The 114,272-nt window shown below is 70.9% G+C and carries 89 protein-coding genes, 2 rRNA genes, 1 other RNA gene and 2 pseudogenes (1 of these 94 running past the window's edge); 40 read left to right on the plus strand and 54 right to left on the minus strand.

Annotated elements, in window-relative coordinates; all coding sequences use genetic code 11:
- From O0S08_RS48555 to O0S08_RS48565, 3 genes are all read left to right on the plus strand, one after another.
- A 23S ribosomal RNA gene (locus O0S08_RS48555) occupies positions 1-367 on the plus strand; it begins 2,576 nt to the left of the window's first position.
- A gap of 165 nt (positions 368-532) precedes the next feature.
- Positions 533-649: ribosomal RNA gene (rrf, locus tag O0S08_RS48560) — 5S ribosomal RNA — on the plus strand.
- 1,475 nt (positions 650-2,124) lie between these two features.
- The gene (locus O0S08_RS48565; RefSeq protein WP_269036377.1) at positions 2,125-2,397 is read left to right on the plus strand and encodes a L,D-transpeptidase; all 273 of its coding nucleotides are present in this window, start codon (positions 2,125-2,127) and stop codon (positions 2,395-2,397) included.
- 442 nt (positions 2,398-2,839) lie between these two features.
- On the opposite strand, the gene O0S08_RS48570 is transcribed toward O0S08_RS48565, so the two are convergent.
- Complete coding sequence (locus O0S08_RS48570) at positions 2,840-3,364, minus strand: hypothetical protein (protein ID WP_269036378.1); 525 nt, start codon at positions 3,362-3,364, stop codon at positions 2,840-2,842.
- Between the two features lie 146 nt (positions 3,365-3,510).
- Positions 3,511-4,731: an aspartate kinase gene (locus O0S08_RS48575; protein WP_269036379.1), complete on the minus strand. Its 1,221-nt coding sequence runs from the start codon at positions 4,729-4,731 to the stop codon at positions 3,511-3,513.
- A gap of 735 nt (positions 4,732-5,466) precedes the next feature.
- Here O0S08_RS48575 and O0S08_RS48580 point away from each other — a divergent pair.
- Genes O0S08_RS48580 through lpdA form a run of 4 tightly spaced genes read left to right on the plus strand, consistent with a single transcriptional unit; the run spans position 5,467 to position 10,211 of the window.
- The gene (locus tag O0S08_RS48580) at positions 5,467-6,426 is read left to right on the plus strand and encodes a thiamine pyrophosphate-dependent enzyme (protein WP_269036380.1); all 960 of its coding nucleotides are present in this window, start codon (positions 5,467-5,469) and stop codon (positions 6,424-6,426) included.
- Positions 6,423-7,388, plus strand: a complete 966-nt coding sequence (locus tag O0S08_RS48585) for a transketolase C-terminal domain-containing protein (RefSeq protein ID WP_269036381.1) — start codon at positions 6,423-6,425, stop codon at positions 7,386-7,388. The genes O0S08_RS48580 and O0S08_RS48585 overlap by 4 nt, the downstream gene beginning before the upstream one ends.
- Before the next feature lie 18 nt (positions 7,389-7,406).
- Positions 7,407-8,765: a dihydrolipoamide acetyltransferase family protein gene (locus O0S08_RS48590; RefSeq protein WP_269036382.1), complete on the plus strand. Its 1,359-nt coding sequence runs from the start codon at positions 7,407-7,409 to the stop codon at positions 8,763-8,765.
- Positions 8,766-8,786: 21 nt separating this feature from the next.
- On the plus strand, positions 8,787-10,211 hold the full coding sequence (gene lpdA, locus O0S08_RS48595; protein WP_269036383.1) for a dihydrolipoyl dehydrogenase: 1,425 nt from the start codon (positions 8,787-8,789) through the stop codon (positions 10,209-10,211).
- A gap of 484 nt (positions 10,212-10,695) precedes the next feature.
- Here lpdA and O0S08_RS48600 read toward each other — a convergent pair whose 3' ends face one another.
- From O0S08_RS48600 to O0S08_RS48610, 3 genes are all read right to left on the minus strand, one after another.
- On the minus strand, positions 10,696-11,376 hold the full coding sequence (locus O0S08_RS48600) for a phosphatase domain-containing protein (protein WP_269036384.1): 681 nt from the start codon (positions 11,374-11,376) through the stop codon (positions 10,696-10,698).
- A gap of 148 nt (positions 11,377-11,524) precedes the next feature.
- Entirely contained in the window at positions 11,525-11,767 is a 243-nt protein-coding gene (locus O0S08_RS48605) for an Imm74 family immunity protein (protein ID WP_269036385.1), read from the minus strand.
- Positions 11,768-11,847: 80 nt separating this feature from the next.
- Positions 11,848-12,726 carry a class II glutamine amidotransferase gene (locus O0S08_RS48610; protein ID WP_269036386.1) on the minus strand — a complete coding sequence of 293 codons (879 nt, stop codon included), beginning with the start codon at positions 12,724-12,726 and terminating at the stop codon, positions 11,848-11,850.
- 243 nt (positions 12,727-12,969) lie between these two features.
- Between O0S08_RS48610 and O0S08_RS48615 the strand changes: the two genes are divergently transcribed.
- Entirely contained in the window at positions 12,970-14,793 is a 1,824-nt protein-coding gene (locus O0S08_RS48615) for an acyl-CoA dehydrogenase (protein ID WP_371879586.1), read from the plus strand.
- A gap of 165 nt (positions 14,794-14,958) precedes the next feature.
- Here the strand turns inward: O0S08_RS48615 and O0S08_RS48620 are convergent, their stop codons facing one another.
- Entirely contained in the window at positions 14,959-15,534 is a 576-nt protein-coding gene (locus O0S08_RS48620; RefSeq protein WP_269036388.1) for a hypothetical protein, read from the minus strand.
- Positions 15,535-15,716: 182 nt separating this feature from the next.
- On the opposite strand from O0S08_RS48620, the gene O0S08_RS48625 reads away from it, so the two are divergent.
- Complete coding sequence (locus O0S08_RS48625; RefSeq protein WP_269036389.1) at positions 15,717-16,457, plus strand: hypothetical protein; 741 nt, start codon at positions 15,717-15,719, stop codon at positions 16,455-16,457.
- Between the two features lie 462 nt (positions 16,458-16,919).
- On the opposite strand, the gene O0S08_RS48630 is transcribed toward O0S08_RS48625, so the two are convergent.
- Both O0S08_RS48630 and O0S08_RS48635 read right to left on the minus strand, forming a co-directional pair.
- Positions 16,920-17,516, minus strand: coding sequence for a hypothetical protein (locus O0S08_RS48630; RefSeq protein ID WP_269036390.1), 597 nt, complete (start codon positions 17,514-17,516; stop codon positions 16,920-16,922).
- Between the two features lie 507 nt (positions 17,517-18,023).
- Positions 18,024-18,464: a Fur family transcriptional regulator gene (locus O0S08_RS48635; protein WP_267706594.1), complete on the minus strand. Its 441-nt coding sequence runs from the start codon at positions 18,462-18,464 to the stop codon at positions 18,024-18,026.
- A 106-nt stretch (positions 18,465-18,570) separates the two neighbouring features.
- On the opposite strand from O0S08_RS48635, the gene dcd reads away from it, so the two are divergent.
- Positions 18,571-19,137, plus strand: a complete 567-nt coding sequence (gene dcd / locus O0S08_RS48640) for a dCTP deaminase (protein WP_269036391.1) — start codon at positions 18,571-18,573, stop codon at positions 19,135-19,137.
- Between the two features lie 843 nt (positions 19,138-19,980).
- On the opposite strand, the gene pbpC is transcribed toward dcd, so the two are convergent.
- From pbpC to O0S08_RS51520, 4 genes and pseudogenes are all read right to left on the minus strand, one after another.
- Positions 19,981-22,383 carry a penicillin-binding protein 1C gene (gene pbpC, locus O0S08_RS48645; protein ID WP_269036392.1) on the minus strand — a complete coding sequence of 801 codons (2,403 nt, stop codon included), beginning with the start codon at positions 22,381-22,383 and terminating at the stop codon, positions 19,981-19,983.
- A gap of 302 nt (positions 22,384-22,685) precedes the next feature.
- Positions 22,686-28,418 (minus strand): alpha-2-macroglobulin family protein, encoded by a 5,733-nt coding sequence (locus O0S08_RS48650; RefSeq protein WP_269036393.1) that lies wholly within the window; start codon positions 28,416-28,418, stop codon positions 22,686-22,688.
- A 467-nt stretch (positions 28,419-28,885) separates the two neighbouring features.
- A pseudogene (locus tag O0S08_RS51515) lies at positions 28,886-29,944 on the minus strand (adenylate/guanylate cyclase domain-containing protein); the annotation flags it as partial.
- 285 nt (positions 29,945-30,229) lie between these two features.
- A pseudogene (locus O0S08_RS51520) lies at positions 30,230-30,799 on the minus strand (histidine kinase dimerization/phospho-acceptor domain-containing protein); the annotation flags it as partial.
- Positions 30,800-31,347: 548 nt separating this feature from the next.
- On the opposite strand from O0S08_RS51520, the gene O0S08_RS48660 reads away from it, so the two are divergent.
- Complete coding sequence (locus tag O0S08_RS48660) at positions 31,348-32,241, plus strand: SMP-30/gluconolactonase/LRE family protein (RefSeq protein WP_269036395.1); 894 nt, start codon at positions 31,348-31,350, stop codon at positions 32,239-32,241.
- A gap of 42 nt (positions 32,242-32,283) precedes the next feature.
- Here O0S08_RS48660 and O0S08_RS48665 read toward each other — a convergent pair whose 3' ends face one another.
- Entirely contained in the window at positions 32,284-34,362 is a 2,079-nt protein-coding gene (locus O0S08_RS48665; protein WP_269036396.1) for an ATP-dependent helicase, read from the minus strand.
- An 86-nt stretch (positions 34,363-34,448) separates the two neighbouring features.
- Between O0S08_RS48665 and O0S08_RS48670 the strand changes: the two genes are divergently transcribed.
- The gene (locus O0S08_RS48670) at positions 34,449-35,114 is read left to right on the plus strand and encodes an MBL fold metallo-hydrolase (RefSeq protein ID WP_269036397.1); all 666 of its coding nucleotides are present in this window, start codon (positions 34,449-34,451) and stop codon (positions 35,112-35,114) included.
- A 287-nt stretch (positions 35,115-35,401) separates the two neighbouring features.
- Here the strand turns inward: O0S08_RS48670 and O0S08_RS48675 are convergent, their stop codons facing one another.
- Positions 35,402-36,259, minus strand: coding sequence for a hypothetical protein (locus O0S08_RS48675; protein WP_269036398.1), 858 nt, complete (start codon positions 36,257-36,259; stop codon positions 35,402-35,404).
- 886 nt (positions 36,260-37,145) lie between these two features.
- Here O0S08_RS48675 and xdhA point away from each other — a divergent pair.
- Both xdhA and xdhB read left to right on the plus strand, forming a co-directional pair.
- A complete protein-coding gene (gene xdhA / locus O0S08_RS48680; protein ID WP_269036399.1) occupies positions 37,146-38,621 on the plus strand; it encodes a xanthine dehydrogenase small subunit in 1,476 nt (491 codons plus the stop codon).
- A gap of 112 nt (positions 38,622-38,733) precedes the next feature.
- Positions 38,734-41,154 carry a xanthine dehydrogenase molybdopterin binding subunit gene (xdhB, locus tag O0S08_RS48685; protein ID WP_269036400.1) on the plus strand — a complete coding sequence of 807 codons (2,421 nt, stop codon included), beginning with the start codon at positions 38,734-38,736 and terminating at the stop codon, positions 41,152-41,154.
- Positions 41,155-41,416: 262 nt separating this feature from the next.
- Here xdhB and O0S08_RS48690 read toward each other — a convergent pair whose 3' ends face one another.
- The 3 genes from O0S08_RS48690 to O0S08_RS48700 all read right to left on the minus strand — a co-directional run bounded on the left by O0S08_RS48690 (position 41,417) and on the right by O0S08_RS48700 (position 46,378).
- Complete coding sequence (locus O0S08_RS48690) at positions 41,417-41,995, minus strand: DUF6624 domain-containing protein (protein ID WP_269036401.1); 579 nt, start codon at positions 41,993-41,995, stop codon at positions 41,417-41,419.
- A 403-nt stretch (positions 41,996-42,398) separates the two neighbouring features.
- On the minus strand, positions 42,399-44,198 hold the full coding sequence (locus tag O0S08_RS48695; RefSeq protein WP_269036402.1) for an IgGFc-binding protein: 1,800 nt from the start codon (positions 44,196-44,198) through the stop codon (positions 42,399-42,401).
- 275 nt (positions 44,199-44,473) lie between these two features.
- The gene (locus O0S08_RS48700; RefSeq protein WP_269036403.1) at positions 44,474-46,378 is read right to left on the minus strand and encodes an acyl-CoA dehydrogenase family protein; all 1,905 of its coding nucleotides are present in this window, start codon (positions 46,376-46,378) and stop codon (positions 44,474-44,476) included.
- 279 nt (positions 46,379-46,657) lie between these two features.
- Between O0S08_RS48700 and O0S08_RS48705 the strand changes: the two genes are divergently transcribed.
- The gene (locus tag O0S08_RS48705; protein ID WP_269036404.1) at positions 46,658-47,707 is read left to right on the plus strand and encodes a hypothetical protein; all 1,050 of its coding nucleotides are present in this window, start codon (positions 46,658-46,660) and stop codon (positions 47,705-47,707) included.
- A 46-nt stretch (positions 47,708-47,753) separates the two neighbouring features.
- Here the strand turns inward: O0S08_RS48705 and O0S08_RS48710 are convergent, their stop codons facing one another.
- Entirely contained in the window at positions 47,754-48,071 is a 318-nt protein-coding gene (locus tag O0S08_RS48710) for a hypothetical protein (RefSeq protein WP_371879587.1), read from the minus strand.
- Positions 48,072-48,382: 311 nt separating this feature from the next.
- On the opposite strand from O0S08_RS48710, the gene O0S08_RS48715 reads away from it, so the two are divergent.
- Both O0S08_RS48715 and O0S08_RS48720 read left to right on the plus strand, forming a co-directional pair.
- Positions 48,383-49,318, plus strand: a complete 936-nt coding sequence (locus O0S08_RS48715) for a class I SAM-dependent methyltransferase (RefSeq protein WP_269036406.1) — start codon at positions 48,383-48,385, stop codon at positions 49,316-49,318.
- Between the two features lie 21 nt (positions 49,319-49,339).
- Complete coding sequence (locus tag O0S08_RS48720; protein ID WP_269036407.1) at positions 49,340-50,659, plus strand: radical SAM/SPASM domain-containing protein; 1,320 nt, start codon at positions 49,340-49,342, stop codon at positions 50,657-50,659.
- Between the two features lie 199 nt (positions 50,660-50,858).
- On the opposite strand, the gene O0S08_RS48725 is transcribed toward O0S08_RS48720, so the two are convergent.
- The 3 genes from O0S08_RS48725 to O0S08_RS48735 form a co-directional block, all read right to left on the minus strand.
- Positions 50,859-51,464 carry a hypothetical protein gene (locus O0S08_RS48725; protein ID WP_269036408.1) on the minus strand — a complete coding sequence of 202 codons (606 nt, stop codon included), beginning with the start codon at positions 51,462-51,464 and terminating at the stop codon, positions 50,859-50,861.
- A 130-nt stretch (positions 51,465-51,594) separates the two neighbouring features.
- On the minus strand, positions 51,595-51,750 hold the full coding sequence (locus tag O0S08_RS48730; RefSeq protein WP_269041922.1) for an NAD(P)-dependent oxidoreductase: 156 nt from the start codon (positions 51,748-51,750) through the stop codon (positions 51,595-51,597).
- Between the two features lie 632 nt (positions 51,751-52,382).
- Positions 52,383-53,111 carry a hypothetical protein gene (locus O0S08_RS48735; protein WP_269036409.1) on the minus strand — a complete coding sequence of 243 codons (729 nt, stop codon included), beginning with the start codon at positions 53,109-53,111 and terminating at the stop codon, positions 52,383-52,385.
- A gap of 212 nt (positions 53,112-53,323) precedes the next feature.
- On the opposite strand from O0S08_RS48735, the gene O0S08_RS48740 reads away from it, so the two are divergent.
- Complete coding sequence (locus O0S08_RS48740) at positions 53,324-54,115, plus strand: coiled-coil domain-containing protein (RefSeq protein WP_269036410.1); 792 nt, start codon at positions 53,324-53,326, stop codon at positions 54,113-54,115.
- A 251-nt stretch (positions 54,116-54,366) separates the two neighbouring features.
- On the opposite strand, the gene O0S08_RS48745 is transcribed toward O0S08_RS48740, so the two are convergent.
- Positions 54,367-55,146 carry a GNAT family N-acetyltransferase gene (locus O0S08_RS48745; RefSeq protein WP_269036411.1) on the minus strand — a complete coding sequence of 260 codons (780 nt, stop codon included), beginning with the start codon at positions 55,144-55,146 and terminating at the stop codon, positions 54,367-54,369.
- 128 nt (positions 55,147-55,274) lie between these two features.
- Between O0S08_RS48745 and O0S08_RS48750 the strand changes: the two genes are divergently transcribed.
- On the plus strand, positions 55,275-55,898 hold the full coding sequence (locus O0S08_RS48750) for a hypothetical protein (protein WP_269036412.1): 624 nt from the start codon (positions 55,275-55,277) through the stop codon (positions 55,896-55,898).
- Between the two features lie 65 nt (positions 55,899-55,963).
- Here O0S08_RS48750 and O0S08_RS48755 read toward each other — a convergent pair whose 3' ends face one another.
- Both O0S08_RS48755 and O0S08_RS48760 read right to left on the minus strand, forming a co-directional pair.
- Positions 55,964-56,461, minus strand: coding sequence for a methyltransferase family protein (locus O0S08_RS48755; protein ID WP_269036413.1), 498 nt, complete (start codon positions 56,459-56,461; stop codon positions 55,964-55,966).
- 2 nt (positions 56,462-56,463) lie between these two features.
- Complete coding sequence (locus O0S08_RS48760; protein WP_269036414.1) at positions 56,464-57,282, minus strand: TetR/AcrR family transcriptional regulator; 819 nt, start codon at positions 57,280-57,282, stop codon at positions 56,464-56,466.
- A 156-nt stretch (positions 57,283-57,438) separates the two neighbouring features.
- On the opposite strand from O0S08_RS48760, the gene O0S08_RS48765 reads away from it, so the two are divergent.
- Complete coding sequence (locus O0S08_RS48765) at positions 57,439-58,080, plus strand: OmpA family protein (protein ID WP_269036415.1); 642 nt, start codon at positions 57,439-57,441, stop codon at positions 58,078-58,080.
- A 392-nt stretch (positions 58,081-58,472) separates the two neighbouring features.
- On the opposite strand, the gene O0S08_RS48770 is transcribed toward O0S08_RS48765, so the two are convergent.
- Genes O0S08_RS48770 through O0S08_RS48785 form a run of 4 tightly spaced genes read right to left on the minus strand, consistent with a single transcriptional unit; the run spans position 58,473 to position 61,913 of the window.
- Positions 58,473-59,861, minus strand: a complete 1,389-nt coding sequence (locus O0S08_RS48770) for a high affinity choline transporter 1 (RefSeq protein WP_269036416.1) — start codon at positions 59,859-59,861, stop codon at positions 58,473-58,475.
- A gap of 13 nt (positions 59,862-59,874) precedes the next feature.
- The gene (locus O0S08_RS48775; RefSeq protein ID WP_269036417.1) at positions 59,875-60,696 is read right to left on the minus strand and encodes an SDR family oxidoreductase; all 822 of its coding nucleotides are present in this window, start codon (positions 60,694-60,696) and stop codon (positions 59,875-59,877) included.
- An 18-nt stretch (positions 60,697-60,714) separates the two neighbouring features.
- Complete coding sequence (greB, locus tag O0S08_RS48780; RefSeq protein WP_269036418.1) at positions 60,715-61,230, minus strand: transcription elongation factor GreB; 516 nt, start codon at positions 61,228-61,230, stop codon at positions 60,715-60,717.
- A gap of 47 nt (positions 61,231-61,277) precedes the next feature.
- The gene (locus O0S08_RS48785; protein ID WP_269036419.1) at positions 61,278-61,913 is read right to left on the minus strand and encodes a hypothetical protein; all 636 of its coding nucleotides are present in this window, start codon (positions 61,911-61,913) and stop codon (positions 61,278-61,280) included.
- A 56-nt stretch (positions 61,914-61,969) separates the two neighbouring features.
- On the opposite strand from O0S08_RS48785, the gene O0S08_RS48790 reads away from it, so the two are divergent.
- Both O0S08_RS48790 and O0S08_RS48795 read left to right on the plus strand, forming a co-directional pair.
- A complete protein-coding gene (locus O0S08_RS48790) occupies positions 61,970-63,091 on the plus strand; it encodes an LbetaH domain-containing protein (protein ID WP_269036420.1) in 1,122 nt (373 codons plus the stop codon).
- 345 nt (positions 63,092-63,436) lie between these two features.
- On the plus strand, positions 63,437-63,934 hold the full coding sequence (locus O0S08_RS48795) for a hypothetical protein (protein WP_269036421.1): 498 nt from the start codon (positions 63,437-63,439) through the stop codon (positions 63,932-63,934).
- Positions 63,935-64,062: 128 nt separating this feature from the next.
- On the opposite strand, the gene lysS is transcribed toward O0S08_RS48795, so the two are convergent.
- The 4 genes from lysS to O0S08_RS48815 form a co-directional block, all read right to left on the minus strand.
- Positions 64,063-65,703 (minus strand): lysine--tRNA ligase, encoded by a 1,641-nt coding sequence (lysS, locus tag O0S08_RS48800; RefSeq protein ID WP_269036422.1) that lies wholly within the window; start codon positions 65,701-65,703, stop codon positions 64,063-64,065.
- Between the two features lie 201 nt (positions 65,704-65,904).
- On the minus strand, positions 65,905-66,744 hold the full coding sequence (locus O0S08_RS48805; RefSeq protein WP_269036423.1) for a hypothetical protein: 840 nt from the start codon (positions 66,742-66,744) through the stop codon (positions 65,905-65,907).
- Positions 66,741-67,454 (minus strand): hypothetical protein, encoded by a 714-nt coding sequence (locus O0S08_RS48810; protein WP_269036424.1) that lies wholly within the window; start codon positions 67,452-67,454, stop codon positions 66,741-66,743. The genes O0S08_RS48805 and O0S08_RS48810 overlap by 4 nt, the downstream gene beginning before the upstream one ends.
- Positions 67,455-67,459: 5 nt before the next feature.
- Positions 67,460-68,659 carry a retropepsin-like aspartic protease family protein gene (locus O0S08_RS48815; protein WP_269036425.1) on the minus strand — a complete coding sequence of 400 codons (1,200 nt, stop codon included), beginning with the start codon at positions 68,657-68,659 and terminating at the stop codon, positions 67,460-67,462.
- A 134-nt stretch (positions 68,660-68,793) separates the two neighbouring features.
- On the opposite strand from O0S08_RS48815, the gene O0S08_RS48820 reads away from it, so the two are divergent.
- Positions 68,794-69,927: a response regulator gene (locus O0S08_RS48820; RefSeq protein ID WP_269036426.1), complete on the plus strand. Its 1,134-nt coding sequence runs from the start codon at positions 68,794-68,796 to the stop codon at positions 69,925-69,927.
- 124 nt (positions 69,928-70,051) lie between these two features.
- On the opposite strand, the gene O0S08_RS48825 is transcribed toward O0S08_RS48820, so the two are convergent.
- Genes O0S08_RS48825 through O0S08_RS48835 form a run of 3 tightly spaced genes read right to left on the minus strand, consistent with a single transcriptional unit; the run spans position 70,052 to position 71,302 of the window.
- Positions 70,052-70,435 (minus strand): hypothetical protein, encoded by a 384-nt coding sequence (locus tag O0S08_RS48825; RefSeq protein ID WP_269036427.1) that lies wholly within the window; start codon positions 70,433-70,435, stop codon positions 70,052-70,054.
- A 33-nt stretch (positions 70,436-70,468) separates the two neighbouring features.
- A complete protein-coding gene (locus tag O0S08_RS48830) occupies positions 70,469-70,765 on the minus strand; it encodes a hypothetical protein (protein WP_269036428.1) in 297 nt (98 codons plus the stop codon).
- 27 nt (positions 70,766-70,792) lie between these two features.
- Positions 70,793-71,302: a Fur family transcriptional regulator gene (locus O0S08_RS48835; protein WP_269036429.1), complete on the minus strand. Its 510-nt coding sequence runs from the start codon at positions 71,300-71,302 to the stop codon at positions 70,793-70,795.
- 80 nt (positions 71,303-71,382) lie between these two features.
- On the opposite strand from O0S08_RS48835, the gene xseB reads away from it, so the two are divergent.
- Together xseB and O0S08_RS48845 are read left to right on the plus strand one after the other, a co-directional pair.
- Positions 71,383-71,715 (plus strand): exodeoxyribonuclease VII small subunit, encoded by a 333-nt coding sequence (gene xseB / locus O0S08_RS48840; RefSeq protein WP_371879524.1) that lies wholly within the window; start codon positions 71,383-71,385, stop codon positions 71,713-71,715.
- Complete coding sequence (locus O0S08_RS48845; protein ID WP_269036430.1) at positions 71,699-72,559, plus strand: polyprenyl synthetase family protein; 861 nt, start codon at positions 71,699-71,701, stop codon at positions 72,557-72,559. The genes xseB and O0S08_RS48845 overlap by 17 nt, the downstream gene beginning before the upstream one ends.
- Positions 72,560-72,660: 101 nt before the next feature.
- Here O0S08_RS48845 and O0S08_RS48850 read toward each other — a convergent pair whose 3' ends face one another.
- Positions 72,661-73,878: an ATP-grasp domain-containing protein gene (locus O0S08_RS48850; RefSeq protein WP_269036431.1), complete on the minus strand. Its 1,218-nt coding sequence runs from the start codon at positions 73,876-73,878 to the stop codon at positions 72,661-72,663.
- Positions 73,879-73,891: 13 nt separating this feature from the next.
- Positions 73,892-75,052, minus strand: coding sequence for an ATP-grasp domain-containing protein (locus tag O0S08_RS48855; protein WP_269036432.1), 1,161 nt, complete (start codon positions 75,050-75,052; stop codon positions 73,892-73,894).
- A 161-nt stretch (positions 75,053-75,213) separates the two neighbouring features.
- Here O0S08_RS48855 and O0S08_RS48860 point away from each other — a divergent pair, with 161 nt between their 5' ends.
- The 6 genes from O0S08_RS48860 to O0S08_RS48885 all read left to right on the plus strand — a co-directional run bounded on the left by O0S08_RS48860 (position 75,214) and on the right by O0S08_RS48885 (position 81,737).
- Positions 75,214-76,137 (plus strand): Type 1 glutamine amidotransferase-like domain-containing protein, encoded by a 924-nt coding sequence (locus tag O0S08_RS48860; protein WP_269036433.1) that lies wholly within the window; start codon positions 75,214-75,216, stop codon positions 76,135-76,137.
- Positions 76,138-76,145: 8 nt separating this feature from the next.
- A complete protein-coding gene (locus tag O0S08_RS48865; RefSeq protein ID WP_269036434.1) occupies positions 76,146-77,303 on the plus strand; it encodes an alpha/beta hydrolase-fold protein in 1,158 nt (385 codons plus the stop codon).
- Between the two features lie 76 nt (positions 77,304-77,379).
- Complete coding sequence (locus tag O0S08_RS48870; RefSeq protein WP_269036435.1) at positions 77,380-78,897, plus strand: ATP-grasp domain-containing protein; 1,518 nt, start codon at positions 77,380-77,382, stop codon at positions 78,895-78,897.
- Positions 78,898-79,002: 105 nt separating this feature from the next.
- Positions 79,003-79,734 (plus strand): esterase family protein, encoded by a 732-nt coding sequence (locus tag O0S08_RS48875; RefSeq protein WP_269036436.1) that lies wholly within the window; start codon positions 79,003-79,005, stop codon positions 79,732-79,734.
- A gap of 54 nt (positions 79,735-79,788) precedes the next feature.
- Entirely contained in the window at positions 79,789-81,030 is a 1,242-nt protein-coding gene (locus O0S08_RS48880) for an ATP-grasp domain-containing protein (RefSeq protein WP_269036437.1), read from the plus strand.
- Between the two features lie 350 nt (positions 81,031-81,380).
- A complete protein-coding gene (locus O0S08_RS48885; protein ID WP_269036438.1) occupies positions 81,381-81,737 on the plus strand; it encodes a hypothetical protein in 357 nt (118 codons plus the stop codon).
- A gap of 600 nt (positions 81,738-82,337) precedes the next feature.
- On the opposite strand, the gene ssrA is transcribed toward O0S08_RS48885, so the two are convergent.
- Positions 82,338-82,698: a transfer-messenger RNA gene (ssrA, locus tag O0S08_RS48890) on the minus strand.
- A gap of 167 nt (positions 82,699-82,865) precedes the next feature.
- Between ssrA and O0S08_RS48895 the strand changes: the two genes are divergently transcribed.
- Both O0S08_RS48895 and O0S08_RS48900 read left to right on the plus strand, forming a co-directional pair.
- The gene (locus O0S08_RS48895; RefSeq protein ID WP_269036439.1) at positions 82,866-83,777 is read left to right on the plus strand and encodes a diguanylate cyclase domain-containing protein; all 912 of its coding nucleotides are present in this window, start codon (positions 82,866-82,868) and stop codon (positions 83,775-83,777) included.
- Between the two features lie 10 nt (positions 83,778-83,787).
- Entirely contained in the window at positions 83,788-86,199 is a 2,412-nt protein-coding gene (locus O0S08_RS48900) for a lytic transglycosylase domain-containing protein (protein WP_269036440.1), read from the plus strand.
- 331 nt (positions 86,200-86,530) lie between these two features.
- Here O0S08_RS48900 and O0S08_RS48905 read toward each other — a convergent pair whose 3' ends face one another.
- The 4 genes from O0S08_RS48905 to O0S08_RS48920 all read right to left on the minus strand — a co-directional run bounded on the left by O0S08_RS48905 (position 86,531) and on the right by O0S08_RS48920 (position 93,580).
- Complete coding sequence (locus O0S08_RS48905) at positions 86,531-87,319, minus strand: hypothetical protein (RefSeq protein ID WP_269036441.1); 789 nt, start codon at positions 87,317-87,319, stop codon at positions 86,531-86,533.
- A 332-nt stretch (positions 87,320-87,651) separates the two neighbouring features.
- A complete protein-coding gene (locus O0S08_RS48910) occupies positions 87,652-89,988 on the minus strand; it encodes a M20/M25/M40 family metallo-hydrolase (protein ID WP_269036442.1) in 2,337 nt (778 codons plus the stop codon).
- A 113-nt stretch (positions 89,989-90,101) separates the two neighbouring features.
- Entirely contained in the window at positions 90,102-92,585 is a 2,484-nt protein-coding gene (locus O0S08_RS48915) for an efflux RND transporter permease subunit (protein ID WP_269036443.1), read from the minus strand.
- A gap of 158 nt (positions 92,586-92,743) precedes the next feature.
- Complete coding sequence (locus tag O0S08_RS48920; RefSeq protein ID WP_269036444.1) at positions 92,744-93,580, minus strand: SGNH/GDSL hydrolase family protein; 837 nt, start codon at positions 93,578-93,580, stop codon at positions 92,744-92,746.
- Between the two features lie 380 nt (positions 93,581-93,960).
- Between O0S08_RS48920 and grxD the strand changes: the two genes are divergently transcribed.
- Positions 93,961-94,293 (plus strand): Grx4 family monothiol glutaredoxin, encoded by a 333-nt coding sequence (gene grxD / locus O0S08_RS48925; protein WP_269036445.1) that lies wholly within the window; start codon positions 93,961-93,963, stop codon positions 94,291-94,293.
- A gap of 25 nt (positions 94,294-94,318) precedes the next feature.
- Here the strand turns inward: grxD and O0S08_RS48930 are convergent, their stop codons facing one another.
- Positions 94,319-94,978 (minus strand): hypothetical protein, encoded by a 660-nt coding sequence (locus O0S08_RS48930; protein ID WP_269036446.1) that lies wholly within the window; start codon positions 94,976-94,978, stop codon positions 94,319-94,321.
- 261 nt (positions 94,979-95,239) lie between these two features.
- On the opposite strand from O0S08_RS48930, the gene O0S08_RS48935 reads away from it, so the two are divergent.
- On the plus strand, positions 95,240-95,968 hold the full coding sequence (locus tag O0S08_RS48935; RefSeq protein ID WP_269036447.1) for a hypothetical protein: 729 nt from the start codon (positions 95,240-95,242) through the stop codon (positions 95,966-95,968).
- 178 nt (positions 95,969-96,146) lie between these two features.
- Positions 96,147-97,361, plus strand: coding sequence for a patatin-like phospholipase family protein (locus O0S08_RS48940; RefSeq protein ID WP_269036448.1), 1,215 nt, complete (start codon positions 96,147-96,149; stop codon positions 97,359-97,361).
- A gap of 290 nt (positions 97,362-97,651) precedes the next feature.
- On the opposite strand, the gene O0S08_RS48945 is transcribed toward O0S08_RS48940, so the two are convergent.
- Positions 97,652-98,113 (minus strand): hypothetical protein, encoded by a 462-nt coding sequence (locus O0S08_RS48945; protein ID WP_269036449.1) that lies wholly within the window; start codon positions 98,111-98,113, stop codon positions 97,652-97,654.
- Between the two features lie 88 nt (positions 98,114-98,201).
- Between O0S08_RS48945 and O0S08_RS48950 the strand changes: the two genes are divergently transcribed.
- Positions 98,202-99,044, plus strand: a complete 843-nt coding sequence (locus O0S08_RS48950; RefSeq protein WP_269036450.1) for a 2,3,4,5-tetrahydropyridine-2,6-dicarboxylate N-succinyltransferase — start codon at positions 98,202-98,204, stop codon at positions 99,042-99,044.
- Positions 99,045-99,326: 282 nt separating this feature from the next.
- Here O0S08_RS48950 and O0S08_RS48955 read toward each other — a convergent pair whose 3' ends face one another.
- Together O0S08_RS48955 and O0S08_RS48960 are read right to left on the minus strand one after the other, a co-directional pair.
- Entirely contained in the window at positions 99,327-100,034 is a 708-nt protein-coding gene (locus O0S08_RS48955; protein ID WP_269036451.1) for a roadblock/LC7 domain-containing protein, read from the minus strand.
- Positions 100,031-101,845 (minus strand): response regulator, encoded by a 1,815-nt coding sequence (locus O0S08_RS48960; protein ID WP_269036452.1) that lies wholly within the window; start codon positions 101,843-101,845, stop codon positions 100,031-100,033. Before O0S08_RS48960 ends, O0S08_RS48955 begins: the two co-directional genes overlap by 4 nt.
- 376 nt (positions 101,846-102,221) lie before the next feature.
- On the opposite strand from O0S08_RS48960, the gene O0S08_RS48965 reads away from it, so the two are divergent.
- Positions 102,222-102,440: a helix-turn-helix domain-containing protein gene (locus O0S08_RS48965; protein WP_269036453.1), complete on the plus strand. Its 219-nt coding sequence runs from the start codon at positions 102,222-102,224 to the stop codon at positions 102,438-102,440.
- A gap of 566 nt (positions 102,441-103,006) precedes the next feature.
- Here O0S08_RS48965 and O0S08_RS48970 read toward each other — a convergent pair.
- Positions 103,007-103,252, minus strand: coding sequence for a hypothetical protein (locus O0S08_RS48970; protein ID WP_269036454.1), 246 nt, complete (start codon positions 103,250-103,252; stop codon positions 103,007-103,009).
- A 90-nt stretch (positions 103,253-103,342) separates the two neighbouring features.
- On the opposite strand from O0S08_RS48970, the gene epsC reads away from it, so the two are divergent.
- The gene (gene epsC, locus O0S08_RS48975) at positions 103,343-104,317 is read left to right on the plus strand and encodes a serine O-acetyltransferase EpsC (RefSeq protein WP_269036455.1); all 975 of its coding nucleotides are present in this window, start codon (positions 103,343-103,345) and stop codon (positions 104,315-104,317) included.
- 64 nt (positions 104,318-104,381) lie between these two features.
- Positions 104,382-104,795, plus strand: coding sequence for an ester cyclase (locus tag O0S08_RS48980; protein WP_269036456.1), 414 nt, complete (start codon positions 104,382-104,384; stop codon positions 104,793-104,795).
- Positions 104,796-104,873: 78 nt separating this feature from the next.
- Here O0S08_RS48980 and O0S08_RS48985 read toward each other — a convergent pair whose 3' ends face one another.
- The 7 genes from O0S08_RS48985 to O0S08_RS49015 form a co-directional block, all read right to left on the minus strand.
- The gene (locus O0S08_RS48985; protein WP_269036457.1) at positions 104,874-105,707 is read right to left on the minus strand and encodes a 3'-5' exonuclease; all 834 of its coding nucleotides are present in this window, start codon (positions 105,705-105,707) and stop codon (positions 104,874-104,876) included.
- A 115-nt stretch (positions 105,708-105,822) separates the two neighbouring features.
- The gene (locus O0S08_RS48990; RefSeq protein ID WP_269036458.1) at positions 105,823-106,839 is read right to left on the minus strand and encodes a zinc-binding alcohol dehydrogenase family protein; all 1,017 of its coding nucleotides are present in this window, start codon (positions 106,837-106,839) and stop codon (positions 105,823-105,825) included.
- Positions 106,836-107,879: a HEAT repeat domain-containing protein gene (locus O0S08_RS48995; RefSeq protein ID WP_269036459.1), complete on the minus strand. Its 1,044-nt coding sequence runs from the start codon at positions 107,877-107,879 to the stop codon at positions 106,836-106,838. The genes O0S08_RS48990 and O0S08_RS48995 overlap by 4 nt, the downstream gene beginning before the upstream one ends.
- Positions 107,880-109,296: 1,417 nt before the next feature.
- The gene (locus O0S08_RS49000; RefSeq protein ID WP_269036460.1) at positions 109,297-110,373 is read right to left on the minus strand and encodes a threonine aldolase family protein; all 1,077 of its coding nucleotides are present in this window, start codon (positions 110,371-110,373) and stop codon (positions 109,297-109,299) included.
- Positions 110,374-110,840: 467 nt separating this feature from the next.
- Positions 110,841-111,656 (minus strand): class I SAM-dependent methyltransferase, encoded by an 816-nt coding sequence (locus tag O0S08_RS49005; RefSeq protein WP_269036461.1) that lies wholly within the window; start codon positions 111,654-111,656, stop codon positions 110,841-110,843.
- A gap of 595 nt (positions 111,657-112,251) precedes the next feature.
- Entirely contained in the window at positions 112,252-112,824 is a 573-nt protein-coding gene (locus O0S08_RS49010; RefSeq protein ID WP_269036462.1) for a HEAT repeat domain-containing protein, read from the minus strand.
- Positions 112,825-112,840: 16 nt separating this feature from the next.
- Positions 112,841-113,851, minus strand: coding sequence for a hypothetical protein (locus O0S08_RS49015; RefSeq protein ID WP_269036463.1), 1,011 nt, complete (start codon positions 113,849-113,851; stop codon positions 112,841-112,843).
- Positions 113,852-114,272 lie beyond the last annotated feature (421 nt).

Here is a 114,272-nt window from a genome sequence, read left to right on the forward strand (position 1 = left end):
TGGGGCTGTAGTAGGTCCCAAGGGTTTGGCTGTTCGCCAATTAAAGCGGTACGCGAGCTGGGTTCAAAACGTCGTGAGACAGTTTGGTCCCTATCTGCCGTGGGCGCAGGAATCTTGAAGTGGAGCTGTCCCTAGTACGAGAGGACCGGGATGGACAGACCCCTGGTGTTCCGGTTGTTTTGCCAAGAGCATCGCCGGGTAGCCATGTCTGGAACGGATAACCGCTGAAAGCATCTAAGCGGGAAGCCAACCACAAGATGAGGATTCCCTGAAGGTCCGTCGTAGACGACGACGTTAATAGGCCGGGTGTGGAAGCGCGGTGACGCGCGGAGCTAACCGGTACTAATCGACCGTTCGGCTTGACCTTGGGCGCCGCTCCCGTGTGGCGCGTTTGAGGTCCGAGGTTCCGAGCGATACACGCACGAGGGTCAGAAGGACCCGCTCCGAAATGGAGCCCCGTGCACAGCGCACAATCTCTTTGCGAGTCCGAACCGCCTCGCGCGGTCAGTCTCGCAGCTCGTCGACAAGTTTTGCTGGTGGCTATTGCGGAAGGGCCACACCCGATCCCATCCCGAACTCGGTCGTTAAGACTTCCAGCGCCGATGGTACTGCAGGGGAGACCCTGTGGGAGAGTAGGACGCCGCCAGCGCTATGCCCCCTTCGAAAGAAGGGGGCTTTTTTATTTGGGTCCTATCAGGGCATGGGCGGAAATCTTCCCCTCGTGCCCGGCGTAGGCTATGCACTCCGCATGCCCGGATCGCCCAGGAACTGGCTCTTGGCACTCGGTCTCGCTGCCTGCGATTCGGCTCCGCAGACCGAATCGCAGGCCGAGCTGCCGACTCCCGTAGTGGCCGAGCGGCGTCCGGAGACCCGGCTCCCGGAGCCCGAGCCGGAGGACTCGGCCGAGGCCCCTGGCGACGCCGGCGGGGACGACGGCTCTCTGCCCGATACGGCAGGGACGACCGTGGCAGAGGTCGCAGCCCCGCCCGAGCCTGCAGCCGAGGACGAGATCCGTACGCCCGAGGGCTACGGGCTGATCCGTCCGCCGCTCGGGGTGCCGGTGCCCGAGTTGTTGAAGCTGCACGCCCTGGCTGGCTACGAGGTGGTCACGGTCTACTCGCGGCCCGACATGACCTCGGAGAAGCTCGGTTATCTGCGGATCGGCACCCGCATGATGGCGACCGAAAAGGTCGAGCACGAGAGCTGCAAGTCCGGTTTCTACGGTTTGCCGGCCGGCGGCTACGCGTGTGCCAGCAAGGGCCTGCTCGTCGAGACCGACAAGCCGCCGCCCATGAAGTACCCGCCGCCGGTGCCGAAGTTCGATCAGGGGCATCCCTACGAGTACGGCTTCGTTCGTCGCTGGAACAGCCCGATGTGGTGGCGGATCCCCAGCGATCAGGAGATCTCCGCGATGGAGGTCCAGCGGGTCGCGCGCGAGACGGAGCGGCTCGCCGCCAAGGAGCCGCCGACCGATGCGCCGATTCCCGCGGAACCGACCGAGGGCTCGGCCCCGCCAGCCGAGGTGCCTAAGCCCGATCCGGTGCTGGTCGACATCAAATTGCCCCTGAGCCCGAACACGCCGTGGCTCGAGCGCGGGTTCTTCCTGTCGCTGGGCGAGAAGGTGGTGGAGCGCGGGCTGACGTTCTACCGCACGGCCCGCGGGGCGTACGTCTCGGCCGCCGACATCTCGCGCTACGACGCGAAAGACTACGTCGGCGTGGCGCTCGACGAGCAGGGGATCACCTATCCCTTCGGCTATGTCAAAAAGGACACGAAGCTCCTCCAGCTGACGGCGGACGACAAGCTCAGGGCGACGAAGTCGGTGGAGCGGCGGACGTTCCTCGACCTGACCGAAGAGACAGAGATCGCCGGGCGGGCCTACATGATCACGGCCGATGGCCTGCTGGTGCGCAAGGATCATCTGCTCATCCCGGAGCTGCAGGCGTTGCCGAAGGGGCTCGACCCGTGGGAGCGGTGGATCGACGTCAGCATCTCGCAGCAGATGCTCGTGGCGTACGAGGGCACGCGGCCGGTGTACGTGACGCTCGTGTCGAGCGGGCGCAAGGGACCAAGGAAGATCCGTACGAGACCCCGCGCGGTCGCTGGCGGATCTACAGCAAGCATGTGTCGACCACGATGGACGGCAGCTCGGCCACCGACGGCAACTACTCGATCCAGGATGTCCCCTGGACCATGTTCTTCTCCGGCAGCTACGCGCTCCACGGCGCGTTCTGGCATCGCAGCTTCGGTGCGGTGCGTAGCCACGGCTGCGTGAACCTCGGCCCGAGCGACGCGCGGTGGTTGTTCCACTGGACCACGCCGCTGCTGCCGGAAGGTTGGCACGGAGTGAACGCGACCGACGAGAGTCCGGGTAGCACCGTGGTCGTGCGCGATTGAAGCCGGCGCTCGCTGAGGCGATGCTCGAGTTCGACTCGTCCGTCTGGCAGCGGCCTCGTTCTTCTCGGCAGCTACGCGCTCTTCGGCGCGTTCTGGTGTCGCAGCTTCGTCGTTGTGCGTGATTGAGGTGGTACTCGCCGAGCTGGTCCTGCTAGCAGCGGCCTCGTGCGGGCGAGGTGACGGCGAGCACCGAGAGCTGCGGCGTGTCGCTCACGAGCTGCAAGCGTCGAAGGTGAAGTTGCCCTGGTCGGCGCAGTAGAGGGGGCGGCGTTCTCGTGACCCCGGGGCCGCGGTGAGTGACGAACACCGGAGGACCGCGGCCACGGGTCATGCCAGCATCGACGTCGGCCCCGGTCGATGGGCAATGCTCGAGTTCGGCGTCGACGGCTGGCGGTGTTCTTGCGATGTCGAGGTCGAGCGCCCGGGGCTGCGGCGCGTTCGGTCACGAGCCGCAGGTGTCGATGGCGATCTTGCCCTGATCCGTGCAGTAGTAGTTGCTGCCGTCGGGGAGGCAGCAGCCGACGCCGGTGATCGGGGAGTTACCGTCGCAGGCGTCGCCTTCGGCCGGGAGTGTGTCGGGGCACTCGATCGGGTTCGTGCCGCTGGGATCCTCGCCGACCAGGTCGCACGCGTAATACTTGTTGTTGGGGTCCCAGCCGCATTTTCCGAAGCCGCTGCCGGTGGTGCCCGCGGTGGTGCCGGCGGTCGTGTCGTCGGTGCTCGAGGTGTCGGTCGTGCTCGAGGTCGACGTCTCGGTGGTGGTGGGCGCTGTCGTGGTCGGACTGGTCGTTTCGGTGGTCGAGGTGCCGCTCGTCGTGGTGCCGTCGGTCGTGGTGGTGTCGGTCGTGGTGGCTTCGGTGGCCGAGCTACTGGCCTCCGAATCGGTGTCGGTCGTGTTCGTGTCGAGCACGCAGCCGGTGTTGACGGCGAGGGCGGTGACGACGAGGAGCGCAAGATGCTTGAGCATGGTTCTCTCCGGTGTGTATGAGGTTATGCGCCATGAGACCTGCGCCGTCGCGGATTCCTCGACGTAGGCGAGCGCAGTGGCGGTGGTTACACTCCGTCGAGCCTGCTGTGTGAAGGCTGGAGGACCGGGCGCTCTGTCGGCGCGGTTCAGCGGGCTTCGAGCCGGTGACCGATGAAGGCGGCGTGGAGCGCTCGCACGGCCTGGGCTCGTTGCTCGCACGCGACGAGGAAGGCGAGGCTGTGCGTGTCGGTGTGGACCTCGCGGACGCGGATCTCGAGCGAGCGCAGGCTCTCGTACGCGCGGGCCATCACCTCCGGGTTCTCCTCGAGGCCGGAGCCGACGCAGCTCACCAGCGCGAACCCCTCGACGCACTCGAGGCCGCCGAGAGCGCGGCCGAGAGATCGCGCGATCGCGCCGAGTCGCGTGAGCGCCTCGCTGCTGTCGGTGCGTTGGGCTTGCGACAGGAAGCCGGTTGCGCCCTGCTCGCCGATCCGCAGGTACCGCAGACCGAGCGGCGCGAGCTGGCGAATGACCTCCTGGACATGTCTCGAAGATCCTGTGCGGAGAGACATGTTGATCGCCACGATGGAGGCGTCGGAGGCGACGGCGCGCACGCCGGGGCGTGTCGGGGGGTTCTTGCGGATGATGGTCTCGCCGGTGACGTCCGGACGACTGTGGCGCGCGTAGATGGCGATCCCGCGCTCCTCGGCGAGCTGGACGGCCTGGGAGTGGAGGACCTTGGCGCCGGCGCGGGCGAGGGCTTGCATCTCGCCGTACGAGAGGCTGTCGAGGCGCTCGGCGGCATCGACCTCGCGCGGGTCGGCGCTGTAGACGCCGTCGACGTCGCTGTAGATCTCGCAGTCGGCGTCGATCGCCGCGGCGAGCGCGACGGCGGTGGTGTCGGAGCCGCCGCGGCCGAGCGTGGTGACGTCGCGCTTGTAGCTGACGCCCTGGAAGCCGCCGATGATGACGATGTTGCCGGCGACGAGCTCGTCGAGGACGCGGAACGGGCGGACCTCGACGATGCGCGCGCGACCGTGCTGGTGGTCGGTGATGATGCCGCACTGGGAGCCGGTGAGGCTGATCGCTTGCCGGCCGAGCGCGGTGATGGCCAGCGCGAGCAGGGTCATCGAGCCGCGCTCGCCGGTGCTGAGCAACATGTCGAGCTCTCGCGCAGGCGGCGGGTCGACGAGCGCGCGCGCCATGGCCAGAAGTTGGTTGGTGGTCTGGCCCATGGCCGAGACGACGACGACCACGGGCTGCACGGCAGCACGATCGACGACCCGGCGAGCGCAATGACGGATCCGCTCGAGGTCCGCGACGCTGCTGCCGCCGAACTTCATGACGACCGGGGCGGGCGAGCTCACGGCTCGAGGTTTACACCCTCGGCGTCCCTCGCCCCAAGTTTCACGCGGGGCAGCGGAGATGGCGCCGCGAGAGGCTCGCGCCGACGGCTCGATGTGCGCGCGCCTGGTCGATGCGCGTGTCGTGCCGGGGCCCGACGCAGAGCGGCGAGGTTGCTCAAGGAACGGAGATCGCGAGCGCGGCAGGTCGAACGGAGGGAGCCGCCGGCGACGTCGAGCAAGCCCGGGCTCGAGGTCGAAGGGGACGGAGGCGTCCGCCTAGAGGGGCTGCCGAGTCGGGTTTCGGGTGAGCTGGTGCTTCCGCGGTGCGGGAGGGTGAAGCCGAGCGGGATAACGGCCGGTGGCACGAGCGTCTCGCAAGGCTTTGATGCGAGTCGGGTTTCGGTGGGAGGTTTAAGCCGGGGCGGGATAACGGCCGGTGACGCGAGGGTCTCGCAAGGCTTGATGAGTCATGTGTTTGTAAAGACATGTCCTTCGGCGCACGTACTTCGAGACATGTGACGGCCGAGAGTGGTGCGCGGCGAGCGCGAGGAGCCGGCGGGTGCTTGCCGAATGCGGCAAGTCGGTTACGCGGGGACTTCCGGGGTGTCGTGATCGCGCTGTGCGTCTCGTTTCGCACGGTCGGGTCGGCGCGCAAGATCACGGAGGTCGCGGCTCGCGGGGGGCCGGGACGGGCCTCCTGGGCGGCTGCTGGCCTTGACGTTGGGTTTGGCGCGCAGCTAAAACCCCCCGGCGCGCATGGAAGACTGTCCCTGGGATCCCGAAGGAGTGGAGGTCTGCCTCGATCCGGAGGGGCAACTCGTCGACAGGCGGGCGGCGCAAGGGGTCGATCTGCGGGCGCTGTACAAGCGCCTCGTGGCCGCGCGCTGCCTCGACCTGCGGGTGGAGCGGCTCGGCTTGCCGATGTGGGTCTCGTGCGCGGGCGAAGAGGCCGTCGCGGTGCTCACTGCGATGCTGGCCGGGCAAGAGGACTGGATTTATCCCGGCGTCCGCGACTTCGCGTTGGCGCCGATCCGCGGCCTCGACCTCGATGACTTCGCGCGCCAGATCCTCGGCGTCGCCGCCGATGGCGAGCGCCCCTACAACGGCCGGCCGGGCGCGGTCGCGGCGGCCGATCTCGGCATCGCCTACGCGCCGGAGCCGCTGGGGCTGCATCTGCCGCTCGCGGCCGGCCAGGCCCACGCGCAGAAGCTCGCCGGCAACGGCCGGGCGACGATTGCCATCTTCGGCGAGGGACTGACGACGACGGCGTTCTTCCACGAGACGGTGGCGCTGGCTTCGGCCTGCGACTTGCCGCTGGTGCTGGTGTGCAAGAGTCAGCTGTGGCCCGAGGGCGCGCCGGCCGAGGCCGGCCTGCTGGGTGACAGCGTGGCCGAGCGCGTGAAGGCGTGCGGGATGTGGTCGCGGCGGGTCGATGGCGCGGACGTGGTCGCGGTCCACGCTGCGCTCGACCAGGCGCTGCGGCGGGCCCGGGACGCTCGGGGGCCGGGGCTGGTCGAGGTGGTGGTGACGCAGCTGCACGCGGGGACGACGGATGCGGATATTCCGGCGCACCGCGACCCGATCGAGCGGTTGCGTCGGCACCTCGACCGCGAGGGTCAGTGGACGCCGACGTTTCAGGACGTGATCGAGGCGGAGGTGCGAGGGCAGCTGGAGCGGGCCTTCACCCACGCGCAAGCGAAGGAGATGGGGCGATGAGCACGCTCGAGCGCCTGTCCACGATCGTCGCCGAGCTGCTGCGCGACGATGCCCGCCGGGTGCTGCTCGGTGAGGATGTTCGCCAGGGCGGGATGCTCGGGCTGTCTCGAGTGGCCATGCGCGACTCGAGCCTCGGCCTGCGTGTGCTGTCGACGCCGCTGACGCCGGCCGCGAGCCTGGCCCATGCGACAGGTCTGGCGCTGGCCGGCAAGCGGCCGATCGTGGCGCTGGCTTCGGCCACCTCGCTGCTCGAGGGCTATGCGGCGCTGCGCGAGCTCGGACGGATCGCGTCGACCTCGGCCGGAGAGCGGAGCGCGCCGGTGCTGATCGTGGCACCGACCGGGCCGGGGTTCGGCCTCGGAGGCGACAGCGCCGCTTCACCCGACGCGGCGATCGCAGGCGTGCCGGGGCTGCGCGTGGCGATCCTCGGCGACGCCCGCGAGGCCGGCGCGATGCTGCGGGCCGCCGCCAACTTCGAGGCGGGCGAGGACCCGACGGTGCTGCTGCTGCCGCGCGCGCTGTTGCTGCGCGAGGTCGAGGACGGCGAGGTCGTCGAGACGCTCGGGCGGCCGCTGCACGCGGCCCGCTGCGTCCGCGATGGCGCGGCTGCGACCGTGTTCGCGTGGGGTGCGGCGGTGGACGTCGCGTGCGCGGCGGCCGAGCAGTCGGGCCACGACGCGGCGGTCTACGAGCTCGGCGGTCTGGCGCCGCTCGACGTCGAAGAGGTGGTCGCGGCGGCGGCGAAGACCGGGAAGCTGGTGATCGCGCACGCAGGCGGGCTGTCCTCCGGGCCAGGTGCCGAGCTGGCGGCGATCCTCGCCGACCGGGCGATCCTCCACCTCGACGCGCCGATCGTGCGCGTGGCCGGGCGCGAGGGCCCGCTCGCGCGCGCGGACGAGATGTCGGGCTTGCCGAGCGTCGCGGCGCTCGTCGACGCCATCCACCAGGTCGTGACCTACTGATCAGGAGCCGGATTCTTCATGCTCGAGTTCAAGCTGCCGGAGATCGGCGAAGGCGTGGTGGAGGGCGAGATCGTTCGCTGGCACAAGCAGCCCGGCGAGGCGGTGCAGGCCAACGAGGCGCTCGTCGAGGTGATGACCGACAAGGCGACCATCGAGGTGCCGTCGCCGGTCCCAGCGGTGGTCCGCGAGCTCAAGGCGCAGGTCGGTGACATCTGCGCGGTCGAGCAGGTGATCGCGATCCTCGATGTCGACGGCGCCCGGCCGGCGGCGAGTCCGGCCGCCGCGCCGACCGCCGCTGCGACGCCCGCGGCGGCTGCCCCTTCGGGCATGTCCTCGGGGACAGTCCTGGCGACGCCGGCGGCCCGCGCCCTGGCCCGCGAAGAAGGCATCGACCTGCGCGGCTTGCCGACCGACGACCGCGGCCGGATCACCAAGCAGGACGTGCTGAAGGCGGCCGAGGCGGCGAAGGCGCCCAGCGTGCCCGTACCGCCGCCGATCGTTGTTCCAGCGACCCTGCCGCCCGCGGCGGCCGCGGCCGGCAAACCTGTCGCCGCGCCGGCCGGGGCGCCTGCCGGGCCGAGCAAGGCGGCAATGCCGCCGGCTGCTGCTTCGCCGGCTCCACAGCCGGTGGCGGCGCCCGTGCGCCAGCCGCACGCGGCCGAGGCCGCGGCGGACGACGAGGTGGTGCCGTTCCGCGGCATGCGGCGGCGGATCGCCGAGGCCATGACGCGCTCGTACACGAGCGCGGTGCACTACACGTACGTCGAGCAGGTGAACGTCACCAAGCTGGTGCGGCTGCGCCAGGAGGCCAAGGCGGCGGCGGCGGAGCAGGGGGTGAGCCTCACGTTCTTGCCGTTCATCGTCAAGGCGGTGGTGCACGCGCTGAAGAAGTACCCGATCGTCAACGCGGAGCTCGACGAAGCCGGCGGTCGGATCTTGCTGAAGAAGCGCTACAACATCGGCGTGGCGGCGGCGACCGACCAGGGCCTGATGGTGCCGGTGGTGCACGGCGCCGACCGGCTCAGCATCCTCGAGATCGGGCGAGAGATCGCGCGCCTCGGCGAGGCGGCCAAGGCGGGCACGGCCAAGCGCGAGGACCTGACGGGCGGCACGTTCACCATCTCGAGCCTCGGCAACATCGGCGGGGTGCTGGCGACGCCGATCATCAACTTCCCCGAGGTTGGGATCCTCGGCGTGCACGCCATCCGCAAGGTGCCGATCGTCGACGACCACAACAACATCGTCGTCGGCCACCTGATGAACCTCTCGGTCTCGCTCGACCACCGCGTGGTCGACGGCTTCGAGGGCGCCAACTTCCTGCAGGAGGTGCGGCGCTTCCTCGAAGACCCCAACTTGTTGCTGCTCGCAGGGATCTGACCTCTCGCACAGGAGACAGTCGTGGCCACGATCAAGAAGAAGGCGCTCATCATCGGCGCGGGCACGGGCGGCTACCCGTGCGCGATCCGGCTCGGCCAGCTCGGCGTCGACGCGATGCTCGTCGAGAAGGACAAGCCGGGCGGCGTGTGCCTCAACGTCGGCTGCATCCCGTCGAAGGCGCTGATCTCGGCGACGAAGCTGTTCCACAAGGCGCAGCACGCGACCGAGATGGGGCTGTCGTTCTCGTCGCCGACGGTCGACATGGTCAAGATGCAGGCCTGGAAGGCCGGCATCGTCAAGAAGCTGACCGGCGGCGTCGCCACCCTGGTCAAGGGGGCAGGGACGCAGTTCGTCACGGCGACGGCGGAGTTCCTCGGGCCGAAGCAGGTCCGCCTGCGCTACGCCGACGGCAAGCCGGACGACATCGTCGAGGCCGAGCACGTGGTGATCGCGACCGGCTCGCTGCCGATCGAGATCCCCGGGTTCAAGGTCGACAACAAGCGGGTGCTCGACAGCACGTCGGCGCTCGACCTGGCGGCGGCGCCGAAGCGGATGGTGTGCATCGGTGGCGGGATCATCGGCCTCGAGCTGGGGCAGACGTTCCAGCGCGTGGGCACGCAGCTGGTGGTGCTCGAGGGCCTGTCGCGGATCTTGAACGGCGTCGACGGCGAGTGCGCCGACGTGGTGGCGCGGCAGATCAAGAAGGACGGCGGGCAGATCTTCACCAACGCGAAGGCCGTCGGCTGGGAAGAGCGCAACGGCGAGGCGGTGGTGAAGGCCGAGATCGACGGCAAGGTGCAAGAGTTCGTGACCGACGTGATCCTGGTGGCGGTGGGCCGCCGGCCGGTGACGAAGGGCTTCGGGCTCGAGAAGACCGGCGTGAAGGTCAGCGAGCGCGGGTTCATCCCGGTCGACCAGCGCCAGCAGACCAACGTGCCGGGCATCTACGCCGTGGGTGACGTGTGCGGGCAGCCGATGCTGGCGCACAAGGCGTCGCACGAGGGCGAGGTGCTGGCCGAGGTCATCGCCGGCAAGAAGACGATCAATGATGCGCGGCAGATCCCCAACGTCGTGTTCACCGAGCCGGAGATCGCCTCGTCCGGGCTGACGAAGGAAGAGGCCGAGGCCCAGGGACGCACCGTCAACGTCGGCAAGTTCCCGTTCTCGGTGCTCGGCCGGGCGATGGCGATCGGCGAGACCGCGGGCTTCGTGAAGGTGATCACCGACGCCGCCGACGACCGCATCCTCGGGGTCCACATCGTCGGTCCGGAGGCGAGCGACCTCATCAGCGAGGCGGGCCTGGCGATCGAGATGGGGGCGTTCGCGGAGGACGTCGCGCTGACGGTCCACCCGCACCCGACGCTGAGCGAGGCGCTGATGGAGGCGGCCAAGCACGCGCTCGGCGAGGCGATCCACATCGCCAACCCGCGCAAGAAGGCGCACTGAGCCGGCCGCCCGGAGGCTGTCCCGGGCGGCGGTGAGAGGGTGTTCGGCGTCGGTTCGAACACCCTCGGGCTTTCTCTGGGACCTGGCGCTCGAGACAGGTCGAGAGTGGAGCATCGCGGGCGATGCTTCGGCATGAAGGCCTCGTTCGGTGTGCGCTCCGCGGTCGGATCGCGAAGTAACCTGGCGTTTGAGACAGGGCGCGTTCCGGGTGCGGTTCAAGGGACTCGCACACGGTGCCTCGGCGAGAGGGCCGCGGCCCGTCTCGTGCGGTTTGAACCTGGCATTCGAGATGAGCCGCGAGGATCGCTCGGGCGAGGGCGGTCGGGGCGCGCGCTGCCTCGAGGCGCGAGGGAGCGGAGCTGAGCTGCGAATGAAGCTGGCTTTTGGGGCAGCTCGAAGAATCAGCGGTCGGGGCGCGATTCGGGGCCTGTGAGGGCGCGGAGTCGGGCCGCGGATGAAGCTGGCTTTTGGGCCAGATTCAGAATCAGCGCGGAGGGCGGGGTTCGAAGGCCGCGAGGGCGCGGAGCTGGGCCGGTTTGAGGCGGATGCCGGGGCGCACGCGTTGCAGCATGGCGAGGGCTTCGGCGGGGTCGGTGGCCAGGCCGCGGACGATGAGCACCGCGGCGGCGAAGGTGCCGGTGCGGCCGTGGCCCTGGGCGCAGTGGATGAAGACGGTCTGCGAGGAGGCGGCGACTTCTTCGACCAGGGCGCGGAACTCGGCGGGAGCGGCTCGGCCGGCGTCGAGGGTGGGCAGCGAGCGGTAGGCGGCGGCCGAGCGCACGCCCGGTGGTTCGGGGAACTCGGCGGTCAGGTCGATGATGAGCTCGACGTTCGCCGGAAGCTCGCGGGGGAGCAGGCGGCGGCCGATCAGCACGCCGGGGACCAGCTCGCACCACGCGGGCTCGCGCCTGGAGAGGCGCAGGCCGTGCCAGACGGCGGCGACGAGCCCATGGAACGGCAGCAGCGCGAGGCGATGGAGCGGGGCGATGGTGCCGTCGCTGCGCTTGCCGAACATGCGCGCGCCGAGGCCGGCGTAGGCTGCGGCGACGAGGGCGAACGAGAGGGCGGGCCAGGCGAGGAGCCAGGTCCAGCCGCCGAACCACACGGCCGGGGCCAGGAGCATGGCGGCGTAGGCGGCGAAGACGAAGACGTAGGCGGCGTACATCGGGACGGTTCAGCTGCCGAATCACAGGGCCGAGAGCATGGCGGCGAAGACGTGAGAGGCGTACATCCGGGAGGATGGTGGTGCAGGGGAACCACGCGCGTGCATCGGCCGGCGTACGCGGAGGCGACGAGCGCGAACGATCGGGGTATCAGTCGATCTCGACCGTCATACCGATCTCCTTCATCTCCGCGACAGCAGCCGCGAGCAGTCGCTTCTTGGTCGCGTCGTCGAGCGGTTCGCCTGTATTCGGAGGGCCCCATGTCTTCAGCATGGCCGAGAAGATCACGAAGTCCGGTGAGCCGTGGCCCGGCAGCAGGGCTTCGCCCGGGATCGTGACTGGTTTACCGTCGAACTCGAACTCGATGTGTCCGCGCGTCATGTGCTTGATCATGGAGCGCCTCTCTGGCCCGAGCTCATCGTTCTCGTCGACGCGGAGGGTGTAGGCGCTGATGAAGGCGAGCTCCGCGAGGGTCAGTGGGCGCGGCGGTCGACGGGTTCGCCGGCGCGGAAGCGCTGCATCTGCATGCGGCCGTCGGCGCCGACCATGTCGCCGGGGCAGAGCGGGATCCACACGTTGTCGCCGTGGAGCGGCTCGCTCGAGAAGATCAAGTGACTGACGAAGCCGCGTTCGGGCGGCGGGGGGCGCTCGCACTCGCCGCTGTAGAAGGCGCAGGTCTCGCGCTCGGGGCAGCGCTGCTTGTGGGCGCTGAAGAACAGCTGCTTGCCGCCCTGGTGGCCGAGCATGACGTGACCGTTGGTGAGGACGAAGGTCAGGTAGGTCTCGTGCGGCGGGCCGTCGTTGTCGGTGTGGCAGGGGCCGGCCAGGGACTCGATCTCGACGAGGGCCTCGCGCACGGCGCTGGCGACCTCGGCGAGCGGGAAGCCCGGCCGGTGCAGTTCGTGGCGCTGCTGCATCTTGCCGAGGATCGAATAGAACAGGACTTCGCTGTCGGTCTTGCCGAGGATGAAGCGGCGCAAGATCGGCGGGACGCGAGCGACGAGCTGGTCGCGGATGCCGTCGAAGCCGGCGATGTTGCCGTTGTGGGCGAACACCCAGGCGCCGAACTGAAACGGGTGGGTGTTGATGGTCGACAGCTCGCCCTGGGTGGCCTTGCGAATGTGGGCGAGCACCGTCTCCGAGGTGACGATGCCGGAGACGTGGCGGAACAGGTGGTCGCTGACGGCCGCGGAGGCGCTCTTGATGACGTGCGGGGCGTTGGCGACGTAATACGCGACGCCCCAACCGTCAGGGTGTCGGCAGCTCTGCTGCATCAAGGCGTTGTCGGCACTGACGAGGCTCCGGTGGACACCACTCTGCATGACGGAGCGAAAGCCGAAGATTCGACACATGGAAGACGGCCTCAGAATACCACGCCGGAACGCTCAGGGAGCGCCGCAGCCGCCGCCGGCCCGCAGGACTGCCGCATTCGGCAATGTTGCCGTGCGCGCACGAGCGCGAGTCGGCGACGCGCGGCCGACGAGGTCCGCTCCAGCGGCCAGCGGAAGCGGCGGGGAACGGCGTTGACAAGCTGATCGGGATCGGACTACGACGGGCTTCATGCCGGCACGTGTCCGGCGATCGAGGCCGACGTGATCACTGCCCAGAATCACTACAAGAGCAACCTGCGCGACATCTTCTTCAATCTGTTCGAGGTCCTGAAGATCCAGGACGGCACGCTCGGCAAGGGCGTCTATTCGCACATGGACGAAGAGACAGTCCGCTCGACGCTCGAGGGCTACGAGGAATTCTGCCAGAAGGAGCTGGCGCCGTCGTGGGCGCTGTCGGATCGCGTCCCGCTCGAGCTCGACAAGGAGAGCGGCACAGTCAAGCTGCCGCCCGCGGTGGCGCGATCGATCCGCGCGAGCCTCGAGCAAGGCTGGCCGCTGCTCAACCTGCCCGAGCACCTCGGCGGCAGCGGCGCGCCGCCGTCGGTGGCGTGGAGCGCGTTCGAGCTGACCGCGGGCGCCAACGCGGCGGTGGCGTTCTACCTGTTCGGGCCGCTCATCGCCCACATCATCGACCGCCTCGGCACCGAGGAGCAGCGCAAGCGCTTCGCCAAGCCGATGATCGAGCACCACTGGGGCGGCTCGATGGTGTTGACGGAGCCGGACGCGGGCTCGGACGTCGGCGCGGGCCGCACGAAGGCGCGGCCGGTCGAGGGCGGGGTGTGGGAGATCGAAGGCGTCAAGCGCTTCATCACCAACGGCGACTTCGACGCGGTCGACAACATCGTGCACCTGGTGCTGGCGCGACCCGAGGGGGCCGGGCCGGGGACGAAGGGGCTGTCGATGTTCATCGTGCCCAAGTTCTGGGTGAACGAGGACGGCAGCCTCGGCGAGCGCAACGGGGTCTACTGCACCAACATCGAGCACAAGATGGGGATCAAGGCCTCGGCGACCTGCGAGCTGACGTTCGGCGAGCGTCACCCGGCCCGCGGCTTCCTGGTCGGCGAGGTGCACGACGGCATCCGCCAGATGTTCCACGTCATCGAGCACGCGCGCATGGCCGTCGGCGCGAAGTCGATGGCGACGCTGTCGACGGCGTACCTCAATGCGCTCGAGTTCGCGAAGATCCGCGTGCAGGGCCCGGACCTGCTGCGCGCGACCGACAAGACGGCGCCGCGCGTCCGCATCATCGAGCACCCCGACGTGCGCCGGATGCTGATGCTGCAGAAGTCCTTCGCCGAGGGCATGCGCGCGCTGACGCTGTTCACGGCGTCGGTGCAGGACGCGGTCGAGCTCAAGGGCGGCCACGGCAGCGCCGACAGCGACGACGTCGACAAGCTGAACGACCTGCTGCTGCCGCTGGTGAAGGGCTACTGCTCGGAGAAGGTGTACGAGCTGCTGGCGGTGTCGCTGCAGACGTACGGCGGCTCGGGCTACTGCCAGGACTACCCGATCGAGCAGTACATCCGCGATCAGAAGATCGACTCGCTGTACGAGGGGACGACGCACATCCAGGCGCTCGACCTGTTCTTCCGCAAGATCGTGCGCGACGGGGGGTCGACGGTGCGCAGCCTGCTCGGCCGCGTCGAGGCGACGCTCGGCGAGGTCGACGCGAAGGGGCCGCTGGCGGTCGAGCACGCGGCGCTGTCGCGGGCGCTCGCCGACCTGCAGGGCATCTACATGACGATGCCGCAGAAGCTGCAAGAGTCGCTCTACCACGTCGGCTTCCAGGGTAACCGGATCCTGTTCGCGACCGCGGAGGTGGTGATCGGCTGGCTGCTGCTGCGCCAGGGGATCGCTGCGGCGGCGGCCCGCGAGACGGCGACCGACAAGGACCGCGATTTCTATCAGGGCAAGCTGGCGGCGATCCGCTTCTACGCCCGCAACGTGCTGCCGGGCGTGACGCTGACGCGCAAGCTGATCGAGCAGGGGACGCTCGAGCTGCTCGAGGTGCCCGAAGGGGCGTTCTGAGCGTGTAGCGAAGGCGCGGCCGCGAGCGTGCGGCCGCGCGTTCAGTTCGTTTCGGCGGAGAGCTCGGCGAACGAGTCGGCGCTGGCGATCGGGCGGTCGAGGCGCTGCTCGTGCTCGGCGACCGACCGTCGAGTAGCGAGGCGTTCCGAGCGTGCAGCGGCGCGTTCAGCCCGTTTCGTCGGGGCACTCGGGGAACGAGTCGGCGAGGTGCAAGCCGGCGAGGAGGCAATCGAGGCGCTGCTTGTGCTCGGCGAGGGTCAGGCAGGTCGCGAAGTAGTCCGCAGGCTCGAGGGTGTGGCGGTTGGCGGCGAAGTCGAAGGTCAGGCCGAAGGTGTGGCATTCGAGGTCGATGCCGCCGCCTCCGGCGAGCACGTGGAACTCGCCGAAGTAGCCGCCGTCGCCGCCCTTCCAGTCGTAGTGGAAGCGGCTCGGCTCGCGGTCACGGAGTAGCCCGAGGATGCAGATGGTGGCCTCTTCGGCGTCCTCGCTCAGCTCGCCGCAAGGTTCGGGGGCATCGCACACGCGCAGCGGAGGATCGCTGCAGGTCAGGTAGGCCGGGTAGCACGAGCAGGGGTCGCTCGCGGCTGCGGTGGTCGTGCTGCCCGTGCTGGTCGCGCCGGTGGTGGTCTCGGCGGTGGTGGTGGTCGTCGTGCCGGTGCCGGCGGTCGCGCTGTCGCTGCGGGATGGCGAACAGCCGGCGCTGCCGGCGAGCAACAGCGCGAGGCCGAGGTCGCGAGACATTCGGCCATGCTATCACGCGCCCTCCGCCGCGAGCGTCGGTGGCGAGCAGCAGTGCAACAGAGGCTCGAGGGCGTCAGGCACCGCGACGCAGGGTCGCAGCGCGGGCGCTCACGAGTGAGGCTCGCTCGCCCGCTCGCGGAGGGGCGCGCGCGTGGGCGGGACTTGCTACTCTTCGCGCGACCATGACTCACCGCGCTCCGCTCTTCCTCTCGCTCCTCGTGTTCGCCTGTCAGAATCCCGCAGGGCCACCGGCGGCCAAGTCGGGGCCGGAGGTCAAGGCGACCGAGCCGCCGGCGAAGAGCGACCCGCACGCGGCGAATCCCCACGCGGCGAATCCCCACGGGGCCGGGCCTCACGGCGCGGCGGAGCCGGCAGCGGAGACGTCGCGGCCGGCGCGAGAGGCCGTCAATCCGCATCCCGTGACGCCCAGCGGGAAGACGCGCGAGGAGGTGGTGCCAGGCCTCAACTACAACGTGCCGGAGGAGTGGACGCGCAAGCCGGGCTCTTCGGCGATGCGGCTGGCCGAGTTCACGCTGCCCGGGCCGGGCGGCGACGCGGAGCTGGCGGTGTACCGCTTCGCGGGCGGGGGTGGCGACGCGAACTCGAACGTGCACCGCTGGCGCACTCAATTCGCGAAGGCCGACGGGACGCCGCTCGGCGACAGCGACGGCGAGGTGCAGGAGGTGTCCAAGCCGCCGCTGAAGGTGACGCTGGTCGACCTGACGGGCACGTACGTGGCCCAGGTGACGCCCGGGGCGTCGGAGCGCTACAACGACCCGAACTACCGCATGCTGGCGGCGATCGTCGAGGGCGCAGGCGACCCGTACTTCTTCAAGGCGGTCGGGCCGGAGACGACGCTGGCGGTGTGGAAGCCGACGTTCACGACCTTCGCCGACGCGATCACGGCCACGCCCGCGAAGTAGGAGCCTGCCCTTTCGGGCAGATACGTACGAAGACCGTCGACGCGGCGCGGCGATGGTCTGTCTTTTCGGGCATGTTCTCGCGAGGGCCCGCGAAGGCGCCGGCGCGGCGGTGAAGACGGTCCGTCTCCTCGGCCATGCGCGTACGGGCCCAAAGGTGCCGGCGCGGTGACGATGAGGCGAACTGTCTTTTCGGACATGTTTTAACGGAAGACCGAGGGGCGCCTGTGGGGGCCTCGCTACGAGCTGCCCGTCAGGATGTGCGTACGGACCGAAGGCGCCGGCGCGGCGACGATGAAGACAGAGTGTCTTTTCGAACAGATTTCAGGACGCGTTCGAGGGTCCGAGGCGCCGGCGCGGCGACGATATTGCGGTCTGTCTTTTTGGACATGTTTAACGGGCGGCCGAGAGGCGCCGGTGCGGCGTGTGGGGCGGTCATGTCCCTGTGGACATGTGATTTCGGCTTCAGGCCTGGGCCCACAGAGCGGTGAAGGCGGCCACTTCGGCGTCGAGGAGGATGTCGAGGTCGGGGCGGTCGTTCATGCACAGGAGGCGCTTGCGGCGGACGTCGAGGACGGCGATCGCAGCTTCGCGCGGGGTCTGCTCGCGGAGGACGCGGGCCATGAGGCGCGCGGCGATGTCCGAGAGCGTGTGCGGCAGCGGGTCCTCTTTAAAGTAGAGCTTGATGACGTGCGGGCGCCCGTCGATCTCGAGGCCGAGCTCGGGGTTCACGCTGATCGGGAGGCCCTGCAGGTAGCCGATCTGCCAGCCGGGCTCGAACCACTCGATCCGCCGCTGACCCCACCAGCCGAGGTACGCGTCGGCGATGTTGTCGAAGCGGCCGCCAGCGTTGGCCCGCGCGAGGTGGACGCGGATCTCCCACTTGTCCCCGGCGGCCGCGTGGGTGCGGATGATGGCCTCGCGCACGGGCCGGTAGAGGTCGGAAGTGGCGGTATACGGGCCGCGGTGCTTGATCTCGCGCACCTTGGCCAGCTTGCCGGTCATGCTGGGCCGGCCGACGAAGTCGACGAAGTCGGTCAACGAGATGCGAGTCGAATCCATGCGCTCCTCGAGTCGAGGAGGACCGTAGGCGATGATTTTGATCCGCTGCGGATCAAGCCTCCGAGGCCCTAAAGCGGTGAATTCGGGCGATCTACGCGAAGGGGCGGGTGCTGATCCGAATCAGATAAGGTCGCCGTGAATAGCGCGGCGAAAAAATGCGCGGACACGGCGAGGCCATGGGCGCGGAGAACGATGTGGCGAAGAGGTTGCGCGCGGGCGAAGCGTGCAAGCCGCGACGCAGGGCCGCGAGACGTCGAGCGGCCCGTCGGTACAGCGGGCAGGTGGTGCTGAGGACGGACGCTCGTGCTGGTGGTTGATGCCGCGGGCAGTGGGGTCGCGCAGAAGAAGATGGCGCGGCCGGCCAGCGCAACGGGCAGGTGGTGAGGGCGCGGCGCTCGTGGAAGCAGGCGAGCGGGGATGAGTTCAGCGGACGATTGCCGGGCCGGGGCGACGGGAGCTTGAAGAGGGAAAGCGTGCGAGCTGGCGCGGCGCGTGGAAGCGGCGGGCTCAGGCGCAGCGGGCACACTGGCCCTTGATGAGGATCTCGGAGATGTTGCCGACGACGGACTTGTTCGAGCCGGGGGCCGGGGTGAGCTTGACGCGGACGGTCGAGAGGCAGGTGACCTCGCCGCACTGGGTGCAGACGAAGTGCGGGTGCTCGGGGTGATGGGCCTCGCGGGCGCGCAGCTCGAAGCGCCAGACGTTGTCGCCGAGGTTGATGCGGTTCAGCAGGCCGGCGCGCGTGAGGTCGATGAGGTTGCGGTAGAGGGTGGCGGCGTCGAAGCCGTGGTGGGCGAGGGCCTCGACGAGCTCGCCGTGGCTGGAGGGGGTGCCGGTGCCGTGGAGGTGCTCGAGGACGGCGATCCGGGGGCCGGTGACGCGGAGGCCGGCCTCGCGGATGGCGTCGCGCAGGAGATCGAGCGAGGCGCGGGCTTTGGGGCGCGGCATGCTGCAAGAGAATAGCACCGGCGGCCCAGCCGCAGCAGCAGGCCAGGGGCGGGCTCACGCGGGCGGGGCGCAGCAGCGGCCGCAGCTGTGGTATGCGGGGCCCGCCATGACGATCAAGTCTGACCGCTGGATCCGCCAGATGTCGCAAGAGCACCGGATGATCGAGCCGTTCGAGCCGTACCAGGTGCGCGAGACCGACGGCCAGCGCGTGGTGTCGTTCGGGACGTCGAGCTACGGCTACGATGTCCGCTGCGCGCCCGAGTTCAAGATCTTCACAAACATCAACTCGGCGGTGGTCGACCCGAAAGACTTCCAGCGCACTAGCTTCGTCGACTTCACCGGTGCGACGTGCATCATCCCGCCCAACTCGTTCGCCCTCGCCCGCACGGTCGAGTACTTCCGGATCCCCCGTGACGTGCTCGTGATCTGCCTCGGCAAGTCGACCTACGCGCGCTGCGGGATCATCGTCAACGTGACGCCGCTCGAGCCCGAGTGGGAGGGCCACGTGACGCTCGAGTTCTCCAACACGACGCCGCTCCCGGCCAAGATCTACGCGAACGAAGGCGTGGCGCAGATGCTGTTCTTCCAGTCCGACGAGGCGTGCCAGACGTCCTACGCGGACCGCGGCGGGAAGTACCAGGGCCAGCGCGGCGTGACGCTGCCGCAGGCTTGAGCATCACTCGGCGACCGAGGATGGGACGCTCGCTCGCCGCGAGCCCCAGCGAAGTCGCGGGGGATGAAGAGCGTGACGCTGCGTCGCCGAGCCATGAGCTTCGGCGGTTCTCTCTCTGCATGTACTCGGCGTTTTCGTGGCGATGACGAGCGTCGCCGAGCCATGAACTTCCTTCGCGCGCAGGACTGTGCGCCCGCGAAGATCGAGCGCGGCGAAGGTTCGAGCTCAGACGTGGGCTTTCGGGCCCGCGGGCGGGGCCAGGTTCTGCGGGGCCGGGGCCTGACTCGCGGGAGCGGACGTGCTCCGCGGCGGCGGTGCGGGTTTGCCCATGAGGCAGCCGCCGCCGGCGAGGGCGCCGAACGCGAGCGAGGCGGCGGCGGCGAGGCGCGGCAGTCCCTGAAGACGAGGTCGCCGCGGGCATCGTGGACGTAGCGGATGCAGGGCTGGTCGCCGGCGGCGAGGAAGGCCTCCGCCTCTTCCTCGCTCATGCGCGAGAGGTCGGTGACGTTCTTCTTGCACAGGCGGCAGAAACGCACGTTGCCGTCACCGTCCATCCGCTCCCAATCAGCGCTGCAGGGTTCGACGATCCGGAGGCTTTCGCTTCGCATGCAGGGGCCGAACGAGGCCCGATGGGCGGGGCTTTCAGGCGAGGACGAGTGCGGGAAGTCCTCACGGCGAGGACGAGGCTTTGGCTGGCCGCTCGCTGGTGCCCGTGGGCCGGTCTGCGGGTCGCCGGCGAGCGGATGGAGCCGGATGGTTCTGGAGCCCGATGCGCGTCGATCGACGAATGTTCTTCAGGGCATGTTTTAAAGGACATGCTCAAAAAGACATGAATCACCGGGCTCAGCGGACGCTGAAGCGGGTCGACTCAAGGCGGACGGGCAGGCGGGGGTCGGCGGGGCGGGCGAGGACCTCGTGGTCGCCGGGTTCGGCGGCGATCTTCAACTTGTAGGGCCAGTCGCTGCGGCCGACTTCGCGGCCGTCGACGAGGAAGGCGAGCGGGCCGAGGTCGACGCCGTTGCCGTCGAGCTCGGCGCGGACCTCGATGGTCTGGGCGTCGCGGCGCTGATCGAGCGCGAACACTGTGCCGGGCGCGGGGGCGACGACGCGCAGCAGCGGCAGGCGGGTCGGCTGGTCGTCGCAGCCGGGGACGCGGGCGCGGGCGAGCCACGGGTGGTCGTACAGATCGGGAGTGTCGCCGCCGGCTGTCTTCAGGGCCAGCCACTCGTCGTACTCGGGCGGGAACACGACGGCGGTGGCGGTGCCCCTGGCGTCGCAGCGCAGTCCGGCGGGGGCGTCGCGGTCGGGGCGCACGTGGACGTGGTACCGGCAGGTGTCCTCGGGGACATGTTCCTTGGAGAACTTGCGATGGGCCCGCTCGTCGCAGGCGGGGCCGACCGGGGCGCCGGACAGCGGGCAGACCTCGAGGTCGACGAGCAGCTCGGGCTCCCACAGCGGGCGGCGCTGGGGGACGTCGGCCATGGCGCGGCGCATGACGTCGGCGAACAGAGGGCCGGCTCCGGAGGCGCCGGTGAGCCGCGCGGTGGGTGAGCCGTCGGCGTTGCCGAGCCAGACCGCGACGGTGCGCTCGCGGGTGTAGCCGACGGTCCAGGTGTCGCGATAACCGGAGGAGGTGCCGGTCTTGACGGCGACGGGATAGGCGAGGGCGAACGGGCCGCGGCCGTGGAGGCCGCGCACGCGGGCGAGCGGGTCGGCGAGGGCCTCGGTGACGAGGGCGGCGACGTCGGGGGCGAATACTTGCGCGGGCGCGGCGGCGGGATCGGTGGTGGTGAAGCGGAGGGCGATCGATTCGCCGCCGCGGGCGAGGGCGACGTAAGCAGCGGCGAGCTCGCGCAGCTCGACCTCGCCGCTGCCGAGAGCGAGGGCGAGGCCGTAGTGGTCGGCGTCGCGGTCGAGGCTGCGCAGGCCGAGGTCGCGCAGGGTGCGGAGGACGGCGGACGGCCCGAGCTCGGCGGCGAGGCGGACGGCCGGGACGTTGAGCGAGCCGGCCAGGGCCTCGCGCAGAGGGATCGGCCCCTCGAAGCCGCGGTCGAAGTTCTCGGGGGTGTAGCTGCCTCCGCCGGCCTCCTGGAAGGTGGTGGGGACGTCGGCGGTGAGCTCGGGGCCGTGGTGGCCGGCGGCGAAGGCGAGGCCGTAGACGAAGGGCTTGAGGGTGGAGCCGGGCTGCCGCCGGGCGCGGACCATGTCGACCTGGCCGCTGATCTCGTCGCTGTGAAAGTCGGCGCTGCCGACGTAGGCGAGGACGTCGCCGGTGTCGTTGTCGACGACGAGGACGGCGGCGTCGCTGGCCCCGCGATCGGCGATGGCGGCCAGGTGGACGCGCACTGCGCCCTCGATGTCGCGCTGGAGGTCGAGGTCGAGGGTCGTGGTGGTGGCTGTCCCCGGGGACAGGCGGCCCTCGAGGCGGAGGGCGTCGACGAGGTGCGGGGCGAAGAAGGGCCGGGTGAGCGAGCGGAGCTCGATCGGCTCGGTGACCGCGCGGTCGTGCTCGAGGTCGGTGAGCTCGCCGGCGTCGCGCAAGGCGCCGAGGAGGGCGCGCTGGCGCAGGAGGACGCGCTCGGGCCAGGCGTACGGATCGAGGTAGCTGGGGGCGCGCGGGAGGACGGCGAGGAAGGCGGCCTGGGCCCAGCTGAGGTCGCGCGGGGCGACGCCGAAGTAGTTGCGCGCCGCCGTCTCGGGGCCGGTGAGGCCGTGGCCGTACGGCAGACGGTTGAGGTAGGCGAGGAGGATCTCGTCCTTGCCGACGAGCTCCTCGAGGTTCTGGGCGCGCGCGACCTCGAAGAGCTTGTCCATGAGGCCGCGCGCGCGCGCCTGGCCGCCGGCGTCGAGCATCTTGACGAGCTGCTGGGTGATGGTGCTGGCGCCGCTGACGAGGCGGCCGTGACGGACGCTCTGAAGAAGGGCGCGGGCGATCGCCTGCGGGTCGAGGCCGTCGTGCTCGAAGAAGGCCTTGTCCTCGCTGACGAGGGTGGCAGCGAGCAGGCGCGGGCCGATGTCGTCGAGGTCGCGCGGCTGGCCGCGCAGGCCGAGGTCGCTGGTCAGCTCGCGCAAGAGCCGGCCGCGGCGGTCGAGGACGCGGTGACCCTCGTGCCAGGTGTCGTCCAGCGCCGCCGAGGGCTCGCCGGCGCGGGCGCGGATCATCGACCAGGTGCCGCAGGTGAGGGCGCCGATCGCAAGTGTCCCGAGAGACAGGCCGAAGAGCCAGCGGCGGAGGCGAGGTCGCATCGCAAGCAGAACGCGGGAGGGTGGGGGCGGCATTCTCGCGCCGAGGCGCGAGGAGTGAGACAGCGAGGAGGGACGGGGTGAGAGGCGGCGGGGTGCTCGAGAAGAGCGGGGGGATGAGAGGGACGGAATGAGAGGCGGCGAGGTGCGCGAGGACGGCCGGGGGGATGAGAGGGACGGAATGAGAGGCGGCGAGGTGCGCGAGGAGGGCGGCGGGATGCGGAGCGACGGGGCGCGAGAGGAGCCGTCGGATGCGCGACAGTGAGAGGCGCGCGAAGGGATCGCGCGCCTCTCATGGATTGCGATCAGGGCTTGATCTCGACCTTGCCGGCGGTGCTGTAGCCGTGGCTGCCGCCGACGTACATGAACTCGGCGGAGGCGGGCGGGAGGACGAAGGTGCCGGGGGTCGAGGCGCGGACGAGGTAGGTGGCGACGACGCGCTCGCCCCAGACGCGGTCGAAGTAGACGAGGACGCGGTCGTCGCGGAGCTCGACGTAGCTGGCGTCGCTGCCGCCCCAGCGCAGCTGCTCGTAGAAGGGGTGCTCGTCGGTGAGCTCGGGGGCGCGGGCGACGGTCCAGAGGTCGGGCTGGATCGCCTCGAAGCCGGCGGGCAGGCGGTCGGTGACGGCGAGGTAGTTCATCTGGTTGCCGTCGAGCTCGCCGACGGGCAGGTCGGCGAGCAGGGCGACGCGCAGGACCTGGCCGGGCTTGACGGTGGTGAGGTCGATCGGGCCGCCGCGGGCGTCGGTGATGGCGCGGTAGATGTCGGGGCCCTCCTTCGCGCTGGTGGCGACGAGGCCGCGAGCGTCGTCGAGCGGCCGCTTCCACGCGCCCTCGACCATGAAGGCGATGGCGGCGGTGCTGTCGCTGGCGAGCTTGAGGATCGCCTTCTTGCCGCGCAGGTCGGCGACGGGGACCCGGAACTCGAGGGCGCCGCCGCCGAGCTCGGCGGCCGCGGCGAGGGCGATGCCGTCGACGCTGGCGGTGACGCCGGCGCCGTCGGCCGGCTGGTTCTTGAGCTGCTCGGCGATCGCCATCAGCGAGTAGGCGGTGGCCTGGGTGGTGTAACGGTCGGTCGATTCGGCGAGGCGCTGGGTGAGCTTGGCCTTGAGCACGCTGCTCGGGCGCAGGCGGCCGAGCGCGATGACCGTCTGGGCCATGGTGCGGGTCGACGAGCCGAAGTAGTAGAAGTCGCGGTAACCTGGCTCTTTGGACAGCTTTCCGTCGTGCTCGTAGCTGGCCTCGACCTCGTCGAGGAGCTGCTTGACGCGGTCCTCCTGGCCCTTGAGGCTGTTCAGGGCGATCGCCAGGCTGGCGAGGCCGAACACGCCCATGTGCTGCTTGCGGTCGAACAACGGGTCGGCGGCGCTCTCGGGCAGGGCGCCGACCTCGCTCAAGGTGTGGGCGATCGCGGCCTGAACCTCGGCCTCGGTGCCGTCGGACAGGAGCATCTGCTCGAGGTACTCGGTGACGCCCTCGAGCAGGCCGTCGGGCAAGGAGAGGCCGGCCTGCTTGGCGGCGACGAGGGCCCGCACGCCGTAGGCGGTGCCGTAGACGTTGGGGACGCTGTCGCCGGGCCAGTAGCCGAGGCCGCCGGAGGCGGTGCGCATGCTGGCGAGGCGCTTGAGGCCGACCTGGATCCGCTTGTCGAGCTCCTCGCGCGACATGCCGCCGACGCCGATCCGCGGCAGGATGTCGCGCGCGGCCAGGAGCGGGAGGGTGCTCGAGGTGGTCTGCTCGACGCAGCCGTGGGGATAGTCGAGCAGGTACTGCAGGCGCGCGCCGAGTTCGGGCCACAGGTGCTGGCCGGCGAGGACCTTGATGTAGTCCTTGTCGCCGCGGCCGATGAGGATGCCGGCGGGGATCTCGAGGGCGATCTCCTGGGCGCCGACGAAGGCGCCGTCGAGGTGCGGCCGCTCGGCGAGGCCGGGGACGTCGACGGGGATCGTCGACTCGACGGCGTCGCGCACCGCGTTGCTGCCGTCGCGGACGTTGAAGTTGAGCTTGAGCTCGCCGGCGACGGCGGCGGTGAGCGGGAAGCCGACGCGCTGGTGGCCCTGCGGCGGGACGGTGACGGCCTGGGTGGCGTCGTTCATCGCCACCGTGGCGGCGAGCGGGAGGTCGGTGTTGTTGTGGACCATCGCCGCGGCCTCGAAGCTGTCGCCGGTGGCGGCGAAGCGCGGGACGACGGGGATCATCATGACCGGCCGACGCACCGTGAAGTCGTCCTCGACGGCGGCGCCCTTGCCCTGCTTGTCGATGACGACGGCCATCATGCGGAAGCGGGTCAAGTTGTCGGGCAAGGTGAACTTGACGGTGGCCTTGCCGGCGGCGTCGGTGCGCAGGTCGGGCTTCCAGAAGGCGGTCTGGACGAAGTTCTTGCGGGTGTTGGTGACGGAGGCGCCGGCGTCGCCGTCGCCGGCGGCGTGGCTGTGCTTGAGGAGGGCGGCGAGGAGGTCGCGCGAGTCGCTGACCTCGAACGTGAGCGGCTGGCCGGGGCGCAGGGCGGCTGCGGGATCCTCGGCGTGGAAGTTGGTCATGCGCAGGACGCCCTCGTCGACGACTGCGAGCGCGACCTCGGCCCCGGCGACGGGCTTGCCCTGGTGGTCGACGGCGACGGTGATCGCGACCTCCTCGCGCGGCTCGTAGGTCTCCTTGTCGCTGGTGACGCTGGCCTTGAGGCGGACGTCGTCGAAGGTGACGGGGATCCGCAAGACGCCGATCTTCCAGTCGGTGCGCTCGTCGCCGCTGCCGATCGGCAGCAAGGTGACCGTGGCGTGGATGTAGGGGGCGTGGCTGGCGGTGATCGGGACCTCGAACAGGGCGGCGGCCTCGTCGAGGCGGCGCACCTCCTGCTTGAGGAGGCCGCCCTGCTCGACGGTGAAGATCGCGGTGGCCGAGGGGAAGGGGCTGCGCACGAGCAGCTTGGCGGTCTCACCGGGGGCGTAGCGGGCCTTGTCGGGGGTGAGCTCGATGGTGCGGCCCTTGCTCGGGACGACGGGCTGGTCGCCGCCGCGGCCCCAGGCCCATAGATCGGTCATGCCGCCGGCGCGACCGTCGACCTCGGCGCGCACCTCGTAGGAGCCGGAGTCGGGCGGGACGAGGTCGCAGCTGGCCGGGACGCTGGTGCTGGTGGCGGTGCAGCGACCGACCTCCTTGGTGGTGCGCTGCCACTGGTAGTCGTAGCCGCCGCCCTTCATCGGCTTCTTGCTGTAAGTCCAGTCGACCTCGAACATGCGCGCGGTGACGGGGACGCCGACGACCGACTTGCCCTCGCGGTCGACGACGCCGAGCTGGACCTGGACCGGGGCGCCGACGTCGCTCCACGGCTTGTCGATCTTCAGGCCGGCGTAGCGGTCCGCAGGGTGGACGACGACGGTGCCACGGCCGGCGATGTGGCGGTACGAGGTGTCGGCGACGTCAGCCTCGAGGGTGAAGGCCTGCGGGCCGATGGTGCCCGAGAGGTCGAGCTTCTGCGTGACCTTGAGGGTGCCGTCGGCGCCGAGCTGACCGCTGCCGGCGCGCGACCAGTCGTCGTCGCCGTCCTCCTCCTCCCACCACTCGTCCCCCTGCTCGGTGAAGACGAGGCCGGCGTCGACGAGGGTGCCGGAGGGCAAGGCCGCGGGCTCGCGCGTGACGGTCCACTCGACCTGGGCCTTGTCCATGGCGGCGCCGAACAGGTACTTGCCGAGGACGGTGGCCGAGAGCACGCCCTTGGCCTCGCGGGCGTCGACGTCGACGGTGAAGCGCGGCGGCTCGAACTCGGCGACCTGGACGACGGCCTCGTCGAGCCGCTTGTCGCTGCTGGCCTCGGTGACGACGATGAGGTGGCGGCCGAGGCGGGCCTCGGCGGGGACGCTGTAGTCGGCGGCGACGCTGCCCATGTCGTCGGTGATGAGCGGGAAGGTGGCGAGCTCCTCCTCGGTCGGGCCGATGACCTTGACGACGACGGGCTTGCCGGCGAGCGGGGCGATGTCGTCGCCGATCCGCTGGCGCACGCTGGCCTTGATGTGGACCACCGCGCCGGGCCGGTAGATGCCGCGGTCGGTGATCACCATGCCGCGGCGGTCGCCGAGCTGCGGCGCCGATTCGGCCGAGAAGTGGGGGAACAGCCGATTCTCGCGCGAGGGGTTCTTGAGCTGGACCGTCAGCGCGGCGGCGCCGTCCTCGACGCGCACTGCCGTGCTGCCGGCGCGGTCGAGGCCGATCGGGAGGACGGCGAAGCCGTTGGCGTCGGTGGTGCGCCCGGCGACGGCCTCGCCGTTGAGCGCGAAGCTGGCCCCGGAGACAGGTTGGCCGGTGGCCAGGCGCGCGACGTGGACGAGGGTGACCTCGGGCAGGACGTGGGTGTGGACCGCGAGGGCCTGGTCGTCGCCGGGGGTGACGAGGGCGAGCGGCTGACGCGAGGCGCTCATCCACGCCGGGTACTGGACCGGGTGGGCGCCGGCGACGGGGTCGAGGAGGTTGACGCTGAGGAGGTAGTTCTTGCCGGGCTTCAGCCTGGAGAGGAGGTCGACCTCGGTGGTGACGAACTCGTCGGCCTTGGCGGCGGGCTGGAAGGCGATCGTGGTGGTGGGCGCGCCCTCGGGCGGGGTGCGGCGATCGAGCTGCTCGCGGGCGCGGACCAGCGCGCCGGCGTCGTCGGCGATCTCCCAGGCGGTGACCTCGCCGCGGGCGACGTTGCGCGAGGTGACGGTGAAGCCGCGGCTGGCGGCGCCGTCGAGGATCAGGACGCCCTCGGGCATCGAGACGCTGGCCGCGAGCGGGGTGGTCTCGACGGTGATCGCGGTCGGCGGGACGCTGTTGCCGTAGATGTCCTTGAGGGCAGGTAGGGCGATGCGGTAGGTCTGCGACGGCAAGAAGTTGCCGGACACGACGACGCGGCCGTTGCTCTCCCAGGTGTCGTTGACCCACACGCTGTAGGTGTCGACCCCGGGGGTGATGCGGACCTGGTTTCGCAGGGTGTCCTGGTCGATGTCGAGGCGGTTGGTGAACTCGAGCGCGACCTCGCGGCCGTCGGTGCGCAGGCGCGGGTTGTCCCAGTCGCACACGCTGCGGTCCCAGGCGTAGCCGCAGCTGGCCCTGACCAGCTCGAGCGGGCCGGCGACCTCGTAGTTCTTCGCGAAGTCGTCGCCCTTGTGGCCGCGGGCCTTGAAGGCGATCGCCGCCTCCTCGGTCATCGGCGCGGTCGGCTTGACCTCGACGATCTGGCGCGGGTTGACGGTGTAGCCCTCGAAGCGGCTGCCCTTGAGGTGGGCGAGGGTGAAGGGGATCTTGCCGCCGGTGTCGTAGGCGAGGTCGACGAGCTCCTCGACCTTCTTGAGGTTGACGGGCTGATCGAAGACGAGGAAGAAGCTGGCGTCGGTCGGGACGCGGCCGCCCCACTGCGGGTAGACGTTGACGAGGCCGTACTCGCCAGGCGTGGGCAAGTAGGTGATCGTCTTGCCGGCGACCTCGATGCGCGGCTCGGCGGTGAAGCTGGCCTTCCACGGCTCCATGGCGCCGCCGTCCTCGGTGGTGACGCCCTGGACCGCGATCGTGTAGATGGTCGCGGGGTCGAGCGGCTTGGCGGCCCGGAACTCGAGCGAGCGGTTGTGCGTCCACACGACCTTGCCGGCGACCGGCGGGTCGATCGTGAGGGTGCCGGCGGTCGCGGCGATCGGCTTGTCCTTGACGATCTTGCCCGGCAGCTTGACCGCCCGGTTGAAGCGCAGGCGCACGACCTGCCCCTCGACCTCGAACTTGCCGTCCTCGAGCGGCGGCCAGTTGACCGTCAGCAGCTGATCGCTGCCGACATCCTCGCCGGCGATGTCGAGCTCCGGCCGCGGCTTGCGATCGGTGGGCGGCGGCGGGAACACCAGCGGCACGCCGGCCTTGTCCGGGATCGTGCGCGCGAGCGAGTCGCCCGCGGGCTGCTGCTGCTCGTCGCTCGCGCCGGTCTCGGCCGCGGGCTTGTGGACGGGCTGGCAGGCGGCGAGGGCGAGCAGCGCCGGCGAGAGGGGGAGCAGACGGAGACGGGGACCGCGTGGGTGCTGCATGGCGGAGGACACGGCGGGGGCCGCGGCGACAATGGTGCATGCGAGGCGGGGCCGTCCGAAAGGCCGGGCGGGCGCAGATGCACGCTGTTCGGCCGGCAAAACGCGCGACCGCAGGCACAAAATCCCGCGGCTTCCGCGCGGAAGCGCCCGCCCGCGCCGCGAGGGCGCCGGCCGAAGGGGCGAAATCAGGCGAGCTCGGCCTCCTCAGTCGCGCGACTGACGGGGCGCGCGGACGAGGCGCGGGAGGCACGAGCCTGGCCCGAAGCGCATGTGCTTCAGCGCATGTGCTTCGGGGCATGTCTTCGAGAGCATGCCCTGAAGGTCATGGCTCAATCGTCGTCGATGATCGGCACGCGCGCCGGCACGTCCATCGTCAGCGGCTTGCCGAGGTCGACGGAGTTGGAGTGGCGCGTGACGATCACGGCGGGCTTGACGTCGGACTGCTCGCTGCTGGCGGACTTCTGCGGCCGGCGGCCGACCAGGAAGTAGGTGCAGAGGGCGCCCTTGCCCTTGACGTGGATGATGCCGCGGCGCTGGAAGGCGTACTTGTGGCGCAGGCGCTTGTAGGTGGCCTCGGTGACCTGCACCGCGTTGGCGATGCCGTGCGACTCCATGCGGCTGGCGATGTTGACGGTGTCGCCCCACAGGTCGTACGCGAACTTCTTGGTGCCGATGATGCCGGCGGTGACCGGGCCGCAGTTGAGGCCGATGCGGATGCGTACGCCGCGGTTGCGCTTGGCGTTGAAGCGCTCGATGATCGCGAGCATGTCGAGCGCCATCTCGGCCATCGCCTCGGCGTGGTCGGGCCGCGGCATCGGCAGGCCGCTGGCGGCCATGTACTCGTCGCCGATGGTCTTGATCTTCTCGAGGCCGTGCTTCTCGGCCAGCTGGTCGAACATCGAGAAGATGCGGTTGAGCATCGCCACCAGCTCGGCCGGCGGCAGCTGCTCGCTCATGCGGGTGAAGCCGACGAGGTCGGCGAACAGCACCGTGACGTCGGGGAAGACGTCGGCGATGGTTCGCTGGCCCTCCTTGAGGCGCTCTGCGATCGGCCGCGGGAGGATGTTGAGGAGCAGCTGCTCGCTGCGCTCCTGCTCGCTGCGGAGCTTGCGGACGTAGGCGCGCTCGCGGTCGCGGAGGCGCTTCTTCTCGAGGCAGGCGCCGATGCGGGCGCGCAGGATGACCGGGTTGAACGGCTTCGACAGGTAGTCTTCGGCGCCGAGCTCGATCGACCGGACGACGGTGTCGATCTCGTCGAGCGCGGAGATCATGATGACCGGCAGGCCGCGGAACTTGTCGTCGGCGTGCAGCTGCTCGAGCACCTGGTAGCCGTCCATCTCCGGCATCATGACGTCGAGCAGGACGAGGTCGAAGTCCTGGGCGCGCAGCATGTTCAGCGCGCGGCGGCCGTTGTCGGCCAGCTGCACGGTGTGGCCCTCGCGCTCGAGCCGGCGCGCGAGCATGCTGCGGTTCGACTCGTTGTCGTCGACGACGAGGATCCGCCCGGTGTCGGAGCTGCGGGCGATGCTGGTCGGCCGCGAGGGGACCGGCGGGAGGTTGGCCTGGCTCGGCTCGGGCACCGGCCCCACCCGGTGCAGGAGCTTGTTGACCGCGCCGCCGCTGACGATCTCGTCGAGCCGCTGCACCGCGTCGAAGATCAGCTCGACGTCGGCGCTGACCTCGTCGCGGTCGTTCTGCTTGAAGATCTGGACCAGCCGCTCGACGTGCGTCCGCAGGTGCGCCAGCGGGAACAGCAGGTCGCGGTTCAGCCGCTCCTGGCTCGGCCGCTGCGCCTTGGGGTCGAGCAGCTCGTCGATGACGGCGAGCAGCTGCCGGCCGTCGCTGAGCAGCTGACGGACGTGGGCGCCGACGAACTCGTCGCGCTTCTCCTCGGCGTCCTCCAGCAGCATCTCGCTGTAGCCGAAGATCTGGTTGAAGGGCGTGCGCAGGTCGTGGCGCAGCTGCGCCGTCGAGGAGCGCTTGGTCGACGAGGTCGGGGCCCGCGGCGCGTCCGGCTCCGGCCGGGCCGCGGCCTTCGCCATCGGTTGCGAGACGCCGCGCGGGATCGGCGCGACGATCGAGTTCTCGCCGTTGATCAGGAAGTTGGGGAACTGCGAGCCCGTCTGCTCATCGTCGACGTCGATCGTGACATCCGACGGCGGGTCCTCGGTGGCGATGCCGGTGAAGTCGAGCTCCGAGTCGTCCGCAGCGGCCTCGACCGCGTGGCTCGGATCTTCGGCCTCCTCGATGATGCTGCCCTTGAACGGATCGTCGTCGTCGTCGGGGATCCCGATCCGCGGATCCTGGCCGGCCGTCGAAGGCTCACCCGCCTGGTCTTTGGAGCCCTTGTTGCCGCGGCTATTTGGATCCTTTTCTCGCATTCAGGCAGCAGTCGCGGACGCGGAGAGGGAGAGTCTAGTGAAGCCGCGCGGGCTGGAAAAAGCTGGAGGCTTCGATCCTAGCGCGAACACCGTGAGTGCGATCACCCCTCAAATCGAGGTCGCGCGAGCACCACTCTCGCCGCCTCGGGGGCGAAGGACAACCCTCGGTGTCGGTCAAAACACCCACGCGCCGTGCGGGAACGCTCCCTCCAGTCCATGCTCGCGCCTGGTGGACCTCTGCGTCCTGTTTGCGAGATCGCCGGTGCGTGGCAACCGCCAGGCCGTTCCCCATCAGGCTCACAGTGTACGACTGTCCGCGAGCCGACGTCCTCCGAGCGGGACGGCCACCGCGCGGATCGGCGGAGATCGATGACCTGACGACGTCGCGGCGCGGGAGCGCGCGAGGTCGGGCGGCGAGCTCCGGCGAAATCGCCGCCTCCATCACCGGTCCTTTGGGACATCGCCCCGCCGCGTTGGCGCTTGACCGCCAAAGTCGCCAGCCTCGAAGATGTTGCGGCCGGGCGCGAGAGCGCCGGCACGCGGAGGATATGAAGAGTTTTCGCGACGAGTACACCTTGCAGGCGAAGGATTCGGTGCCGGAAGGCGTGGCCTTCGATGCGAGGACGGGGCGCTTCTTCGCGACCGGGTTACTGAGCGGCACAATCACGCAGATCGACGCGGGCACCGGCGCGGAGCAGCCGTTCTTCGCGCCCGCGGGGCAGCCGCAGCAGCTCACGGGGGCCAAGGTCGACGAGGTTCGTCGCCGCCTGTGGGTCTGTTACTCCGAGATCCAAAACATGCTCGGCGGGGTGCACGTGTTCGACGTCGACACGGGTGCGCGGCTGGCGAGCTTCGAGCTGGCGCGCGGCGGCATCTGCAACGACGTCGCGCTGGCGACGGATGGGGTCGCGTATGTGACCGACTCCTTCCAGCCGGTGATCTACCGGGTCGACCTACAGGCCGGGGCCGCCGACGAGTTCGTGCGTGACGTCCGGATGTCGGCGCCGATGGGCCAGTTCGGGCTCAACGGCGTGGCTGTGAGCCCCGATGGCGCGCACGTGATCGGCGGGTTCACCTCGCCCTCGAAATTGTTCGTCGTGCCGCGTGCGGGCGGCGAGGTCCGCGAGATCTCCCTGGAGGGGGACCCCTTCGCCCCCGAAGGCGACCCGCATTTCCTCGGCGCCGACGGCATCGTCTTCATCGACGACAAGCTCTACGTGGTCCACCACGGCGGCGTCCAGCAGGTCACCTTCACCGCACCGGGCTACGTCGCCGGGACGGTCAAGAACCGCCTGGTCCGCGAGTCGGGGCTGTCGACCGCGACCGTGGCCGAGGGCCGGCTCTACGTGATCAAGAGCGAGGTCGTGCGGATGGTGCACATGAAGCAGGCGCCGCACCTGCCGTTCATGATCTACGAGGTCCCGCTCGACCTGTTCGATTGAGCATGCCCGTCGGGGCATGTCCCCGCGGGCATGTCCCGACGGTCAGAGGCCCTTGGCGAGGTTGGCGAGGAAGGCCTCGGCCATCGAGGCGATGTTGTCGTGGCCGAGGCGCTCGTCGCGGGCGATGTCGTGGACCTGGATCTCGGCCTCGGGCAGGTCGTCGAGGAAGCGGCTGGGCTTGCGCGGGACCTCGGCGCCGCGCTCGAGGCGGGTGGCGGCGCGGGTGATGTAGAGGCGGTCGCGCGCGCGGGTGATGCCGACGTAGAACAGCCGGCGCTCCTCCTCGATGTCGCCGGCGATGGCGTCGCTGATCCGCGGGGCGCTGACGCGCTTGTGCGGCATGATGCCCTCCTCGCAGCCGATCAGCAGGACGAGCGGCCACTCGAGGCCCTTGGCGCTGTGGAGGGTGGACAGGGTGATCTGACCGCGCGCGGCCTCGTCGTCGCCCTCGTCCTTGTCCTTGTCCTTGTCCTTGCTCGCGTTCATGACCTGGAAGAAGTCGTTGTAGCGGACGTGGCCCTTGGCGCGGGCGCGCTGCTCGAACCGGCCGAGCGCCTCGAGCAGCCAGACGACGCCGTCCCAGCGCGCGGTCCCGGCCGCCTCGGAGCCGGCCTCCTTGAGCACGTACTCGCGCAGGCCGACGCCCTCGAGCAGGCCCTGCAGCGGGGCGACCGCGGAGCCGCTGGCGTAGAAGTGGGCCTGGGCGCGCTTGATCGCGGCGGAGAAGCTGCGCAGGCCGGCGGCCGCGCGGCTCGGGATGTCGGCGATCTCGTCGCAGCGGTGGATCGCCTCGGCCAGCGAGAGGTTGCGGTGGCGCGCGAACTCGCTGAGGTGCTCGATCGTCTTGAGGCCGACGCCGCGCGAGGGGACGTCGAGCGCGCGACGGGTCGCGAGGTCGTCCTGCGGGGCGATCATCACCTTGAGGTAGGCGAGGGCGTCCTTGACCTGCTTCTTGTCGTAGAAGGCCTGGCCGCCGAGGATCCGGTAGGCGAGGCCGTGCTCCTGCAGCAGCGCCTCGATGGCGTCGCACTGCTTGGCGCTGCGGTAGAGCACGGCGATGTCCTCGGGCTTGGTGCCGCGCTCCTTGATCTCGCGGTAGATGGTGCGGCCGATGAACCGCGACTCCTGGTCGCCGTCGGGGGCGACGACGAGGGTGACCTTGTCGCCGCCGCGCCGCTGCGGCACGAGCTCCTTCTCGTGGCGCGAGGTGTTGCGCTGGATGACGGCGTTGGCGCAGCGGCAGATCGGGGCGTACGAGCGGTAGTTCTGCTCGAGCTTGATGGTCTGCGCGCGCTTGAAGTACATGTCGAAGCCGAGGATGTTGGCGACCTTGGCCCCGCGCCAGCCGTAGATGGCCTGGTCGTCGTCGCCGACGACGCACACGTTCTCGCGCTCGCCCGCGAGGCGGCGCACGACCTCGAGCTGGGCGCGGTTGGTGTCCTGGTACTCGTCGACCATCAAGTAGCGGAACTTGCCCTGCCAGTAGGCGCGCGCCTCGGCGTTCTCCTCGAGGGTGGTGGCGATGCGGCAGATCAGGTCGTCGAAGTCGACCGCGCCGAGCGCCCGCAGGCGCTCCTCGTAGGGGCCGTAGACGGCCGCGGCGGCCTCGTCGTACTCGGTCTCGAAGTACAGGCCCTGGGCGTCGGTCGGCGACACGAAGTCGTTCTTCCACAGCGAGATCCGCTGCACGATCGCCCCGAGGTCGAAGCGACGCTCCGCGCCCTGCCCGTGGATGCCGAGGTCGCGCAGGACCGCCCGCACCAGGCCGTAGACGTCGCCCTGGTCGAGGATCCCGAACTTCTTCGGCACGCCGAAGTGGTCCGGCTGCTCGCGCATCATCGCCGCGCCGACGCTGTGGAAGGTGCCCAGCACCAGCCCGTCGGCGACCGCCTTGGTCGTCATCTTCATCAGCCGCTCGCGCATCTCGTCGGCGGCCTTGTTGGTGAAGCTGAGGGCGACGATGTTGCCGGGCGCCACCCCGCGCTCGAGCAGGTAGACCACGCGGTGGGTGATCACCCGCGTCTTGCCGGAGCCCGCGCCGGCGAGCACGAGGAGGGGACCTTCGGTGGCGCACACGGCGGCGCGCTGATCGGGGTTGAGTCCGCTGAGATCGAGGGCCATGCGTCGAGGCGGCGCAGACATACGGCGCATCGGTGGCGGGCCGCAAGGGCTTGAGTCGGAGGCCGCGGATGTGCTCCCCTGCGGGGGTGACGGAGGCGTCGTCGCGAGCGGGAGACGCGCTCGAGATCGTGCAGCTGGAGGTGGGGCTGCTGCACAACTTCTGTGAGGTGATCGGCTGCCCGCGCACGGGCGAGGCGGCGCTGGTCGACCCGGCCTTCGAGGTCGACCGCCTGCTGGCGGAGGCGCGCCGGCGCGGCTGGCGAGTGACGACGATCTTCCTCACGCACACGCACGACGACCACGTGGCCGGCCTCGACGAGGCGGCGGCGCTGACCGGGGCGGTGGTGCGCTGTCACCCGCTCGAGGTGGCGGCGGCGAGGCGGCTGGCGCCCCGGGTGGAGGCCGTGGCCGACGGCGAGGAGGTGCCGCTCGGCCGCGGGCGCGTGCGAGCGATCTTCGCCCCCGGACACACGCCCGGCTGCGTGTGCTGGTTCGTCGCCGAGCCGGCCGCGATCGTCACCGGTGACGTGCTGTTCGTCGGCTCGTGCGGCAGCGCCGGCGACGTCGAGGCGATGGTCGACACGCTGCAGCGCAAGCTCGGCGCGCTGCCCGAGGAGACCCGCGTGTTCCCCGGCCACGACTACGGCAAGACGCCCACGAGCACGCTCGCGTACGAGTTCGCTACCAACCCGGCCCTGCGCGCCGAGACGCCGGCGGCGTTCCGACGCTGGGTGCAGGGGCGCGGGCGCTGAGGGGCCGGTTCACCTGGGGGCGGGTTTGGCCCCGCTCGCCGGGCCTCGGATGGCTGAGAGGACATTTCCTTCGGGGCTGAACAAGATGTCCGAAAGGGCATGTCGGTCGAGCGCTCGAGGATGGCCGGAGGGACATGTCCGGTGCGGCGCTCCGAAGGAGTGGGTGGGGTGTCTTCGGGGACAGGTGCGGTTGGGTGATATGTCCGGAGGGACATGTCATCGTCAGCCTTCAAGGCTGGCCGAAGGGACAGGTCCTGAGCGCGAGCTGTGCCAAGGGACGCACGCGCTCACTGCGGCGCGGGTCGCCAGGGGCCGATCGCGTTCTCGGCGGGCGGCGGCGCCTCGGGCGAGGCGGGCGGCGGAGACGTGGTCGGGGGCGCGGACTCGGGCGTCGAGGCGGGCGCGGGCGGCGTGGCGACGGGCGCGGACTCGGGCGTGAGGACGGGCGTGGGCAGCGTGGGGAGGGCGGGCGCTGGCGCTGGCGCGGGCTTCGGCGCGGGCTTGGGCGGCGGCGGAGCGCGGCCGGGGATGAGGTCGAACGAGATGCCGATGCTGGCGAGGAAGGTGACGAGGATGCGGTCGGCGCCGGCGTCCTCCTGCAGGGTGGTGCGCTTCGAGTGCGGACCGATCACGAGGCCGCCCCACAGCTCGCCGGCGAGCCGCGGCGTCAAGTACTTGCGGACCCCGCCGCTGATCATGCCGGCCGACTTGCCCCACACGTCGCGGCCGGCCTGCTTGTCGTAGAACGGCGGCAGATAGGTGTTGGGGCCGAAGGTCGGCACGAACATGTACTCGATGCGGATGAACGCCAGGCGCGAGTAGACGCCGAGGCCGATGCCGACGTCGACCAGGCCCTTGTGCACGCCGTACGGGCGCTGGCGGACGTTGCCGATCACTGCGCCGCGGCCGTGGAAGTACAGCGGGCCGACGGCGCGGGCGCGCAGCTCGAGGTTGGCGCCGGCGCCGAAGAAGTTGCCGGTGTGCTCGCAGCGCTGGACGCTGTCGTGCGTCTGGCAGGCGGCCTCGCCCGGAGCGTGCGGGCCGATCATGAAGCCGCCGGCGATCACGAGGCGCGGCGGGGGCGGAGGCGCCTCCGGGGTGACGGCGCCCGCGGCCGCGGCGAGCGCGAAGATCCAGCCGAGCATGCGTCGATGGTGCCGGACACAGGCGAGGCTGACCAGGGGCGCATGTGTCCCGAAGGACAGGGCGCAGCGAGCGGCGATCTCCGGCCGTAGGTGGCCGAGGGCGCCGCCCGGCCGGTACGAGCCGCCGGTGCGATTCGTCGGCGGGCGCACCCAGGACGCCGGGACCGCGCAGGTCCGATCACGGTCGGATGGTCCAGATCACGCTCCACGGACTGGGTCCATCCCGATCTCCCCGGGTCGTTGCCGCCGCGGCGCGAGCAGGACGCGCTGGCGACGGGTCGCTCGCTCGGTCGAGCTCGGCTCGTGCTGCAACGATGGGGTCGTCGACGTCGAGGGGACGGTGGACGCGGGCCCACTGCCTGCGTCCGCGGAGCGCCCGGATCGACCGCGCGGGGGACCTTGTTCGTGGAAGATCGCCGGCCCGTGCCGGCGCGCTCGGGCGGACCGGCCTCGACCCGACGCCCGAATGAAGAGAGCCAGCTGGGGGCCCAATGGGCGCCGCCGACGCTGTTTCGCGTCGCAATCGCAGGGGCGGCGGAGGTCGCGGCGGTGCGATTCACGGGCGAGGCGCTCGGGGTGGATCGCGGCCTCCCGACGGGTTGGCGTTCGTGGGCGAGGCGCCTCCATGTCGCGTACGAGGGCCGGCCCACGGCAGCGCTTCGCCGGCAGCGACGACGCGCGCCGAAGTGCGGACGACCACGGCGGTGCTGCCCGGTTCCGACCAGCCTCGTCGACGCGGCGGGGCGGCTCTGGGCCGTCGACGGCGAGGTGCGTCGGGGGCGGTGCGCGCAGAAGCAGGCCGATCCGCAGTTCGCCGGCGTGCACCCTCGACGCCGGCGCTTCGACGGGCCGTGACTCGCGTGTTACGCTGGCCGTCTCGGCGCCGATGTCGATCCTCCGCTTTCACCTCAACGACCGCCCGATCGAGGACGCGGAGGTCCCGCCGACCACGACGCTCCTCAACTACCTGCGCCAGCGCGCGCACCTCACCGGGACCAAGGAAGGCTGCGCCGAGGGCGATTGCGGGGCCTGCACCGTGGTCGTGCTCGACGCCGAGACCGATCCCGCGGCGCCCCGCTTCCGCGCCGTGAACGCCTGCCTGATGTTCGTGCCGATGGTCCAGGGCCGGCGCGTGTACACGGTCGAGGGCCTGCGCCAAAACGGGGCGCTGCACCCGGTGCAGGCGGCGATGGTCGAGCGGCTCGGCTCGCAGTGCGGCTACTGCACGCCGGGCGTGGTGATGTCGGCCTTCGAGGCCTGCTACCGCGAGGACCTGCGCGAGCCGTGGCAGCTCGACGACCAGATGTGCGGCAACCTGTGCCGCTGCACCGGCTACCGGCCGATCCGCGACGCGGTGCATCTGGTCGCAGGGACATGTCCCGAAGACATCTTTAACAGACAGCGCGCGGAGGCCAGGCCGGCGGCGCTCGAGTTCGTGCGCGCGAGCGAGGGCCGCTGCTACCTGCAGCCGACCGACCTCGAGGCGCTGTGGGCGGCGATCGCCGAGCGGCCGCGGGCGCGGCTGGTGTGCGGGGGGACGGACCTGGCGCTGCTGGTGACGCAGCGCTACCAGGACCTGCCGGAGCTGATCGCGCTCGAGGGGGTGCCGGAGCTACGCGGGGTCGGCCGCGGCGCCGACGGCTGGTTCGAGATCGGCGCGACGACGACGCTGACGGACCTCGAGGCGGCCTGCATGGGCCCGCTGCGCCCGCTGACGCCGTTGCTGCGGATCTTGCGCTACTTCGCGTCGCGCCAGATCAAGCACCGGGCGACCGTGGGCGGCAACCTCTGCAACGCGTCGCCGATCGGCGACCTGGCGCCGGCGCTGATCGCCCTCGGGGCGCAGGTGGTGCTGCGCTCGGCCGCGGGCGCGCGCACGCTGCCGCTCGACCAGTTCTTCCTGGCCTACCGCAAGACGGCGCTGCAGCCCGGCGAGGTGCTGGCGGCGGTGCGCGTGCCGGAGCCGTCGACGGGGGCGCGCATGGGGGCCTACAAGGTGTCGAAGCGGCGCGAGCTCGACATCAGCGCGGTGGCGGCGGGGCTGTATGTCGAGACATGTCCTGAAGGACTAGTCACCGAGGTGCGCGCGGCCTTCGGCGGGATGGCGGCCACGCCCGCGCGGGCCCGCGGGCTCGAGGCGGCGCTGCGCGGGCGGCCGTGGACGGAGGCGAACGTCGAGGCGGCCCTGCCGGCGCTGGCCGCCGACTTCAAGCCGATGTCGGACCACCGCGGGTCGGCCTGGTTCAGAGGCCAGGTGGCGGAGAACCTGGTCCGCGGGTTCTATCTCGAGACCGCCGCGACGCCGCGCCCCGACTTGCCGCCGCGGCCGGCCGCCACGGTGCGCCTGGAGGTGGTGCAGTGAGTGGGCCGGGTCGATGGACATGGCTTCAGAGGCATGTCGTAGAGGACATGTCCTCTGATACCATTGGAGACTTTCACGCGGCGGCCGCGGGGCCGCGCCCGGAGGTGATGCCATGACGGACGTCTCGCAATCGCCGCTGCATCGGCCGGCCGTGCACGAGAGCGCGCACGGCCACGTGACCGGTTCGGCGCGCTACGTCGACGACCTGCCCGAGCCGGCAGGCATGCTGCACGGGCTGCCGGTGGGCTCGCCGGTGGCGCGCGGGCGGTTGGTGGCGCGACGAGCCGAGCGGGCGCTGGCGCTGCCGGGGGTGCACGCGGTGCTGTTCGCGGCCGACGTCCCGGGTCACAATCGCATCGGCCCGATCGTCCACGACGAGCCGCTGCTGGCCGAGGACGAGGTGTTCGCCGAGGGGCAGACCGTGGCCCTGGTGCTCGGCGACTCGGTCGCGGCCTGCCGCGCGGGCGCGCGGGCGCTCGAGCTCGAGTTCGAGGAGCTGCCGGCGATCCTCACCGTCGAGGAGGCGCTGCGGGCGGGGGCGCTGCTGTGCCCGCCGCACGAGATGTGCCGCGGCGACGTCGCGGCCGCCATGGCCCGCGCCACCGTGGTCGTCGCGGGCGAGCTCCACACCGGCGGTCAGGACCATTTTTATCTCGAGACCCAGGCGTCGCTGGCGATCCCCGGCGAGGACGACACGATCCACCTCGAGAGCTCGACGCAGCACCCGACCGAGGTCCAGATCGCGTGCAGCGAGGTGCTCGGGTGCCCGCGCAACCAGATCGTCGTGGCCGTGCCGCGCATGGGCGGGGGCTTCGGCGGCAAGGAGTCGCAGGCGTCGCAGTTCGCGGCCCTCGCGGCGCTGGCCGCCCGCCGCACCGGGCGCCCGGTCAAGGTCTGGCTCAGCCGCGACCTCGACATGACGATGACCGGCAAGCGGCACCCGTTCTGGTCGCGCTACCGCGCCGGCCTGGACGACCGCGGCCGCCTGCTCGCGCTCGAGGTGGAGATCGTCGCCGACGGCGGCTGGAGCGTCGACCTCAGCCCCGCGATCCTCGACCGCGGGATGTTCCACCTCGACAACGGCTACTTCGTGCCGAACCTGCACTTCGTCGGCAAGGCCGTCCGCACCAACAAGGCCTCCAACACGGCCTTCCGCGGGTTCGGCGGGCCGCAGGGCATGGCGGTGATCGAGGAGGTGCTGTCGCGCGCGGCCGAGCGGCTCGGCCTCGACCCGGCGGAGATCCGCCGCCGCAACTACTACGGCGACTGTCCCGACGAACATGCTCCGGGGAACATGGTCGAAGTGCCAGTTCCGGAGGACGAGCAGACCAGCATGGGCGCCAGCGTGATCAGCCTGGTGCGCGCGCGCTGCCTGACGCCGTACTACCAGGAGGTCCCGCACTGCCGGCTGCCGCGGATCCACGCCGAGCTGCTGGCGCGCTGCGACTGGGACGCGCGCCGCGCCGAGGTCGCGGCGTGGAACGCCCGCTCGCCGTGGCAAAAGCGCGGGCTCGGCTTCATGCCGGTGAAGTTCGGGATCTCCTTCACCAACACCATGCTCAACCAGGCCGGCGCGCTGGTGCTGGTCTACGCCGACGGCAGCGTGCAGCTCAACCACGGCGGGACGGAGATGGGCCAGGGCCTGCACACCAAGATGCTGGCCGTGTGCGCCCACGAGCTCGGGGTCCCGACGGCGCAGATCCGCTGCATGACGACGGCGACCGACAAGGTGCCCAACACCTCGGCGACGGCGGCCTCGAGCGGGTCCGACCTCAACGGCATGGCGGTCCAGCGCGCGTGCGCGGAGATCCGCGAGCGCGTGCGGCCGGTGGCGGCCGAGCTGCTCGGCGCGGCGCCCGAGGCCGTGCAATTCGTCGGCGGGGCGGCGGTCGGTCCGGACGGCCGCCGCGTGCCGTGGAGCGAGCTGGCCAGGACCGCGTGGATGCGCCGGGTCTCCCTCAGCGCGGCCGGCTACTACGCCACGCCCAACATCGCGTACGACCGCACGACCGGGCGCGGCAAGCCGTTCCACTACTTCGCCTACGGCGCCGCGGCCGTCGAGGTCGAGGTCAGCGGCCTCACCGGCGAGCACCGGCTCCTGCGCGTCGACATCCTTCACGACGTCGGCAGCTCGCTGGTGCCGACGATCGACATCGGCCAGATCGAAGGCGGCTTCATTCAGGGCGTCGGCTGGGTCACCGGCGAGGAGCTGGTGTGGGACGCGAAGGGCAAGCTCCTGACCCACGGGCCGTCGACGTACAAGATCCCCGCGATCGGCGACTGCCCGGCGATCTTCAACGTCGCCCTGCTCGAGCGCGCCGAACAGGACAGCACGATCCACGGCAGCAAGGCCGTCGGCGAACCGCCGCTGATGCTCGGCCTCGGCGTGATCTCGGCGCTGCGCCAGGCGGTCGCCGCGTTCGGCCCCGGCGAGGTCGAGCTGGCGATCCCGTGCACGCCCGAGGCGATCCTCCGCGCGGTCGTCCGTCAGCGCGCGGCCGCGGTGACGCGAGCCGCCGACGCGGCCGAGTGATCTTTCTTTTTAAAAAAATAGGCGCACGCGGTGACCGGGGCGCGATGCTCGTCCCGGCCCGCTCTGATGCGTTTCGTTATGGAAGCCATGTGGCGGAGCCGGCGGCGGTCGTCGCAGGTGGGCACGACGCGGCGCGTTGGGAAGCAGGTGGGACGGAGCCTACTCCACCGCGCACGGGCGCGGCGTCCGTGTTTGCTTCGACCCACGGACGCCACGACGAACATCTGAATGACCTTGAGGGAAGGTCGTTAGAGACATGTCCTCAGCGCCAGCCGACGCGACGCGCCCACGCCTCCATCTCGGCCTTGCGCGCCGCGAGGTCCGGCGGCGGCTCGCCGGGCGGCGGTGGGCGGCGCCACACCATCGGCGGCAGGCCGACGGCCGCGCGCCGCTCTGCCAGCGACTCGGGCGCCTCGACCCCGACCATCGGCACCATCGCCGTGCCGTCGTCGCTCCAGTCGTACTGCGTGCCGTAGCGCTGCGGTCGGCCCTCGGACACGCGGATCCGGTCCTCGAGCATCGCCACCTCCGCCGGACTTGCCTCGCCCTCGGCCGCGGCTTGCTGCAGCAGCGGCAGGCAGCCGCGCAGCAGCGCCGGCTCGCCGATCGCGTGTTGCACGATCCGCCACGCCGCGCTCGCCCCGTCCTCACCGACCAGCGCTCGCCCCGGCCAGCCGACCCGCGCCAGCACCTCGCGCAGGCGCGCCGCGTTGCGTCGGTGCACCGCCTCCATCTCCGGGTGGTAGCCGGCGAACAGACTGCCGTCGCGCGCCAGTCGCTCGCGCGTCTCGTCGTCCTCCGCGATCCAATTAATCAGCTCGGCGCGCAGGTCCTCGTCCATACGTGGAGCATTGCCGCGGTCGCGTCCGCGTGCAACCCGCCGGCGCTCGCCGGACTGTGACGCGGTCACCACGACGACCAGTCCTCCTCCTGTCCGGCCTCGAGATTCGCATGGGCCTGTTGGCGAAGGGAGCCGCTCGAGCGACGCGACGTTCGGAGAGAGGATCGAGTGTCGCATCGAGCGGCGCCGGCACGGGGGCCCGGCCATGTGGGCGCGGCGGACGGTGGGGTGCCGGGCAGATCGCTTCGCTCGGGACGTGCCGGGCAAGCCAGCAGCAGGAGGCTTTTCGGGCGCGCGGGGGCGGCCGGACGGGCCTTGAAGCGCCCGTGATCCTCCGCGCCTGCGAACCGTCGCTGGGTGTCCTTTAAGCATGTCTATAAGGACATGCTCTCGAGGACATGTATCACTCGGGCGGGAGCAGCGCGAGGTCGAGGCCGCCGGGGTACCAGTAGCTGCCGTAGTCCATCACGCCGTAGGTGCTGACGCCGAACTTGACGTTGGAGCTCATGTGGTGGCCGCCGGTCGCGGTGTCGGCGAGCTCGAGGTGGGCCAGCGAGAAGCCGGCGCCGATGGGCTTGAAGCCGGTCACCATCGCCCCGTCGACCGTCACGTTCGCGCCGTCGGGGGCGATGATGTCGGCGAAGTTCTGGACCCAGAACTTGTTGGCGTAGACGATGTAGTTGTCGCGGTACTGCAGGATGGGGACCGCCTGGACCATCGCGGGGTCGCTGGTGCCGTAGCCGGCCTCCTGGCTGACCATGTACTGGACGACGAGGACGCGCTTGTCGGCGTCGACCTTGAAGCGGTTGACGGTGGTGGGGATCTCGATGAACTCGCCGGCCTTGGCGATGGTCTTGGCCGCGGCCTGGTCGGGCGTGTAGACGAGGTTGGTGTCGTCGTCGGCGGCGATGATGCGGACGAACATCGCCTTCTCGAGCGCGTTGTTGGGGGTCTGGACCGGCGGGCCGACGAAGTACTCGCCGGACAGGGTCTCGAGCGGGAACAGCGACTCCTCGAGGTGGTCGCAGGCGACCACGCCGATCGGGACCTGCGTGCACTCGTGGCCGCCGATCACCTGCACCGGCTTGTCGGCGCGCACGAACGAGCCGGTGAGGTCGCCGCCCGAGGCGCTGAAGACCGTCAGGACGTCGCCGGTGTTGAGCAGCGCCATGCCGCTGCCCTTGCTGTCGACGCCGCCGCCGGCCTGCGTGTTGGTGCCGCCCGGCGGGCCCTGCAGCTTGACGATCGTGTTGTCCTGGCTGGCGACCACCGAATAAAAGCCGGGCAGCAGGTAGTCGTCCCAGTACTGCCACGAGGCGACCAGGTAGTTGCCGGTCCAGGTGTTGACCGGCAAGAGCAGGGAGGCGTCGTTCGACTGGGCCGCGTTGAGCGGCATGAACTGGTAGACGGTGACGGGCTTGGTCGAGCGCAGGCGGTAGGCGCCCTTCTTGGCGTGCTTGGTCGGACCTGAGCCCTGGATCAGCTCGGGGACGAACGGCAAGGTGATGACCTTGACGTCCTCGGCGGGCACGGTGACCTGGGCGATGAGCTCGTCGCCGCGGGTGACCGTCACCATCGCGGTGGCGTCGGCGGCGTTCGAGACGGCGACCGCGAACGGGTTGTTGAGGTCGAAGATGTCGTACTGCTGGGTGACCGTCGGGTAGTACTCGCAGCCGATGTAGCTGAGGCTGCCGAGCTGGGCGCAATCGCCGACGCAGCCGCCCCACTGCGCGTCGCAGCCCAGGCCGAGCAGCGGGTCGCAGTAGCCGCCGTCCTCGTAGCCGGTGCCCTCGGCGTTGCACGTGAGGACGTTCTGGCCGTCGCACTGCTTGGTGCCCGGCACACAGTCGGCGCAGCCGATCCCGGGGGCGCAGGCGCCGGCGCACTCGGTCTCGTCGCTGAAGCCACCCATGCCGTCGCACACCTGCGCGACGTCGCCGTCGCACACGATCTCTCCCAGCGGACACGGCCCGGGCGGCGCGGTGGTCGGCTCGCTCGTGGTCGCGTCGCTCGTGGTGGTGGTCGCCGGGCCGGTGGTCGGCGTGTCGCCGGTGGTCTCGCTGGTCGAGACGTCCCCGGACGTGCTGCTCGTTTCGGGCGTGGTCACGCTGGTGGGCTGCGCGACAGTGGTCGCCTGACCGCTGCTGTCACCGCAGGCCGCGAGGGCGAGGGCGAGGGGCACACACGAGAGAGATCGGACCATGAGCGCATGGTATGGGGCCCGCCGGCCAGCCTCTGCGCGGCGAGCCGTGAGTTACGCGGTAGGGCCGAGGCGACATGTCCTTTGGGGAAGGTGCCTGATCGATGAAGCGAGGCCGCGGCGCGGGTTTGGCCGGCGAGCGAGATCGCGCAAGCGCGTTCACGGTGCTGGCGCACGCGCAGGCAGGGGCGTCTGCGCGTGGCGACGAGCGAGCGCCGGACCGGGCAGACGAGACACGCTGCTCGACTGGATGAGCGTCGCGCCGGCCGAGTAAAAAATCACTCGGCGGCGATTCGGCTGTCGTCGCGGTGGAGGCGGATCGTCTCGTCGGACAGCTCGCGGATCGCCGGGCTCTCGGCCAGGCCGCTCTCGAGCAGCTCGCTGAACTCGCCGTCGAGCAGGCGGCGGGCGGTGGCGTAGCGGGCGCGGTCGTCGTTGGAGCGGATCGCCCGGAAGCGGTCCTCGACGCGGCGGCGGGTCTGACGGGCGAAGGCGTCGGCGAGCTCGACCGCGGCTGTCCCTTCGGGCAGGCCGGTGCGCTGCAGGGCGGAGGCGCGGGTGACCGCGGCGGTGGCGGCGAACAGGTCGGCGCCGATGTCGACGCAGCGGAACAGCAGCGCCTGGCGCTTCTCGAGGCTCGCGCCCTTGCCGACCATGAGGTGGAAGATCGCCCGCGACAGGCGACGCGTGGTCCGATCGAGCCAGCGGACGTGCCGCGCGAGCGAGCCGAACTCGGCGTAGCGCGGCCAGCGGCCCCAGCCGAGCCAGCGCGTGGGGTACCAGACGGCGTAGAACGCCCCGACCCGCGGCAGCTTGGCCAGCTTCTTCTTCAGCGGCACCTTCGGGTCGACGAGGTCGCCGGCCACCGCGAGGTGACGGTCCAGCGCCTCGCGGGCGATGAAGAGGCGCAAGATCTCCGACGAGCCCTCGAAGATCAGGTTGATCCGGAAGTCGCGCAGCATGCGTTCGACCGGGATCGGCGGCTCGCCGCGGGCCTCGAGCGACTCGGCGGTCTCGTAGCCGCGGCCGCCGCGGATCTGCAGGGTGCGGTCGACGATCTTCCAGCCCTCCTCGCTGTTCCACATCTTGGCGACGGCCGCCTCGAGGCGGATGTCGCGGTCGCCGAGGTCGGCCATCGACGAGGCGAGGTCGGACAGCGCCTCCATGGCGAAGGTGGTCGCGGCGATGTCGGTGAGCAGCTGGGCGATCGCGTCGTGCTTGCCGATCGCCTGGCCCCACTGCACGCGGCGGTTGGCCCACTGGCGACAGATCTCGAGCGCGCGCTTGCTGGCGGCCGCGCACGAGGCGGGCAGGGTGAGGCGGCCGGTGTTGAGGGTGACGAGCGCGAGCTTGAGGCCGCGGCCCTCGGCCCACAGCAGGTTCTCCCTGGGCACGTGGACGCCGTTGAAGCGGATGACGCCGTTCTCGATGGCGCGCAGGCCCATGAAGCGGCAGCGGTGGACGACCTCGACGCCGGGCCAGTCGCGCTCGACGATGAAGGCGGAGATCTTGCCGGTGTCGGGGTGGCGGGCCATGACGACGTAGAGCTCGGCGATGGTGCCGTTGGTGCACCAGAGCTTCTCGCCGTTGAGGATGTAGTCGCCGTTCTCGGTGCGCTCGGCGGTGGTGGTGAGGTTGCCGGGGTCGGAGCCGACGTCGCGCTCGGTGAGGGCGAACGCGGACACGGCTCCGCGCGCGCAGCGGGGCAGGTACTTGGCCTTCTGGGCGTCGGTGCCGAACAGCTTGACCGGCTGCGGCACGCCGATCGATTGATGCGCGGACAGCAGGGCGACGAGGTTGCCGTCCTGGCTGGTGATGAGCTTGATGACCTCGCAGTACTCGCGCTGGGTGAAGCCGAGGCCGCCGTACTCGACGGGGATCTTCATGCCGAAGGCGCCCATGGCTGCGAGCTGTTCGATGATGGTCTTGGGGATCTGGCCGTCGCGATCGATGGCGTCGGAGTCGACCTCGTTGGCGAGGAAGCGCCGCATCCGCTCGTAGAAGGCCCGGAACGCCGGGCGCTCCGGCGGCGCGTCCGGGAAGGGATGCACGAGGTCGAGGCGGAAGTTGCCGAGGAACAGCTCCCGGAGGAAGGAGGGCGCGCTCCACTCGGTTTCGCGGGACTCCTCGGCGACCTGGCGCGCCTCCGCCTCGGTAAACGTCTTCGTGGAACGGGTCGTCATGCGCCGAGTCTGATCGCACTTGCGCAGGCCTGCCCCGAGCGCTCCGGGCGCCCTCCGCTCGACGCGGCAGGAGCGATGTACACGGCTGCGCCTTTTGCGCGGGACGGCGCGGCGGGCCCCGCGGCACAAACCTGTGCTCCCGCTCGCTCGCGGCGTTCTGCAACAGCTCGCTCGCGGCGTTTCACCACGTATGTTCCGAGGGACATGTTCGATGGGACATGGATGGCCAGTGATTCCGCGATGTTCGGGCTGGCCCGCGGGGTGATAGAAGGAGCGGCCATGCGTAACTTGATGGCTTCATGCTTGATCTTGCTCGCCGCCTGCCCGGGCGACGAGGCGACGACTGTCTCTTCGGCCAGCTCGACTGCCGAGCCGATGAACACGAGTGAGCCGACCACCGGCACGAGCACGGGGGCGACGCCGACCTCGAGCACGACGGGCAGCGGCGACGCGCCGACGACGACCACGGGGGAACCGACGAGCACGACCGGCGAGGAAGGGGTGGCGGGCCTCGAGCTGATGCAGCGCCTGGCGGGGCTGTGGAGCGGGCAGGCCTCGATGACGCCGCTCGGGACGTTCCCGCTGATGAACATGGACGTGCGCGCGGCGTCCGGCCAGGTGCTGTTCAGCCGGGTGGACCTCGACGCGAACAACAGCCTGCGGTTCGCGTTCGAGGTCGAGGACCACGGCTCGGGGCCGGTGCTGGTGTACCGCAACGGCGGCTACTTCCTCGGCCTGCTCCGCGACTCGCGGGCGGTGCTGACGGAGCACACCGACTCGAGCTGGCGGTTCTGCTCGGTGACGAAGGGTTGCGACTACATCGACGCCACCTTCTCGTTCGACGGCGACGACCACGTGATCCTCGACGTCAAGGTGAAGGGCGTGCAGCACGTGTACTGGGACGCGTTCCGCGAGGAGACGCGCGCGCTGCCGGAGCCGTTCCCCGCCGACACGACGCCGCTCGCCCCCGACGCGCCGTTCCCGGCGATGCCGAGCCTGAAGATCGACGTCGGCTGGGCCGCGCCGCTGGAGGAAGAAGGCGGGGTGTGGGCGATCCTGACGACCGAGCCGTGCGACCTGCAGTTCACCTGCAAGCACAGCCGCTCGCTGCTGGGCCCGGCCGCGGCGGGGTCGACCTCGGCGTCGCTGCTGATCGACCAGATCCACCCGGGGGACTACAAGCTGACGGTGGTGCTCGACCGCAACGGCAACATGGCCGAGACTCTGTTCCCCGACGCGGGCGACGGGGTGTCGGTGCCGAACCAGGCGGTGAACGTGGCGCCCAGCGGCGAGACGAGCGTGAAGGCGACGATCCTCGTCGACCTGTGAGGATCCACGAGAGACATGTCCTTCGGGACATGTCTCTTGGGGCCCGCTAGAGGTTCCCGCCGTGGAGGCGGCCGAAGGCGCGGGCGAGCATCAGCGACATGGCGACGAAGCCGGCCGCGGTCGCCGTGAAGTGCGACCAGCGGCGGAGGTCGAGGTCGCCGACGCGCAGGAGCAGCAGGTAGGCGACGAGCAGGTTGAAGAGGCCCCAGGCGACGTTGACGGTCGCGGACGACAGGCCCTCGCCGGGAGGGTCGGCGAACGGGCTCTGGAACGGGGCCCCCGACACGCCCTGGACGAAGTGCGGGACGAAGTTGGCGAGGAACGCCCCGCCGAAGAAGTACGCGACGTAGTGGTACCAGCGCATGTCTGCCTCCGCGGTGAGGATAGGTCCGCCGGCCGCGCCGCCGCCAGCGGGCACCCGGGCGCGAGGATGAGTATGTGTCTACAAGGACAGGTCCTTCCGGACATGTGACGCGATGCGGGAGACCGCGGGCGAGGAGGCGTGGCCTCGCCGGGCGGGCGAGCACAGGCGGTCCCCGGTGGGGTCGGGGTCGTCGACGTGGGTGGCCGGTCGAGCGCGGGCCGATGAAGTGTGATGAAGCGGACCGGGTGGGGCGGTCGCAGGTGCGAGTCCGCGGGCAGGCCCGCGAGAGACGAGGTGCTATGCTGGCGCGCGTGCTGACCGAGGTCCAGCGGCTCGCCGCGTTGCTCGAAGAGGTGCTGCAGGCGCTGGCCGAGGTGCCGCTGGCGGAGCTGGTGGCAGGGCGCGCGTTGCCGGAGCCGAGCGCGGGGCTGGTCGAACACCTGCGGGCGCACCGCGCGACGCTGGCGCCGTGGCTGCGCACGCCGGCTTGCGCCGAGGCGCTGTGCGTGCGCCTGGCCCGGTGGTTGTGGAGCCGCAACCAGTACGTGCGCCTCGACCGCGCGGCGTTGACGGCGGCCTGCGCCCGGGCGGCCGGAGAGCTGGCGGCAGGGCTCGCGGGCGATGCTGGCGCGAAGGACATGTCCGAACGGCTAGTACGTACGGGACAGGAGCTGCAGGCCCGGGTGGCGGCGCTGGTCCGCGCCGGCGGCGGCAAGACCGACGTGGTCTGCAGCGAGTACGCGGTGACCCTGCAGCGCGACGCGCTCGGCCTGGGCGACGCGCCGCTGACCCCGCCGGTGCTCGACGTCGGCTGCGGGCGCTCGGCCGGGTTCGTGCGCGCGCTGCGGGCCGAGGGCGTGGCAGCCACCGGGCTCGACCGCGAGGCGCCCGACGACGTGGCCCTGGTCGGCGACTGGCTGACCTTCCCCTTCGGACAGGATCGCTGGGGCACGATCGTCTCGCACCAGGCGTTCTCGCTCCACTTCGTCCATCAACACCTGGCCCAGGGCCCGGAGGCCTACGCGTATGCGCGGGTGTACATGGCGATGCTGCGCTCGCTGAAGCCGGGCGGGCGCCTGATCTACGTGCCGGGCCTGCCGTTCGTCGAGGCGATGCTGCCGGGCAACACCTATCGCTGCACGCGAGTGCCGCTGCCGGAGGCGATGCTGACCGAGGCGGTGCATGCGCTCGAGCGCACGGCCGGGTTCGAGCTGGCGTACGCGGCCCACGTCGAGCGGCTGGCCTGAGGTTCGTGGTAACCTGCGGCGGTGGGGATCCGCGAGGAGCGTCGCCGCTTGCCGATCGTGGCGTTGGCCCCGCCGACGCGCTCGCGCAAGGCGCTGCCGATCGCGGCCGGACAGGCCCCGGTGCCGCGGCTCGTGGTGTGGGAGTTCACCAGCGCGTGCGACCAACACTGCGCCCACTGCGGGCCGCGCTCGGGCAAGCGGCGGCCCGACGAGCTGACCACCGAGGAGGCGCTGCGCCTGGTCGACGAGCTGGCCGCGGCCGGCGTCGGTGAAGTGACGCTGATCGGCGGCGAGGCGTACCTGCGACCGGACGTGCTCCGGATCGTGCGAGCGATCCGTGAGCGCGGGATGAGCTGCACGATGACCACCGGCGGCTACAGCCTGACCCGCGAGATCGCCGAGGCGCTGGTCGAGGCCGGCGTGCAGAGCGTGTCGGTGTCGATCGACGGGCTCGCCGCGTGCCACGACGCGCTGCGCGGCCGGCCCGAGAGCTTCGCGCGGGCGTTCGCGGCGCTCCGCCACCTGAAGGCGGCGGGCTCGCAGATCTCGGCGAACACGCAGCTCAACGCGAAGACGATGCCGGACCTCGAGGGGCTGCTCGAGCTGCTGGCGGCGGAGGGGATCCACAGCTGGCAGGTGCAGGTGACGATGGCCCACGGGGCGGCCGCGGACCACCCGGAGATCTTGCTGCAGCCGTACCAGATGATCCCGGCTTACGAGGTGGTCGAGCGGCTGCTGGTCCGCTGCGAGGCGCTGGGGATCCGCCTCTACCCGGGCAACAGCCTCGGCTACTTCGGGCCGCTCGAGCACCGCCTGCGCCGCAACTCGACCCAGCGCGGGCACTACTTCGGCTGCCAGGCGGGGATCTCCGGCGCGGCGGTGTCGAGCCACGGCGAGGTCAAGAGCTGCCCGAGCCTCGGCGAGGAGGGCGTGGGCGGCTCGTGGCGCGAGCACGGGTTCGCGGCGCTGTGGGAGCGCGCGCCGGAGATCGTGTACATGCGCCAGCGGACCCGCGCGGAGCTGTGGGGCCTGTGCGCGAGCTGTTATTACGCGTCGGTGTGCATGGGCGGCTGCACGTCGATGAGCGAGCCGCTGCTCGGCCGCCCCGGCAACAACCCGATGTGCCACCACCGCGCGCTCGAGCTCGACCGCCAGGGGCTGCGCGAACGCATCGAGCCGGTCCGCGCGGCGCCAGGCCAGCCGTTCGACCACGGGCTGTTCCGGCTGATCCGCGAGCACAAGGACCCCGAGCTGCGCGCGCTCCACGGGCCGATCCACGTCGACGAGCCGCGGCGCTCGCGTGTGGACGAGCCGCAGGGGCCCGGGTCGCCGCTCGAGTGATTGCTGGTTTTTCGGGCATGTCTTGAGCCCCGCTCGCGTTCGTCGGCCTCGCCAGCTTCTCCGGCGTCGCCATCGCCCGCCGCGTCCATCGCCGGCCGCTGCGGCGCTATCAGGCCCGGCCCTCGCTGGCGGGGTTGCAGATCCAGTTTTGATGGGAACTCGAGGACATGTTCAAAGGGACATGTCCTCGAGAGCCGATTTAAATAAGGTCGTCGTTCTGGGCCGGCGGGGCGCCGTAGGGCAGCGGGAAGGTGTCCCAGGTGTCACCGGTGCTCGAGTCGGTGTCCGTGCCGGTGCTCGTGGTGGTGGTGCCCTCGGTGTCGAGGGTGGTGGTGCCCTCGGTGTCGAGGGTGGTGGTGCTCTCGCTGGTCGTGGTGTCGAGGGTGGTGGTGCCCTCGGTGTCGCCCGTGGTGGTGCCCTCGGTGTCGCCCGTGGTGGTCTCCGGGCCGTCGGTGGCGGTGTCGCTCGCGGTCGGGTTGCCGGTGCTGGTCGAGGTCGACGTGCCCGTCGCGGTGGCGGTCGGATCGGCGGTGTCGCTGATGCTGCCGGTGCCGCTGGTGGTGATCGGCTCCTGGGTGGTCTGCGTCGTCGACTGCGAGGTGCCGGTGTCGCTGCCGTCGCTGTCGCTGGCGGTGGCGAGGGTCTCCTCGACGGGCCGCTCGGAGCAGGCAGTGAGGCCGATGCCGAGCATCGCGCCGAGCACCAGCGCGGGGATCATCGGCGCCGAACGCAGCGGCGCGGCGCAGAAGCAGCAGGTGGCGACGTCGCCCAGGATGTGACGGGAACACGCGGGACAGAGCTGCACGCGGCCAGCATAGGCGAGTTCATGGCCGACGAGTAGCCCCACGCGCGATCGACGACGTCGAGCGACGGCTGGCCGCGGTCGTGACGCGCGGATCGACCCGACGAGACGCGCGGTGCCACTGCGAAGCCAGCTACGGCGTGAGCAGCGAGTTCGCTGCGGACCACAGCGCGGAGTCCGCGGGCGATGGCTCGGGCTCCGTGACGTCGAGCGACGCACGCCGCAGCACGCCGCGCTGCAGCTGTTCGACCAGCGCGTCCTCGTCGAAAGAGGCCGCCCGGCTGAGCACGCTCAAGGAGTCGGCGCCCGGAGCAAACCGAGCACGCGGCGATCGAGCTGGCCGCGCGTGACCGGGGCGAGCGGAACACACGCCCGATCGAGCGAGCGCGCACCGGGCGAACTGCAGCGCACCCTGCTGATGCGCCTGGCCAACCTGTACGATCAGCGCCTCGGCAACGCGCCCAGGGTGATCGAGGGCTTCAAGCGCGCGCTCGGGCGTGGCCGTGGCGAGCGGGAGAGCGACGCAGCTCCGTCGCCTCCAAGGAGTCGCCGGCGCGGGCCGAGCAGATGTTGGCGATCGGCCGCGCCTCGACGAGGATGTCGGCGGGGACCTGCATGGCGCCTCGAGGCCGAAGACGCGCTCGAGCGCGGGCACCGGGCCGCTGCCGCGTGCCGACGGCCCGCAGGCCAGGCGCGTCGTTCAGGCGAGCGAGCTGCCTTCCGAGCGTGAGCCGCTTCGGGCCGGGTGGCCGATGTGTCCTCGAGGACATGTCGATCCAGCACATAAGATGTCTCCGAGGACATGTTTGATCGAGCCGCATCGTCCGCTCGGGCTACAGAGCGGGAGAGGCGAGAGCTGCGCAGCCTCGACGAGGTTGGATGGGTTTATCGGAGGTCGGCGCGCGCGAGTTCGCGGCGCGGTCACGGGCACTCGGGGGCGGGGCCGTCCATGCAGGTCTCGAAGCCCGGGGGCACGCAGCCCGAGGCGACGTCGAAGGCGAGGTCCGGCTGGCCGATCGGACAGACGGTGACGACGGTCGGCGGACAGGGGTCGTGCTGCTTGTCGCAGGTGAGGAACTGCGGGTCGCCGAAGTCGGCGCAGACCATCTGGTCCTGCTCGACGTGCGGGGCGCCGAAGTGCGGGCTGCAGTTGGGGTCGGTGACACACGTGGCCTCGTCGAAGCCGAGGCAGGCCTCGCCGCACAGGGTGAGCATGGTGGTGAAAGGCTCGAGGTCGGGCGGGATGCAAGTGTCCGCGAGGAGGTAGACCTCGAGGCTGTCGGGGCGACAGGCGGTGGTGGGCATCGCGCCGCAGTCGGTCTGGACGATGCACCCGAGGTACGCGGGCAAGGGAGTGCAGCCGGGGAACTCGAACGGGGTGCCGAGGATGGCGCGACAGCCGGAGGTGGAGCCGCAGGTGAGCTCGTCGAGGCCCTCGCAGTCGAGGCCGCTGGTGGCGTCGCCGGTGGTCGGGAGCGCCTCCGTGGTGCTGCCCTCGCTCGTGGTGTCCGTGGCCGCGGTGGTGGTGGTGGTGTCGTCGGGTGTCGCGGTCGAGGCGTCGCTGTCGCTGTCGTCGCCGGGGTCCTTGGGGTCGCCGATGATCTGGCACGCCGCCGCACCGAGGAGGAGCGAAAGGTAGAGGATGCGCATGGGTCCATCGTAAGAGATCGGCCGGCGAACGCGGCTCGCCGCGGCTGTCCTTTGGGAAAGGTCGAGCTCGCTGCAGGCCGCGGGCGAGCGACCGCAGGCGCGCGCTGCGAGGCGGGGAGGTCCGCGCTCGCGGGAGGGGCGCGTCGGCGCGCGCGCGGCCGGACGAGGAGATGGGCGGAGCGAGGCGGCGAACGGTGCATAATGCGGAGGCCATGCCGACGTCCGAGTCCGCCCCGAGCGATGCCCAGGTCCACGCCGCGGAGGCGGCCCTCGCCGACGCCGAGCGACGGCTGGCGGAGCTGAACGCCGAGCTGTTCGCGACCCGCGAGTCGCTCGAGCGCGAACGCTCGCAGCGCGAGGCGTGGGACCACGAGCGCGGCGGTCTGCGCGGCGATCTGGCCGAGGCGCGGCGACGGCTCGACGCGGAGGCGCAGGCGCACGCGCAGACCCGCGGGTCGCACGACATGATCGAGAGCCGGGCGGCGACGCTGCAGACGGAGCTGGCCGACGCGCGCCGCGAGACGGGGCGCCAGCGCGAGCGCGCCGACAAGGCGACGCGCGAGCTGGAGGACACCCGCCGCGAGCTGGAGGCCGAGCGCACGAATCACCGGGCGACGCGCGAGCGGACCGAGATGCTCGAGAGCGGGCGCGCGAAGGCGGGGCAAGAGCTGGCGAACCTGCAGGCCCAGGCCGAGCGCGCGGTGGCCGAGGCGAGCGAGCTGCGTCTGAAGCTGACGGCCGACCAGACCGTGCTGCTCGAGGCGCAGCAACGCTGCGAGGCGCAGGCGAAGGAGCTGGCGCTGCTCGGCGAGCGCGCGGCGGCGGCGAAGCGGGCCCTGGCCGAAGAGACAGCCGCGCACGCGGACACGCGCCGCCAGCTGGAAGAGGCCCGCGAGTCGTTCCGCAGCGACGAGCGCCGGCGACAGCGGCGGACGATCGCCGGGGTCGTCGGCGGCGCTGCGCTCGGCGCGGCGCTGTTCCTGCGGCGGCGGCTCGGCGGTTGAGGCGGCGGGCCGAGACGCGTCCTCACAGGCGGGCCGCGGACGAGGCGGTGGCGAGCGGCGACGATCTCGAGGTCTGGGCGGCGGCTCCGCGGCGAGCGAGGATCATCGTCGGAACCGTAAGGCGTTGCCCTCGCGCTGCTGACGCAAGCGAAGATGGCGCGGTCAATACATATATGTCCGATGGAACATGTCTTCGATGACACTGTGATTTGAACATGTTCAGACGAACATGTCGCATCGGCCAGTAATGATCACCGGTTGAAGAAGACCGGCAGCTCGACGACGGGGACGAAGCCGAGGCGGGCGAGGATCGGGGCGGAGGTGGTGGTGCGGGCGTGGGTGGTGACGAGCTTCAGGCCGCGGGCGGCGGCGTGACGGGCCCGGGCGGCCAGGAGCGAGCGGTAGACGCCGTGCGAGCGGTGCTCGGGGAGGACGACGGCGCCGATGAGGAAGGCCGAGCGCGGCAGGGCGGTGTAGTTGCCGATGCCGATCGGCTCGCCGTGGCGGCGGGCGAGGAAGAAGTGGTTGCGGTCGTCGGTCGGGTCGGCGAGGACGGAGTGCTGATAGGCGAGGAGCGGGGCGGGGTCGACGTTCCAGCCGCGACCGGTGACCTCGGCGTGGACTTCGACGTTGTGCGGGCCGACGGGCTCGACGACGACGCCCTCGACCTCGGGGACCTGCAAGGCGTCGATCGCGGCGGCCATGACGACGACGCGCTCGCTGCGGAGGCCGCGACGCGCGAGCCGCTCGGCGAGGTCGAGCGGGCGACAGTCGGGGGTGACGGTCCAGCGGAAGCGGAGGCCCTGCGCGGCGTACTGGGCGAAGGTGGCGTCGATGACCGACTCGACCTCGTGGTCGCCGAGGCGGGCGAACGAGACTTCGTTGAAGCCGCCCTCGCGGAACGAGGGGGTGAGAATTTGATACCAGTCGGGGCGCGCGTAGACCTGGGTGTCGGCGCAGCCGACCCGGGCCTGGCGGAGCGAGACGAGCGCCTCGTGCAGGACTTCGTCGCGGGTGAAGCCGGCGAGCATGCGCGCAGGGTAATCGATGCGGACCGCGGTTGGCGACGCGCTGCGGGCGGGCGGCCCCAGGCCGGGGATGACGGCGTTCGCGGGTGGGGGCGTGCGGGACGGCCGGTGGTCGGGGATAAGATGGCGGAATGAAGTCGTGGCGGACGAGGCGACGGTGGGCGGGGGCGCTGGTGGTGATGCTGAGCGCGTGCGGGCCGGAGAAGAACGATAGCACCGAGAGCTCGACGGGCTCGACGGCGGGCACGTCGTCGACGACGGTCGCCGAGCCGACCGGTACGGTGCCGACCGGCGGCACGGGGACTGGCGGCGAGAGCGAGAGCTCCGGCGGTACGACCGGCGCGGGCGGGGTCTGCGGCGACGGGCCGCCGGCGGACGCGGAGCAGCAGTGCGCGAGCCAGGCCGACCGCGCGAGCTGCAACGGGCTGCAGCTCGACGGCGGCAGCTGCGTGTGGGTCGCGTGGTTCCCGACGCGCCTGGTCGATGGGACATGTGAGTTCGGCGACCCACGGGGCCAGTGCGCGTTCGTCCCCTGCCAGGAGGAGGGCTGCGCGGAGCTGTCGCCGTGCGGGCCGGAGGGCTTCGGCGGCGGGTTCATCGTCGGCGAGAACGAGGTCGTCAGCGTCGGCTTCGCCCGGTGGTGCCTGGGGCCGCCGGACCCGGGCCAGGCGTGCGTATTCGACTTCGAACAGCAGCTGCTGGAGGGGCCGCCGGAGTGCGCGTGCCTGTGCGATCCGGGCTTCCCGGGCGCGTGAAGGTGCGTCTCACGAAGTGTCCATGGGGACATGTCGTAAAGAGCATGTTGTAAGCAGTGGCTTGGTCAGCCGCGCCAGGGCGACAGGCGGGGCCACCAGGCGGGGACGTTGCGGCGGTAGGTCGCGTAGGACTCGCCGAACCTGCGCGCGAGGACAGGTTCCTCGTAGAGGCGGACGAAGGTCGAGAACGCCAGCCAGACGGCGAGGGCCCACAGCAGCAGCACGGGCTGGGCGAGCAGCAGCGCCTGGCCGAGGATCGCGGTGAGCAGGGCGACGTACATCGGGTTGCGGACGTGGCGGTAGATGCCGCCGACGACCAGGCGATCGGGGGCGGCGACGGGAACCGGGGTGCCGAAGCCCTCGACGACGAAGCGCACGAACGCCTGGAGGATGACGACCAGGGCGGCCGCGATCATGGCGGCGCCGAGCAAGCGCATGGGCGCCCACAGCGGCAGCTCGCGCATGTGCCAGCGGGTGAGCAGCCAGGGCACGAGGCCGGCGACCGTGCCGGGGCCGACGAAGAAGAACACGGTGCTGCCGACTGCGGCGACGGATCTACGCATGATCATGCCTCACTCTCGGGGTTGGGGACGGCGACCGCGCGGAGGAAGGTGTCGGTGAAGAGCTCGCAGGCGGTGTCCACGTCGGGGAGCTGGTCGCCGAGGGCCCGACCCCACGCGGGACGGACGAGCATGTGGACGGCGAGCGGGCCGAAGAGCTGTTGCAGGAGCAGCGGCAGCGGTAGCGGGCGGAGCCTGCCTGCTTGGACATGTTTTAAAAGCCAGGCTCCGAGGCTGGCCAGCAGGCGCGGGAAGAAGCGCTGGAAGATCTGGCTGGCGGGGCCGTCGGGGCGGCTGAAGAGGTCGGCCAGCAGCGCGGGGGTCACTCGCGGCTCGCGCTCGAGGTTGGCGACCAGGGCGCGGTAGATCGCGCGCACCGTGGCCCGCAGGTCGCCGGGGGCGTCGGCGGTGAGATCCTCGAGGTCGAGGAGCGGGCTGTAGCGCTCGAAGATGGCGGCGAGCAGGCCGTCGCGGCCGCCGAAGGTGACGTAGAGACTGTGCACCGAGCAGCCGGCGGCGTCGGCGACGGACTCGAGGGTGAGCGCGGCGATGCCGGCCTCGCTGATCTTCTGCGCGCCGGCGACGACCGCTCGCGCGCGCACGGGCTGGCGACCACCGAGGTCGATGCCCGCGGCCTGCACTGCCTCGTCGAGCAAGCGCCGGGAGCCGCCGATCCGCCGCAACAAGGTGCTGCGCGAGATGCCGGCGGCGGCGGCGATCGCCGTCAGCGGGACGTCGGCGATCGCTTCGCCGCGTTGCTCGGCGGCCTCGATGGTGGCCCGCACGAGCGAGGGCGAAATCGCGGGCTCTTTGGCATCTGACATCTTGCATAATGATGCATGATTTCGAGTTCCATGCACGCGGGTTCAAGCGAATTTTAAGGGGGGGTCTCCAGGGATGAGCGAAAAAGCGCAGAGGTCGATGGTGGGCGATTTCGCGCTGCTGGGACGGCTGTTGCGGGATCTGCGAGACTGCGAGGGATGGTCGGTCGCGCTGTCGGATTGCTGTTCGTCGCCGTCGTGGGCTGCGGGCGAGTCGAGGAGGTGGCGGTCGAAGAGGCGGGGGTCGTGGCTCGCGAGGCGCCAGCGAAGTTGATCCTGCGGGGCGGGTCGATGGACGGAGACGAGGGCTGTCCGGAAGAGCTCGGGGTTGGGCCGCGAGCTCCCGTCGACGCTGACGGCGACGGGATCGCCGACGGCGACGACCGCTGCCCCACGCAGGCCGAGAATCGCAACGGCTTCCAGGATCGCGACGGCTGCGAGGACGTCATGCCCATGGAGTTGGTCCATGTCGGCGAGATGCAGGCCGAGCCGAGCTTCGCAGGCAACACCGCGAGGCTGAGTCGCAAGGCGCTGCGCTGGCTCGAGGGCTACGCGGAGATCCTCGGGAAGTATCCGGACGTCGAGATCGAGGTCTCGGCGCACAGCAGGACGATGCGCAGCCGGGAGGTCGAGCTGGAGCTGACGCAGCGGCGGGCCGAGGCGGTGGTGGACGAGCTGGTGCGCCTGGGGGTGGCCCGCGAGCGGTTGACGGCGCGCGGAGCGGGCACGACCGAGTCGTACTGCTGCCGGGGGCCGTGCGACGGGCCGCAGCGGTTCGAGATGCGGGTGGTGGTGGAGTGAGTTGAGCATGTGCTGAAGGATGGCTGGCGCGCTCGACGAGAGCGACGACGTGGACGACCAGGCGGCCGGCATCGCGGCAAAGAGGGCGCGGTTGCGACGCGGATGGTGGAGTGAGGCGTGCCCTTCTGGGCGTGCCCGTTGAGCATGCGCTGAAGGATGGCTGGCGCGCTCGACGACGCGGCCGATCAGCGGCCGGCATCGAGGCAAAGAGGGAGCGGTCGCGATGCGGATGGTGAAGTGGGTCGTGTCCTTCAGGGCATGTCTCTTTGGACATGTCTTGAAGCGGCACGGGCGCGTTCGGCAGGGCGACGGCGATGTATACGCGCAGAGCCGTCAGCACCGAGACGAGGGACGGGGCGCCCGGGAAGTGGGTGGTGTTTTCGACATGGCCTTCAGGAAATGTCCGTTCGGACATGTCCTGAAGTTCCTGCGCGCTCGAGCAGGGCGACGGCGACGTAGACGACCAGGGCCGCCAGCATCGAGGCGAGGAACGGGGCGGGGGTGAGGCCCAGGTAGCGGCCGAGCAGCCACAGGACGAGGCCGACGAAGATGGCGGCGAGGGCGCTGTTCGGGCCGCCGAAGCGGCTCCACAGGGCGAAGGTGAAGACGACGACGAGGCCGCCGCCGGTGAAGCCGGAGGCGTCCTCGACGAGGTCGTGCACGCCGTCGGCGGCGCGGCCGACGAGGTAGGCGAGGACGCCGAACACGAGGGTGCACAGGCGCGAGACCTGCAGGCGCTGGCGGTCGGTCATGCCGGGGCGCATCGGCTCGACCAGGTTGCGCGCGACCACCGAGGAGACCGCCAGGAGGGCGCCGTCGACGGTGGAGAGGATCGCGGAGATCAGGGCGCCGATGAACAGGACGTAGGCGGCGGGGCCGAGCAGCTGCGCGGCGACGGCGGGGAGGATCTGCTCGGAATGCTCGAGCGGGCCGACGAAGCCGACGCCGACGAGGCCGACGAGCACGGGGATCAGGCCGACGAGCAGGTAGAGGCTGCCGCCGAGCAAGGTGCTGCGCCGGGCGATCGCCGGCGTGCGACAGGCGAGCACGCGGACGATCAGCTCCTGCGCTGCGAGCGAGCCGAAGATCGGGATCGCCCAGGCGTCGAGGGTCTCGATCAGCGAGGTGGAAGATGACCCGAAGGACAGGCGCGACGGATCGACGCTCGCGAGCGCGGGGCCGAGGCCGCCGGCGGCGTCGACGACGGCCCAGCCGAGCAGGCCGAGGCCGATGACGAGGGCGATGCCCTGGACGAGGTCGGTGACGACGCCGGCCATGAGGCCGCCGGCCGAGGCGTAGGCGACGACGGTGCCGGCGGCCAGGGCGATGGCGACCTCGATGTTCATGCCCGTGCTGGCTGAAAGGACCTGTCCGAAAGCGCGGATCTGGGCCCCGGCCCACAGGAACGAGGTGGGCGCGACGAGCAGCGCGGTGACCCGCTCGACCGCGGGCGAGTAGCGCTGGCGCATGAGGTCGGCGATCGTGGCGATCCCGCGGCGCCACAGGGCGGCCGCGAACAGGGTGCCCATGAGCAGCAGGCACAGGGCGTAGCCGAACGGGTCGGCCGAGCCGCCGCCGAGGCCGTGCTCGGCGATCTGGCCGGCGGCGCCGATGCAGGTCTCGGCGCCGAACCAGGTGGCGAAGATCGTGAAGGTGGCGAGGACGTAGCCGACGTCGCGCCCGGCCAGCAGAAAGTCGTCCTGGCTGCGCACGCGCCGGGCCATCCACAGGCCGAGCGCGAGCTGGGCGAGGACGTAGGCGATGACGCCGGCGATCAGCAACGCGTGGCGGGGCTCAGTCGACGAAGAAGTCGGGGGCCAGCTCGGCGCCGGGGGTCACGGAGTAGTGCTCGAGGTCGGTGACGCCGGCGCTGCGCAGAAGATCCTCGTCGATGAAGAAGTTGCCGGTGCAGGCGCGGCTCGGCCGGGTCAAGATGTGATAGGCGGCGTCGGACATGATGTCGGGCTTGCGGCTGACCGACATCATCATCTCGCCGCCGAGCATGTTGACGGCGGCGGTGGCGATGGTGGTGCGCGGCCACAGGGCGTTGACGGCGATGCCGTCCTCGGCGAACTCGGCGGCCATGCCGAGGACGCACATGCTCATGCCGTACTTGGCCATGGTGTAGGCGACGTGCGGCTTGAACCACTGCGCCTTCATCGACAGCGGCGGGGCGAGGTTGAGGATGTGCGGGTTCGAGGCCTGCTTGAGGTGCGGGATGCAGGCCTGCGAGCACAGGAAGGTGCCGCGCGTGTTGATCTGGTGCATCAGGTCGTAGCGCTTCATCGGCGTGTCGAGGGTGCCGGTGAGGCTGATCGCGCTGGCGTTGTTGATGAGGATGTCGACGCCGCCGAACTGCTTGACCGCGCGCTCGACGGCCCCGTACACCTGCTCGTCGCTGCGGATGTCGCACACGAGCGGCAAGGCCTTGCCGCCGGCGGCCTCGACGGCGGCGGCGGCGGTGTAGATCGTGCCTTCCAGCTTGGGGTGCGGGTCGGCCGTCTTGGCGGCGATGACGACGTTGGCGCCGTCACGGGCGGCGCGGACGCCGATGGCGAGGCCGATGCCGCGGCTGGCACCGGTGATGAAGAGGGTCTTGCCTTGCAGGGTGCTCATGATTTCTCGCGGGAAGAGTCAGGTGCGGGGCGGCTGGTAAGAGATGGCGGTGATCGTGAAAGTGAGGCTGCCGCGCGGGCGCTCGACGGTGGCCTCGTCGTCGACCTCCTTGCCCAGGAGGGCCCGCGCGACCGGGGAGGCGACGCTGATCTTGCCGGCCTCGACGTCGAACTCGTCGGGGCCCACCAGCTGGTAGTGGACGACGTTGCCGTCCTCGTCCTCGAGCGTGACCCACACGCCGAAGGTGACCTTCTCGGGGGCGCGCGCCGGCACATGAAACACGGTCAGCGACTCGATCCGCTTGGCCAGGAACTCGAGGCGGCGATCGATCTCCCGCAGGCGGCGCTTGCCGTAGATGTACTCGGCGTTCTCCGACCTGTCCCCAAGAGCAGCCGCGGCCGAGACCTCGCTGGTGACCCGCGGCCGCTCGACCTTCCACAGGTGGTCGAGCTCGTCGCGCAGCTTCTTCATTCCGTCAGCGGTGATGTAATGCGGCGCTTTGGGGCGCTCGCCCTCGGGCGCGTCATTCGCCATGGGCCTGACGATGGCCGCGCGAGCGGCCCGAGGTCAACCCCGATTCCTCAACCCGGGCGGAGGGCCCGCGGCGGGCCCGAAAGCGCGGGCGCCTCCTCGGCCTCGACGAGGGCCTGGGCGACGATCAGCTCGGCCCGCTTGCGGCCCTGGCCGAGGCGGGCGGCGGCGAGGAAGAGGGCGGCGGCGCCGACCACCCCGAGAGTGATGCCGGCCCACATGATGAGCGGGGCGAGCAGCGCGCCGAAGGCCGTGATGCCGAGCGAGAAGCCGCCGAGGATGAAGCCGCCGAGGGCGAGGTTGCTGCGGCCGGCGCCGGCGTCGACGTCGACCTTGACGAGGGCGCCGCCCTGGCCGTCGTTCTCGGCGTGGATCTTGTAGACCACGCCCGCGCCTTCATCGACGATGTCGGCGCGGCTCGGGCCCTGGCGGTGGCCGGTGTGACCGACCTGCTTGGCGAAGGCGCGCCGCACGACGTCGAGCGCCTGTTCGGGCGGCACCTCGAGCCGCGTCTCCGCGCTGTACTGGGCCGCCTCGGCGCCCTCGCTGCGCCGCACCAGGGCCTTGCCGGTGGGCTGTGGGCCGTTGCGCTCGACCAGCGCCCGGCGGAGCTCCTCCGGCGAGATCCCCGCCTCCGCTGCCGCCTCGCGCAGCTCCTGTTCCGAAAGGCCAGGTCCCGCGTTCATCGCCCTCGAAGCGTACCCGATCTCTGCGCTCGCGGCGCGTGGTAGAAGGCGCGGCCATGACGGACGTCGCAGCGATCGAGGCGCGGCTTTCAGCGCTCGCAGGGCGTGGGGTCCAGATCATCGACCCGCGCCAGACCTACGTGGCGCCCGAAGTGCGCGTCGAGCGGATCCACGCAGGGGTCGTGCTCCACCCGGGGACGCGGCTGCAGGGCGCGCGCACTTTTCTCGGCCCCGGCGCCGAGCTCGGGCGTGAGGGGCCGGTGGTCGCGGTCGACTGCGTGCTCGGCGAACGCGCGCGCATCGACGGCGGCTACGCGGCCGGCGCGGTGCTGCTGCGCGGGGCCTCGGCCGGGTCGGCGGCGCACCTGCGCGAGGGGACGCTGCTCGAGGAGGAGGCCAGCACTGCCCACGCGGTCGGGCTCAAGCACACGATCGTGCTGAGCTTCGGGACTCTGGGATCGCTGATCAACTTCTGCGACGCGCTGCTCGCCGGCGGGACCTCGCGCGAGGATCACTCCGAGGTCGGCAGCGGGTTCATTCACTTCAACTTCACGCCGTGGGGCGTGCGCGGCGACAAGGCGACCGCGTCGCTGGTCGGCGACGTGCCCCGCGGGGTGCTCCTGCGCGAGCGGCGGATCTTCCTCGGCGGCGCGGGCGGGATGGTCGGGCCGCGCGAGGTCGGCTTCGGCGCGATCGTCGGCGCGGGCCAGGTGCTGCGCAAAGATGTCCCCGAGGACAGGTTGGTGGTGCAGCCGCCGCGCGCGGTCGACCAGGCGTTCGCGCCCGACTTCCTCGACGCCGCCGAGCCGCGGGCGCGCCGGCAGGTCCGCTACATCGGCCAGCTGCGCGCGCTGCTGGCCTGGTACCGCCAGGTGCGGCTGGCGCGGGTGCCGGGCTCGCGCGCCGATGTCCGCGAGGTGCTGTCGGCGGCGAGCGAGACGCTCACGCTGTGCATCGCCGAGCGTGAGAAGCGGCTGGCGGCATTTTTGAAGGAGCGCGGGAGGGGGGCGCCGACGCTCACTGCGCCGGAGCTGGCGTGCCCGCTGGCGATCGCGGCGGACGAGCCGTACGTCGATCACGTGGAGTGGGTCCGCGGGTTGGCGGAGAAGGACGTGTCGCGCTGCGTGGACTGGTTGCGCGCGGTCGAGGCGGGCGTGATCGCCGGGGCGGACGCGTAGCTCGCGGCTGGACCGAGCGTCGGCGCTGCGCGGGCCGCAGCGCGTCCGTGGGCTGGGGGAGGCCTTGTCGCGCTGCGTGGAGGGTCGCCGGCAGCTCGAAGCAGGCGTGAGCGCCCGCGCTGCGAGGGCCGCAGCACGTCCGTGGGCTGGCGGAGGACGTGTCGCGCCGCGTGGCGGAGTGGTCGCGCGGGGTCGAGGCCGTGATGTTCGCCGGGGCGGGGCTCATCGCCGACGACAGGGCCACGCGTCAGTGCTGCGAGGAGGACGTCGCGCAGGGTCGAGCCGCGAGGTTAACTTTGGGACATGTCCGAAGGCGCCGAGGCCGTGTCGGCCGTATGCTCGGGTATGCACGAGCGACCGAGTCGTGGGCTGCGGGTCCTGGTGGGGTTCGGGCTGTTCGGGGCGGCGTGGTGGTTCTTCGGCAACCTCTACGAGGAGGTCGTGATGATGCCGAACTTCCTCGTCGAGGCGCCGGTCAAGCGCGGGCACTGGCTCGGGTTCTTCACGGAGATGACGCCGGTGCAGTACTACTTGCCGCTGGGGCCGCTGGCGACGCTGGCGCTGGTGTTCGCGTGGCGGCGGGCGCGGGCGGAGGCGCCGGAGGTCGCGGGGGACCTGCGGGCCGCGGTGCTGGGGCTCGCGGGCGGCTGGGCGGTCTCGGCGGCCATCGTGCCGGGGATCAACCTGCGGCTGTTCGACCCGGCGCCGCTGGCGGACGAGCTCGTGCGAGCCCTGGCGATCCAGTGGCTGGCGCTCAACGCGGTGCGGCTGGGCTGCGTGGGCTTCGCCGGCGTGAAGGCGCTGGCGGCCTGGACGCGGCTGGCGGGCGACGCTCGGCGGTGACGAGCAGTCGGCGGGCCTGGATGCGGCTGGTGGCTCACGACCATCGGGAGCGCGCCTCGGCGGGCGACGCTCGGCGGTGAAAGAGGGCAGGTCCTTCGGAGCATGTCCGGAGGACCATGCCCGTTCGCTCATGTCCCTGCGGGCAGGCTCGGGGCCAGCAGCGACAGCGCGCGGGCGGGGCCGATGGCGGTGATCAGCGTGGTGAGCTTGGGGCCCTTGTCGCGGCCGATGAGGAGGTCGTAGACGACCGGGAGGAAGGTCTTGTTGTCGAGGCTGGTGCCCTCGCACAGCGACTTCATGGTCGGGACGAGGTCGTCCTCGCGGACCTCCTCGCGGCCGCGGAGGGGCGCGACGAGGCGGGCGAGGCAGGTGGCCTCGTCGGCGGTCAGCTCGCGGTGCTTGGGCTCGCGGCGGAGCTTGTAGCGGAACTCGTCGGGGCCCCACTCGGAGATCCAGTTCCACACGCAGCGGGCGCGCTGGCGGGTCAGGCGGCGCGACTCGTCGCCGACGACCTGGCCCGCCTCCTCGTAGTAGGCGACCGTCTTGTCGAGGTCGCCCTCGAAGATCTGCAGCGTCATGCTGAGGTGGCGGAAGCCGGGCACGAACGGCATGACGTCGCCCTCGGCGATCCGCCGGTGGTCGACGCTGGCCAGCTGCATGGTGCGCTGGGCGACCAGGCGCGCCTGGGCGTCCTTGGCCGGCTCGACGCCGTAGGCGATCCGCCGCGTGCGGTCGAAGTTCTCGTAGAGGGTGATGACGTCGAGGTCGAAGCTGATCTGGAACTCGGTGTTGGGGCGGAACGAGACGAACAGCCAGCGCAGCACCTCGGGCTCGTAGATCTCGAGGCAGTCGGAGACCGTGACGACGTCGCCCTTGGAGCTCGAGATCTTGCCGGCGCGGCCCTTGATCCGCACGAAGTCGTAGCCGACGTACTCGGGGGCCTGCCAGCCGTAGACGACGCGGACGATGTCCTTGGCGGTGTCGAAGCTGCCGCCGGCGGTGCTGTGGTCCTTGCCGCCGGGCTCGAAGCAGACGCGCTCGTGGGCCCAGCGCATCGGCCAGTCGATGCGCCACGGGAGCTTGAGGTTGCCGCCCTTGCGCAGGTCGACGTCGGCGGCGTGCTTGCACGCGCTGCAGTCGTAGTGGACCGTCCACTCGTCGACGACGGCGAAGGCGAGGGTGTCGCGGCCGCAGTTGTCGCAGAAGCCCGACAGCGGCAGCCAGCCGTCCTCGAGGCGGGTGTTGGCGGTGGTCTTGTCGCGGACGTCGTTGAGGACGGCGCGGATGTCGGCGGCGTGCTTGAGGGCGAGGCGGATGCCGTCGGCGTAGGCGCCGGCGCGGTAGCGCTGCGACTGGCGGATGAACTCGGGGCGGATGCCCAGCGGCGCGAGGCTCTTCTCGAAGGCGGCGATGTTGTGGCCGGCGTAGCTGTCGTGCTCGCCGTACGGGTCGGGCACGGCGCTGATGCTGCGGCGCAGGTTCTCGGTCAGCATGTCGCGCTTCGGCATGTCGGCCGGGACCTTGCGCAGGACGTCGAAGTCGTCCCACGAGTAGATGAAGCGGACGTTCGCGCCGCGGTCGCGCAGGGCGCGGGCGACGAGGTCGACGGTGATGACCTCGCGGAAGTTGCCGACGTGCACGACGCCCGACGGAGTGATGCCGGCGGCGACGGTGACGACGGCGACGTCCGGGTGCGCGGCGAGGGTCTTGGCGGCGGCCGCGTCGGCCCAGTGGTTGAGGTACGAATCGTGACCCGCTGCGGGATCCATGGCGGGAAAGGTTGTCGCAGAAGCGCGGCGCGGCGAGAAGCCCCGCGGTCACGACCGCTGGTGACTTTGCGGCGGCGCGGCGCGAGGACGCTGGTGCGGAGCGCGGCGGCCGGCGCCTGTCGTGCTGCGTGCTCGCGGCGCGGCGGCCGGAGGCTCTGGTTCAGCGCGAGGCGCTCGCGCTGCACCAGAGCCTTCGAGAACTCAGTTCGCGGCGGCCGGCGCGGGGCCGCAGCTGGCCTCGTCCTGGAGCGCGTTGGCCGCGTCGATCAAGGGCTGGCCGGCGCCCTTGCTGGTGTAGATCTTGGCGGCCTCGCCGATCAGGCGGCACGCCTCGGGCGTGTTCTTCTTGTCCTTGTAGCGGACCACGGCGGCCTGGCCCTCGAGCGCGCGGGCGCCGATGAGCTCGTTGCCGGGCTGCTTCTCGACCAGGCGCTGGGCCTTGACGAAGGTCGAGGCGGCGGAGTCGAGCTCGCCGGGGTTGACGATCACGTTGTCCTCGCCGCCGAAGGCGAGGTTGATCTTGGTGTTGCCGTACATGACGAGGGCGAGGCCGGCGTTGGGGCCGTCCTTCTGGAGGTTGTAGGCCTCCTCGAAGTCGGCGGCCGCGCCCGCGAAGTCCTCGGTCTTGAGCTTGAAGGTGCCCTGGGCCAGCTTGGCGGCGATCTTCACCTCGGGGTCGCCGGTCTGCTCGGCCATCGCCTGGGCGTGGTCGGCCGGCTCCTTGGCGTTCTCGACGACGTCTTCGGCGAGCGCGAGCGACAGCCACGCGGCGCCGAGGCCCGAGGCGCGGGCCTTCTGCTTGGACTTGAGGTCGTCGACCAGCGGCTTCAAGCTCTCGATGACCTGGCTGTACTGGCCGGCGATGTACTTCTGCCGGGCCTCGGCGATGGCCGGCGGGTCGGGCTCGGCGGCGACGGGCGTCGGCTTGTCGCCGGCGTCGGTGGTGGTCGTGCCGTCGGACGGCGGCGGGGTGGTGTCCGCGGACTTCTTGCAGGCGGCGGTCAGGCTGAACGCGGCGAGGCAGACGAGGATGCGCTTCATTCGGTGGTCTCCTGCGGGGCCTGTGCGGGGGAGGGTGGGGAGGATACCGCCTCGGCGGCGGCGCGGACGGCAGTTTCTGACGCGGCGGGCGAATTCGGCCGGCTGTGGACGCGCACGTAGAGATTGCCGTCGCCGCCCATCGAGCCGTAGACGAGGCGGGTGGGATCGGGGTCGCTGCCGAAGCGCTCGGGTTTGAACCGACCGATGACCTCGACTTCGTCGCCGAGGTAGAGCCCCGTGCTGGCGACGCGCGGGCCGACCTTCTCCTCGGGGGCGATGACTTCGGCGTGGTCGAGGTTCTCGAGGGTGACGCGGCCGGTGCTGTCGGCGACGACGACGAGCTCGGCGGCGACGGCGGCGTCACGCGGGGCGCCGCTGCGGTTGCGCCACACGCACTCGCGCCCCGGGGCGCCGCCGAGGTTGCCGTCCGAGGAAGTGATGACGCCGCGGATCATGATCGGCTGGGCGTCGGCGTCGGCGATCGGCGTGACGAGGCCGCGCTCGAGGGCGCGGCCGACGAAGCCGGAGAACTGCGGGTCGGTCTTGAGCGCGCCCTTGGGCATGCGGCGACCCTGCGGCTCGAGGTTGCGGGCGCTGCCGAGGCGCTTCGTCCGGAAGTTGCCGAGCATGTACACGAGGATTGCCACCGGGATCAGGACGGCGAGGACGACGTAGGACCACTCGAAGGTCGGGGCTGCTTCGACCGGCATGGCGATCACCAGTAAGCCTCGGCGAGCGCGAGGGTGAAGCCGAGCTTCTCGTGGTCCTCGGCGATCGTCTTGCCCTCGACCAGCGAGCGACCGGAGCCGCCGGGCTCGATGCGGGCGATCGGCGCGCCGGCCATGCGCTGGCCGTCGGAGAAGTGCACCTCGGGGACCACGTTCTCGATCGCCACGGTGCTGCGGTTCTTCACCAGCAAGACCCAGCGGATCCGTCCGAGCCAGATCTCCGGCGAGCCCTCGACCTCGATCTGCACCGCCGGGTAGATGTCGTAGGCGCGGTTGGGCTGGCCCTCGTGCGGGCGCGGCAGCAGCTTCATGCGCTCGGCCTGGTAGTCCATCTCGACCAGGAACTCGCGCATGACGTTGAGCCCCAGCAGGCCCTGCGAGCGGTCGTTGGCGCAGCCGTCACACACCGAGACGAGCAGGCCCTTGAGCTCGATGCCGCCGAGGCGCAGCTTCGGCAAGTAGACCATCCGGCTCTCGCGCGGGCCGCTGGCGGTGTTGAACTGCAGCGTGGGCGCGTCGGGCGGGACGGTGAGGCCGAGCTTCGCGGCGGTCTCGGTGTGCACCGTGGTGAACGACGCGCCGGTGTCGAACAGGTACGGCAGGCTGAGTCGACCCGCGGGGCCCTCGAGCTCGACGCTCATGAGGATCGCGTTGCCGGCGGCCGAAAAAGGCACGGCGATCGCGGAGTTGGGCGCCGCGCCCGCGATGGCGGTGACGGGCGTGGGCGCGGACTCGCGCGCGCCGGCGCGGGGTGCGGCGGGGACGGGCGGGGCGAGGCGATCTGCGAGGCCGTTGCCCACCGCACTGAGGATCCGCGCGACCTTGTGAGAGTCGCCGAAGCGCTTGCCGGCGAGGTCGCCCTGCGCTCGCAGCGACTGGACGAGGAGGCCCGGGATCACCTGAGTGCAGAGGAGGATCGCGCCCAAATTCCACAGCAGCGGCAGCCACATCATCGCCGCGGACAGGCGGCGGCCGTCGGTGCCGTACTTCCACACGGCGAGGGCGACGGGCAGGCCCAGAGTGACGACGAACGCGAGGAGCCACAGCCACGGGGCGCCGACGCGGGCGTCGAGCTGAGCGGTGCGCGCGAGCGAAAAGTTGCACCACAGCGCGAACGGCACCACGAACATCGACGCGAGCACGAGCGCAAAGGCGCCGAGCGAGCTCAGCGCCGCGGACGCGCTCATGGCCGGCCTGGCGTGCCTCGGTGCGCTGCGCGAAATGTTCACTTGCAGATACTATCTCGAGTCAGAGCCGTGGGGGCCAGTGAAGACTGTCGTTGGATCCTCGCGGGGAAAACCCGTAGGATGTGGCGACGGGAATGGCTGACGCGCCGAAGCCTGCGAAGATCGCCACGTTCGGCGTGCGCTTCGAATCCTACGACGACTTCCTCGTGGAGTACACAGACAACCTGCGACGCGGGTTTCTGACGCTCCCGGGCGTGCGCAGCCTCGAGGTGAACCAGCCGGTGCGGGTCAAGTTGAGCCTGCCGAACCGCGCCATTTTGTACCTCAGCGGGACCGCGGTCGATCTCGGGGCCGACGGCGGCAAGGGCACGCTGATCCAGCTGGCCGCGTTCACGGCCGAGCAGGAGCGCATCTTCGGCCTGTGCGTGAACTCGGTGCTCGACGCGTCGACGAGCCCCAAGGCGGAGCCGCCGCCGTCGCGCCCGCTCAACGTGCTGCTGGTCGACGACTCGGCCAGCGTGCGCACCGAGATGGCCGCGGCGCTGCGCGAACGCGGGCTGAACGTGACCACCGCCGACAACGGGCTGATGGCGATCTCCGCCGCGCTCAAGAACGAACCCGACCTGCTGCTCACCGACGTCGAGATGCCCGAGATGGACGGCTGGACGCTGCTGCGGATGGCCCGCGGCCGCAAGAAGCTGGCCCACGTGCCGATCGTGTTCCTGACCGCGCTGTCCGACGACATGTCGCGGCTTCAGGGCTACCGCATGGGCGTCGACGACTACCTGCCGAAGAACCTGTCGCCCGACGAGATCGTCGCCCGCTTGCAAGGCGTGGTCGCCCGCCGGGCCGGCCTCGGCGCGGTCGAGAACCGCGGCCTGCGCGGCGACCTGCAGCACGTGCGCCTCGGCAGCGTGCTGTCGTTCCTCGAGGCCGAGAAGAAGACCGGCGACCTGCGGCTCGAGAGCGGGCAGGACAGCGCGGTGCTGCGGCTGGTGCAGGGCGTCCTGCGCGACGTGAAGAACCTCGGCTACGCCGCCTCGGCGATCGACCGCGTGTTCGACCTGCTGGCCTGGGAGGCCGGGCAGTTCGAGTTCTTCACGCTCGAGCCGAGGGAGCTCGGCGAGCTCTCGCTCGAGCCGCTGTCGGTGACCTGGCTGCTGATGGAGCACGCGCGCCGCGAGGACGAGGCCAACGAGAGCGCCCGGCTCGAGCGGCTGGCGAACGAGCGGCCCGGCCAGTCGGGGTCGTTCGACCAGGACCTTTAAAAAGGTCCTCGGGGGCAGGTCCTCGGGGACATGTCCATGTGGGCATGTCGCGGAGGACATGCCCCGAAAGCAAGAGCGCCCGCCGAGCCGGGCTCGGGGGCGCTCTGTCTGGAGGCGGCGCGGCTCAGCGGGCGGGCTTGCCCTTGCCGGCGGTGTTGGCGGCCTTGGGGGCCGAACCGTCGGTGGCGCAGGCGGCGTCGGCGATGTAGCGGCTGCCGGACTGGTAGGGCTCGGTGTTGAGGATCAGCAGGTTGCCGCCGTTCATGCCGCAGTGCTGCTTGGCCATGTCGACGGCCTCCTGCGCGGTGGGGGCCTTGCCGATGGCGGTGCCGAGCGTGGTGTAGGCGGTGTCGCCGAGGGCGTCCTTGTTGGCGACGGTCTTGACCTGCGAGGCCGGCACGCGCGCGCCGGTGCCGTTGCCCTTGAACTTGCCGGAGTAACCGCCGGCGCAGGCGCCCAGGGCCAGGGCGAGGGAGAACAGGAGGAGAGAACGCGAAGCTTTGCGCATGAGTGAGAGGCTCCGATGGTGCGAGTCGCCGCGTCAGACGGCGGGGGGGCCGGGCAGATTTCCAGGGTGAGCGGCCGACCCGGGCCCCGACTGCATGACGCGGAGGGCGGGTGAACGCACGCCACGCGGCGAACTGGAGCTCGCGCCGGGCGAGACCGCCCCGGTCGACGCCTTCTCGCACGCGGCTGCGCCCTCGCAGCGGGCACACGAGCCGCCGCAGTCGGCCCGCCGGCGGATCAGCCAGCGCGCGGTGAGCCAGCCCGCCGCCAGGGCGACGGCGGCGAGCGCGGCGAGTTGTTGCAGCAGGACCTGGAGATCGGCTTCGGGCATGGTGACGCGCAGCACAAAAAGCGTACGTCAGTCGCTCAGCTTGCGCTGCTCTTCGTTCGGGCACCACCCGCCCTTGATCCCACGAGCTCTGGGGCAAAGGCCGTAGAGTTCGAGCCGATGGCGGACCAGGCTGAACCCGAAGCTGCGGGCGACTCGCTCCTGCTCGTGTTCGATGTCGTCGTTCTGGAACTCGAGCACGTGCTGGCACTCGATGCAGATCAGGTGGTCGTGGTGCTCGGTGTCGCCGGCCGTCTCGTACATCGTCTGGCCGTCGCCGAAGCGCCGCTGGGCCGCGAGGCCGCACTCGGCGAGCAGCTTCAAGGTGCGGTAGACCGTGGCGTAGCCGATGCGCGGGTTCTCGGCGCGGCTGAGGTTGAGCAGCTCCTCGATGCTGATGTGGCCGTGCGCCGCGAAGAACTTCTGCGCGATGAGGTCGCGCTGGCGGGTCGACTTGAGCTGCTTCTTGCTGAGGTAGGCGTGGAACTGCCCCATCAAGCTCTCGATGTCGGGCACCGCAGATTGCCGACGGTCGTGCATCGGCAGGAAACCTATCGCGGCAAAGCCGCCGCGGCAAGCGTTGCGAGGGCGGATCTCCGGCCCGTATACTCCGCGGCCGCATGGCGTCCCCGGGCAAACCGAACCCATCCAAACGCCCCGCGTCCGGGAAACCCGCCGACCCCACGGCGGAGCCGGCGCGCGAGGGCCCGGCCATCGATCAGGTGCTCGCCAGCCTCGAGCGTGTGGTCGCCGAGCTCGAGGCCGGGGACCTCCCGCTCGAGACGGCCCTGCAGCGCTTCGAAGACGGCGTGCGACTCGCGCGGCGCGGCACGTCCCTGCTCGACGCGGTCGAACAGCGGGTCGAGGTCCTGCTCGAGGGCCGCGACGAGGCGGTGCCGTTCCCGGGGGCCGGCGAAGCGGAAGAGAGTGACGACGATGACGAAAACTTTTGAGCTCAACGCCTACCTCGGCGAGCGCCGCAAGCTGGTCGACGAGGCCATCGTGCGCGCGCTGCCCGAAGTCGGCGCCAGCGACCCAGGCCGCCTCAAGGAGGGCATGCGCTACGCGGTGCTGCAGGGCGGCAAGCGCATGCGACCGCTGGTGATCATCGCCGCCTGCGAGGCCGTCGGCGGCACCGCCGAGGCCGCGCTGCCGGCCTGCTGCGCGCTCGAGATGGTCCACGCCTACTCGCTCGTGCATGACGACCTGCCGGCGATGGACAACGACCTCGAGCGCCGCGGCCAGCCGACGGTGCACGTCGCGTTCGGCCACGCCGGCGGGATCCTCGTCGGCGACGCGCTGCTCAGCCAGGCGTTCACTGCGCTGATGCGGGGCGCCGACCAGGTGCCGCCGGCCAACCTGGTCGCCGCGGTCCGCGTGCTCGCCCACCACTCCGGCGTCGACGGCATGGTCGGCGGGCAGGCGCTCGACCTGGCCCTCGGGCAAGACGCCCACGACCTCGTCGCCCTCGAGCAGGTCCACGCGCTCAAGACCGGGGCGCTGTACGCCGCCGCCGGCGCGCTGGGGGCCCTCTACGCCGGCGCCGACTCCGACACGGTGCGCTCGCTGGAGACGTGGGGCCTCAAGTTCGGCATCGCGTTCCAGCACGCCGACGACGTCCTCGACGACGACCAGAAGGCCCTGCGCGCCCAGGCGCTGGCCCGCGTCGACCAGCTGGTCGGCGAGTGCGACGCGATCGCGGCCCCGCTCGGCGACAAGGCCGAGCCGCTGCGGGCGATCTCGAAGTGGGTCCGCGACCGCGCCCACGCGGCCGCGGCCGGCGTCAAGGCCGACTGAAGGGCGTGGACGGAGGGGCATGCTCTTCGGAGCATGCCCTCTCGTGCATGTGAAAAGGGACATGCCCCTGGGGGCATGTCCCTTCGGGCTGCCGCGGCTCGTCAGCCGGCGTGGATCCGCAGGGTGGCGATGGCGAAGCGCATCATGTCCATGCAGGTGCGGAAGTCCGGGTGGCGCAGGATCATGTAGCCGTCGGACAGCAGGGTCTGCTTCCAGTCGCGGCGGGCGCTGCCGACCGGCAGCAGGTCGGTGACGACCAGGCTGGGGCCGAGGCGCTGCTTGATCTCCTCGAGGCCCTCGATGCGGCGGATCTTGCCCTGGCCCATGGCCCGCTTGAACAGCGCGGCGACGTGGTAGCGGCGCTGCGGCTTGGCCTCGAAGCTCTTCCAGCAGATCGCGCGGGCGGTCTCGCGGTACACGTCGAAGTCGTTGGCGAAGTTCATCTGGTCGACGAGCTTGCCGCCGGGCGAGCGGGCCGCGATCTCGCCGAACACCGCCTCGCCGTTCGGCTTCTTGTACCACTCCATGTGGGTGAAGCCGGTGGTCATGCCGAGCGCCTTGAGCACCTTGCGCCCGAGCTCGATGCCGGGCATCAGCGCCGGCTGGTAGGGGTCGCGGAAGACCACCTGCGCCGGCGTGATCCACTCGTTGTTGCGGCCCTCCATCGGCTTCGGGAAGTACTGGGCGACGCTCTCGAACACCGGCTCGCCGTCGATGCAGACGGTGTCGTAGGTGAACTCCTCGCCCTCGATGAACTCCTCGAGGTTGATCTCGGGGTGGCGCTCGACGGCGCCGAGGACCGCGCGCAGCTCGGCGTCGTCGCCGACGCGGTAGGTGTCGGCCGAGCCGGCGCCGGCGACCGGCTTGACGCACACCGGGTAGCCGATCGCGTAGGCGGCCTCGAAGGCCTCGCGGGCGGTGCGGACGCGGGCGAACCGCGGCACGCGGAGGTCGGCGTCGAACAGCCGCTGCTTCATGATCGGCTTGTCGCGGAAGCCGATCGCCACGTCGGGGCTCATGCCCGGCATGCCGAGCTCCTGGCGCACGCGCGCGGCGAGCACGACGCAGGGCTCCCACAGGCACTCGACGCGGTCGGGGCGGATCCGCCGGGCCGCCTGGACGATGTGACGCACCGCGGAGTCCTCGTCGAACAGGCTGGGGATCTGCAAGTAGTCGCGGAGGTGCCGCTGGACCTTCGCCGGCAGCGCGCCCTTCGGCAGCTCGCCGACGCCGTAGACCTGCGCCCCGACCTCGGCGAGGCCGCGGGTGAAGTCCAGCATCTCTTCGGGGTAGTGGGGGGAGATGAAGAGAACCTTCATGAACTGTGGCTCCTCAGCCGGCGCGGACCTTCACAGTGCGGCCGATGATCTCGAAGATCTCGCGCATCGAGTCGTAGTCGGGGTGACGCATCTGAATCCACGCGTTGGCCATGTAGCCGGCCTCGATCGGCTGGGTCGGCCAGCCGGCGGGCGGCAGGTGGGCGCGGCAGATGTACTGGCCGAAGCGGCGCTGGATCTCGTCGATGCCCTCGTAGCCGCGGATCCGCCCGTCACGGTCGGGCCGCAGGGCGATGATGCCGCTGGCGAACCGCCGCGACGGCCGCCGCTCGACGCGGCCGTGCACCACCGCGTTGGCCCACTCGCGGTAGATGTCGATGTCGTTGCCGTCGGCGTAGACGTCCCACTGACCGACGCCCGGCGGGCGTGAGCCGATCTCCGAGAACTTGAGCCCCTTGGGCCCGTAGAACCACTCCATGTGGGTCGCGGTGGTGCCGAGCTCCATCACCTCGATCACCTTGCGACCCATCGCCTTGAGCTCGTCGTAGCCGGAGAGGTCGATGCGGTTGGTGGACACGATGTAGGGCGTGATCCACCGGTTGCGCATCGCGTCGAGGACGTTGGGGTAGTAGTGCGAGACGAACTCGAACACCGGGCGGCCGTCGATCGAGAGCGTGTCGTAGAAGCCCTCGTGGCCCTCGATGAACTCCTCGAGCGCGACCGAGGCGCCGCGGCCGACGTTCATCTCGCGGAGGGTCTGCACGAGGTGCTGCTCCTCGTCGACGCGGGTGGTGCCCGAAGCGCCGGCGCCGGCCCGCGGCTTGACGATCAGCGGGAACCCGACCCGGCGGGCGAACGCGAGGCCCTCCTCGAGCGAGTCGACGCCGGTCGACTGCGCGCACGGGATGTCGTGCTTGCGCAGGAACTCCTTCATCATCGGCTTGTCGCGGCACAGCATCGCCGACTGCAGCGAGGGCCCGGGGATCTGCGTCGCTTCGCGGACCTTGGCGGTGGTGATGATGTGGGCCTCGATGGTGCACTCGAGTCGGTCGACCCACTCGCGCTTCTGGCAGCGCCGCACCGCGTCGTAGAGCGCACCCTCGTCGACCACCGAGGGCACCTGCTCGTAGCCGTGCAGCCAGCTCTTGAGTTCGTCATCGAGCTGCGAAGGATGCGCTTCGCCGATCCCGGTCACGCGGGCGCCGACCGAATGCATGGCGCGGACAAAATGCCTCTGGTAAGAGGGAAAGTGCGGGGCGACGAACAGGACATGCATGACGAGATTGTACCCCTCCGGGCCGCCGATTGCGTCGGATGGGTCGACGCGCAGGGGTCCCTCACGCGCCTTACCACGGCCTTGCGCAGGAGAACAACTCCATGACGCGTGGCGTGCTCCTCGGCCCCCAGCGCCTCCACCCCATCGTCGACAAGGCGGCCGACATGCTCGGCATCGACGGCCGGATCGCCGCAGTGACCGCCGGATGGCAGGAGCGTGAGGCCGAGGACCAGGAGCTGTGCGCCGCGCTCGGCAATCGGGCCGTCAACTTGATGCTGCACGCGCGGGCCGAGACGGCCTTCCGCGAAGATCCCGAGCTGTTCGCGGCCCACCGGGCCAAGCAGGACCGCCTGCGCCAGCTGCAGGACCTCTACCGCCTGCGCCTGGCCAGCCACCTCAAGGCGGCGCGGCGGGTCCAGCAGGCCCAGGCGCCGCGCGACCTGATCGAGTCCGAGTTGGAGGAGGCGGTCCAGGCGATTCGCCTGCTCGACGCCCACCACGTGGTCAAGACCCAGCACATTCAGCGGGACTTCGACCGCAAAGTGAAGCCGCTCGAACGGCCCGCGGTGGTGAAGCAGCTGAAGGAGATCGAGGCGATCCTGGCCGACTGCGCGGGCGTGGCGATCGCCGGCGGGCACGTCGCAGTCCTCTATAACCGCCTGCGGCTGTTCGACCTCGGTCCGCGGCTGGCCGACCTGCCGATCATCGCCTGGTCGGCCGGGGCGATGGTGGTCGCCAGCCGGATCGTGCTGTTCCACGACAGCCCGCCGCAGGGCCGCGGCAACGCCGAGGTCCTCGAGGGCGGGCTCGGGCTGTTCCCGGGCGTGGTCCCGCTGCCGCACGCGCGCCGGCGGTTGAATTTGCAAGATCCGGGGCGCATCACAGTGTTCGCCCGCCGGTTCGCGCCGGCCACCTGCGTCGCGCTCGACGAGCGCTGCTTCATCCACTTCGACGGCCCGCGCTGGAGCGCCGGGGCCAACACGTTCCAGCTCCGCACCGACGGCCACCTGGTGGCGCTGCACTGATGCCGGCCATGAACACCCGTCTGAACCCGCCCACGAAGCTGGCGATCCAGAGCCTCCTCGCGCACGGCCCGGTCGACGCGGCGGCGATCGACAGGTTCCTGCGCACGCACTCGTTCCCGCTGATCGAGGGCCGCAACGCGACGTTCGTGTACCGCGGCCCGGGCGACCAGGTGAACCTGCGTCACTGGGTGTTCGGGCTCGGCTCGTCGCAGCCGTTCACGCGGGTCGGCAACAGCGACTTTTGGTTCCACACGCTCGAGCTGCCGCCGCAGTCGCGCGTCGAGTACAAGCTCGAGGTGATCCTCGGCGGCGTGGGCACGTGGATCCGCGACCCGCTGAACCCCAACCTCGCGCACGACCCGTTCGGCGCCAATTCGGTGGCGCACGGGCAGGGGTACAAGACCCCGGCCTGGACGGAACATGACCCGGAGGCCAGGCCGGGGACGATCGTCGAGACCCAGCTCGAGGGCACGCCGCTCGGGACCCAGCGGGTCAGCATCTACTTGCCGGCCCGCTTCCGCGAGAGCCGGCGCTACCCGCTGCTCATCGTCCACGATGGCGGCGACTACATGCGTTACGCGGCGCTGAAGACGGTGCTGGACAACCTGATCCACCGCCTCGAGGTCGCGCCGCTGGTGGCCGCGATCACCCACCCCGGCGACCGGATCGGCGAGTACCCCAACAATCCCAGCCACGCCGCCTTCATCGCCGAGCACCTGCTCCCTTTCATGGAGAGCCGTTACCCGCTGTACGCGGCGCCCGCGGCGCGCTGCCTGATGGGCGCGAGCTTCGGCGGGGTCGCCTCCCTGTCGACCGCGTGGCGCTACCCGGGCACGTTCGGGCGGCTGCTCCTGCAATCGGGCAGTTTCGCGTTCACCGACATCGGCGAGAGCAAGCGCGGACCGGTGTTCGCCCGGGTCGTCGAGTTCGTCAACGCCTTCCGCGAGAGCCCGGGCAAGCCGAGCGACAAGGTTTATCTCAGCTGTGGCACCTACGAGAGCTTGATTTACGAGAATCGGTCGCTGGTGCCGCTCCTCCAGTCGACCGGTATGGAGGTCAAGTACGAGGAGGCGCGCGACGGTCACAACTGGGAGAACTGGCGCGACCGCCTGCGGAGCGGGCTCTCGTGGCTGTTCCCGGGGCCGCTCTGGATGGTCTACGAGTAGCGGCCGGCGCTGGCGCCGGCCCTTGCAAACTGGGGCGAATTTGGCAAAAGTCGCGGCTGCCGTAGGAGGAGCCGAAATGGCCAACGTCACCAAGAACATCGGATTGTCCCTCGGGGCCGACCTGTGCTGGCCCGCTTGCTACGAAGAGATCGTCAAGCGTCTCGATCTCAACATCCCCTCCGGCGAGGACGTGATCAAGTTCCACGTCGAGCGCGTCAGCGTCGAGCCGTTCAACCTACGTCAGCCCGTCCGCTACGACGTGGTGCTCGATCGCCTGACGCACTGGTTCCACACCAGCCGCGAGTGGATCAAGAAGGCCGTCGTGATGGACGGCCTCTACGTGCTCAACAATCCCTGGTCGCTCCAGTCGATGGAGAAGCACACGACCTACTCGGCGATGATGGCGCTCGGCATGCCGATCCCCGACACGTGGATGGTGCCGCCGCGCGAGCTCTCGCCCGACAACCCCGACGTCTATCCGACGCTCGAGCGCTACGGGCGGAAGTTCGAGCTGGCCGAGATCGGCGAGAAGCTCGGCTACCCGCTGTTCATGAAGCCCTACGACGGCGGCGCGTGGGTCGGGGTTACCAAGATCAACAACACCCAGCAGCTGCTCAAGGCCTACGAGCAGAGCGGCCGGCGAGTGATGCACCTGCAGCGCGCGGTCGACCCGTTCGACCTGTTCGTGCGCGCGATCGGCATCGGCCCGCAGGTCCACATCGTCCGCTACGACCCCGACGCCCCGCTGCACGACCGCTACAAGGTCGACTTCTTCTTCGTCAACGGCGAGGAGTGGAGCGTCCTCCAGGACACGTGCCTCACCATCAACGCGTTCTTCGGCTGGGAGTTCAACTCCTGCGAGTCGCTGCGCAAAGAGGGCGTGTTCTACCCGATCGACTTCGCCAACGCGTGCCCCGACTTCCAGGTCACGTCGCTGCACTTCCACTTCCCCGAGCTGGTCAAGAACATGGTCCGCTGGTCGCTGTTCTGCGCGGCCACCGGGCGCAAGAAGGCGCTCAACCTCGACTGGGCGCCGTTCTTCGAGATCGCCAAGAAAGACCTGCCGTACCGCGAGCGCCTGGCCGGCTACGCCAAGATCGCCCGCGAGCGGATGGAGCACGACCGCTTCCAGGAGTTCGTCGCCAAGCACCTGTCGCACCTCGACGAGGTCGCGTGGGAGTTCTTCGGCACCGACGTGGCCAAGGGCTACGTGCGCCAGAAGGTCGCCGCGCTGTTCCCCGCCCACGAGGTCCACGCGTTCACCGAGCACTTCTTCGGCCTGATCCAGTTCTGGCGCAAGTGCGAGGCCGACCGCATGAACGGGGTCAAGGAGCAGGCCGCCGCTGCCGCTGCGGCGACCGAGGTCGCGACCCAGCCGGCCGAGCCGGTCGAGCAGAGCACTCTGCCGGTCGATCTGCCGGTGTCCGCGCCCGAGGCCGCCGAGCCCGCTGCCGCTGCCGAGCCCGCTGCCGCTGCCGAGCCGGCTGTCGCCGCGCCGGAGCCGGTCGCCGCGCCCGAGCCCGAGCCGGCCGCGTTCGCGCCGGTCAAGCCCACCCCGCCGAAGGGCGGCAAGGGCAAGAAGGTCAAGAACTAGTCTGTGCCGAAGGACATGTCCTCAAGAACCGGTTCGTCCGGCCCCGCGCGAAGGGGTCGGCGCCGGCCGTCCGGCCCGCCACGCGGTGCCTCCTCTGCCATGGCCATGGATAAGACGCGCTCGACCTGGTACTCGTCGCGCCTCCGCCAGGAGGTCTCGTTCGCCCGCTGGGGCAGCTACGGCCGCCCGGTGCTGCTGTTCCCGACGGCCGGGGGCGACTGTGAGGAGTGCGAGCGGATGCTGATGATCCGCGCCCTCTCGCCGCTCATCGACGCCGGGCGGATCAAGGTCTACTCGCCGGACAGCACGGCGGGGAAGAACTGGATCCGCGACGACCGCTCGCCGCAGCAGAAGGCGTGGCTGCAGAACCAGTACGACGCGTTCGTCGCCGAGGAGCTGGTGCCGGCGATCCGCACCGACTGCCGCACCCCGGACATCGAGATCGTCACCGCCGGGGCGTCGATCGGGGCGCTCAACGCGGTCGCCTCGCTGGTCCGCCACCCCGACGCGTTCGCCCTGGCGATCGGCATGAGCGGCACCTACAACCTCACCGGCTGGATGGACGGCGCGCACACGCTCGACCTCCACTACTTCTCGCCGATCCACTTCCTCCCGACGCTGCCCGAGGGCCCGCAGCTGGCCCGCCTGCGCACGCGCCTGGCGATCCTCGCCGTCGGCGAGGGCCGCTGGGACCGGCCCGGCAACTCGTGGGAGATCGCCAGCGTGCTCGGTCGCCGCGGCGTGCCCAACCGCGTCGACCTGTGGGGCGAGGACCACGACCACGACTGGCCGACCTGGCGCGAGATGCTGCCCAAGTACCTCGCCGAGCACTCCTGACGCCTGTCCGAAGGTTCCTGTCCGAAGGGACCTGCGCGAAGAGACACTCGAATCATGCCCGCCGTCATCTTCATCGCGCCCTTCCACCTCCCGGTGACGATGCGCTTCGTCTACGCCGTCGCGGCGCTGCCGAACGTGCGCCTGGGGCTGATCTCGCAGGAGCCGATCGAGAAGCTCGCGCCCGACCTGCGGCGCCGGCTGGCGGCGTACGAGCGGGTCGGCGACGCGCTCGACGTCGGTCACCTCGAGGGCGCGGTCAAGGCGGTGGCGCACCGCCTCGGCGGCGTCGACCGCCTGATCGGCACGCTCGAGCAGCTGCAGGTCCAGCTCGGCCAGCTGCGCGACCGCCTCGGCATCGAGGGCATGGGCGAGGAGGCGTCGCGCAACTTCCGCGACAAGGCGCGCATGAAGGACGTGCTGCACCGCGCCGGAGTCCCGTGCGCGCGCCACCGCAGGATCACCTCCGCGGGCGAGGGCTGGACCTTCGCGCTCGATGTCGGCTATCCGCTGATCTTGAAGCCGCCGGACGCGGCCGCCGCCAAGGGCACCTTCCGCGTCACCGACGCCGAGACCCTGCACCACGCCCTGTCGGCCCTGCGCCCGTCGCCCGAGCGCCCGGCGGTGGCCGAGGAGTTCGTCACCGGCCGCGAGCGCTCGTTCGAGACGGTGACGATCAAGGGCAAGCCGGTGTGGTTCTCGTCGACGCTGTACGACCCGCCGCCGCTGCACGTGCTCGAGAACCCGTGGATCCAGTGGACCGTGCTGATGCCGCGCGAGGAGGAGACGGAGGACACCCGGCTCGCGCGCCCGCACGCGCTGGCGGCCCTGCAGGCGCTGGGCATGGGCACCGGCCTGTCGCACATGGAGTGGTTCCGCCGCGACCGTCCAGGCGGTCCGCCGGTGGCGATCTCCGAGGTCGGCGCGCGCCCGCCGGGGGCGCAGATCGTCAGCCTCAACTCGTACGCCCACGGCGTCGACTTCTACGAGCGCTGGGCCCGGCTGGTGGTGTTCGAGCAGTGGGACGCGCCGCCGCGCAAGTACGCGGCCGGCGTGGCGTTCTTCCGCGGCCAGGGCAAACCCCGCCCCGGCGCCCGCGTCGTCGCCCTGCACGGCGTGGCCGAGGCCCAGCGCGAGCTCGGCGACCTCGTCGTCGACGTCAAGCTGCCGCAGATCGGTCAGCCGCGCGCCGAGTCGTACGAGGGCGAGGGCTACGCGATCCTCCGCCACCCCGACACCGACGTGGTCGCCCGCGCGCTGCGACGGATGATCTCGACCGTGCGCGTCGAGCTCGGCTGAGCGTTCGGGTATGCTCTTAAAAACATGCTCGAAGGAGCATGTCGATCAGAGCATGCTCGAAGGGACATACGACCTGCGCGCCTCCGCGCACCGTGAGCAAGGGGGCGGTGCGCTCCTCGCGGGCTCGAGGCGGCGCAGCGGCCTCATGCGCAAACGCGCGAGGCTCCGACAGCGCGGTGGTCGAGTCGGTCGAAGGACCGTCGCTGCTCCGTTCGGCGGCGGTTCTCGGACTTATCCACAGGCCCGATCGGCGCTCGGGAGCGCCCCGGCTCGCGGGCTGGTGGCGGATGGCGCTTGACGGGCCCGGCGGCGGGCGCTGTTAAATACCCTCTGGAGTCGGGAGGGGATCGATGCGTGCTTACGAGGCCTGGGAGCAGCTGGACTTCGCGACATTCATGACCCCGGAGAGCCGGACACCCGCACGTCAGGCGCCAGGCGCGACGCTCGAGATGCACGTGTACGGCGAGGACTTCGCGCTGGTGCGCGTGCGCGACGGTTTTTATGCCGACGATCGGCGCGTCTTCTACGTCTCGCGCGGACGGGTCTACTTGCTCCGCTCGCCGCGGCTGCGGCCCGGCCAGGGCTTCCGCCGGATCACCGCCCTGCCGGCGGCCGTCCAGAGTGTGGACGAGTCCAGCTTCGACCCGGACGACGCCGGCGACCAGGCGCTGTTCGCCGTCGCCGACTGCATCGACGGCATCTATTAAAAATTGAGTGCGCGGGGCGCGAGCGTGATGTGGAGCGATGCCGAGCACGTCGCCGGCTCGCCACGAGTTCGCGAGCGAGGACACATGAGCGCGTCGCCGATGCGGAAGTCGGCCGTGCTCGGTGATCTCTGGGGCGGTCGCATGGTGACGAGACCGCGCTCTTCACCGTGCGAAGAGGGTTGGCGGGCTCGAGTTGTCGGTGCGAGCGAGCGTCGAGCGGGGATCAAAAAGTTCGGCTCGCTCAGGCAGCTGCCTGCAAACGAGGCGGCATGGTGGGCGAGAGCATGCTCGGCACCGTGCGGAGAGGGTTGCCGGACTCGGCCTGTCGGCGCGAGCGAGCGTCGAGCGTGACCCAAAAGTTCGCCCCTCTCAGGCAACCGTCGGGGCAGCTGACTGCAAGCGAGGCGGCATGGTGGGCGAGAGCATGCTCGGCACCGTGCGGAGAGGGGTGCCGGACTCGGCGAGCCGTCGACCAAAAAAGTTCGCCCCGCTCCAGGCAGCCGTTGGGACGGCTGGCCTGCCAGCGAGGCGGCATGGTGGACGAGACCGTGCTCGTCACCTTGCGGAGAGGGTTGCCGGACTCGGTTGCCGAGTCCGGCGGAGTGGAGGCGCCGGGAATTGAACCCGGGTCCGCGAGCCATCCGGTGGGACCACTACGTGCGTAGCCGCTGTATTTGATTTAGCCCCGGAGCATGCCCACGGCAGGCCCTCTCCGGTGCGATCCCCTCATCTCACGTGTGCGCTCGGGGCGAGGCGCGCACGCCATCTCCGGTAATCACACCCCCGTCCCTATCGGAGCCTCTCAGGCGGGGATGTCGCGGGTTCTTACGCCGCGAGGGCCATCTGGCCGTAGCTGTTGTCGTTGGCAGCTATGATTCCCACTCATTTTTACGTGGCTGAGTAGGCAGCCCCGGCACGCGATCCGTCACGTTCAGTACCCCCGTCGAAACCTGACACCCCCGTGAGTGGTTGGAAGGAATTCGCCGAAGCGACGGGCGCCGCGGCGAATCACGAGTATGAGTCGGCCGACGGGCTCGCGCAAGGCCGCGGGCGCGCGCCGCGGGCGCCCCGGCCGCGGAAGGCCCAAATGTTGCCCCGCGGGGGAGGCCGGCCCTACGATGCCGGGCAGTGGCCGCCGCGCCCGGACGTTTTCAGGCTCCCGACCGCCCCTCCGACAAGGAGGGCCCGCGGAAGGCGTTCGTCGTCGTGCTCGCGGGCGACCGCATGGGCGAGATGTTCGAGCTCGACCCCGCGTACACCACCATCGGCCGCGGCCTGACGGCGACCGTGCGGATCAACGACGAGGGAATCTCCCGCACCCACGCGGCCGTATCCGTCGACAAGGGCGTGTACTACCTCTCCGATGCGGGCTCGACCAACGGGACGTTCGCCAACGGCGACCGCGTCGACCGCCACCCGCTGCGCGAGGGCGACAAGATCCAGCTCGGGGCCGCCAGCGTGCTCCGCTTCACCTTCCACGAGGACACCGACGACGACCAGCAGCGCGAGCTGTACGAGTCGACGCTGCGCGACCGCCTCACCGGCATGTTCGCCCGCGGGTACTTCCTCAACCGGCTCGAGAGCGACGTCGCCGTCGCGCTGCGCCACGGCAAGCCGCTGGCGCTGGTCCGCTTCGAGGTCGACCGCTTCGCCGACGTGCGCGCGGTCGCCGGCGACGCCGCCGCCGACCATGTCCTCCGGACCATGTGCATCGCGATCACCGAGAGCACGCGCAGCGACGACTTGCTGGCCCGCCTCGGCGACGAGGACTTCGCGTTCTTGTGCCGCGACGTCGACGCCATGCGCGCCTCGCGGGCGGCCCGGCGCCTGCGCGAGACCATCGCCGCGCGCGAGTTCGCCGGCGCCGAGCCGACGCGCCTGACCCTCTCGCTCGGGGTCGCCGACCTCGCGCTGCTGCACGAGCCGACGGCCGAGGCGCTGATCAAGGCCGCCGAGTCGGCGCTGACGATCGCCCGCCGCGCGGGGGGCGATCGCGTCGAGATCTACGACCCCGAGAACGAGCCGACGCGGCTGGTCTAAGGAGCAGGTGATGCAACGCCCATCGATTCGCGGCCCGGTCGCCCTGCTCGCCCTGTTGAGCCTGTCCTTCGGGGCATGTCGTGGCGAGTCGACGCCGCCGCTGTTCACCGGCGACCTCCGGCCCGAGAGCGAGCCCGACGACAAGAAGAAGGAGCCGCCGCCGGTCGCCGAGCCCGAGCGCAAGCTGTGGTTCTCCAGCGGGCCCGGCCGCGACGCCATCCTCGCGCGCGAGCGGCAGAACTTCCCGGCCGCGATCAAGCTGCTCGACGAGGTGCTGCAGGACGGCTCGCTCGCCGCCGACGACCGCGGGGCCGCGCTGTGGCTGCGCGCGCTCGAGGACCTGCGGGCGCAGAAGTTCGCCGACGGGGCCGGGCGCCTGGCCGAGGCCCGCACCGCGCCCGGGCTGGCGGCCGTCGCCCCGCGCCTGCGCCTGCTCGAGGCCCAGGCGTGGCTCGACGCCGGTATGCCGGACAAGGCCAAGACGCCGCTCGCCGGGCTGGTCGAGGCCGCGGCCGGCACCGCGATCGAGCCGGCCGCGACGATCACCGGCGCCGACGCCAGGGCGCGCACGAACGACCGCGCCGGCGCGCTCGCGCAGTACGCCGCCTTCCTCGCCAAGTTCCCCGAGTCACCGCGACGGCACGAGGTGCGGGCCAAGCGGGCCCGACTGCTGGCCGAGAGCGAGGCGCCGGAGGAGCTGCGCGAGGCGATCGAGCTGTACGAGAAGCTGCTGCTCGACGTGCCGCTGTCGGACTACGGCGCCGAGGCCGAGGAGCGGCTGCCGGCGCTGGCGCAGCAGGTCGGGCTGCGGCGCAGCTTCAGCGAGGACCGCGACGCCGTGCGCCAGCGGACGCTGGCGAAGATCCGCGACCAGCTGGCGCGCAGCCGCTACGCCGGGGTCATCCGCGACGTCGACGACTTCCTCGCGCTGCAGCCGCCCGACGCCGACCGCTGCGAGGCGCTGTTCCTCAAGGGCACCGCGATCTTCAAGCAGCGCAAGCGGGCCAAGTCGCGCCCGGTGTTCGAGCTGGCGGCGACGGCCTGCCGCAAGGCCGGACCTGGCCGAAAGGACACCCTCGTCAAGGCCCTCTACCAGGCCGGCCGCGGCCGCTACGCCGAGGGCGAGTACGAGCGCGCGGCCAAGCAGTTCTCGGCGGTCGCCGACGAGTTTCCCGACCACAGCTACGCCGACGACTCGCTGCTGCTGGCCGGCGAGTCGTGGGCCGAGAAGGGCGACAAGCCGCGCGAGCGCCAGGCCTACGAGCGCATGCTGGCCGACTTCTCCGGCGGCGACATGGCGTTCGAGGCCCGGCGCCGGCTGCTGGTGCTGGCGCTGACGCAGGACCGCCCGGCCGACGCGCTCAAGCTGGCCGACGACGGCCTGACGCAGAAGGGCCTCGACCTGCGCGACCGCGCCAAGCTGCACTACTTCCGCGGCCGCGGCCTGCACCGCCTCGGCCGCGCCGACGAGGCCGTGTCCGCCTGGCTCGACGTCCTCGCTGCAGCGCCGCTCAGCTATCCTGGCCTTCAGGCCATGTCACGCCTGCGCGAGGCCGGCGAGGAGCCACTCGCGCGCGGAATCGCGGCGCTGTCGAAGTCGGCCGACCAGGCGGCCCCGCGGCTCGACCTGCCGACCACGCCCGCGGCCGAGCGCGCGCTCCTGCTGGCCCGCCTCGGTCTCGGCGACGAGGCCCGCGAGGAGCTCAGCGAGGCCAAGATCGACGGCTGGCCCGCGGCCGCGGTGCTGGCCCAGGCCGGCCTCTACGGCGAGTCGCAGCGGCTGCTCGGCGCGCTCGGCAGCAGCTGGCGGCAGAGCCCGCCGGTCGCCACCAACCGCGAGCTGTGGACGATCGCCCACCCGCTCGCGTTCTCCGACCTCGTGCGCGCCGGCGAGGGCGCGCATCAGGTCCCGTGGTTCCTCACCTTCGCCATCATGCAGACCGAGAGCCGCTTCGAGCCCGGCGTGACGTCGTGGGCCGGCGCCCGCGGCCTCGTCCAGCTGATGCCGGCCACCGCCAAGGACCTCGCCCGCCAGGCCGGCGTCGACGGCTTCAACGACGCTCGCCTCTTCGACCCGTCGCTCAACCTCGACCTCGGCACGCTCTACCTCGGCAACCTCGTGCGTCGCTACGGCGGCGACGAGGCCGCCGTGCCGCTGGCGATCCCCAGCTACAACGCCGGCGCCGGTGCGGTCGACAAGTGGCTCGAGAAGCGCAAGGACTGGGACTTCGACCTCTTCATCGAGGCCATCCCCTACGACGAGACCCGCGCCTACACCCAGTCGGTGCTCGAGCGCTGGCTCAGCTACCGCTGGCTGCACGCCCCCGCCGACCTCACCGCCGCCCAGCGCCTGCCCTACGTGCCGCTGACCCTGCCGAGCCGCGCCCGCGGGGTCCAGCCGGGGCCGATCGATCACGGCTGAGCAGCCCTTTGGGGCATGTCGCTCGGCACATGCCCCAACGGGCATGCCATGGCTGCTCGCTCGTGCTCCCCCTGTGGCCCGCCAGCCCGTATCGGCGAGCGCGCCACGAACGGCGCACCCGCGCACGGTATGAACTTCACCCGCGAGCGCGACGTGCCGAGGTCCACGCGCGAACGCGGCGTGCAGAGCCAGCCGCCGCGGAGCAGCTCCATCGGTCAGGTGGCCTGGCCGGCCCGACGTCGACCGCCGGCGTTCAAAATGCCCGAAAGGACATGTCCAAACGCCCATGTCCTTGGGGGCAAGGATTCAAGAGCATGCCCGAACGGGCAGCTCAGGTCGGCCGCGGCGAGGGCAGCTTCTTCGGCCCGGCGGCGCCCGGCGGGAGGGCGTGGTTGTCCTCGGCCAGCTTGCGCTCCATGCTGCGGATCTTCGCGGTCAAGAACGCCTCGGCGCCGGCGTACAGGCAGACGAAGGTCCACACCGGCGAGAGGTGGGTGATCCACGCGAGGCTCCACACCGCGAACACCAGCGAGGCGCGGCCGATGTCGCCGTTGAGCAGCTGGCCGGTGCCGGGCAGGAACAGGCTGAGCAGGCCGGCGGTCGCGGGCAGGCGCGGCTCCTCGTCCTCGAACGGCACGAGGGCTGTCTCTGCGGACAGGCGGGCCAGCAGCGCGTGCTCGCCGAGCTCCTGGGCCGCGGCGCGGAACTCGGCCTCGAGCTCGCCCTTGGTCTCGGGCGTCACGCCGTAGCGGACCACCGAGCCGCCGCCGATCGCCACCAGCATGCCGGCCTGGCGCATCGCCTCGAGCGCGTTCTCCACGTCCTGGCGGGGCGAGCCGAGCGCGTCGGCGGCCGAGGCCACAGTGAGGAAGTCGATCCGCGGGTCCGACAGCAGGCTCAAGATCCGCGCCGACAGCGGCGAATCGAGCGGGTCGGTCTCGCGGTACGGCGCCGGCTCGAGCGCCGCCGACTGGTCCCAGCCCACCCCGCGCCGCACCAGCGCTTGCGACTCCGGGGCCTCACGATCGGCCTCGAGCACGCCGTCACGCGTGAGGTCGGGGCGCAGGCGACGCGCGGTGCCGAGGGGTCGACGCCCCTTCGTGGGCCGGAGACGATTCATGAGAGAGCCAGAGTAGTCCGTCGTGAAGAGTTGTCACGGCCCGTCGCTCGCGCGGCCAGCCGCCTTCCGGATCACCATAGCAAATGTCGCGGAGCGTCGCCGCCGGACGTGCGGAGGACGACAATTTCGGGCAGCTTCGCGCCGCGGGTGAGCTCGCCGACGCGGCCCGGCGGACGCGCAGGGGGAGCGCCGTTCGAGCCCGCCCGGGCGGCCTCGGGCCCGCGCGACCCGCCCGTCGACGACCGCCGCTTTTGCCACCGCGGGAGCTCGCGCGCGAGACCCTGCCCGAGCGGGACATCTGCGGCGATGTGGACGGAACTGCGCGCGGGTCGTCACAGCGAGATCTGGCGCGACACCATGGTCCGGTCGCCGCCGTGCGAGGGAACTGACCAGGTCGGGCGCGCCGCCTTCAGCGCGTCGCCCGCCGCGGGGATGCCTTCCGACAGGTCCCAAACGACAGCCTCGACCGCGGCCTCGCTCCCCAGCTCGAGCGTCACCACCACGCCCTCCGGCGGCGGCGCGACGATCCCGTAGACCTCGCCGCCGGCGACGTACTTGCGCCGGTGCTCCGGATACGGCGGCAGGACGGTCCCGTTCATCGTCACGCTCCGCAGCATCGCGGCCTCGGGCACGAACATCGCCATCACCCGCGCGCCGCGGGCCGACCGCACGCGCACGACCACTCGCCGCCCCGTGTCCGGCGGCGGCTCCGGGTCGACCTCGAGCTCGGCCATGGGCGGCGCCAGCTCGGGCGGCGTCGACCCGGCCGGGGCGACGAAGCTCGGCGACTCGTCGGTGTCCCACGCGAACGCGGGCCCGGCCGGACCGAAGGCCGCGGCCGCTTGCAGCGTGGCCGGCAGCGGCGCGTCCGCGCCGACGACCCACCGCCCCGCGCCGCTGTCGGTGTCGAGGTGGTACAGCAGGCTCAGGCGTCGCGGTCGCGCCTCGCTGTACGCCGGCGAGGTGACGGCGATCGCGGTCGCCACCCCGCTGGCGAGCGCCAGCGCCACCACGAGCGGCCCGCGCGAGCGGCCCAGCCCGTGCCACAGCGGCGCCAGGAGCGAGGCCAGCAGCGCCAGCACCCCGGCCGCCGCCGGCCCCAGGCCGAACACCGCCTCGACCCGCACCGCCGCCTGCAGCCACATCAGCGCCGGCAACGCCAGGGCGAGGAGGACGATGAGTCCCGAGGGCCATGTCCTCCACGACATGTCTGAACGAGCCTGTCCTCGACGACATGCCCAAAACGCCAGCACGGCGGCGACCAGCACCGGCGGCAGCACGCCGACGCTCGCGCCCGGGAGCGCGACGGCGGTGAGCGCGGCGATCGCCGCCAGCCACAGCCACGGCCCGAGCCACAACCACGCGCGAGCGGCCGCGTCGGCGCGCGCGAGCGGCCCGACCACCGCGCCGCCGGCCGCCAGGACGGCCGTCCACAGCGCCACCCGGGCCGGCAGCGGGGCGGCGTGCCCGGCGACCTCGGCCGCGGTGAGCCAGGCGATCGCCGCCATCAAGCCGGCGCCGATCGCCGCCGGCACCCCGACGAGCGCCGCGAAGCCGAGCCCGCGCGCGACCCACGCCCGCCGATCGCCGCCGGCCTCGCGCGCGAGCCGACGCGCCGGCGGCACCAGCAGCACCAGCGCGAGCGCGGCGAGCCCGGGGATCCACATCGTCCGCAGGTGCAGCAGGCTCGCCCCGAGCGCGTCGACGTACACCCGCGAGCGCTCGGGCAGCGCGCCGAGGTCGGCCTCCGCCAGCGCCCGCACGGCCGCGAGCGCGGTGTCACCGAGGTGCTGCACGCTCGGGGCGTCGAGGTTGGCCAGGCGATCGAGCGGCGTGTGGTAGTGGGCCTTGTCCTCGCCGAAGCCGAAGTCGAGGGCCGGCCAGCCGGCGTTCTTGTAGACGGTGAAGTCGGTGTCGTAGGGCGTGAGTCCGTAGACCGCCCCGATCACGCTCGCGCCGTACGGCCGCGGCACCGCCTCGGCGATCGCCGCGATCAGGCCGTCGTTGTTCGCGGTGGTGCGCGTCAGCGAGGTGACGCCGCGCGTGCCCCCGGCGTCGAGGTTGATGACCGCGCCGATCGAGGCCGCGCGCGGGTGAGCGTCGACGAACGCCTGCGCGCCGAGCAGGCCCGACTCCTCGCCGTCGACCAGCACGAACACCACCGGGTTGCGCGGCCGCGGCCCCGCGAGCAGCGCCCGCGCCACCTCGAACGAGGCCGCCACGCCCGAGCCGTCGTCGCCGGCGCCCGGCCCGGCGGCGACCGAGTCGTGGTGCGCCGAGACCAGCAGCGCCGGCCCCTCCTCGCGCCCCGGCAGCGCCGCGACCACGTTCCACACCCGCCCGCAGCCGGCGCTGCGCGGCCCGCAGGCGAAGGCCTCCTGGACCTCGGCCTCGATCCCGAGCGCCGCGAACTCGGCCAGCATCCGCTCGCGCACGCCCGCCGCCGCGGCCGATCCGACCGGGTGGGGCACGTCGTCGCCGATCAGCCGCTCCAGCCGCGCGAGCGCACGTGTCGCAGAGAACATGTCCTCCGGGGCATCTTCTCCGCGCGCCGGCGGCGGCTCCAGCCGCGCCTGCACCAGCGCGAGCCCCCCGGCCAGCAGCGCCGCCGCGGCGACGAAGACCGCCGCGCCGCGCAGCCCGGACCCTCGCTCGCCGCTCGCAGTCACGCCCGCACGCTACCAGCTCGTGCGACCTCGCGCCACGTGCGGTCGGTGGTACGTATATGTCCGTCGGAGCATGTTCCAAAGAACATGCTCCGACCTCTCGCTCCAGAGCCCCGCTACCGCTTGCGGCGCGCGGCGATGGCGGCCACGCTCGGCAGCACCAGGATCGCGGTGATCGCCGCGATGCCGATGCCGAACACCGCGAGCACCCCGATCCCGCGCAGGCCGCCGGAGTCGGCGATGCAGAACGCGCCGAAGCCCATCGCGGTGGTCGCGGTGGCCGCACCGATGGCGGCGCCGGTCTCGCCGAGCGCGTGGGCGATCCCGCCGGCCTCGTCGCGCAGGTGGCGGATCCGGTCGGTCAAGTACACCCCGTTGTCGACGCCGATGCCGAGGATGGCCGGCAAGATCGGGATGTTGAACAGGGTGAAGCGGACGCCCGCGGCCGCCATCAGGCCGACCAGCCACAGCATCCCGAGCAGCAGCGGCGCCAGCGTCCACAGCGTGCGCGACAGCGAACGGATCTGCGCCACCACGATCACCGCGATCAGCACCAGCGCCATCGCCAGCACCGTCGGCGCCTCCGACTGCATCAGCTGGTACATCAGCGCGTAGACCGTGGTCTCGCCGACGAACAGCGCGTCGTCCGACTGCAGGCCCTCGACGCCCTCGGTGTACTTCGCCGTCTCCTCCATGAACTTGAGGCCCATGGAGATGTCGGCCGCGTCGAAGTTCGGGTAGGCGTAGACCGCGAAGCGGCCGTCCGGGCTGTACACCTTGTCGCGGATCGCCGGCGGCAGGCGCTCCACCGTCACCGGCTCCGCCTTGAGCATGTTCTGCAGCCGCCGCGCGTCCTCCGGCGTCAGCCCCTCGTCGGCGTCGTCGCCCTGGCCGGCCGCGCGCTCCTCGAGCCGCTTCCACGTGCGCTCGGGGATGTCGGACGTCATCGCCGCGATCGTCTCCTTGCGCCTGGCCGGATCGATCGCCGGGTCGGGCAGCAGGTCGGGCGCGCCGAGCAGCTCTGCTACTACGGTACCTGTCCCATCGGCCAGCCGCTTCTCCTGCACCCCGCGGGCCTGCGTCAGCACCGCCCGCGCCTGGTCGAGCGTCGACACCACCAGCACCCCGGCGTGGATGTCCTTGCCGAAGATCTTGCTGATGAGGAACACCTCGGGCTTGTACAGCGCGCGGGTGCGGGCCGACTGCAGCTCGCGCGTCGAGTTCTCGAACTCGGCCCTGGGCGCCATCACGGCCGCGCCGACGGTCAGCGCCGCCACCAGGCCCAGCATCAACCCCGGGCGCGCCAGCACCACCCGCGTCAACACCCCCGGCTGCGGGCGAGCAGCCTGCGGCTCGCCGACCCGCTTGACGCCGACGAGGCAGAGGATCGCCGGGTACACCGTGAGCATCGCCAGCAGGCACAGCGCGACGCCGAAGCCGGCGATCAGGCCGAACTCCTGGAACGCCGGGAACGCCGAGCTCGCCATCACCGCGAACGCGCCGAGCGTGGTCGCCGAGGCGATCAGCAGCGGGCCGATCAGGTTGGCGAAGGCGCGGGCGATCGCTTCGCGGTCGCCGCCGCGGCCCTGCTCCTCGCGCACGCGCACGAGGAAGTGGATGCCGGCGTCGATGCCCATGCCGACCACGACCGTCGAGATCAGGCTGGTGATCGCGTTGAGCCGGCCGAGGACGATCTGCGTCACCGCCATCGACCAGGTCACGCCGCACACCAGCGGCACCAGCAACGTCAGCACCGCGCGGCCGGAGCGGAACAGCAGGTAGAGGATGACGAGGACGCCGATCACCCCGAACGCGCCGCTGCGCAGCATGTCGCCGCGGATCGTCTCGCGCTCCTCGGCCTTGATCGTGTACGGGCCGACGACGCTGTAGTGGATGCCCGAGCCGGCCCACGGCGTGTTCGGCTCGTTCACCACCGCGGCCACGTCGGCGCGGATCTGGTTCGACACCGCTTCGGCGAAGTCGAGGTCGCTCGACGGCTGCGTCGGGTGGATCAGCAGCACCAGCGCGGAGATCTCGTCGCGCTCGAAGTAGTCCTTGAAGCTGGTGCGGGCCAGCGCTGCGTCCTGCTTGCTGCGGATGAAGGTGCGCAGGGCCTTCGGCGCCTCCGGGTCGGGCGCTTCGAGGCACACGTCCGGCTCGGCGCGGCACAGCTCGTAGTGCGTCCACGCCTGGAAGTGCTCGTCGAGCGCCTCCATCTCGGCGTCGCCGAGGTAGTAGAGCGCGTGCTCGGCGAAGAAGTCGCTGCGCAGCCGGTACTCGACGTCGCGCACCAGCGGGCTCTCGGCGGCCCGCTCGGCGATCGCGTCGGCGAGGGCGTGGCGCTGCTCCGGCGAGCCCTCCTTGATCACGACGTTGACGCTGCCGAGCGCGCCGAACGAGGTCTCGATGCGATCGATGCTGGCGAGGACGGGGTGGTCCTCGGGCAGCAGCGAGCGCAGGTCGCTGTCGACGCGCAGCAGCGACGAGAGGTAGACGGAGACGACGGTGAGGACCAGCGCCAGCGCGAGCACCAGGCGGTGCTGCGCGAGGACCCATGCGATCCACCGTTCACGCAGGCGCTTGTGCGAGGCCTCGGACACGGGCGGGGCCATCTTGCCCCAAGCGGCCGGCCGAGCGCGAGGTGCATGTGCACCGTCGCGCGCAGTGCGGGTGAGTTTGCCCGTCGAATTTTGCCACGCCGGCCCGCGGCCTCGGCCGACCGGGCCCCGAGGACAGCTGTCGGCCGCGAAAGGGGTCCTCAGCCGGCGGGGGTGGGCGCGTCCGCCGGCGCCCCTGCCACCGCGAGATCGGTCGGCGTGTCCGGCTGCGCCCCGGACAGGATCGCGTGGATGAAGGCCCGCACATGCGCCTCGACCCGCTGGGCGCCCGCCACGCTCAGGTGGATCCCGTCGCCCGCGCGGACCCGGACCGTCTTGCCCCCGGGCTCGCCGTCGGCGTCGAGCCGGTCGGTGTACCCGCCCCTGTCGTCGGCCAGCAGCCGCCAGATGTCGATGAAGTGCGCGTTGGGGCGGATCGCCATCTCGGCCCGGTAGATCGTGTTGACCCGCTGGACCCGCACGTGAAACTTCTCCGGCCGCATCACCGGCATGCCGATCCAGAACAGCGGCTTGCCGCCGGCGGCGACGATGTCGGCGAAGTCGTTGACGCGCCGCGCGTACTCCTCGGGCCACTCCGGCTCGGGCCAGGTGATCCAGCCCTTGTCCGGCATGCGCAGGCCCTGCACATCGTTGCCGCCGAACATCACGACCGCGGCGTCGGGCGTGAATTCGTCGACCTGCTTCTGCGCCTCTTTCGGCCAGGCGAAGAAGTCGGGGCGGGCCAGGCCGGTGCTGCTCTTGCCCTTGCGCCGGACCACGTAGCCGTGCTCCTTGCGCAGGCCGTTCTCGAGGAACAGGCCGACGCCGCCGGCGATCATGCTGTCGCCGACGATGAGGATGCGCTTTTTCGCCGGCTCGGCGGCGGACTCGGCCGCGCGCGACGGGCGGGGCAGGAGCGCGGCTCCGGCGGCGGCGGCGAGGCCGTGCAACCAGGTCCGACGTGAGCACTGGGGCGAGGGCAGGGTCCGCGGCGCCATGCGAGCGGAAGTGGTTATGACCCGAGCGGGCGACCTTCCGCAAGAAGGGCGTTCACGGCGCCTTGCTGGGCTGCGGGCCAGCGTGTATCTAACGCCGCGAGAGCCGGCCCCGCGATCGAATGCGCGCGACCGCCGGCCCGCGGGACCGTCCCCGCACGGTCCGCGGCCCGCCTGGCCACTCACTTTCCTGGCCGCTCATTCCCTGGCCGCTCCTGGCCGCTCATTTTCCTGGCCGTTCATTTTCCTGGCCGTTCATTTTCCTGGCCGCTCATTTTCCTGGCCGCCACCGACTCACCGGTCACCGACTCTCACGGCCTCCGGGCCGCCGACTTCACGCACCGACTTCACGGTCCTTCGGACCACTGATTGTGAGACCGCCGATGCAAGCCCACGAGGACGTCCAAAAGTTCATCGCCCACCTCGTCGCCAACAACAAGGTCATGCTCTTCATGAAGGGCAACAAGAGCTTCCCGCAGTGCGGCTTCTCGGCGGTGGTCGTCGAGATCCTCAAGAAGCACGCGGTGCCGTTCGAGACCTTCAACGTGCTGTCCGACCCGGCTGTGCGCGAGGGCGTCAAGCAGTTCGCCAGCTGGCCGACGATCCCTCAGCTCTACGTCAACGGCGAGTTCATCGGCGGTTGCGACATCGTCCGCGAGATGGACGCCAACGGCGAGCTCGAGGGCAAGCTCAAGGCCGCCACCGCGGCGGCCTGAGCCCGCGCGCCGCGCGTCCCGCCGATCAGCCCGGCGGATAGGTGCACACGCCGAACTTCATCATCTGCATCTCGGGGATGCCGATGTCTTCACACATCGACCCCTCGGGGCAGTTGTCGTTGGCGATCACGCACAGCAGGGCGCAGATGTCGGCCTGCTGGTCCATGTCGGTGTCGAAGGCGCAGACCGACTGGACTCCGGGGCCGAGGCCTTCGGGCTCGGGGCACATGCCCTGGCCCATGCACTTCGGCGCGCAGAACGAGCCCTTGACCTTGCCGCTGGTGCTGGTCTCGTCGACACACGCCGCGTTGCCGTCGCACTCGACGTTGTTGGCCACGCTGCAGCTCTCGTAGGGGCCGGTCGAGGGGATCACCATCATCGTCGTGGTGCCCTCGGTCTCGGTCTCGCCGGTGGTGGTGGTGGTGGTCGTCGTCGCCGTCTCCGTCGTGGTCGTCGCCGTGGTCTCTTCGGCGGTCGTGCTGGTGGTCGGCGTCGGACCGGTGGTGGGAATCGCCTCCGTGGCCGTCCCGGTGGTGGTCGTCGTGGTCTCCCCGGTGGTGGTCGTCGTGCTCGTCGCGGGCGTCTCCGTCGTCGTTGCCGGCTCCGTCGTGGTGCCGTTGGTGGTGCCTTCGGTCGCCGAGGTCGCGGGCTCCTTTTCGTTGCACGCGGCGAAAGCGAGCACCATGGAAAGAGAGAGAAGGGCGTTAGAGCGCATGAAACCGAACTCCTGGAAGGGGTTCGCGCGAGCGACGATGTGTACCGGCTCCCGCGATCCCGGTGTCAAGCGCTAGATACCCAGGTTGAAATGTAGTCTTCGTGGATCTGCCCGCTCGGCGGCCATGAAACAGCGGTCGGCGCGAGGTCTCACCCAGGCGATCGCGGAGGTGCGTGGTCAGCGAAACATCGGCTACGATCGGGGCTGAGAGCAAAAAGGAACGAGACGATCATGATTCGCCTACGAAGAGTGTTCGGTATCACCAGCTTCGCGGTCGCAGGGTTCTTGTTCGGCTGCTTCAGCGAAGACAGCGGCGAGTGCAGCGCGGGCGCGCCGTGTCCTCGCCGCGGCGAGGCGTGCGACGACACGACCAAGACGTGCGAGCTGCAGATGCTCGACGTCGACGGCACCGGGCCCGATCCCGCGCCGGCGGCCTTCACCGACACGTTGCCGTTCTTCCGCGGCACCGTCTGCGCGGCGACGAACATCCAGCCCGGCGACAAGATCCCGGTGAAGATCGAGATGTGCGTCGATCCCTGCGTTACCTCGAAGGGTCACAAGTTCAAGAGTCAGTACAAGTGCAACGGTTCGGTCTGCGAGGCGGCGCTGGTGGTGTACCTGCCCGACGCCGTCGGCGCGAACTGCCCGGCGAACGCGTTCGGCGAGTTCCCCAAGGCCAACTGCAAGTACGTCACGATCGAGGCCTCGGCCGGTCCGCTGTCGACCCAGAGCACCGGCGCGATCACCGGCACGGGCACCCTCGAGCTGCCCTTCCTCACCAACGAAGACGCCAAGGAGATCGGCGCGACCAATAACTTCGACGCGGTGTGGGAGGTGATCTACAAGTATCCGCAGGACTCTGGCCGCGTGTTCCAGCTGTCGATGAACACCAACAATCCGCCGGCGCCGCCCGACTGCAAGGACGCGGCGAAGTGCACCTGCAAGGAGATCGGCTTCTAGTGGTGCGAGCGCGGCATCTCGACGGTTCCTCGCGCCGCGATCCGGCAGGCGCGAGGAGGGCGCGAATCGGGCGAGACGGAGATCGAGCGAGAGCGGGTCGAAGCGCCCCTGTTGCGGCGAGGGTGCCGTCGCGGCGCGAAGAGGTCGGCGGCGTTCGTCGCACGCGCGGAGCGATCGCATGAGCCGCGAGCGCCCGAAGGTCGGCCTCGTGTTGTCCGGCGGCGGAGCTCGCGGCGCCTACGAGGTCGGTGTCCTGCGTTACATCCGCGAGCGGCTCCGCGGCGAGTCGCGCTTCGACATCATCACCGGCAGCAGCATCGGCGCGATCAACGGCGCCTACGTCGCGGCCACCGCCGACCGTCCGCGCGCGCAGGGGCGTCTGCTCGCGCGCGTGTGGACCGAGCTCGATCTCGACGAGGTGTGTCGGTTCGGCTGGACGCAGATGCGCAGCCTGCCGCAGGTGCTGTTCGGTCGCACCGGCGACAAGGTCGGGCACGGGCAGCAGATCGGCGGGCTCATCGATCCGCGCGCGATCCAGAACTTCGTGCGCGCGCGCCTGCCCTGGCGCGGGATCACCGAGAACCTGCATCACGGTCACCTCTCCGCGGTCGCCTGCACCGCGACCGAGGTCGCGACCGGGACCGTCACCACCTTCGTGCAGACGGCCGACGGCAAGCTGCCGCAGCGCTGGCCCGAGAGTCAGCGGCAGAACGTGGTGCTCACGCCGATCACTGCCTCGCACGCGCTGGCTTCGGGGGCGATCCCGGTGCTGTTCCCGGCCGTGCGGGTCGGCGATCTGCTGTACGCCGACGGCGGCCTCCGGCAGCAGACGCCGCTGCGACCGGCGATGCGCCTCGGCGCCACGCGGATGCTGGTGGTCAGCCTGCGCCACACCCCCGGCGACGAGGAGGTGCGGCAGATCCGTCAAGAGGCCGAGGGCACCTTCCCGAGCGCGATGTTCATGCTCGGCAAGGTGCTCAACGTGCTGCTGCTCGAGAAGGTCGAGGCCGACATCGATCGAGTGTCGCGGATGAACCAGATCCTCGCCGCCGGCGCGCGCGAGTTCGGGTCCGACTTCGCCCAGCGACTGGCGAACGGGATGCAGAAGGAGAAGAGCACGGCGTACGACACGATCGACACGCTGCTCATCCGCCCGAGCCAGGACATCGGCCGGATCGCGTTCGAGACGGTGCGTCGCACCGGTCTCAGCCGCTACTCGGGGATCGTCGCCCGCCTCATCCGCTGGGCGGTCGCGGCCGACGACGCCCGCCAGGAGAGCGACCTCGCGTCGTACCTGCTGTTCGACCCCGACTACTGCCGCCAGCTCATCGACCTCGGCTACCAGGACGCCGCCAGCCGCCACGCGGAGCTGATGGCGCTGTTCGATCGCTGAGCGGCCTGTCCCTCGGGACAGATCCTGAGAAGAGCGTCGGCCTGGCGTTGCGCAGGGGCGCGGGGCCCGGAGATTGTGGAGCGGTGACGGGGGCGCGCCGCAGCGGGTCCCCCGCGACGGCGGGCTCCCTCCCACTTCACGTGCTCGGCGGGGGGATGTCCTTTGGGACAGATGCCTTCGGCGAGCGCTGCCCTTCATGGCAGCGCGCCGCCTCGGTCCGCCACGGACGGCCAGCAAGACGGCCACTCGCTTCGCGCCGGCGCGCGGACTGTCTCGAAGGACAGCTCCTGCTACTTGGCCTTCTTCTTCTGCTTGGCGGCCTTCTTCGCCGCTTCTTTGTCGGCCTTGGCCTGGGCGGCGTCTTCGGCCTTGATGTGGGCCTCGATCTGCTGCTTGGCCGCGCACTGACAGAGGGTCGCGCCGCCGAACAGGTCCATGCAGGCGGCGGCGAGGTAACGCAGGGTGCTGTCGGGGCAGAAGTGGCCGAGCATCGTGCCGCAGAACTGGCTCTGCGTGGCGTCGTTGCTCTGACACTTGCACTTCGCGGGGTCGTTGAAGCACCCCTCGCGGGCGAACTTGACGCCGGCGGGCTTCTCCTTGGCCGGCAACGCGGTGGCGCGCTCGTTCTTGTAGAGCGCCTCTTCTTCGGCCGGGGAGACGGTCTGCGGCTCACCCGCGCGGGCGAGCGGGGCGAGCGCGAGGGACAGCACGAGCGCGAGGGGGACGCGGCGGAGGCAGGACATCATGGACACCTCGGGGCCGAGGGTACCACGGCCCCGGCCCGGCGGGCGGCCGCGAGAGCGCTTGCGCCCCGGCAGCGGGCTGTGCGATGCCCCGGGCATGCAGAAATCGTCCCACGACCACGCGGACCTCCAGGCCCGGATCGGCGAGGCGTTCGCCGATCGAACCTTGCTCAAAGACCAGGTGTACCGCGACGCCGTGGTGGAGACGATCGCCGCGCTCGACCGCGGCGAGCTGCGGGTCGCCACCCCGGGAGAGCCCGGAGAGGCGTGGACGGTCCACGCCTGGGTCAAGCAGGCGATCCTCCTCTACTTCGGGGTCTGCGAGATGAAGACGATCGAGCTCGGGCCCTACGAGTATTTCGACAAGATGCCGCTCAAGCGCGACTGGGCCCGCGCCGGCGTGCGCGTGGTCCCGCCGGCGACCGCTCGCCACGGCAGCTTCATCGAGGCCGGCGCGGTGCTGATGCCGAGCTACGTCAACATCGGCGCTTACGTCGGCTCGGGGACGATGGTCGACACCTGGGCGACCGTCGGCAGCTGCGCGCAGATCGGTCGCAACGTCCACCTGTCGGGCGGGGTCGGCATCGGCGGGGTGCTCGAGCCGCCGGGCGCCACGCCGGTGATCGTCGAGGACGGCTGCTTCCTCGGCTCGCGCGCGATCGTCGTCGAGGGCGTCCACCTCGAGCGCGAGGTCGTCCTCGGCGCCAACGTCACCCTCACCGCGTCGACGCCGATCCTCGACGTCACCGGCCCCGAGCCCGTCACCCACAAGGGCCGCGTCCCCGCCCGCTCCGTGGTGGTCCCCGGCACCCGCCCCAAGCGCTTCCCCGCCGGCGAGTTCCAGATCGCCTGCGCCCTCATCATCGGCCGCCGCAAAGAGAGCACCGACGAGCGCACCAGTTTGAATCAGGCCCTGCGCGACTTCGACGTGCCGGTCTGAATTCTTCTTCGAGGGGCATGTCCGCAAGAGCATGGCCATTAAGACCTGTTCTTCGAGACATGTTTCATCGTGCAAAGACCCCGCGCTCGCAGAGCACGGGGCCTGGCGATGGCCATGCAGGACGGGCCGCGCAGGCATCGAACATGGGAGGCTTCCGCGCTTGCGAAGCGCGGGGCGGCGCGCCCCCGTCACCGCTCCACAACCTCCGGGCCCCGCGCCCGCGCGCAACGCCAGGCCGACGCGCACCTGCGCGACGCCAAGCCGACGCGGCACGCCTGCCGGTCAGCGGACGTTCTTCTTCGGCCACAGCCGCGAGTTTCGCATCGCCTGCTGCACGTCGATTTTAAAAGTCTCGCGCTCGTCGCGGCTCGTCAGCTGGACCAGCGCGTCGACCAGGACCGGGAACGTGTAGGGCGACGGGTTGACCATCAGCAGCCACTCGCGGATCTGCTCGCGCATCATCACCCCGGCCTCGCCGGCGGTCTTGCCCGCGCGGATGAGGTACGACGTGAACACGCTCTGGACCTCGCGGAGGACCGGGCCGAGCTCGCCGAGCATCAGGCGGTCGACCTCGTCCTCGGGCTCCGGCACCGGGGCCGAGCCGGCCGACATGCTGCTCTCGGCGGACGAGCTGCCGATCGACGAGCGGAGCCCGGCGAGCCTGGTCTTCAGGACAGCTCGCACCGACGGCTGGGCCGAGTCGCGCTCGAGCATGATGGTGAGGGTCGCCTCCTCGCGGACGGGGACGATCATCATGCGGGCGGTGTGGAACGTGATCAGCAGCTCCTCGATGGGCGAGCCGACGGTAGCCGAGGCGACGACCATGCGACGGACCGTCTTGGCGATGTCGGTCGCGGTGGCGGAGTCGAAGTTGCTCTCGCTGGCGGTGTAGCCGCCGTCGACGGTCGCTACCAGCGAGCCGCGGACGCCGGGGAGCCGGTCGAGTTCCTCGAGGAGGCTGACTAGCTGGCGATTCGGCTCGGCGCTCATCGTTTGGTATCGACTCCCATAATCGCGTCGCGGATGGCCTCCGGGTCATGTCCCGGCGCGATCGACAGCACCGCCGACGTGGCCCCCATGCCGACCATGATCATCTGTTGGCCGCTGGCCGAGCGGGCGATCACCCCGTCGAACACGTGATAGCCGAGGGTGCGGGCGATGCGGGCCGCGCCGCGCATGTAGAAGCCGGCGAGCGTGACCACGGTGCTGTTGTTGCGCATGTCCTCGGCGATCACCTTGCCGGTGCTCGAGATGATCGCCACGCCGTTGACGCCCTCGAACTGCCAGAACTGGCCGAGCATCAGCTCGCGCGTCTCCGGGTCTTCGAGCAGGTCGACGGTGTTGGCCTTCTTGATCGGCCGGGCGTCGTTGCGCGCCGGCTGAGCCGGGGCGCCGCGAGCCGCGACCGAGCTCTGGCCCGGCGGGATCGTGTTGGTGCGGATCGCCGGGATCGACGTCGGGGTCGCGCGCGCCGGCACCGCGGGGATCGACGCCGGAGTGTGGCGCGCGGGCACCGAGGCCGGGGTGGCGCGCAGGGCCGGCACCGACGTCGGCGTGCCGCGGGCGGGCGTCGGCATCGCCGGTTGCGCCACGCGGCGCTCGAGCGTCTGCACGCGGCGGCGCAGCACCGGCACGCCGTCGTTCGATGGTTCGGGCGAGCGTTCGCCGGAGCGCTCGGACGGCGAGCGTTCCCCCGAGCGCTCCGAGGGCGACCGCTCGCCCGAACGCTCCGAGGACGACCGCTCCGGGGCGCGGTGCTGCTGCGGCCTGTGGTGGCTGCGCGCCTCCAGCTCCTCGTCGTCCTGCGGCAGCGCCAGGTCGTCGATGCGAGCGATCGCCGAGTCGGCCACGCTCGCCATGTCGATGTCGTCGGGCCGCACGTCGGAGGCCCGGCGCAGGCCGCTGCCGCCGTGCGACGGCGGTGCCGGCTGCGACGGCGGGGCCGAGCGCGCTGGCGACGTCGCCGGCTTCGGCATCGGCGCCCGCGTCGGCCGCGTCTCGGCCACCGGGCGCGGCGGCGGCGTCGGCTCGGGCTCGGGCTCGGGAACGTGGCGCGGCTTCTCCTCCTCGCGCTCCTCGACCGTCTCGTCGGTCTGGCCGAGGATGCCCTCGTCGGCCTGGCGCGCCGCCTCCATGAGCAGGTGCATGCTCGAGCGGACGATCGTGCGAGCGGGCGGCGAGCGGAACAGGTTCTCGCGGAAGCTGCCGCGGCCGACCGACAGCATCTTGTAGAACGCCTGCTCGCCGCGGATCTCGCCCCACTGCGCGTGGACGATGTCGCCGTGCTCGATCCACAGGTAGCCGGTGCCCGCGTGCGTCGTCAGCACCACCGCCTTGTCGCGGCCCGAGCCGGCGACCATCTGCACGTAGTCGAAGAACTCGACCTCGATCTGGTTGCCGTAGAAGCCCTTGCGGACGCCGCACGCCTCGATCGCCTTGACCAGCTTGTCGAGGTCGATCGGCTTCTCGACGATCCGCACCGAGCCGCCGCCCTCGTACTGTCCGCGGAATTCGGGGCTCAGCGCCTCGACGATCAGCACCACCGGGATCGACGGGAAGTAGCTGCCGAGCCACTGCAGCAGCTCGGCGCCGTCGCCCGAGGTCGTGTGCAGGTCGCACAGCACGACGTCGAACAGCTCGCGACGCAGGCGCTCGATCGCCTCGCGCGAGCCGTTGGCCGACGCCGCGATGTGTCCCTCGTGCTTGAGACGGCGCTCGATCGCCGCCTGCAAGAGCATGTCGTCGACCACGACGAGGGTGTGGATCACGGCGGACGACTTCGGCTTGGCGTTCTGCGGCACGCGGCTCCCTATCTTACTCTGCGCGCCCTTGCGACAGGGCTCTTATGCAACCTAGGACCGGCCTCGGGCCCTGTGCGCTCGGGCCATGGTGAATCCACCATGTTCTCTCGGCCTCGTTCCGGCCATCTTGATCGGTTTTGAACTTTTCAGGGCCGTTCGGCGAGGCCAGCGAGTGTAGCTCGCCCCGACGGCAATGGCTGTGAAGCGCCCCACCATGTGGGCTGTCGTCCGCTGTCTGGCAGGGCGTGATCGCGCGCAAACGATGTTATCTGCTGCATAATACAAAACGGTGTTCGGGTTCGGTGACTGTTCTTTTTGGATGCGGGCTTACAAAATCGTCCTTCCCTGTCCCCAAGCCTTGGCCTATCCTGCCGCCATGCGCCTCATCCTCGAAGATCTGAACCTCAATGCCGCCGAACGTATGCTTTGCGTGGAAGCGCTCAACGCCGCCGGCAGCATCGTCGAAGCCGCTCAGCTGCTTGGAATCACTCGCCACGCCCTCAAGCGTCGCATTATCAAGCACCGCATCGAGTGGCCCCGCCCGAACAGCACCGTAGCGAGCGATTCTGCCTCGGTGAGCGCTTCGGCGAGCTGAACCTCCGGGCCTCGGAGCCTCCTCACCTCCGATGCCCCTGACCAGCGCGTGACCCCCCGGTCACGCGCTGTTGCCGTTTAAGCGGGCTGTTCGGCGCCAAACGCCCCAAATACCGCGTCCCGCGCACGTCTGCGGCGTGGCGCGATCGGCAGTCAAGAGGCCGTCAGGAGGGCCTTCGGGGCCGGCTGGAGATCTCACAGGGATCTCTCCAAGTTTTTCCCCGACCTGCAGTGCAGGTGTCGTTTCGCTATTTTGACGACCCCGGCGAGCAGGCGGCGGGAGAGCCATGTTCGTCAGAATGAGCGAAGAAGACCCGAGGCCGAAGACCATTTGGCAGGTTTGTTCGGCCTTGGTGACCGCGCGAAGACGCGCGATAGCAGCTCTGCCGGCCCGGAAAAGATAGTTTTACTTCACTGCAATTTGAGTGAGCTTGAACAACAGTTCGGCTCGCTGTCGATGCGGCAGAAGTCGGCGTCGCGAAGTGGCGATTCGCGCATCCCGCCGCCCGACAACCCCCAACCCGCGCTCATACACGCGCTGGCTGATTCACAACCTCGCCGGCGGACTCAGAGGTCCGGGTCGTCGTCGTCGCTCAAGATCTCCGCTTGTGCGCGCTCGATCTGCTCGGCGAGCGACCGCAACGCCTCCTGCACCTCCGGCGCGGCGTCGGGCACGCAGAGCTCAGGACGTCGCAACAACTCGAGGACACTCGTCCAGCCGGACAAGAAAGCCGCGAGCTGCGGCCCGCTCAGCCCCTCCGTGCGACCGAGGAGCAACTGTTGGACGAGCATGTGGAGCGGTAACGCGGGCAAACCTGCACCAGCTTAAACCCGGTCCGCTTGCGACGCCAAAAAACCACATGCCCCGTGGAGACGGCCCCCGCTTGGACTATCTTTCTCGCCGTGAACGACCATGAACGCCGGCTCGCGAGCGTCGTCGAGGGGGTCCTCGAGTCGTACCGCGACCACGGGAACATCAACCACATCGACGGCAACAACCTGCCCGCCCGCAGCGAGGTCTCGGAGCTGCTCGACGACGTGCTGTCGATCGTGTTCCCGGGCTACTTCAACTACGAGCCGCTCGACGACCTCACGGTCCGCTACTTCGTGGGTGCCCGCTGCGCCCGGATCTTGCGCCGCCTCGAGCAGGTCGTCACTCGCTCGCTCGCCGTCGATTGCACCGGTCGCCGGCCCGCCGAGGAGATCGCCCTGGCCGCCCACGAGCACGCGCTCGACCTGCTGCAGGCGATCCCGTCGATCCGCGCCGCCCTGGCCGCCGACGTCCAGGCCGCCCTCGCCGGCGACCCGGCCGCCTGCAGCGACGCCGAGATCATCATGAGCTACCCGGGCGTGACCGCGATCGCAGGTCACCGGATCGCCCACCACCTCTACCGCCGGCGCGTGCCCCTGCTCCCACGCATGATCGCGGAGATCTTGCACAGCCGGACGGGCATCGACATCCACCCGGGGGCGACCATCGGCCGCAGCTTCTTCATCGACCACGGCACCGGCGTGGTGATCGGCGAGACGTCGGTGATCGGCAACCGCGTCAAGCTCTATCAGGGCGTCACCCTCGGCGCGCTCTCGGTCAAGTCGCGCGAGGTCGGCCGCAAGGTCCAGCGCCACCCGACCATCGAAGACGATGTCACCGTGTACGCCGGCGCCACCATCCTCGGCGGCGACACCGTGATCGGTCGCGGCTCCACGATCGGCGGCAACGTGTGGCTCACCCGCAGCGTCCCCCCGGGCACCACGGTGGTCCTCGATACCCCCACGCTCCGCTTCTTCGCCCTCAACGGCGAGAAGAACGGGCTCGAGAAGAACGGGCTCGAGAAGAACGGGCTCGAGAAGAACGGCGATAAGTCCGGAACGCCGTGAACCAGCGGCAGCCGCGGGCACGCGCGTTGACCGGGCCCGACCGGCGAACCTACGCTGGTCGTCGATGCAAACTGGCAATAAAGAGACGGTAAGAGCGGTGCTGGACGCGTTCTGTCGCAACGACCTCGACGTCGCGGCCGACTATTTCGCCGAGGACGCGACCATGACCAACAACACGATCACCGAGGTCCGCCGCGGCCGCCCGGCGATCCGCGCCCACTTCGACCGCTGGCACGCGAGCTTCTCCGCCGCGACCGCTCGCATCGTCGAGCTGCTCGAGGTCGGCGATACGGTCGTCGGCGTGTTCTATGGCGAAGGCACCAACACCGGACCTATCGGCGACCGACCCGCCACAGGCAAGCGCTACTCGATCAAGTACTGCGAGCTCTACCGCTTCGGCCCCGACGGCAAGATCGTCGCCAACGAGGGGTTCTTCGACCAGCTCAGCATGCTCCGCCAGCTCGGCCTCGCGCCGTGAGCCCGGCGTGGCTGTCATGAGGGACATGTCCGGAGCGGCATGTCCCTCGCGACATGTCGCTCCGGCTAGCCCTCGATCTCACGCGGGGCGCAGGCGGATCCGGCCGGTCAGGGCGTCGCGGACGATGCCCTTGGTGTCCTCGTCGAAGTTGCCGGTGACGATCGAGCGCATGTAGGCGCGCTCGGTCGGCTCGCTGGCGGCCCAGCGCAGCGACTTGCCCTTGAGGCGGCCGAAGTTGAACACCGGCTCGTTGTCGCGCCAGATGAAGCGGCGCGCGCCGTCGACGTAGCCGGCGCTGGTGATGTTGGAGACCTCGTGCAGCGCCTCGATCTCGAGGCCGAGCTCGCCGTAGCGGCCGAGCTGGCCGGCGAACACCTCGAGCGTGGCGATCGTGTCGGCCTCGGCGCCGTGGGCGTCGACGAACTCCTTCTCGCAGTAGAAGCGCATCGCGGCGGTGAGGTTGCGCGGCTCCTTCTGGTGGTAGATGACCTGAGCGTCGATGACGCGCACGCCGGACAGGTCGAAGGCCTTGCCGACGCGGGCGAACTCGGTCTGCATCACGCGGACGTCGAAGCGGCCGATGTTGAAGCCGGCGAGGTCGCAGCCGCGGAGGTAGCTGAGCAGCTCCTCGGCGATCTGGCCGAAGGTCGGCTCGTCGGCGACGTCGTCGTTGGTGATCCCGTGGATCTCGCTGGCCTCGATCGGGATCCGCACGCCGGGGTTGATCCGCCAGGTGCGCGGCGGCTCGACCCCGCGCTCGGCGCTGAGGCGGATCATCGAGATCTCGACGACTCGATCGAGCGCCGGGTCGGTGCCCGTGGTCTCGGTGTCGAAGAAGATGAGCGGCCGCTTGAGTCCGCGGAGGAACTCGGCGAAGCGCGGACCGAGCTGTTCCACCGTCGGGATGGGCATGCGTGGACTGAGCATGGCGACGCGTGGGGTTATACCCGGAACTTCCGGCGGCGGGAGGTGGGCTTCTGATCTGGCTCAGACCAAGCCCGCCGGCGCGCGGCGCACTCGCGCGGGGCTACGGGACGACTTCCAGCACGGTCTTGCCGACCGAGCGCCCCGACTCGAGCAGGCGGTGCGCGGCCTGAACCTGGTCCCAGGGCATCGTGGTGGTCCGCGTGGCGAGCAGGACCCCCCGGTCGAGGAGATCGGCGACCCGCGCGAGGATCGCCCCCTGGCGCGACGGGGCGGCGTCGAAGAGGGGGCGGGTGAACATGTACTCGAAGGAGAGGTGACCGCGCTTGCGGAACAGCGGACCGAGGTCGAGCGGGCCGCTCGGGGCGACGATCCCGCAGACGTGGCCGAACGGCCGCACGACCTCGAGCACCTGCGGCAGGTTCTGCGTCGGCTGGACGGTGTTGAGCACGAGGTCGACGCCGCCGTCGCCCAGCTGCCGCAGCTGGTCGAGGAGCGACTTCGTGTGGTCGATCACCGCGTCGGCGCCGAGCCTGGTGCACCACGCGGCGCTCTCCGGCCGCGAGGCGGTGGCGATCACGCGGAGGCCGCACACCTGCCGCGCGATCTGGATCGCCATCGAGCCGACGCCTCCGGCGCCACCGACGACCAGCAAGGTGCGCGCGGCCTCGCTGCTGCGGTCGGTGGGGATCACCCCCATGTTCTCGACCAGCGCCTCCCAGGCGGTGAGGGCGGTCAGCGGGATCGCGGCGGCGTCCAGGTGCGAGAGGGTTCTGGGGCGGTGCGCGACGATCCGCTCGTCGACGGCGACGTACTCGGCGTACGAGCCCGGGCGCGCGACGTCGCCGGCGAAGTAGACCTCGTCGCCGACGCGAAAGTGCTCGACGTCGCTGCCGGTCGCGGCGACGACGCCGCTGGCGTCCCAGCCGAGGATGAGCGGCGGCGCGGGCACGGGGCTGCCCGCCGCACCGCCGCGCCGGACCTTGGTGTCGACCGGGTTGGTGGCGGTGGCGTGGACGCGCACGACGAGGTCGCGCGGGCCCGGCTCCGGCTCGGGGACGTCGATGAAGACCTGAAGGACCTCGGGGCCGCCGTAGATGGCTTGACCGATCGCTCTCATGGCCGCGTCGCCGATGGGTCGAGCTTGATCGCGCCGCTCGCCGCGCTGCCGCCGCTCGTGGGCTTGGCCGGCGGGCTCGGCTCGGGCGCGGTGGGCCTCGCGCTGGTGATCGGGCGCCCGGCCTTCTTGGCGGCCTTCTCGGCGGCCTTCCGCTTGCGCAGCATGAGCTCGGCCTTGCGCGCGATCCGGTGGCTCTTGCGATCCTTCGCCAGGGCCTCGAGCTCGGGCAGCCAGATGATGCCCTCGGGGTCGAGCTGCTCGAGCGCGAGGAAGGCTTGCAACCTGACCTCGCGCTCGTCGTCGCTGAGCGCCTTGATCAGGACGTCACGCGACTTCGGCAGGCGCAACATGCCGAGCGCCTGGACCGCGGCGGCGCGCAGGTCCCAGTCGGCGTCGAAGGTGCTCGAGTAGAGCTCGGGGAACAGCTCCTCGCCGTTGCGCGCGAACCCGGCGGTGCGGGCGGCGGCGATGTTGACCTCGGAGTCCTCGTCCTTGAAGCCGCGCCGCAGGCCGTCGACGTTGTAGGGCGCGCCGGCGTAGCGCATGACCTGGACCAGCTGCTTGCGCACCTGCGGCGAGGCGTCGAGGCCGACCAACGCGGCCGCGCCCTCCTGCCAGTCGCCGCCGGTCAGCGGCAGCGCCTCGACGAGGGCGCAGCGGACCTTGACGGGGTCGGTGCTCTGAAGCAACCTGCGCAAAAGGACAGGCGCGACCTTGGGATCCTGCAGCTCGCCGGGCGAGAAGAACACGGCGTCCTCGACCTTGCGGTCGGGCTGCAGCTGCTCGAGGCGAGTGAGCCGCGCCGAGTCGGCGGTCTGCATGGCGGCGACGCCGATTGCGACGCGGTCGCGCCAGTCGACCTGCACCTTGGCGGGCGTTCCGGGAGTGGTTGCCGGGGCTGTCCCCGAGGACAGGTTCTTTGCAGCCGGCGGCGCACCCGGCGAGGCGGGCGCGGTCGTCGTCGCGGCGCGCGTGGGTGCGGGCGCGACGGGCGCTGCGAGCGCGAGGGCGGCGACGGTGAAGGCGACGATGATGGCCATCGCCCCCCAGCGTGAAGAAGCGTGCCCAGGCGTGCAAGCGCGCGGCTTCGACGCGGTCTTTCCGCCCTGGATCGAGGCTCTGCGATAAATCCGGCTCTAGCCGTCAAAACCCCAGGCGCGCTTGTATCCAGGAGTCGGGCGAGGGCGAAAAGCCGCATCGGGGCGCTTTTGAGCTGTCTTTTGGGGCCTGTTTAAGCAGGCATGTCCTGCGGCGGGCCCGGTCAAGTGTCCGGGGGCGAGGTGCGATGAGGCTTGCTCATGAGGTGTTCGCCGGAGTGGATCATCCAGCCGACCTTGAGGCGAGGAGCTCCCACTCGAGACCAGTGCGCGAGGAGATCGAAGGAGCGGCGTGGGCGTCGCGGCCGGGCTCCTCGACGCGCCGCGCGACGAGCTGTGGCGAGTCGCAGTGACAACGAGATGGATCGGCGAGCCGAAGAAGCGTCGGAGATGGAGAAGCTTGCGGTGCTCAAGCAGCCCGAAGAGTGAGAGGGCAGCAGACGGTGATGTCGGTTGCGGGTGCTCGGGTAGCGGCTCGAAGGGAGCGCGCAGGGCAGAAGCGTGCTCGCGGTGAGCCAGTGCCCAGAGCGCGGGCGCTCGCGCAGGACGTCATACGTGAGGAGAGAACGGGTGGCGGAGAGTCAGACGACTTCGAGTGTGCGGGCAGGACGCCACGCGCGCGGCGGACAGTGAGACCTTCGAGCGGTTGGCGACGCGAGAAGGGGCTCAAACGCGGGAAGTAAGAGCGCGGCATCGAGTGGCGAGCGGCGCTCGTCATGCGAGAAATGAGAGCGCGAGCAGAGTATCGAGCGTCTTGTGGCGAGAGCGGAGTGCTCACGGGTTCGACGGCGCGAGTATGCGTCGATTTGCCGGCGATGCCGCGAGGCTGCGCGAGTTCAGGCTGCGAGCGATCGTTGGATCAGGGCGGCGGGACGTCGGCGAGGAAGACGGCGATGTCGGAGCGCTCGAGCAGAGGATGGCGCGTCGTGTAGCGAGAGGGGAGGGCTCGCGGGTTCGACGGCGCGAGTATGCGTCGATTTGCCAGCGATGCCGCGAGGCTGCGCGAGTCCAGGCTGCGAGCGGTTGTTGGATCAGGGCGACGAGACGTCGGCGAGGAAGGCGGCGATGTCGGAGCGCTCGAGCGGAGGTTGGAGCGTCGCGTCGTGTGCCGGAGTGCTCGCGGATTCGAAGGCGACGACGCGTCGACTTGCCAGCGATGCCGCGAGGCTGCGCGAGTCCAGGCTGCGAGCGATTGATGGATCAGGGCGGCGGGACGTCGGCGAAGAAGGCGTCGATGTCGGAGCGCTCGAGCGGAGGTTGGAGCGTCGTGTCGTGTGCCGGAGTGCTCGCGGATTCGAAGGCAACGACGCGTCGACTTGCCAGCGGTGCTCGAGGTGCGCGAGTCCAGGCCCGATCGGGCTCAGGGCGGGGGGATGTCGGCGAGGAAGGCGTCGATGTCGGCCGGGGTGGTGGAGAAGCTGCACATCAGGCGGGCGCGTGGGCCGATCGGGGTGGCGAACGGGTAGTACGTGTGGCCGCGGTTGCGCAGGCGCCGATCGACGGCGGGGGGCAGGTCGGCGAACACGACGTTGGACTCGCGCGGGAAGGCGGGCGCGAGGCCGCGGATCCGCAGGCCCGCGGCCAAGCGTTCGGCCATCGCGGCGGCGGCTGCCGCGTGGCGCACCCACGCGCCGTGGGCGAGCACGCGGTTGAACTGGCCGGAGACGTAGCGGTGCTTGCTCAGCAGGTGGCCGGTCGACTTGCGCAAGAACGGCAGGCGTTCGGCGGCCCGCGCCGCTGCGGGTGAGCGGCCGGTGAACAGCACGATGGCTTCGCCGAGCGCGAGGCCACCCTTGGTGCCGCCGAACGACAGGGCGTCGACGCCGGCGTCGACGGTCAGCGCGCGGCAGGCTGCCTCTTCGGACAGGTCTTGGCTGCGCATGACGTAGGCCACCGCCTGGCTGAAGCGGGCGCCATCGACGTGGACGCGGTAGCCGTGCTCGTGGGCCAGGCGGCACAACGCGGCCAGCTCGGTGGGTGCGTAGACGGTGCCGAGCTCGGTCGGGTTCGACAGGGTGAGCACGCCGGCGGCGGGCTCGTGGACGTCGCCGCGGCGGCCGACGAGGTGCGGCAGCAGGTCTTTCGGGGCGAGGCGGGTCGGGTCGGCGCCGGGCTCGACGGGGGCGGTGCGGCACAGGGTGATCCGCTCCGGTGCGGTCGACTCGTCCTCGTTGTAGTGGCTGTAGCGGTGGCACAGCACGCGCTGCCACGGCTCGGTCAGCGCCGCGATGGCGAGCGTGTTGGCGGCCGTGCCGGTGGCGACGAAGAAGACCGCGGCGTCGGCCTCGGCGCCGAACAGGGCGGACACCCGGGCCGCCGCCTTCAGCGTGACGTCGTCGCCGCCGTAGGCCAGCGCCTCGCCCTGCGCGGCCTCGACCAACGCCGCCAGCGCCTCGGGGACGAGGCCCGCGTTGTTGTCGGAGCGAAAGTTCGTCATGCTGTCCTTCGGGTCATGTAGAGGCAGCCAGGTAGAGCGGGCGCCTCGCGCTGGGCCGCGGCGACCGAGACGGCGGGCGCGGAGCGGAGGTTCGTCATGCTGTCTCTCGGGTCATGTAGAGGCAGCCAGGTAGAGCGGGCGCCTCGCGCTGGGCCGCGGCGACCGAGACGGTGGGCGCGAGAGGGCGCGTGACGACGTAGGGTGCGGAGCGGAGGTTCGTCGTGCTGTCTCTCGGGCCATGTCGAGGCGGCCAGGTGGAGCGGGCGCCTCGCGCTGGGCCGCGGCGACCGAGACGGCGGGCGCGTGGCGACGTCAGGGGCGGAGCGGAGGTTCGTCATGCTGTCCCTCGGGTCATGTCGAGGCGGCCAGGTAGAGCGGGCGCCTCGCGCTGGGCCGACCCAGCGACGCCGCGTGCCTCGAGGCATGTGCTGGCGTCGCTGACGAGGATCGGCATGCTGTCCTCGAGGTCATGTCGAAGCGACCAGGTAGGTCAGCCAGATCTCCTGGTTCTGCTCGTGGGCGATCTCGCGGTACTCGGTGGTACCGTCCTCCTCGTCGGTGTACTCCCAGAACACCCGCGGCGCGGCGAAGCCGGCCTCGTCGAGGAGGTCGCGCAGCTCGGGCAGGGTCCAGACTCGCCAGCGGTAGGCGAATGCCGGCTCGATGCGCGAGCCGTCGGGGAAGGCGAAGCTGATCGAGCAGCGCGCGGTGTGGTCGAGCGGGTTGAACTGGCTGTGGTCCCACAGGTACGAGAAGCCGTCGTATTCGCGGCGCTCGTGGTAGTCGGCCACTGCCTCGGTGCCGCCGATGCAGTCGAGCACGAACAGGCCGCGCGGGCGCAGCGAGCGGCGGACGTTGCGGAAGTAGGCGAGCAGCTGCTGGCGCGTGGGCAGCAGGAAGTAGCTGAAGTTGAGGGCGCAGACGACGTCGGCGCGGTGGTCGTTGGGGGCGAGGACGTCGGCGTGGACCAGCTCGATGCGATTGGCGATGGTGGAGCCGGCGGGGCCGAGGTTGTGGCGGCGGGCCCAGGCGAGCGCCTCGGCGTCGAGGTCGACGCCGATCGACCGGCGCTGGGGGCCGCGCTTGGCCCACTCGGTGGCCAGCAGCGCGGTGCCGCAGAAGTCCTCCTTGAGCACCTTCGGCTTGACGCCGCGCATCTCGGTGTAGACGCGCTCGACGAATTCGATGTTGTCGGCGGGGGCGTTGACTGCCTCTTGATAGAGGGCGAAGCGGTCGGCCTGTTCGGCGAGGGTATGCTTGCGGGCGGTAGAGCGGCTGGCCATGAGGCTTGTGAAGGAGCGCGGGAAGCTAGCACACCCGCGGGCCCCACCGCTACGCCGCCGCCGGGCTGTGCCGGCCCGCCGTGCTGCGAGTCGCTTCACGCGTCGTGCCCGCTTTCGTGCGGACGGGCAGTCGTGTGTCATGTCCGCTTCGAGCGGACGGGCCGGTCGTCGCGCGTCGTGTCCGCCTCGTGCAGTGCGTCGGGCCCGCTTCGTGCGGACGGTTCAGCCGTCGTGCGTCGGGGCCGCTCGGCGTGGACGATGGGTGGGCCCCGCGTCTGGTTGACGTCGGAGGTCCGCTTTCTGTGTCGGGCCGCGCTGGTGCGTCGGGTCCGCTTTCTGCGGATGCTCCGTGGTCATACGTCGGGCCCGCTTCGTGCGGACGGTTCGCTCGTGGCGCGTCGGGTCCACTTTGTGCGAACTGTTCGTGGCGCCTGGGGTCGCGCGCTCCGTGGGCGTGCGTTGGGAACGTGGTGGTGCGTGAGACCGTGGTGGAGCGTCGGGTCCGCGCTCGTGCGTCGGGTCGGTGGTCCTGGGTCGTTGCTTGCGCATCGCGGACGGCCGGGGTCTCGACTCGGGCCGTCGACGGTCCGCAGGCTCAGCCCTGCTCGTCGGCGCTCTGGTCCTCGATGCGCTCGACTGCCCAGGCCAGCCGGTCGCGCGTTCGGTCGTCCTGCTCGGCCTCGAGGGCCGACTGCAGGGCCGGCAGGTCGGCCGGCCTGCCGAGTTTGCCGAGGCCCTCGGCGGCGAGCAGGCGCACACGGGGGTCGGCGTGGCGAACTGCCTCCAAGAACAGGTCGTGAAGGCCAGGGCTCGAAGACCATGACCGAAGGGACCGGCGGCAGATCGCGCGGACCTGGTCGTCGGGGTCGCGCAGGCCCTGGGCGATGAACGGGACGTGCTCGGGGAAGCGGGCGCTGAGGGCGTGAGCGGCGGTGCGGCGGGCGTCGAGGTCGCCGGCCATCCACTTGGCGAGGACGACGGGGGTGGCGACGGTGCGGACGGCCTCGCGGTAGGCGAGGGCGTCGGGGCCCTCCATGAAGTCGTTCATGGCGTCGACGAGGGCCGCGAAGGCGCGATCGTCGTGCTCGGCCGCGAGGGCCCTGGCAGCGGCGGGCGAGGGGTTGTCGGCGAACGCCTGGACTCGGCTGGCGAAGTCGGGGGTGGACATGGTCGGCTCCGTGGTGTCAGGCGCGGCGGCCGAGGTCGGCGACGTGGCTCGGGCCCCTGGCGCCGTCGCCCGGGTTGTCGGGGTTGACCGCGTGCAGTGCTTGCAAGATCTGCGAGAAACTGCGCCGCTGCAGCAGCTCGTCGAGCAGCTTCAGCAGGGTGTCGCCGATCATGCTCCAATACGTGACGCGGCGGGTGCCGAGCAGGTCGAGGCCGCCGGCGTTGGCCTTGGGGTTGAGCTTGCGCAGGTTGTAAAAATAGTCGTTGGTGCGGCAGCCGTTGAACAGCCACAGCCGGTAGCGCTTGTCGAACGCCTGCTTCGACATGCGGCGGATGTTGGGGTCGGTCTTGAGCTGGTCGACCATCACGTGCGCGCCGAACTCGGCGCTGTGGTAGTTGCGCAGGTTGATGACGAGGTTGCCGGAGTTGAGGCGGCGGATCTGCAGGCGGCCCTTGGCGACGAGAGCGCGGTACTCGGCCAGCGGCGAACGCTTGCTCGCCCGCCCGCGCTCGGCCAGGTACTCCTCGAGGTCCTTGTACTCGCTGAAGCTGGCCTCGATCGCGCCCTTGTCGTCGACGAGGTCGGCGGTGAAGTTGTAGTCGAAGTCGGGGCCGGTTCCGTAGCGGCCGTGGCCGCCGTACATGGCGACGTCGCAGCGACCGAGGCCCTCGAGGAAGGCGGAGGCCGCGTCGCCGCCGGCGCTGCCGTCGCCCGCGCGCACGAGGGTGACGACGACGTCGATCGGCCGGCCGCCGGCGTCGGTGGCGGCGCCGCGGGCGATCCAGTGCTCGGCCGGCCGCTGCGGGGCGAGGCGCTTGCCGGCGGCGATCCGCGCGGCGGCGCCGGCGTCGTCGCGCGAGAAGCCGCGCGCGGCCAGGCCCGACTCGAGGAGCTCGTCCTGCGAGCGGTTCGAGCCGTATTCGTCGAAGCCGCAGGCGATCATGACGGTGCAGAGCTGGTCGGCGAACAGACGCTCGTACCAGGGGGAGCCGGGCGGGTCGAGGGTTCCGTTGATGCGCAGCGCCATGCGCCTGGAGCATAGCGAGTCGGCGCGGGCCTCGCACGCGCGCGACTTCGCGGCGCGAATGTGCGAGGATGCGCTCGCCATGAGGTTCGTGCGCTCGCGGGCGATCTGCGTGACGGTGTCGCTGACGCTGGCCCCTTCGTTGGTGCGCGCGGCACCAGTGAACGGTGGTCCTGCAACAACCGCGGGGCCGACAGCGAAGGCCTCCCCCCCGGGGAGGGAGGCGACGACAGCGTCGAGCTCACCGACGGCGACGCCATCGAGCTCACCGACGGGAACGACCTCCCCCACGGGAACGAGGATGTCGACGATCGCTCCCGCGTCGACGGTGACGTCGACAACGACGACTCCACCCGCGTCGACGGGGACAACGACAACGACGACTCCACCCGCGTCGACGGGGACAACGACGATCCCAACCACG

This window comes from Nannocystis punicea, assembly GCF_026965555.1.
In the GTDB taxonomy this organism is placed as follows: domain Bacteria; phylum Myxococcota_A; class Polyangia; order Nannocystales; family Nannocystaceae; genus Nannocystis; species Nannocystis punicea.

What these genes read in the sequence shown, in the direction of transcription:
- O0S08_RS48755 (WP_269036413.1), bottom strand. Translation starts at nt 56,461, where the DNA reads ATGCGTAGATCCGTCGCCGCAGTCGGCAGCACCGTGTTCTTCTTCGTC.
- O0S08_RS48900 (WP_269036440.1), top strand. Translation starts at nt 83,788, where the DNA reads ATGCAACGCCCATCGATTCGCGGCCCGGTCGCCCTGCTCGCCCTGTTG.
- O0S08_RS48820 (WP_269036426.1), top strand. Translation starts at nt 68,794, where the DNA reads ATGGCTGACGCGCCGAAGCCTGCGAAGATCGCCACGTTCGGCGTGCGC.
- O0S08_RS48855 (WP_269036432.1), bottom strand. Translation starts at nt 75,052, where the DNA reads ATGCATTCGGTCGGCGCCCGCGTGACCGGGATCGGCGAAGCGCATCCT.
- O0S08_RS48705 (WP_269036404.1), top strand. Translation starts at nt 46,658, where the DNA reads ATGCGTAACTTGATGGCTTCATGCTTGATCTTGCTCGCCGCCTGCCCG.
- O0S08_RS48635 (WP_267706594.1), bottom strand. Translation starts at nt 18,464, where the DNA reads ATGCCGCGCCCCAAAGCCCGCGCCTCGCTCGATCTCCTGCGCGACGCC.
- O0S08_RS48700 (WP_269036403.1), bottom strand. Translation starts at nt 46,378, where the DNA reads ATGACGACCCGTTCCACGAAGACGTTTACCGAGGCGGAGGCGCGCCAG.
- O0S08_RS48790 (WP_269036420.1), top strand. Translation starts at nt 61,970, where the DNA reads ATGACGGACGTCGCAGCGATCGAGGCGCGGCTTTCAGCGCTCGCAGGG.
- O0S08_RS48580 (WP_269036380.1), top strand. Translation starts at nt 5,467, where the DNA reads ATGGAAGACTGTCCCTGGGATCCCGAAGGAGTGGAGGTCTGCCTCGAT.
- xseB (WP_371879524.1), top strand. Translation starts at nt 71,383, where the DNA reads ATGGCGTCCCCGGGCAAACCGAACCCATCCAAACGCCCCGCGTCCGGG.
- O0S08_RS48740 (WP_269036410.1), top strand. Translation starts at nt 53,324, where the DNA reads ATGCCGACGTCCGAGTCCGCCCCGAGCGATGCCCAGGTCCACGCCGCG.
- O0S08_RS48650 (WP_269036393.1), bottom strand. Translation starts at nt 28,418, where the DNA reads ATGCAGCACCCACGCGGTCCCCGTCTCCGTCTGCTCCCCCTCTCGCCG.
- O0S08_RS48745 (WP_269036411.1), bottom strand. Translation starts at nt 55,146, where the DNA reads ATGCTCGCCGGCTTCACCCGCGACGAAGTCCTGCACGAGGCGCTCGTC.
- O0S08_RS48750 (WP_269036412.1), top strand. Translation starts at nt 55,275, where the DNA reads ATGAAGTCGTGGCGGACGAGGCGACGGTGGGCGGGGGCGCTGGTGGTG.
- greB (WP_269036418.1), bottom strand. Translation starts at nt 61,230, where the DNA reads ATGGCGAATGACGCGCCCGAGGGCGAGCGCCCCAAAGCGCCGCATTAC.
- O0S08_RS48795 (WP_269036421.1), top strand. Translation starts at nt 63,437, where the DNA reads ATGCACGAGCGACCGAGTCGTGGGCTGCGGGTCCTGGTGGGGTTCGGG.
- O0S08_RS48965 (WP_269036453.1), top strand. Translation starts at nt 102,222, where the DNA reads ATGCGCCTCATCCTCGAAGATCTGAACCTCAATGCCGCCGAACGTATG.
- xdhA (WP_269036399.1), top strand. Translation starts at nt 37,146, where the DNA reads ATGTCGATCCTCCGCTTTCACCTCAACGACCGCCCGATCGAGGACGCG.
- O0S08_RS48710 (WP_371879587.1), bottom strand. Translation starts at nt 48,071, where the DNA reads ATGCGCTGGTACCACTACGTCGCGTACTTCTTCGGCGGGGCGTTCCTC.
- O0S08_RS48805 (WP_269036423.1), bottom strand. Translation starts at nt 66,744, where the DNA reads ATGAAGCGCATCCTCGTCTGCCTCGCCGCGTTCAGCCTGACCGCCGCC.
- O0S08_RS48810 (WP_269036424.1), bottom strand. Translation starts at nt 67,454, where the DNA reads ATGCCGGTCGAAGCAGCCCCGACCTTCGAGTGGTCCTACGTCGTCCTC.
- O0S08_RS48845 (WP_269036430.1), top strand. Translation starts at nt 71,699, where the DNA reads ATGACGAAAACTTTTGAGCTCAACGCCTACCTCGGCGAGCGCCGCAAG.
- xdhB (WP_269036400.1), top strand. Translation starts at nt 38,734, where the DNA reads ATGACGGACGTCTCGCAATCGCCGCTGCATCGGCCGGCCGTGCACGAG.
- O0S08_RS48865 (WP_269036434.1), top strand. Translation starts at nt 76,146, where the DNA reads ATGAACACCCGTCTGAACCCGCCCACGAAGCTGGCGATCCAGAGCCTC.
- O0S08_RS48735 (WP_269036409.1), bottom strand. Translation starts at nt 53,111, where the DNA reads ATGCGCATCCTCTACCTTTCGCTCCTCCTCGGTGCGGCGGCGTGCCAG.
- O0S08_RS48980 (WP_269036456.1), top strand. Translation starts at nt 104,382, where the DNA reads ATGCAAACTGGCAATAAAGAGACGGTAAGAGCGGTGCTGGACGCGTTC.
- O0S08_RS48585 (WP_269036381.1), top strand. Translation starts at nt 6,423, where the DNA reads ATGAGCACGCTCGAGCGCCTGTCCACGATCGTCGCCGAGCTGCTGCGC.
- dcd (WP_269036391.1), top strand. Translation starts at nt 18,571, where the DNA reads ATGACGATCAAGTCTGACCGCTGGATCCGCCAGATGTCGCAAGAGCAC.
- O0S08_RS48695 (WP_269036402.1), bottom strand. Translation starts at nt 44,198, where the DNA reads ATGGTCCGATCTCTCTCGTGTGTGCCCCTCGCCCTCGCCCTCGCGGCC.
- O0S08_RS49010 (WP_269036462.1), bottom strand. Translation starts at nt 112,824, where the DNA reads ATGTCCACCCCCGACTTCGCCAGCCGAGTCCAGGCGTTCGCCGACAAC.
- O0S08_RS48920 (WP_269036444.1), bottom strand. Translation starts at nt 93,580, where the DNA reads ATGGCGCCGCGGACCCTGCCCTCGCCCCAGTGCTCACGTCGGACCTGG.
- O0S08_RS48760 (WP_269036414.1), bottom strand. Translation starts at nt 57,282, where the DNA reads ATGTCAGATGCCAAAGAGCCCGCGATTTCGCCCTCGCTCGTGCGGGCC.
- O0S08_RS48875 (WP_269036436.1), top strand. Translation starts at nt 79,003, where the DNA reads ATGGATAAGACGCGCTCGACCTGGTACTCGTCGCGCCTCCGCCAGGAG.
- O0S08_RS48570 (WP_269036378.1), bottom strand. Translation starts at nt 3,364, where the DNA reads ATGCTCAAGCATCTTGCGCTCCTCGTCGTCACCGCCCTCGCCGTCAAC.
- O0S08_RS48985 (WP_269036457.1), bottom strand. Translation starts at nt 105,707, where the DNA reads ATGCCCATCCCGACGGTGGAACAGCTCGGTCCGCGCTTCGCCGAGTTC.
- O0S08_RS49000 (WP_269036460.1), bottom strand. Translation starts at nt 110,373, where the DNA reads ATGACGAACTTTCGCTCCGACAACAACGCGGGCCTCGTCCCCGAGGCG.
- O0S08_RS48660 (WP_269036395.1), top strand. Translation starts at nt 31,348, where the DNA reads ATGAAGAGTTTTCGCGACGAGTACACCTTGCAGGCGAAGGATTCGGTG.
- grxD (WP_269036445.1), top strand. Translation starts at nt 93,961, where the DNA reads ATGCAAGCCCACGAGGACGTCCAAAAGTTCATCGCCCACCTCGTCGCC.
- O0S08_RS48825 (WP_269036427.1), bottom strand. Translation starts at nt 70,435, where the DNA reads ATGCGCAAAGCTTCGCGTTCTCTCCTCCTGTTCTCCCTCGCCCTGGCC.
- O0S08_RS48675 (WP_269036398.1), bottom strand. Translation starts at nt 36,259, where the DNA reads ATGCTCGGCTGGATCTTCGCGCTCGCCGCGGCCGCGGGCGCCGTCACC.
- O0S08_RS48600 (WP_269036384.1), bottom strand. Translation starts at nt 11,376, where the DNA reads ATGTACGCCGCCTACGTCTTCGTCTTCGCCGCCTACGCCGCCATGCTC.
- O0S08_RS49005 (WP_269036461.1), bottom strand. Translation starts at nt 111,656, where the DNA reads ATGGCCAGCCGCTCTACCGCCCGCAAGCATACCCTCGCCGAACAGGCC.
- O0S08_RS48765 (WP_269036415.1), top strand. Translation starts at nt 57,439, where the DNA reads ATGGTCGGTCGCGCTGTCGGATTGCTGTTCGTCGCCGTCGTGGGCTGC.
- O0S08_RS48950 (WP_269036450.1), top strand. Translation starts at nt 98,202, where the DNA reads ATGCAGAAATCGTCCCACGACCACGCGGACCTCCAGGCCCGGATCGGC.
- O0S08_RS48785 (WP_269036419.1), bottom strand. Translation starts at nt 61,913, where the DNA reads ATGAACGCGGGACCTGGCCTTTCGGAACAGGAGCTGCGCGAGGCGGCA.
- O0S08_RS48590 (WP_269036382.1), top strand. Translation starts at nt 7,407, where the DNA reads ATGCTCGAGTTCAAGCTGCCGGAGATCGGCGAAGGCGTGGTGGAGGGC.
- O0S08_RS48605 (WP_269036385.1), bottom strand. Translation starts at nt 11,767, where the DNA reads ATGATCAAGCACATGACGCGCGGACACATCGAGTTCGAGTTCGACGGT.
- O0S08_RS49015 (WP_269036463.1), bottom strand. Translation starts at nt 113,851, where the DNA reads ATGGCGCTGCGCATCAACGGAACCCTCGACCCGCCCGGCTCCCCCTGG.
- O0S08_RS48860 (WP_269036433.1), top strand. Translation starts at nt 75,214, where the DNA reads ATGACGCGTGGCGTGCTCCTCGGCCCCCAGCGCCTCCACCCCATCGTC.
- O0S08_RS48870 (WP_269036435.1), top strand. Translation starts at nt 77,380, where the DNA reads ATGGCCAACGTCACCAAGAACATCGGATTGTCCCTCGGGGCCGACCTG.
- pbpC (WP_269036392.1), bottom strand. Translation starts at nt 22,383, where the DNA reads ATGCGACCTCGCCTCCGCCGCTGGCTCTTCGGCCTGTCTCTCGGGACA.
- O0S08_RS48995 (WP_269036459.1), bottom strand. Translation starts at nt 107,879, where the DNA reads ATGGCCATCATCGTCGCCTTCACCGTCGCCGCCCTCGCGCTCGCAGCG.
- O0S08_RS48775 (WP_269036417.1), bottom strand. Translation starts at nt 60,696, where the DNA reads ATGAGCACCCTGCAAGGCAAGACCCTCTTCATCACCGGTGCCAGCCGC.
- O0S08_RS48990 (WP_269036458.1), bottom strand. Translation starts at nt 106,839, where the DNA reads ATGAGAGCGATCGGTCAAGCCATCTACGGCGGCCCCGAGGTCCTTCAG.
- O0S08_RS48885 (WP_269036438.1), top strand. Translation starts at nt 81,381, where the DNA reads ATGCGTGCTTACGAGGCCTGGGAGCAGCTGGACTTCGCGACATTCATG.
- lysS (WP_269036422.1), bottom strand. Translation starts at nt 65,703, where the DNA reads ATGGATCCCGCAGCGGGTCACGATTCGTACCTCAACCACTGGGCCGAC.
- O0S08_RS48830 (WP_269036428.1), bottom strand. Translation starts at nt 70,765, where the DNA reads ATGCCCGAAGCCGATCTCCAGGTCCTGCTGCAACAACTCGCCGCGCTC.
- O0S08_RS48930 (WP_269036446.1), bottom strand. Translation starts at nt 94,978, where the DNA reads ATGGTGCTCGCTTTCGCCGCGTGCAACGAAAAGGAGCCCGCGACCTCG.
- O0S08_RS48905 (WP_269036441.1), bottom strand. Translation starts at nt 87,319, where the DNA reads ATGAATCGTCTCCGGCCCACGAAGGGGCGTCGACCCCTCGGCACCGCG.
- O0S08_RS48940 (WP_269036448.1), top strand. Translation starts at nt 96,147, where the DNA reads ATGAGCCGCGAGCGCCCGAAGGTCGGCCTCGTGTTGTCCGGCGGCGGA.
- O0S08_RS48880 (WP_269036437.1), top strand. Translation starts at nt 79,789, where the DNA reads ATGCCCGCCGTCATCTTCATCGCGCCCTTCCACCTCCCGGTGACGATG.
- O0S08_RS48625 (WP_269036389.1), top strand. Translation starts at nt 15,717, where the DNA reads ATGACTCACCGCGCTCCGCTCTTCCTCTCGCTCCTCGTGTTCGCCTGT.
- O0S08_RS48690 (WP_269036401.1), bottom strand. Translation starts at nt 41,995, where the DNA reads ATGGACGAGGACCTGCGCGCCGAGCTGATTAATTGGATCGCGGAGGAC.
- O0S08_RS48610 (WP_269036386.1), bottom strand. Translation starts at nt 12,726, where the DNA reads ATGTGTCGAATCTTCGGCTTTCGCTCCGTCATGCAGAGTGGTGTCCAC.
- O0S08_RS48665 (WP_269036396.1), bottom strand. Translation starts at nt 34,362, where the DNA reads ATGGCCCTCGATCTCAGCGGACTCAACCCCGATCAGCGCGCCGCCGTG.
- O0S08_RS48620 (WP_269036388.1), bottom strand. Translation starts at nt 15,534, where the DNA reads ATGTCTCGCGACCTCGGCCTCGCGCTGTTGCTCGCCGGCAGCGCCGGC.
- O0S08_RS48835 (WP_269036429.1), bottom strand. Translation starts at nt 71,302, where the DNA reads ATGCACGACCGTCGGCAATCTGCGGTGCCCGACATCGAGAGCTTGATG.
- O0S08_RS48815 (WP_269036425.1), bottom strand. Translation starts at nt 68,659, where the DNA reads ATGAGCGCGTCCGCGGCGCTGAGCTCGCTCGGCGCCTTTGCGCTCGTG.
- O0S08_RS48630 (WP_269036390.1), bottom strand. Translation starts at nt 17,516, where the DNA reads ATGGATTCGACTCGCATCTCGTTGACCGACTTCGTCGACTTCGTCGGC.
- O0S08_RS48935 (WP_269036447.1), top strand. Translation starts at nt 95,240, where the DNA reads ATGATTCGCCTACGAAGAGTGTTCGGTATCACCAGCTTCGCGGTCGCA.
- O0S08_RS48850 (WP_269036431.1), bottom strand. Translation starts at nt 73,878, where the DNA reads ATGAAGGTTCTCTTCATCTCCCCCCACTACCCCGAAGAGATGCTGGAC.
- O0S08_RS48955 (WP_269036451.1), bottom strand. Translation starts at nt 100,034, where the DNA reads ATGAGCGCCGAGCCGAATCGCCAGCTAGTCAGCCTCCTCGAGGAACTC.